100 protein-coding genes (1 of these 100 running past the window's edge) are annotated in these 115,343 nt (G+C 64.2%); 60 read left to right on the forward strand and 40 right to left on the reverse strand.

Features of this window, described 5'->3' with window-relative positions:
• The first annotated feature begins 649 nt into the window (after positions 1-649).
• The 10 genes from JMY28_RS33500 to recD all read left to right on the forward strand — a co-directional run bounded on the left by JMY28_RS33500 (position 650) and on the right by recD (position 17,589).
• Positions 650-883, forward strand: a complete 234-nt coding sequence (locus JMY28_RS33500) for a hypothetical protein (protein WP_328809828.1) — start codon at positions 650-652, stop codon at positions 881-883.
• Positions 884-1,076: 193 nt separating this feature from the next.
• Positions 1,077-1,985 (forward strand): glutamate/aspartate ABC transporter substrate-binding protein, encoded by a 909-nt coding sequence (locus tag JMY28_RS33505; protein WP_201700179.1) that lies wholly within the window; start codon positions 1,077-1,079, stop codon positions 1,983-1,985.
• Between the two features lie 145 nt (positions 1,986-2,130).
• Positions 2,131-3,372 (forward strand): NAD(P)/FAD-dependent oxidoreductase, encoded by a 1,242-nt coding sequence (locus tag JMY28_RS33510; protein WP_201700180.1) that lies wholly within the window; start codon positions 2,131-2,133, stop codon positions 3,370-3,372.
• Between the two features lie 105 nt (positions 3,373-3,477).
• Positions 3,478-4,713 (forward strand): autotransporter strand-loop-strand O-heptosyltransferase, encoded by a 1,236-nt coding sequence (locus tag JMY28_RS33515; RefSeq protein WP_201700181.1) that lies wholly within the window; start codon positions 3,478-3,480, stop codon positions 4,711-4,713.
• Positions 4,714-4,876: 163 nt separating this feature from the next.
• Positions 4,877-5,758 (forward strand): sn-glycerol-3-phosphate ABC transporter permease UgpA, encoded by an 882-nt coding sequence (gene ugpA, locus JMY28_RS33520; protein ID WP_201700182.1) that lies wholly within the window; start codon positions 4,877-4,879, stop codon positions 5,756-5,758.
• Positions 5,758-6,603 carry a sn-glycerol-3-phosphate ABC transporter permease UgpE gene (gene ugpE / locus JMY28_RS33525; protein ID WP_201700183.1) on the forward strand — a complete coding sequence of 282 codons (846 nt, stop codon included), beginning with the start codon at positions 5,758-5,760 and terminating at the stop codon, positions 6,601-6,603. Before ugpA ends, ugpE begins: the two co-directional genes overlap by 1 nt.
• Before the next feature lie 25 nt (positions 6,604-6,628).
• Positions 6,629-7,720, forward strand: a complete 1,092-nt coding sequence (locus tag JMY28_RS33530) for a sn-glycerol-3-phosphate import ATP-binding protein UgpC (RefSeq protein WP_201700184.1) — start codon at positions 6,629-6,631, stop codon at positions 7,718-7,720.
• Between the two features lie 229 nt (positions 7,721-7,949).
• Complete coding sequence (recC, locus tag JMY28_RS33535) at positions 7,950-11,534, forward strand: exodeoxyribonuclease V subunit gamma (protein WP_236597163.1); 3,585 nt, start codon at positions 7,950-7,952, stop codon at positions 11,532-11,534.
• Positions 11,531-15,367, forward strand: a complete 3,837-nt coding sequence (gene recB, locus JMY28_RS33540; RefSeq protein ID WP_201700185.1) for an exodeoxyribonuclease V subunit beta — start codon at positions 11,531-11,533, stop codon at positions 15,365-15,367. Before recC ends, recB begins: the two co-directional genes overlap by 4 nt.
• On the forward strand, positions 15,364-17,589 hold the full coding sequence (gene recD, locus JMY28_RS33545) for an exodeoxyribonuclease V subunit alpha (protein WP_236597164.1): 2,226 nt from the start codon (positions 15,364-15,366) through the stop codon (positions 17,587-17,589). The genes recB and recD overlap by 4 nt, the downstream gene beginning before the upstream one ends.
• 79 nt (positions 17,590-17,668) lie before the next feature.
• On the opposite strand, the gene JMY28_RS33550 is transcribed toward recD, so the two are convergent.
• The 4 genes from JMY28_RS33550 to JMY28_RS33565 all read right to left on the reverse strand — a co-directional run bounded on the left by JMY28_RS33550 (position 17,669) and on the right by JMY28_RS33565 (position 20,509).
• Positions 17,669-18,094, reverse strand: a complete 426-nt coding sequence (locus tag JMY28_RS33550; protein WP_069266029.1) for an organic hydroperoxide resistance protein — start codon at positions 18,092-18,094, stop codon at positions 17,669-17,671.
• Positions 18,095-18,371: 277 nt separating this feature from the next.
• Complete coding sequence (locus tag JMY28_RS33555; RefSeq protein ID WP_201700266.1) at positions 18,372-18,938, reverse strand: TetR/AcrR family transcriptional regulator; 567 nt, start codon at positions 18,936-18,938, stop codon at positions 18,372-18,374.
• Positions 18,939-19,039: 101 nt separating this feature from the next.
• Positions 19,040-19,675, reverse strand: a complete 636-nt coding sequence (locus JMY28_RS33560; RefSeq protein WP_201700186.1) for a LysE family translocator — start codon at positions 19,673-19,675, stop codon at positions 19,040-19,042.
• Positions 19,676-19,786: 111 nt separating this feature from the next.
• A complete protein-coding gene (locus JMY28_RS33565; protein ID WP_201700187.1) occupies positions 19,787-20,509 on the reverse strand; it encodes a CerR family C-terminal domain-containing protein in 723 nt (240 codons plus the stop codon).
• A 95-nt stretch (positions 20,510-20,604) separates the two neighbouring features.
• Between JMY28_RS33565 and JMY28_RS33570 the strand changes: the two genes are divergently transcribed.
• The 3 genes from JMY28_RS33570 to JMY28_RS33580 are packed head-to-tail and all read left to right on the forward strand — an operon-like array spanning position 20,605 to position 24,845.
• Positions 20,605-21,741 carry an HlyD family secretion protein gene (locus tag JMY28_RS33570; protein ID WP_201700188.1) on the forward strand — a complete coding sequence of 379 codons (1,137 nt, stop codon included), beginning with the start codon at positions 20,605-20,607 and terminating at the stop codon, positions 21,739-21,741.
• The gene (locus JMY28_RS33575; RefSeq protein WP_201700189.1) at positions 21,677-23,323 is read left to right on the forward strand and encodes an MDR family MFS transporter; all 1,647 of its coding nucleotides are present in this window, start codon (positions 21,677-21,679) and stop codon (positions 23,321-23,323) included. The genes JMY28_RS33570 and JMY28_RS33575 overlap by 65 nt, the downstream gene beginning before the upstream one ends.
• Before the next feature lie 16 nt (positions 23,324-23,339).
• The gene (locus JMY28_RS33580; protein WP_201700190.1) at positions 23,340-24,845 is read left to right on the forward strand and encodes an efflux transporter outer membrane subunit; all 1,506 of its coding nucleotides are present in this window, start codon (positions 23,340-23,342) and stop codon (positions 24,843-24,845) included.
• Here JMY28_RS33580 and kdgR read toward each other — a convergent pair.
• Positions 24,842-25,663 (reverse strand): DNA-binding transcriptional regulator KdgR, encoded by an 822-nt coding sequence (gene kdgR / locus JMY28_RS33585; RefSeq protein WP_201700191.1) that lies wholly within the window; start codon positions 25,661-25,663, stop codon positions 24,842-24,844. The genes JMY28_RS33580 and kdgR overlap by 4 nt on opposite strands.
• Before the next feature lie 290 nt (positions 25,664-25,953).
• Here kdgR and kdgT point away from each other — a divergent pair, with 290 nt between their 5' ends.
• Positions 25,954-26,970, forward strand: coding sequence for a 2-keto-3-deoxygluconate transporter (kdgT, locus tag JMY28_RS33590; protein ID WP_201700192.1), 1,017 nt, complete (start codon positions 25,954-25,956; stop codon positions 26,968-26,970).
• Between the two features lie 39 nt (positions 26,971-27,009).
• Here the strand turns inward: kdgT and JMY28_RS33595 are convergent, their stop codons facing one another.
• Positions 27,010-27,564 carry a cytochrome b gene (locus JMY28_RS33595; RefSeq protein WP_201700193.1) on the reverse strand — a complete coding sequence of 185 codons (555 nt, stop codon included), beginning with the start codon at positions 27,562-27,564 and terminating at the stop codon, positions 27,010-27,012.
• Complete coding sequence (locus JMY28_RS33600) at positions 27,561-28,619, reverse strand: catalase family peroxidase (RefSeq protein ID WP_236597165.1); 1,059 nt, start codon at positions 28,617-28,619, stop codon at positions 27,561-27,563. Before JMY28_RS33600 ends, JMY28_RS33595 begins: the two co-directional genes overlap by 4 nt.
• A 223-nt stretch (positions 28,620-28,842) precedes the next feature.
• Between JMY28_RS33600 and JMY28_RS33605 the strand changes: the two genes are divergently transcribed.
• Positions 28,843-29,241 (forward strand): GFA family protein, encoded by a 399-nt coding sequence (locus JMY28_RS33605; RefSeq protein ID WP_201700194.1) that lies wholly within the window; start codon positions 28,843-28,845, stop codon positions 29,239-29,241.
• Positions 29,242-29,274: 33 nt separating this feature from the next.
• Here the strand turns inward: JMY28_RS33605 and JMY28_RS33610 are convergent, their stop codons facing one another.
• The 3 genes from JMY28_RS33610 to JMY28_RS33620 all read right to left on the reverse strand — a co-directional run bounded on the left by JMY28_RS33610 (position 29,275) and on the right by JMY28_RS33620 (position 35,609).
• Positions 29,275-30,717 (reverse strand): NAD-dependent succinate-semialdehyde dehydrogenase, encoded by a 1,443-nt coding sequence (locus JMY28_RS33610; protein WP_201700195.1) that lies wholly within the window; start codon positions 30,715-30,717, stop codon positions 29,275-29,277.
• Between the two features lie 213 nt (positions 30,718-30,930).
• Complete coding sequence (locus JMY28_RS33615; protein ID WP_201700196.1) at positions 30,931-33,171, reverse strand: TonB-dependent siderophore receptor; 2,241 nt, start codon at positions 33,169-33,171, stop codon at positions 30,931-30,933.
• A gap of 308 nt (positions 33,172-33,479) precedes the next feature.
• A complete protein-coding gene (locus tag JMY28_RS33620; RefSeq protein ID WP_201700197.1) occupies positions 33,480-35,609 on the reverse strand; it encodes a phosphocholine-specific phospholipase C in 2,130 nt (709 codons plus the stop codon).
• A 161-nt stretch (positions 35,610-35,770) separates the two neighbouring features.
• Here JMY28_RS33620 and JMY28_RS33625 point away from each other — a divergent pair, with 161 nt between their 5' ends.
• Entirely contained in the window at positions 35,771-36,061 is a 291-nt protein-coding gene (locus JMY28_RS33625; protein ID WP_201700198.1) for a hypothetical protein, read from the forward strand.
• A gap of 253 nt (positions 36,062-36,314) precedes the next feature.
• On the opposite strand, the gene JMY28_RS33630 is transcribed toward JMY28_RS33625, so the two are convergent.
• The gene (locus tag JMY28_RS33630; RefSeq protein ID WP_201700199.1) at positions 36,315-36,662 is read right to left on the reverse strand and encodes a DUF1330 domain-containing protein; all 348 of its coding nucleotides are present in this window, start codon (positions 36,660-36,662) and stop codon (positions 36,315-36,317) included.
• A 185-nt stretch (positions 36,663-36,847) separates the two neighbouring features.
• Here JMY28_RS33630 and JMY28_RS33635 point away from each other — a divergent pair, with 185 nt between their 5' ends.
• Positions 36,848-37,066 carry a hypothetical protein gene (locus JMY28_RS33635; protein ID WP_028206128.1) on the forward strand — a complete coding sequence of 73 codons (219 nt, stop codon included), beginning with the start codon at positions 36,848-36,850 and terminating at the stop codon, positions 37,064-37,066.
• A gap of 44 nt (positions 37,067-37,110) precedes the next feature.
• Here the strand turns inward: JMY28_RS33635 and JMY28_RS33640 are convergent, their stop codons facing one another.
• Positions 37,111-39,231, reverse strand: coding sequence for a tetratricopeptide repeat protein (locus JMY28_RS33640; protein WP_201700200.1), 2,121 nt, complete (start codon positions 39,229-39,231; stop codon positions 37,111-37,113).
• 317 nt (positions 39,232-39,548) lie between these two features.
• On the opposite strand from JMY28_RS33640, the gene JMY28_RS33645 reads away from it, so the two are divergent.
• Positions 39,549-40,925, forward strand: coding sequence for an LLM class flavin-dependent oxidoreductase (locus JMY28_RS33645; protein ID WP_201700201.1), 1,377 nt, complete (start codon positions 39,549-39,551; stop codon positions 40,923-40,925).
• A gap of 64 nt (positions 40,926-40,989) precedes the next feature.
• Here JMY28_RS33645 and JMY28_RS33650 read toward each other — a convergent pair whose 3' ends face one another.
• Positions 40,990-42,054: an alcohol dehydrogenase gene (locus JMY28_RS33650; protein ID WP_201700268.1), complete on the reverse strand. Its 1,065-nt coding sequence runs from the start codon at positions 42,052-42,054 to the stop codon at positions 40,990-40,992.
• Positions 42,055-42,256: 202 nt separating this feature from the next.
• Between JMY28_RS33650 and JMY28_RS33655 the strand changes: the two genes are divergently transcribed.
• Both JMY28_RS33655 and JMY28_RS33660 read left to right on the forward strand, forming a co-directional pair.
• Positions 42,257-42,673, forward strand: coding sequence for a MarR family winged helix-turn-helix transcriptional regulator (locus JMY28_RS33655; protein WP_201700269.1), 417 nt, complete (start codon positions 42,257-42,259; stop codon positions 42,671-42,673).
• Between the two features lie 71 nt (positions 42,674-42,744).
• Complete coding sequence (locus tag JMY28_RS33660; protein WP_201700202.1) at positions 42,745-42,894, forward strand: hypothetical protein; 150 nt, start codon at positions 42,745-42,747, stop codon at positions 42,892-42,894.
• A gap of 50 nt (positions 42,895-42,944) precedes the next feature.
• On the opposite strand, the gene zwf is transcribed toward JMY28_RS33660, so the two are convergent.
• Entirely contained in the window at positions 42,945-44,420 is a 1,476-nt protein-coding gene (gene zwf / locus JMY28_RS33665; RefSeq protein WP_201700203.1) for a glucose-6-phosphate dehydrogenase, read from the reverse strand.
• Between the two features lie 235 nt (positions 44,421-44,655).
• Complete coding sequence (locus JMY28_RS33670; protein WP_201700204.1) at positions 44,656-45,999, reverse strand: Nramp family divalent metal transporter; 1,344 nt, start codon at positions 45,997-45,999, stop codon at positions 44,656-44,658.
• Positions 46,000-46,263: 264 nt separating this feature from the next.
• Between JMY28_RS33670 and JMY28_RS33675 the strand changes: the two genes are divergently transcribed.
• The 3 genes from JMY28_RS33675 (at position 46,264) to JMY28_RS33685 (ending at position 49,560) form a co-directional block, all read left to right on the forward strand.
• Positions 46,264-47,250: a YVTN family beta-propeller repeat protein gene (locus JMY28_RS33675; RefSeq protein ID WP_201700205.1), complete on the forward strand. Its 987-nt coding sequence runs from the start codon at positions 46,264-46,266 to the stop codon at positions 47,248-47,250.
• A gap of 13 nt (positions 47,251-47,263) precedes the next feature.
• Complete coding sequence (locus JMY28_RS33680) at positions 47,264-48,271, forward strand: sterol desaturase family protein (RefSeq protein ID WP_201700206.1); 1,008 nt, start codon at positions 47,264-47,266, stop codon at positions 48,269-48,271.
• 167 nt (positions 48,272-48,438) lie between these two features.
• Positions 48,439-49,560: a 3-deoxy-7-phosphoheptulonate synthase gene (locus tag JMY28_RS33685; protein WP_236597166.1), complete on the forward strand. Its 1,122-nt coding sequence runs from the start codon at positions 48,439-48,441 to the stop codon at positions 49,558-49,560.
• Positions 49,561-49,565: 5 nt separating this feature from the next.
• Here JMY28_RS33685 and JMY28_RS33690 read toward each other — a convergent pair whose 3' ends face one another.
• From JMY28_RS33690 to dbpA, 6 genes are all read right to left on the reverse strand, one after another.
• A complete protein-coding gene (locus JMY28_RS33690) occupies positions 49,566-50,201 on the reverse strand; it encodes a DUF2894 domain-containing protein (protein ID WP_201700207.1) in 636 nt (211 codons plus the stop codon).
• Positions 50,191-50,838 (reverse strand): OmpA family protein, encoded by a 648-nt coding sequence (locus JMY28_RS33695; RefSeq protein WP_201700208.1) that lies wholly within the window; start codon positions 50,836-50,838, stop codon positions 50,191-50,193. The genes JMY28_RS33690 and JMY28_RS33695 overlap by 11 nt, the downstream gene beginning before the upstream one ends.
• Positions 50,835-53,714, reverse strand: coding sequence for a DUF802 domain-containing protein (locus JMY28_RS33700; RefSeq protein WP_201700209.1), 2,880 nt, complete (start codon positions 53,712-53,714; stop codon positions 50,835-50,837). Before JMY28_RS33700 ends, JMY28_RS33695 begins: the two co-directional genes overlap by 4 nt.
• Before the next feature lie 22 nt (positions 53,715-53,736).
• Entirely contained in the window at positions 53,737-54,462 is a 726-nt protein-coding gene (locus JMY28_RS33705; protein ID WP_201700210.1) for a DUF3348 domain-containing protein, read from the reverse strand.
• Between the two features lie 145 nt (positions 54,463-54,607).
• Positions 54,608-55,258, reverse strand: coding sequence for a DsbA family oxidoreductase (locus JMY28_RS33710; RefSeq protein WP_201700211.1), 651 nt, complete (start codon positions 55,256-55,258; stop codon positions 54,608-54,610).
• 95 nt (positions 55,259-55,353) lie between these two features.
• A complete protein-coding gene (dbpA, locus tag JMY28_RS33715) occupies positions 55,354-56,751 on the reverse strand; it encodes an ATP-dependent RNA helicase DbpA (RefSeq protein WP_201700212.1) in 1,398 nt (465 codons plus the stop codon).
• 596 nt (positions 56,752-57,347) lie between these two features.
• Between dbpA and JMY28_RS33720 the strand changes: the two genes are divergently transcribed.
• The gene (locus JMY28_RS33720) at positions 57,348-58,505 is read left to right on the forward strand and encodes a porin (RefSeq protein ID WP_201700213.1); all 1,158 of its coding nucleotides are present in this window, start codon (positions 57,348-57,350) and stop codon (positions 58,503-58,505) included.
• A gap of 204 nt (positions 58,506-58,709) precedes the next feature.
• Here JMY28_RS33720 and JMY28_RS33725 read toward each other — a convergent pair whose 3' ends face one another.
• From JMY28_RS33725 to JMY28_RS33740, 4 genes are all read right to left on the reverse strand, one after another.
• Positions 58,710-59,975, reverse strand: coding sequence for an MFS transporter (locus JMY28_RS33725; RefSeq protein ID WP_201700214.1), 1,266 nt, complete (start codon positions 59,973-59,975; stop codon positions 58,710-58,712).
• Between the two features lie 61 nt (positions 59,976-60,036).
• Positions 60,037-60,858: a siderophore-interacting protein gene (locus tag JMY28_RS33730; RefSeq protein ID WP_201700215.1), complete on the reverse strand. Its 822-nt coding sequence runs from the start codon at positions 60,856-60,858 to the stop codon at positions 60,037-60,039.
• Positions 60,859-60,926: 68 nt separating this feature from the next.
• Entirely contained in the window at positions 60,927-61,652 is a 726-nt protein-coding gene (locus JMY28_RS33735; RefSeq protein ID WP_201700216.1) for a PadR family transcriptional regulator, read from the reverse strand.
• Between the two features lie 754 nt (positions 61,653-62,406).
• Positions 62,407-62,727, reverse strand: a complete 321-nt coding sequence (locus tag JMY28_RS33740) for a hypothetical protein (RefSeq protein ID WP_201700217.1) — start codon at positions 62,725-62,727, stop codon at positions 62,407-62,409.
• Positions 62,728-63,212: 485 nt separating this feature from the next.
• Between JMY28_RS33740 and JMY28_RS33745 the strand changes: the two genes are divergently transcribed.
• Positions 63,213-63,542 (forward strand): hypothetical protein, encoded by a 330-nt coding sequence (locus JMY28_RS33745; RefSeq protein WP_201700218.1) that lies wholly within the window; start codon positions 63,213-63,215, stop codon positions 63,540-63,542.
• Positions 63,543-63,632: 90 nt separating this feature from the next.
• On the forward strand, positions 63,633-63,863 hold the full coding sequence (locus JMY28_RS33750; RefSeq protein WP_201700219.1) for a hypothetical protein: 231 nt from the start codon (positions 63,633-63,635) through the stop codon (positions 63,861-63,863).
• A gap of 71 nt (positions 63,864-63,934) precedes the next feature.
• Here the strand turns inward: JMY28_RS33750 and JMY28_RS33755 are convergent, their stop codons facing one another.
• The 4 genes from JMY28_RS33755 to JMY28_RS33770 all read right to left on the reverse strand — a co-directional run bounded on the left by JMY28_RS33755 (position 63,935) and on the right by JMY28_RS33770 (position 67,134).
• Positions 63,935-64,657, reverse strand: a complete 723-nt coding sequence (locus tag JMY28_RS33755) for an HAD family hydrolase (RefSeq protein ID WP_201700220.1) — start codon at positions 64,655-64,657, stop codon at positions 63,935-63,937.
• Positions 64,648-65,127 carry a YbaK/prolyl-tRNA synthetase associated domain-containing protein gene (locus JMY28_RS33760; protein ID WP_201700221.1) on the reverse strand — a complete coding sequence of 160 codons (480 nt, stop codon included), beginning with the start codon at positions 65,125-65,127 and terminating at the stop codon, positions 64,648-64,650. Before JMY28_RS33760 ends, JMY28_RS33755 begins: the two co-directional genes overlap by 10 nt.
• A 242-nt stretch (positions 65,128-65,369) precedes the next feature.
• Complete coding sequence (locus tag JMY28_RS33765) at positions 65,370-66,632, reverse strand: threonine/serine exporter family protein (RefSeq protein WP_201700222.1); 1,263 nt, start codon at positions 66,630-66,632, stop codon at positions 65,370-65,372.
• Positions 66,633-66,783: 151 nt separating this feature from the next.
• Positions 66,784-67,134, reverse strand: coding sequence for a DUF4148 domain-containing protein (locus JMY28_RS33770; RefSeq protein ID WP_201700223.1), 351 nt, complete (start codon positions 67,132-67,134; stop codon positions 66,784-66,786).
• A 308-nt stretch (positions 67,135-67,442) separates the two neighbouring features.
• On the opposite strand from JMY28_RS33770, the gene JMY28_RS33775 reads away from it, so the two are divergent.
• The 10 genes from JMY28_RS33775 to JMY28_RS33820 all read left to right on the forward strand — a co-directional run bounded on the left by JMY28_RS33775 (position 67,443) and on the right by JMY28_RS33820 (position 76,631).
• Positions 67,443-68,222: an alpha/beta hydrolase gene (locus JMY28_RS33775; RefSeq protein ID WP_201700224.1), complete on the forward strand. Its 780-nt coding sequence runs from the start codon at positions 67,443-67,445 to the stop codon at positions 68,220-68,222.
• Between the two features lie 178 nt (positions 68,223-68,400).
• Entirely contained in the window at positions 68,401-70,047 is a 1,647-nt protein-coding gene (gene mdcA, locus JMY28_RS33780) for a malonate decarboxylase subunit alpha (RefSeq protein ID WP_201700225.1), read from the forward strand.
• A gap of 91 nt (positions 70,048-70,138) precedes the next feature.
• Positions 70,139-70,456, forward strand: a complete 318-nt coding sequence (mdcC, locus tag JMY28_RS33785; protein WP_201700226.1) for a malonate decarboxylase acyl carrier protein — start codon at positions 70,139-70,141, stop codon at positions 70,454-70,456.
• On the forward strand, positions 70,453-71,382 hold the full coding sequence (locus JMY28_RS33790; protein WP_201700227.1) for a biotin-independent malonate decarboxylase subunit beta: 930 nt from the start codon (positions 70,453-70,455) through the stop codon (positions 71,380-71,382). The genes mdcC and JMY28_RS33790 overlap by 4 nt, the downstream gene beginning before the upstream one ends.
• On the forward strand, positions 71,369-72,085 hold the full coding sequence (locus tag JMY28_RS33795) for a biotin-independent malonate decarboxylase subunit gamma (RefSeq protein ID WP_201700228.1): 717 nt from the start codon (positions 71,369-71,371) through the stop codon (positions 72,083-72,085). Before JMY28_RS33790 ends, JMY28_RS33795 begins: the two co-directional genes overlap by 14 nt.
• Entirely contained in the window at positions 72,060-72,746 is a 687-nt protein-coding gene (gene mdcG, locus JMY28_RS33800; RefSeq protein WP_201700229.1) for a malonate decarboxylase holo-[acyl-carrier-protein] synthase, read from the forward strand. Before JMY28_RS33795 ends, mdcG begins: the two co-directional genes overlap by 26 nt.
• 1 nt (position 72,747) lies before the next feature.
• Entirely contained in the window at positions 72,748-73,623 is an 876-nt protein-coding gene (gene mdcB / locus JMY28_RS33805; RefSeq protein WP_201700230.1) for a triphosphoribosyl-dephospho-CoA synthase MdcB, read from the forward strand.
• Positions 73,620-74,552, forward strand: coding sequence for a malonate decarboxylase subunit epsilon (mdcH, locus tag JMY28_RS33810; protein ID WP_201700231.1), 933 nt, complete (start codon positions 73,620-73,622; stop codon positions 74,550-74,552). The genes mdcB and mdcH overlap by 4 nt, the downstream gene beginning before the upstream one ends.
• A 1,010-nt stretch (positions 74,553-75,562) precedes the next feature.
• Positions 75,563-76,195 (forward strand): lytic transglycosylase domain-containing protein, encoded by a 633-nt coding sequence (locus JMY28_RS33815; RefSeq protein WP_201700232.1) that lies wholly within the window; start codon positions 75,563-75,565, stop codon positions 76,193-76,195.
• Positions 76,196-76,271: 76 nt separating this feature from the next.
• Positions 76,272-76,631, forward strand: coding sequence for a hypothetical protein (locus tag JMY28_RS33820; protein ID WP_201700233.1), 360 nt, complete (start codon positions 76,272-76,274; stop codon positions 76,629-76,631).
• Positions 76,632-76,803: 172 nt separating this feature from the next.
• On the opposite strand, the gene kdpA (JMY28_RS33825) is transcribed toward JMY28_RS33820, so the two are convergent.
• Positions 76,804-78,609, reverse strand: coding sequence for a potassium-transporting ATPase subunit KdpA (gene kdpA / locus JMY28_RS33825; RefSeq protein ID WP_201700234.1), 1,806 nt, complete (start codon positions 78,607-78,609; stop codon positions 76,804-76,806).
• A 465-nt stretch (positions 78,610-79,074) separates the two neighbouring features.
• Between kdpA (JMY28_RS33825) and kdpF the strand changes: the two genes are divergently transcribed.
• The 9 genes from kdpF (at position 79,075) to JMY28_RS33870 (ending at position 90,555) form a co-directional block, all read left to right on the forward strand.
• On the forward strand, positions 79,075-79,155 hold the full coding sequence (kdpF, locus tag JMY28_RS39580) for a K(+)-transporting ATPase subunit F (protein WP_133181229.1): 81 nt from the start codon (positions 79,075-79,077) through the stop codon (positions 79,153-79,155).
• Positions 79,156-79,253: 98 nt separating this feature from the next.
• Entirely contained in the window at positions 79,254-81,056 is a 1,803-nt protein-coding gene (kdpA, locus tag JMY28_RS33835; protein ID WP_201700236.1) for a potassium-transporting ATPase subunit KdpA, read from the forward strand.
• An 83-nt stretch (positions 81,057-81,139) separates the two neighbouring features.
• A complete protein-coding gene (gene kdpB / locus JMY28_RS33840; RefSeq protein WP_236597171.1) occupies positions 81,140-83,293 on the forward strand; it encodes a potassium-transporting ATPase subunit KdpB in 2,154 nt (717 codons plus the stop codon).
• 23 nt (positions 83,294-83,316) lie between these two features.
• Positions 83,317-84,333 (forward strand): potassium-transporting ATPase subunit C, encoded by a 1,017-nt coding sequence (locus JMY28_RS33845; RefSeq protein WP_201700238.1) that lies wholly within the window; start codon positions 83,317-83,319, stop codon positions 84,331-84,333.
• 199 nt (positions 84,334-84,532) lie between these two features.
• Entirely contained in the window at positions 84,533-85,231 is a 699-nt protein-coding gene (locus tag JMY28_RS33850) for a response regulator (protein ID WP_201700239.1), read from the forward strand.
• A gap of 175 nt (positions 85,232-85,406) precedes the next feature.
• Positions 85,407-86,045, forward strand: a complete 639-nt coding sequence (locus tag JMY28_RS33855) for a GNAT family N-acetyltransferase (protein ID WP_201700240.1) — start codon at positions 85,407-85,409, stop codon at positions 86,043-86,045.
• Positions 86,046-86,103: 58 nt separating this feature from the next.
• Positions 86,104-86,520, forward strand: coding sequence for a universal stress protein (locus tag JMY28_RS33860; RefSeq protein ID WP_201700241.1), 417 nt, complete (start codon positions 86,104-86,106; stop codon positions 86,518-86,520).
• Positions 86,521-86,868: 348 nt separating this feature from the next.
• Positions 86,869-88,926, forward strand: coding sequence for an FUSC family protein (locus JMY28_RS33865; RefSeq protein WP_201700242.1), 2,058 nt, complete (start codon positions 86,869-86,871; stop codon positions 88,924-88,926).
• A 510-nt stretch (positions 88,927-89,436) separates the two neighbouring features.
• A complete protein-coding gene (locus tag JMY28_RS33870) occupies positions 89,437-90,555 on the forward strand; it encodes an FUSC family protein (RefSeq protein WP_201700243.1) in 1,119 nt (372 codons plus the stop codon).
• 141 nt (positions 90,556-90,696) lie between these two features.
• Here JMY28_RS33870 and JMY28_RS33875 read toward each other — a convergent pair whose 3' ends face one another.
• Complete coding sequence (locus tag JMY28_RS33875) at positions 90,697-91,581, reverse strand: LysR family transcriptional regulator (protein ID WP_201700244.1); 885 nt, start codon at positions 91,579-91,581, stop codon at positions 90,697-90,699.
• A gap of 129 nt (positions 91,582-91,710) precedes the next feature.
• Here JMY28_RS33875 and argC point away from each other — a divergent pair, with 129 nt between their 5' ends.
• The gene (gene argC / locus JMY28_RS33880; RefSeq protein WP_201700245.1) at positions 91,711-92,640 is read left to right on the forward strand and encodes an N-acetyl-gamma-glutamyl-phosphate reductase; all 930 of its coding nucleotides are present in this window, start codon (positions 91,711-91,713) and stop codon (positions 92,638-92,640) included.
• Positions 92,641-92,775: 135 nt separating this feature from the next.
• Here argC and JMY28_RS33885 read toward each other — a convergent pair whose 3' ends face one another.
• Positions 92,776-94,173 (reverse strand): FAD-binding oxidoreductase, encoded by a 1,398-nt coding sequence (locus JMY28_RS33885; protein ID WP_201700246.1) that lies wholly within the window; start codon positions 94,171-94,173, stop codon positions 92,776-92,778.
• Between the two features lie 135 nt (positions 94,174-94,308).
• On the opposite strand from JMY28_RS33885, the gene JMY28_RS33890 reads away from it, so the two are divergent.
• The 7 genes from JMY28_RS33890 to JMY28_RS33920 all read left to right on the forward strand — a co-directional run bounded on the left by JMY28_RS33890 (position 94,309) and on the right by JMY28_RS33920 (position 101,551).
• On the forward strand, positions 94,309-95,223 hold the full coding sequence (locus tag JMY28_RS33890; protein WP_201700247.1) for a LysR substrate-binding domain-containing protein: 915 nt from the start codon (positions 94,309-94,311) through the stop codon (positions 95,221-95,223).
• A gap of 222 nt (positions 95,224-95,445) precedes the next feature.
• Positions 95,446-96,306: a D-amino-acid transaminase gene (locus JMY28_RS33895; RefSeq protein ID WP_201700271.1), complete on the forward strand. Its 861-nt coding sequence runs from the start codon at positions 95,446-95,448 to the stop codon at positions 96,304-96,306.
• Positions 96,307-96,365: 59 nt separating this feature from the next.
• Complete coding sequence (locus JMY28_RS33900) at positions 96,366-97,223, forward strand: ABC transporter substrate-binding protein (RefSeq protein WP_201700248.1); 858 nt, start codon at positions 96,366-96,368, stop codon at positions 97,221-97,223.
• A gap of 29 nt (positions 97,224-97,252) precedes the next feature.
• Entirely contained in the window at positions 97,253-98,362 is a 1,110-nt protein-coding gene (locus JMY28_RS33905) for an amino acid ABC transporter permease (protein ID WP_201700249.1), read from the forward strand.
• A gap of 15 nt (positions 98,363-98,377) precedes the next feature.
• Positions 98,378-99,115 carry an amino acid ABC transporter ATP-binding protein gene (locus JMY28_RS33910; protein ID WP_201700272.1) on the forward strand — a complete coding sequence of 246 codons (738 nt, stop codon included), beginning with the start codon at positions 98,378-98,380 and terminating at the stop codon, positions 99,113-99,115.
• 29 nt (positions 99,116-99,144) lie between these two features.
• On the forward strand, positions 99,145-100,200 hold the full coding sequence (locus JMY28_RS33915; RefSeq protein WP_201700250.1) for a DmpA family aminopeptidase: 1,056 nt from the start codon (positions 99,145-99,147) through the stop codon (positions 100,198-100,200).
• On the forward strand, positions 100,193-101,551 hold the full coding sequence (locus tag JMY28_RS33920) for an amidase (protein ID WP_201700251.1): 1,359 nt from the start codon (positions 100,193-100,195) through the stop codon (positions 101,549-101,551). The genes JMY28_RS33915 and JMY28_RS33920 overlap by 8 nt, the downstream gene beginning before the upstream one ends.
• A 27-nt stretch (positions 101,552-101,578) precedes the next feature.
• Here the strand turns inward: JMY28_RS33920 and JMY28_RS33925 are convergent, their stop codons facing one another.
• From JMY28_RS33925 to JMY28_RS33955, 7 genes are read right to left on the reverse strand one after another with little or no spacing between them, the layout of a single operon-like run.
• The gene (locus JMY28_RS33925) at positions 101,579-102,484 is read right to left on the reverse strand and encodes a LysR family transcriptional regulator (RefSeq protein WP_201700252.1); all 906 of its coding nucleotides are present in this window, start codon (positions 102,482-102,484) and stop codon (positions 101,579-101,581) included.
• Between the two features lie 15 nt (positions 102,485-102,499).
• Positions 102,500-103,462, reverse strand: coding sequence for a serine hydrolase (locus JMY28_RS33930; protein WP_201700253.1), 963 nt, complete (start codon positions 103,460-103,462; stop codon positions 102,500-102,502).
• A gap of 8 nt (positions 103,463-103,470) precedes the next feature.
• Positions 103,471-104,547, reverse strand: coding sequence for an ABC transporter ATP-binding protein (locus tag JMY28_RS33935; protein ID WP_201700254.1), 1,077 nt, complete (start codon positions 104,545-104,547; stop codon positions 103,471-103,473).
• Positions 104,544-105,542, reverse strand: coding sequence for an ABC transporter ATP-binding protein (locus tag JMY28_RS33940; protein WP_236597168.1), 999 nt, complete (start codon positions 105,540-105,542; stop codon positions 104,544-104,546). The genes JMY28_RS33935 and JMY28_RS33940 overlap by 4 nt, the downstream gene beginning before the upstream one ends.
• Complete coding sequence (locus JMY28_RS33945) at positions 105,539-106,378, reverse strand: ABC transporter permease (protein ID WP_201700255.1); 840 nt, start codon at positions 106,376-106,378, stop codon at positions 105,539-105,541. The genes JMY28_RS33940 and JMY28_RS33945 overlap by 4 nt, the downstream gene beginning before the upstream one ends.
• A complete protein-coding gene (locus JMY28_RS33950; RefSeq protein ID WP_201700256.1) occupies positions 106,375-107,316 on the reverse strand; it encodes an ABC transporter permease in 942 nt (313 codons plus the stop codon). Before JMY28_RS33950 ends, JMY28_RS33945 begins: the two co-directional genes overlap by 4 nt.
• Before the next feature lie 43 nt (positions 107,317-107,359).
• A complete protein-coding gene (locus tag JMY28_RS33955; RefSeq protein ID WP_236597169.1) occupies positions 107,360-108,886 on the reverse strand; it encodes an ABC transporter substrate-binding protein in 1,527 nt (508 codons plus the stop codon).
• 129 nt (positions 108,887-109,015) lie between these two features.
• Here JMY28_RS33955 and JMY28_RS33960 point away from each other — a divergent pair, with 129 nt between their 5' ends.
• From JMY28_RS33960 to JMY28_RS33975, 4 genes are all read left to right on the forward strand, one after another.
• Positions 109,016-109,882, forward strand: coding sequence for a LysR substrate-binding domain-containing protein (locus JMY28_RS33960; protein ID WP_201700258.1), 867 nt, complete (start codon positions 109,016-109,018; stop codon positions 109,880-109,882).
• Positions 109,883-110,475: 593 nt separating this feature from the next.
• The gene (locus tag JMY28_RS33965) at positions 110,476-110,853 is read left to right on the forward strand and encodes a hypothetical protein (protein WP_201700259.1); all 378 of its coding nucleotides are present in this window, start codon (positions 110,476-110,478) and stop codon (positions 110,851-110,853) included.
• Between the two features lie 11 nt (positions 110,854-110,864).
• Positions 110,865-111,086 carry a hypothetical protein gene (locus tag JMY28_RS33970; RefSeq protein ID WP_201700274.1) on the forward strand — a complete coding sequence of 74 codons (222 nt, stop codon included), beginning with the start codon at positions 110,865-110,867 and terminating at the stop codon, positions 111,084-111,086.
• Between the two features lie 238 nt (positions 111,087-111,324).
• Entirely contained in the window at positions 111,325-111,780 is a 456-nt protein-coding gene (locus JMY28_RS33975) for a hypothetical protein (protein ID WP_201700275.1), read from the forward strand.
• Between the two features lie 430 nt (positions 111,781-112,210).
• Here the strand turns inward: JMY28_RS33975 and JMY28_RS33980 are convergent, their stop codons facing one another.
• The gene (locus JMY28_RS33980) at positions 112,211-113,125 is read right to left on the reverse strand and encodes a LysR family transcriptional regulator (RefSeq protein ID WP_201700260.1); all 915 of its coding nucleotides are present in this window, start codon (positions 113,123-113,125) and stop codon (positions 112,211-112,213) included.
• A gap of 157 nt (positions 113,126-113,282) precedes the next feature.
• Here JMY28_RS33980 and JMY28_RS33985 point away from each other — a divergent pair, with 157 nt between their 5' ends.
• The 3 genes from JMY28_RS33985 to JMY28_RS33995 form a co-directional block, all read left to right on the forward strand.
• Positions 113,283-113,624, forward strand: coding sequence for a DUF4148 domain-containing protein (locus tag JMY28_RS33985; RefSeq protein ID WP_201700261.1), 342 nt, complete (start codon positions 113,283-113,285; stop codon positions 113,622-113,624).
• A gap of 35 nt (positions 113,625-113,659) precedes the next feature.
• Complete coding sequence (locus JMY28_RS33990) at positions 113,660-114,526, forward strand: NmrA family NAD(P)-binding protein (RefSeq protein WP_201700262.1); 867 nt, start codon at positions 113,660-113,662, stop codon at positions 114,524-114,526.
• A 76-nt stretch (positions 114,527-114,602) separates the two neighbouring features.
• A protein-coding gene (locus tag JMY28_RS33995) for an aldo/keto reductase (RefSeq protein WP_201700263.1) crosses the window boundary here: on the forward strand, positions 114,603-115,343 show its 5' portion. Its footprint extends 285 nt past the window's final position; the window shows 741 of its 1,026 coding nt (coding positions 1-741); it begins with the start codon at positions 114,603-114,605; its stop codon lies beyond the right edge, outside the window.

The raw sequence follows: 115,343 nt of genomic DNA on the forward strand, positions 1-115,343 counted from the left end.
TTGAACTCTGCCGTGTACACCTGGTGCGGTACCTTGAACATCTCTGCTTTCCTTCCTTTGGGTCGAGTTTATACGCGACCTGCTGGAAGGCGAAATTTCAAGGGAAGCTCACATTGTGGTGAAAAATGTGGTGATTACGGATGGTGATCTGCTGGTGCCACATTGCGAGTTGTTTCTGCGACATGCCATAGGGCCGTATCCGAAGGGGTACGGAAGCGGTTATGACTGGTGCAAGAGGTATGATGCGTCGAAGGACGGCGACGTTATAAATTCACTGGCATCTAAGGCGTTGTCGAGCCGGGACAGTCCATCTCCGTTCAGCCGCTAAGTGCATTGCGGCCGCATGCTGGAAGCAGGCCACGCCCCCAGCCAGTAACCGCCCGAGTTCATGTCGCGTGGCGAGCAAGTTCGGGGAAACTGCTGATTCGCCCGGACGGCATGCCGGATGCCGTGCTGTCCTCCGTTAGCGTCAGCCTCCTCGCACGTATCTGATCGAGCACGGCGAGAGGTAAGAGAAGCAGGGCGGTTGCAGGTGTTGTCCAGTTTCGAACTGCGATCAACAGGCGCATGATCACGCTCTTCTATCTGCCTAACGACATCCGCGCGGCGAACTGGCTCTCGGAACACGAGAAGGCCATGCATCGCCACAATGCCCGTGTTCTGGACCTGGCCGAGCGCGATTCTCGCGGGCGGCTCGGCGGCCGCCGCCATCGGCATGATCAACTCGATCGGCAATCTCGCGGGCTTTGTGAGCCCTTCGATCATCGGCTGGATGAAGGACGTGACGCAAAGCACGAACGCGGGCATGTACTGCGTTTCGGCGGCCATGGCGCTAGGCGCGGTGCTGGCGCTGCTGCAACCCAGGAAACTCGTCAACGGCTGATTGCGTTGGCCGTGACGATTGCGCAGCATTAAACAAGGAAAGCAGCGGCAATGTCCGCTGCTTTTTTTCATCGTCGGCTTAACATCTCGGGAAAGCCCTGGTATTTCCCACATGTTGCGCGATGGTCGATTGTGGCGACAAATGTAGGTTTTGAGCGCGCAAGACAACAACGAGAGAATAAGAGGACCGACCCATGAACCGACTGAAGCTGCTGTCGCTGGCTTGCTGGCCCATCGTGGCGTGCCTCGCGCTGCTGCAGCCGGCGGCCGCCCAGGTCGCGCAGCCCACACTCGACAAGATTCGCTCGGCGAACATCATCGCCGTTGGGTACCGCGAGGCTTCGATCCCGTTCTCTTACGTGATTGGCGACAACCAGGTGATCGGTTTTTCGCAGGACATCTGCAACAGAGTGATCGACGCAGTCAAGGTCAGGACGAAGCGCCCGGACCTGCAGGTGCGATTCATTCCCGTCACTTCGCAAAACCGCATTCCGCTCGTGCAGAACGGCACCGTAGATCTGGAGTGCGGCGTCACGACGAACCTGAAGGCGCGCCAGGCTCAGGTGAGCTTTTCCAATACGTTCTTCGTTGCGGCCACGCGCCTGCTCACACGCAAGGACTCGGGCATTCACGACTTTCCCGATCTCGTGGGCAAGACGGTGCTCACGAACCAGGGGACGACGTCCGAGCACATCCTGCGACGCATGAACATCGAAAAGCAGATGAACATGCGCATCATCAGCGCGCGCGATTATGGCGAGGGGCGCGCCACGCTCGAGTCGGGCCGGGCAGTGGCCTACATGATGGACGACGTGCTGCTCGCCGGCACGCGCTCGCTCACGGCGAAGCCCACTGAATGGGTGATCGTGGGTACGCCGCAATCGTTGGAGGCGTATGCCTTCATGATGCGCAACGGTGACCCTGAATTCCGCCAACTCGTGAACGCCACGATGGCGGGCCTCATGAAGAGCGGCGAAATCAACGCGATGTACGCGAAGTGGTTCGAAAAGCCGGTGCCGCCCAAAGGTGTGAATTTCGAGTTTCCGATGAGCGAACGACTGCGCGCGCTCTATGCCGCGCCGAACGATCGCGCCTTCGACTAAGCGCGGCGTGCGCGTGCGAACCATGAGATGATCTCGTTCCTGGCGCGGCGGCCGGCGTGGATTGAAGGGTGCATATGAGTCCTGGCCGCCGATGCGCGCGATGAATCAATTAACGGGTAAAGAGCGGGATCAAGCGGGAGCGGACATGCAAGAAGACGGCAGCACAGTGGTGATCGTAGGGGCAGGGCACGCGGGCGGCAACGCCGCGGCGCTGCTGCGGCAATATGGATTCGACGGCCGCGTCGCGCTGGTCGGCGAAGAACCGGTGCCGCCTTATCACCGGCCGCCGCTCAGCAAGGCCTATTTGAAGGGCGAGGCCGACGTCGAACGCCTGTGGCTGAAGCCGCGCGCGTTCTACGACGAGCAGCGCATCGAGCTTACGCTCGGTGCGAGCGCGCAGTCGCTCGACCGCGCGAACCGCACGCTCACGCTCGCCGACGGCAGCCACGTCCAATACGACAAGCTGATTCTCGCCACCGGCTCGACGCCGCGCGCGTTGACGGTGCCGGGCCACGATCTCGCGGGCGTGATCGCGCTGCGCTCGCTCGCGGACGCAGACGTGCTGCGCGAGCGCGTGAAGCCGGGCGAGAAGCTCGTGGTGATCGGCGCCGGCTATATCGGCCTCGAAGCGGCAGCGGCGGCGCGCCAGCTCGGCCACGAGGTCACGGTGCTCGAAGCGGCGCCGCGTGTGCTCGGCCGCGTGACGGGCGAGACCGTTTCCACGTTCTACGCGAACGAGCATCGCGCGCAGGGCGTGTCGCTGCGCCTGAACGCGACGATCGAGGCGCTCGTGGGCGACGGCGGCAAGCTCACCGGCGTGAAGCTGGCCGATGGCGAGATCGTGCCCGCCACGCTCGCGCTCGTCGGCATCGGCATCCTGCCGAACGAGGGGCTCGCGAAAGCGGCGGGCATTACGTGCGCCAATGGCATCCAGGTTGACGACGACGCGCGCACGAGCGACCCCGACGTCTTCGCCATCGGCGATTGCGCTCATCGGCCGCTTGCGCACTATGGCCGCGCCGGGCGCCTGGAAAGCGTGCATAACGCGGTGGAGCAGGCGAAGCTCGCGGCCGCGGCGATCGTCGGCAAACCGCGTCCCGCGTGCGACGCGCCGTGGTTCTGGTCCGATCAGTACGACCTCAAGCTGCAGACGGTGGGCCTGCTCGAGGGCTATGACGAGGTCGTCGTGCGCGGCGACCCCGCCGCGCGCCGCTTCGCGGTGTACTACCTGAAGGAGCGCGTGCTGCTCGCGGTCGACGCCGTCAATTCGATGCCCGATTTTCTGTGCGGCAAGAAGCTCGTGGGCAAGGGCGTGAAGCTCGACCTCGACGCGCTGCGCGATCCGGCCACGGATATGGGCAAATTTGCCGCGGCGGCGCTTGCCTGAGCGGCGAATTCAACGATGAAGTCAGGGGGCGGTGACGTCCCCGTTATTTTCGCGACCGGGATACGCTGCGCGTCGGATCAACACGCCGCGCAGCCCGATCGCCCGATGAATCCCTCCGCTAGCCCCACTCCTCGCGCCCAGCGCGGCCTCCAGTCCACCGCCTTCGCGCAGCCCGGCGCGCCCGCGCTCGCGGGCCCGGAGGGCATCCGTTACGACTTCAATTTCGGTTGCCGCGTGCAGGTGCCGAAAGACGGCTGGCGCGTGCGCATGCACGATCTCGACACGGCCAATGTGCTGTTCGACGAGGCGTTGAACGCGGGCGAGATCGCCACGAGCCGCCGAAAATACTATGTGCGTTTCCTGCTGGAGGTGTTCGACGGTCCGCTCCGCGTTTTTTCGCATGCCTTCGATGCGGCGGGGCGCCGCGTGCGTGTGGAAGTGGGATCGGGCGCGATTGGCGATGCGCTCGCCTGGATGCCGGCGTTCGAGGCCTTCCGCGCGCAGCATGAGTGTGTGCTGACCGTGCGGATGGCGACCTCGCTGCACGCGCTGTTCGAGGCGGGCTATCCCGCCATCGCGTTCACGGCTGCCGCGGGTGCCGAAGACGAAACCGCCGGGCCCGTCTACGCGACTTACCGCGTCGGCGCCTACCGTCCGCTCTCGGACCGCGATCACCAGCCTACCGACCTGCGCGTAAGCAATCTGCAGGACTTCGCTTCGTACATGCTGGGCGTGCCGGCGCTCGAGCGCCGCCCGCGCGTTTCGGTCGCGAACCCTGAGCGTGCGATTGCCGAGCGCTATGTATGTATCGCCACGCAAGCCTCGTCGCAGTGCAAATACTGGAACAATCCGCACGGCTGGCCGGCGCTCGTCGCGCACCTGAAGGCGCGCGGCTACCGGGTGCTGTGTATCGATCGCGACCGCGAATATGGCTCGCCGGGTGAACTGAACGTCATGCCCGAAGGCGCCGAGGATTTCACGGGCGCGCGAGCGTTGACGGAGCGCGCGAGCTTGCTCGCCCATGCCGACTTTTTCGTGGGCCTTGGCAGCGGGCTTTCGTGGCTCGCGTGGGCCGTGGGCGTGCCGGTCGTGCTGATCAGCGGCTTCTCGCACCCAAAGGCGGAATTCCACACGCCGTGGCGTGTGATCAACTTCCACGCCTGTAATAGCTGCTACAACGACACGCGCTACGAGTCCGACGACAGCGACTTCGGCTGGTGCCCGCGCCATGCGGGCGACGCGTTCCGCTACCAGTGCACGAAGGCCATCACGCCGGCCCATGTGATCGGCGTGGTGGACCGGCTCATCGCGACGCTCGGTGCAACACATCGAGACGAATAGAGTCGCGAGCCGCGCTTTGGTCCGCGCATTGATCCGCGCTGTCACGAGTCTCGGCTAGAATGCGAACGCGGCGCCGCCCAGGAAGCGGCTCAATTCGATAAACAAGCCGCGCCAACTGGTGTTCGCGCCCAGCCGAACGCCGCCACTCGAGGAGAGTGACGCAATGGAACAACGCTCCCGCTTTGGGGCGAGCCTGCTGCCGTACCTGCTCGTCGGCCCGCAGCTTGCGGTGACCGTGATCTTTTTCCTGTGGCCGGCCGGTGTAGCGCTCCTGCAGTCCACTCAGGCCCAGGACGCCTTCGGCACGTCGTCCGTGTTCGTCGGCTTCGCCAACTTCACGCGGCTCCTCCACGATCCGCTCTATCTGGCCTCGGTCCAGACCACGCTCGTTTTCACGGCGCTCGTCACGTTCGGGGGCCTCGCCATTTCGCTGCTGCTTGCGGCCATGGCGCACCATGTCACGCGCGGCAAGCGCTTCTATCAAACGTTTCTCATCTGGCCGTATGCGGTCGCGCCCGTCATTGCCGCCGTGCTGTGGGGCTTTCTGTTCAACCCGAGCATCGGCCTCGTGACTTTCGCGCTCGCGCGTTTCGGCGTCACGTGGAATCATGCGCTCAATCCCGGTCAGGCCATGACGCTCGTTGTGGTCGCATCGGTCTGGCAGCAGATCAGCTATAACTTTCTGTTCTTCTACGCGGGCCTGCAGTCGATTCCGCAATCGCTTTTCGAGGCGGCCGCCATCGACGGTGCGGGGCCCGTGCGGCGCTTCTTCGGCATTGCTTTTCCGCTGCTTTCGCCCACGAGCTTCTTTTTGCTCGTGGTGAACGTGGTCTATGCGCTCTTCGACACCTTTCCCGTGATCGACGCCGCAACGGGTGGCGGCCCTGGCCAGGCCACGCGCACGCTCGTCTACAAGATCTTCGACGAAGGCTTTCGCGGCCTCGACATCGGCAGCTCTGGCGCGCAGTCGGTCGTGCTGATGCTGATCGTCACGGCGCTCACGATCTTCCAGTTTCGCTTCATAGAACGACGGGTGCAGTACTGATGGTCGAGAACCGCAAATACTTCAACCTGTTCTGCCATGTCATGTTGCTGCTCGGCGTGGCGGTGGTGGCCTTCCCCGTGTACGTGGCGTTTTGCGCCGCCACGATGAACGAGAAAGAAGTCTTCTCGGTGCCGCTCTCGCTCGTGCCGAGCACGCATCTGTTCGCGAACATGGCCACCGTGTGGAACGTGGGCACGGGCAGCGCCGCGAGCCCGTTCGGCGAAATGCTCATGAACAGCGTCATCACGGCGCTCGTGATCTCGGTGGGCAAGATCGCCATTTCGATCATCTCGGCCTATGCGATCGTGTTTTTCCGCTTCCCGTTCCGGCGTCTCGCGTTCTGGCTGATCTTCGTGACGCTCATGCTGCCCGTGGAAGTGCGCATTTTCCCCACGGTGCAGGTCGCGGCCACGCTGCATCTCACGAATACCTACGCGGGCCTCACGCTGCCGCTCATCGCGTCGGCCACGGCCACGTTCCTGTTCCGCCAGTTCTTCCTCACGCTGCCCAATGAGCTGATCGAGGCTGCACGTATCGACGGCGCGGGGCCGCTGCGTTTCTTCTGGGACGTGGTGTTGCCGCTCTCCAAAACGAATATCGCGTCGCTTTTCGTCATCACGTTCATTTACGGCTGGAACCAGTATCTGTGGCCGATCCTCATGTCGAGCACGGCCTCGATGACGACCGCCGTGGTGGGCATCAAGAGCATGATTTCAAGCGGCGACGCGGCCACGCAATGGCATCTCGTGATGTGCGCGACGATGATCGCCATGCTGCCGCCGCTCGTGGTGGTGCTGGCCATGCAGCGCTGGTTCGTGCGCGGCCTTGTGGACGTGGAGAAATAAGTATGGATGCAATTCGGGAGACGGCATGGCGGCATTGAGCATACGGGGCGTCACGAAGTCGTACGACGGCGCGCAACAGGTGTTGCACGGCATCGACGTGCAGGTGGCGGACGGCGAATTCATGGTGCTCGTCGGCCCGTCGGGCTGCGGGAAGTCCACGCTGCTGCGCATGGTGGCGGGGCTGGAGACCATCACGTCGGGCGAGATCGCCATCGGCGAAAAGGTGGTGAATCGCGTGGAGCCCAAGGATCGCGACATCGCCATGGTGTTCCAGAACTACGCGCTTTATCCGCATATGACGGTCGCGCGCAACATGGGCTACAGCCTCAAATTGCAGGGGCTCGACCGCGCGACGATCGATTCGCGCGTGGCCGCGGCCGCTGAAATCCTGGAGCTGGGCAAGCTGCTGGAGCGCAAGCCGCGCGAGCTTTCGGGCGGGCAGCGCCAGCGCGTGGCGATGGGACGTGCGATCGTGCGCGAGCCTTCGGTGTTCCTGTTCGACGAGCCGCTCTCGAACCTCGACGCGAAGCTGCGCGTGCAGATGCGCCTTGAAATCCAGCGTCTGCATGCGCGCCTGCGTACGACGAGCCTCTATGTCACGCACGACCAGATCGAGGCGATGACGCTCGCGCAGCGCGTAATGGTGCTCAACGGCGGGCGCGCGGAGCAGATCGGCACGCCCAGCGAAGTATACGACCGGCCCGCTTCGATGTTCGTGGCGAGCTTCATCGGCTCACCGGCCATGAACCTGCTGCGCGGGCGCGTGAGCGACGACGGCCGGCGCTTCGAAATCGCGGGCAACGGGCCGCATCTGCCGCTTGGCGATGCGCCGGCCTGGTTGCCGAAGGGCGCGGATTGCGTGCTGGGTGTGCGCCCCGAGCATATGCACGCGCGCGGCGCTAACGAGGCGGTCACGCTCGAAGTCGAGACCTGCGAATTGCTCGGCGCGGACAACCTCGCGCACGGCCGCTGGGGCAGCGCGGATGTGGTCGTGCGCTTGCCGCACGAAACGCGGCCCACGCCCGGCGAGCGGCTGGCGGTGCACTTGCCGCCGGCGCGCCTGCATTTCTTCGATCCGGCTACGGGCAAACGCCTCGGCAACGCCGCGACGGTCTGACCAAACGAGTGCCAAAACCGCGGCCTGCGCGCGAATGCACCGCTCGTCGCGGTCTCGATTGTCGTAAACTGTCGCATCACGCGGGCGCAAAAGCGGCCTGTGCAATTCGTATCGGTAAATACCGGCACCAAACACGAACTGGCGACATGGCCGCAATCCCTTTTCTCCGCTTACTCGCCCAATCTGCCCAACGCGCGCTTAACGTGCGCCACGTGTCGGGGAGCCCCGTTTGAGCGCGCGCGAACTGCCCACGGGGCTGATGCTCGTTCACGGCAATCAGCCCGAGCGCATGCGCGACCTGATCGTGAACTGGATCGGCCAGAACCCGGTCGCGCCGCTCGAGAAGGAAATGTTCCTCGTGCAGAGCAACGGCATCGCGCAGTGGCTCAAGCTCGCGTTCGCCGCCGATCCTGAGGAGGGCGGCTGCGGTATCGCGGCGGCGTTCGAAATGTCGCTGCCGTCGCGCTTCCTGTGGCAGGTGTATCGCGCCGTGCTCGGCAACGACGCGGTGCCCGCGGTCTCGCCGTTCGACAAGTCGCGTCTCGTCTGGCGTCTCATGCGCATGCTGCCGGCGCTGCTCGACGAACCGGGCTACGAGCCGCTGAAGCGCTTCATGGCCAACGACACGGACCAGCGCAAGTGCTTCCAGCTCGCGCAGCGCGTGGCGGACTTGCTCGACCAGTACCAGGTCTATCGCGCGGACTGGCTCGCTGCCTGGGCCGCGAACGAGGACGTGCTGATCGATGCGCGCAACGCGCGCGTGCCATTGCCCGAGGAGGCGCGCTGGCAGGCCGCGCTCTGGCGCGCATTGCTCGCGGACGTGAGCGCGCAGGCGCAAGACGGCATGGGCTTGCGCGACACGGGGCGTGCCGCCGTGCACGAGGCATTCATGGCGCGCGCGCAGTCGTGGCAGGAGGGTGACGCGCGGCCGAAGGGGCTGCCGCGCCGCCTCGTCGTATTCGGCATTTCGAGCCTCGCGCGCCAGTCGGTCGAAGTGCTCGCGGCGCTCGCGCGCTGGAGCCAGGTGCTGATGTGCGTGCACAACCCTTGCATGCACTACTGGGCCGACATCGTCGCCGACCAGGACCTGCTGCGCGCGCGCCACGCGCGCCAGCGCCGCCGCGCGGGCGCGCCGGACCAGCTCGACGAGGGACAGTTGCATCTGCATTCGCAGCCGCTGCTCGCGGCCTGGGGCAAGCAGGGGCGCGATTTCATCGGCCTGCTCGACGAATACGATAGCGACGAAGCGCGCGAGACGTACACGCCGCATTTCACGCGCATTGGCCAGCGTATCGATCTGTTCGACGGCGAAGACGCGCTCACGTTGCTCTCGCAGTTGCAGGACGACATTCGCGATCTGCGGCCGCTTGGCGAGACGCGCGAGCACTGGGAACCCGTCAACGCACAGGACGACGAATCAATTCGCTTTCATGTTGCGCACAGCGCGCAACGCGAAGTGGAGATTCTGCACGATCGCCTGCTTGCCGCGTTCGCGGCGGACCCCACGTTGCGCCCGCGCGACGTGATCGTGATGGTGCCCGACATCGAGGTCTACGCGCCGCATATCCAGGCCGTGTTCGGCCTGCTCGACGGCAACGACCCGCGCAGTATCCCGTTCAGCGTGGCCGACCGCGCGCAGCGCGCGTTCGACCCACTCATCGGCGCGCTGGAAATGCTCCTTTCGCTGCCGTACTCGCGCGTGACGGTGAGCGACGTGCTCGACCTGCTCGAAGTGCCGGCCGTACGCGCGCGCTTTGGCATCGACGTCGAGGACGTGCCTACGTTGCGCAACTGGATCGATGGCGCGAATATCCGCTGGGGTCTGCATGCGGGCCAGCGCGCGAGCCTCGGGCTCCCCCAGGCCAACGAACTGAGCGCGCCCAATAGCTGGGCGTTCGGTTTGCGGCGCATGCTGCTGGGTTACGCAGCAGGCGAGCGCGCGGGCGCATGGCGCGGCATCGAGCCGTACAGCGAAATCGGCGGGCTCGACGCCGCGTTGCTGGGCCCGCTCACGCGCCTCTTGGATGCGCTCGACCACGCATGGCGCACGCTGCGCGAACCGGCCACGGTGGAGGTGTGGTGCGAACGTCTGCGTGCCTTGAAGGCGGCTTTTTTCACGGCCCAGGACGAAGACGCCTACACGCTCGACCGCCTCGACGGCGCGCTCGAAACGTGGCGCGAAGCCTGCGACGAAGCCGCGCTCACGGAGACCTTGCCGCTCGCCATCGTCGCGGAGAACTGGCTCGCGGCGCTCGAAGGCGGCGGCCTCTCGCAGCGCTTCTTCGCGGGCGCGGTGACGTTCGCCACGCTCATGCCGATGCGGGCGATTCCGTTCCGGCGCGTGTGCCTGCTCGGCATGAACGACGGCGACTATCCGCGCAGCCGAACGCCGCTCGACTTCGACCTCATGCGTCGCGACTATCGTCCGGGCGACCGCTCGCGCCGCGAAGACGACCGTTATCTGTTCCTCGAGGCGCTGCTCTCGGCGCGCGACCATTTGCATGTTTCGTGGATCGGGCGCAGCGTGACCGACAACACGCCGCGCCCGCCTTCGGTGCTGGTGGGACAGTTGCGCGATCATCTAAAGGCCGGCTGGCGGCTCGAAGGCGTCGACGCCGCCGATGGGGACGCGCTGCTCGAAGCGTTGACCATCGAGCATCGCTTGCAGCCATTCAGTCCGGACTATTTTCAGCCGCGTTCGGAAGAGGCGACGCTTTACACGTACGCGCACGAGTGGGGCAAGCCCGCTGACGTGCGGCCCGCGGCTGAAGCAAACGCGCAACTCCTCGTGCCGTCCGAACGCGACGAGCCGCTTTCGATTCGCGAGCTCGGCGAATTTTTGCGCGATCCGGTGCGCAGTTTCTTCAGGCAGCGTCTGCGCGTGGCCTTCGAAAGCGAGGACTCAGCGAGCGAAAATCACGAGCCGTTCGAGGTGGACGCGTTGCAGGCGTGGCAGTTGCAAGGCGAATTGATCCGCGCGCAGGTCATGGCGATGGAGCGCGGCGACGACGATCTCGAACCGGCCGCGCTGGCGCGCCTCGAGCGCATGCATCGCAGTGGCGATCTCGCGACCGGTGGCTTTGGCGAGGTGATCGGCGAGGAGTTGCTTGCGCCCATGCCCGAGCTTTTCGCCGGATATCGCAAGGCGCTCGCGCGCTGGCCCGATCCGCTCGAGCATCAATACGAAATTCGTCTCGATGCGACGCTGGAAGGCCGCATCGTTTCGCTCGACGACTGGCTCGACGATTTGCGTGCAGGCCCGGACGGCGCACTCGGCCGCGTGATTCTGGAGCCGGGCACGCTCGTGAAGGACAGCCGCTACCGGAGCGATCGTCTCGTGCCTTATTGGGTCGCGCACGTCGCCGCACAGATCGCGGCCGGGCCGGTGACCACGGTGATCGTGAGCAAGGTGGGTGTGGCCGAGTTCGCGCCGCTCGGTGCGCAGGTTGCACGCGACTATCTGCTCGCATTGCTTGCCGCATGGGACGACGGCGCGCGCCGGCCCTTGCCGCTCGCCGGGAAGACCGCGTTTGCGTGGCTGCGCAAGTTGCCGGACACCTTCGACGGCGCGCGCGCCACGGTGCCGGCCGAAGCGTGGGAAGCCGCGCGCGCGGCTTACGAGGGCAACGGGCGCACGCCCGGTGAGCGCGAGACGAATCCGTATTTGCGCCGAGCCTTCCCCGATTTCGAGGCGTTGGCCGCCCACGACGATTTCATCACGCTCGCCACGACGCTGTTGCTGCCGGTAAGCCGCGCGCCGCTCGCGTCGTCGCGTGCGAAACGAGCCTCGAGCGAGGCGGGAGAAACGGCATGAATCCGCTCGGGACCATGGACGCACAGGTGCTGGAACCGCTGCGCTTCCCGTTGTATGGCAGCCGCCTGATCGAGGCGAGCGCGGGCACGGGCAAGACCTTCACGATTGCCATGTTGTACGTGCGCCTCGTACTGGGTCACGGCGCGCTCAACGCGGCAAGCGGCGAGGCGGATGTCGACGACGAGGCGCGCACGGCAGGCCGCGCGCTCACTCCGCCCGAGATTCTCGTTGTGACGTTTACCGACGCGGCGACGAAGGAACTGCGCGAGCGCATTCGCGCGCGCCTCATCGAAGCGGCCGAATACTTTCGCGTCGACCCGGAGGACGTGCCCGAGCGCGAGCCCGGCGTTGACCTGTTGCACGACCTGCGCGAGGACTACTTGCCGGAGCAGTGGCCTGCGTGTGCGCGACGCCTGCAGCTCGCGGCCGAATGGATGGACGAGGCGGCCGTCTCGACGATCCACGGCTGGTGCAACCGCATGCTGAGCGAGCACGCGTTCGACAGCGACAGCCTCTTTTCGCAGACGCTCGAAACCGACCAGACGGAATTGCGCGCCGAAGTCGTGCGTGACTACTGGCGCACCTTCATGGCGCCCCTCGACGCGGCAAGCGCCGCCGAAGTGAGAACGTGGTTCGCGAGTCCGGACGAATTGCACGACGCGATACGCGGGCTGCTCGCCCACGCCGAACTTCTGCCGGATGCATGCGCCCCCGACGCTGCGCTCGCCCACGCCCGCAAGCGCGCACGCGACGAACTCGACACGCTGAAGGCGCCTTGGCGCGTCTGGATCGACGAGGTCGAGGCGCTGCTGCACGCGGCGCGCGCGGCTAAACAGTTCGACGCCAGAAAGCTGAATACAAAGCATAACGAAACGTGGATCGGCAAGCTGCGCGACTGGGCCAACGATCCCGAATCCGCGCATCCGGGCTTCGACGACAAGGCGGCCGTGTGGACGCGCCTCACGCCCGCCGGCCTCGCCGAAATCTGGGTGAAGGGCGAGCCGCCGGAACATGCCGCCTTCGTGGCGATGGAAACGTTGCGCGAGTCGCTGGCCGCGCCGCCCGAGGCGAAGCAGGACCTGCTGTGCCACGCGGCGCGCTGGGTGGCGCGCCGTTTCGAGGAAGAAGAAGCGCGCCGCTCGCAAATGGGCTTCGACGATCTGCTCACGCGACTGCGCGCGGCACTGCAGCGCGAGAACGGCGCGCGTCTGGCGGAAATCATCCGCAAGCAGTACCCAGTCGCGCTGATCGACGAGTTTCAGGACACGGACCCGGTCCAGTACCAGATCTTCGATGCGGTCTACCGTATCGCCGAACACGACACCGGGACGGCAATCGTCCTGATCGGCGACCCGAAGCAGGCGATCTATGCGTTTCGCGGCGCGGACATCTACACCTACCTGCGCGCGCGCCGTGCTTGCGAAGGGCGGCTCTATACGCTCAAGAAGAACTTCCGTTCCACGCGCGCGATGGTCGAAGCGGTGAACCGCTGTTTCGAGGCAGCGGAAACCCGGCCCGAGGGCAGCGGTGCGTTTTTGTTTCGCAGCCCTGATGGACGCGAGAACGCGTTGCCGTTCGTCGCCGCCGATGCGCATGGCCGGCCGGAGATGCTGGTTGCGGCCGGCGCGGCGCTGCCTGCGCTCAACCTCTATTGGATGCCGCCTGCCGCCGATGGCAAGCCGCTCAGCAAGGGCGCGTATCTCGCGGGCATGGCCGGGAGTTGCGCGACCGAAATGGTGCGCCTGCTCAATCTCGGCCAGGAGCACGCGGCAGGTTTCTCGGGCGAACACGGCATGCGGCCGTTGCAGCCCGCCGACATGGCCGTGCTCGTCAACAACCGCAGCGAGGCGCAGGCGATACGCGAAGCGCTGGCTGCGCGCGGCGTGCGCAGCGTCTATCTCTCGGATCGCGATTCGGTCTACCAGACGACGCAGGCCGAAGAACTGCGCTACTGGCTGGCGGCCTGCGCCGAGCCCGACGACGGCCGCCTCGTGCGCACGGCGCTCGCTACGCCCACGCTCGGGCTCGAATGGGCCGAACTCGACCGGCTCGGGCATGACGAGATCGCGTGGGAGTCGCGCGTGCTGCAGTTCCGCGAGTACCGCGAATGCTGGCGCAAGAAGGGCGTGCTGCCGATGTTGCGCCGTCTCTTCAACGATTTTCATGTGCCGCAGCGCTTGCTTGGCGAAGCGGCTGGCGCCGGGCTGAACGGCGAGCGCGCGCTCACGAACCTGCTGCATCTCGCCGAACTGCTGCAACAGGCGAGCACGCAGCTCGACGGCGAACACGCGTTGATCCGCTATCTCGACGAGCAGCGCGAAGATGAAAGCGCAGGCGGCGGGGGCGACGCGCGCCAGTTGCGTCTGGAGAGCGACGCGGGGCTCGTGCAGGTGGTCACGATTCACAAGTCGAAGGGCCTTGAGTATCCGCTCGTGTTTTTGCCGTTCGCGTGCGCGCACCGCGCTGTCAAGCCCGACGACGTGCCGTTCAAATGGCACGACGACGAAGGCGAATTGCGCATCACGCTCGAGGCTGACGCGCGTGTGCTGCGTCAGGCCGATCGCGAACGCCTTGGCGAAGACCTGCGCAAGCTCTACGTCGCGCTTACGCGCGCGCGTTACGCGACGTGGGTCGGCTATGGACCGGTGCAGGGCGTCGAGGCGAGTGCATTCGGCTATCTGCTGGGCGGCGGCGCTGCCGTTCCCGCTGAGCAGACCGAAGCATTTCTCGACGCGTTGCGCGGACCCTGCACGGACATCGCCGTGGCGCCCGCACCCGTTGCGCGTCGCGACGTGCTCGCGCTGCGCGACACCGGCGCCGTGCGCGGCGAGGCGCGCACGCTTGCCCATCGCGAGCGCGAACGTTGGTGGATCGCGAGCTATTCGAGCCTGAAGACGGTCGAAACGTCGATCGGTTCGGGCGTTCCCGTCGAAGCGGACGATGCGCGCGGCGCACCCGACACGCGCAGCGAAGACGTGTTCCTCGAGCTGCTCGACGCGAGCGTGCCGCCCGAGGACGAAGAGGCATTCGCCAGCGCCGGACAAGCGCTCGTCGCACCCGCGCTCGCGCCGATGCACGGCTTCGAGCGCGGCGCGGACGCGGGCACTTTTTTGCACGAACTGATGGAATGGGCGGCCAACGAAGGCTTCGCCGAAATCGCGCAAGACGAAGCTCGCGTGCGCGACATGGTCGCGCGCCGTTGCAGCGCGCGTGGCTGGTCGCACTGGATCGAAACGCTCACGGCGTGGATGCTCGAACTCGTGCGCACGCCGCTGCGCCTGCCGGATATCGAAGGCGAGAGCGTGCCGAGCGTGGCGTTCGCGGAGTTCGAACCCGGTGCGTATATGGCCGAACTGGAGTTCTGGGTCACGGCACATGCCGTCGATACGCTTGCAATCGACGCGCTCGTCACCGAATTCACGTTGGATGGCGAAGCGCGCCCCGCGCTCGACGCCGCCACGCTCAACGGCATGCTCAAGGGCTTCATGGATCTTGTGTTCGAACACGACGGCCGCTACTACGTGGCCGACTACAAGTCGAACTGGCTCGGTCCTGACGATGCGGCATACACGCCCGCGAAAATGCGCGCGCAGATCCTCCATTCGCGTTACGAGCTGCAATACGTGCTCTATTTGTTCGCGCTGCACCGGCTGCTCAAGGCGCGGTTGCCGGATTACGACTACGACCGCCACGTGGGCGGGGCCGTGTATCTGTTCCTGCGCGGCGCTCGTGCGCAGGGACAAGGGCTGCATTGCGAGCGGCCGCCGCGTGAACTGATCGAACGACTCGACGCGCTCTTCGCGCGTCGCAACGCGCTGGAGGATGTGGCATGACGAGGCGCCGCACGAAAGGGCAGGACGGCTTCACCGGCGATCTGTTCGAGAATCTGGACATGCAGGACGCCGCGCCGCAACCGGGGCCAGGCGCCGCGCGCGAAACGGCGCTGCAAATGCTCGGCGTGCTCGACAACTGGGTGGAGCGCGGTTGGCTGCGCACGCTCGACGCCGCATTTGCGCGCTTTCTGTGGACCGAGGCGCCGCACAGTCCGCCGCTGTTGCTGCTCGCGGCCGCGCTTGCGAGCCATCAGCTCGGGCGCGGTCATGTGTGTCTCGACCTGAAGGCCACGCTGGAAGACCCGGCGTTCGCGCTTTCCCTGCCGCCCGATGGGCCGCAAGTGCTGGCCGCGGTGCCGGCGCAGCCGCCTGCCGAAGTGCTCGCGGGCGTCACGCTCGCGCAATGGCGCGCGGCGCTCGCGGCGCCCGATCTGGTGAGCGAAGAGACAGCGGTCATCGACGTTGCCGAAGGCAACGCGCCGCTCGTGCTCGCGGGCACGCGGCTTTATTTGCGGCGTTACTGGCAATACGAGCAGGACGTGCGCGAGGGAATCGAGCGCCGGCTCACCCGCGCTGCACGGCTCGAAGCCGCGCTGCCGCTCGACATCGCGCGCGCGGCGCTCGATGCGCTGTTCGCGCCGCGCACCGGCGAGATACGAGCCACTCAAGCGCCGCGCGCCGCCGACTGGCAAAAGCTCGCCTGCGCGCTCGCCGCGCGCAGCGCGTTCAGTATCGTCACGGGCGGCCCGGGCACGGGCAAAACGACCACCGTCGTGAGGTTGTTGGCACTCCTGCAGACGCTCGCACTGGGCCGTGCGGGGCCAGGAACGCCTGCCGCGCGGCCTTTGCGCATTCGGCTCGCCGCGCCCACCGGCAAGGCCGCGGCGCGTTTGAACGAATCGATTGCGGGCGCGGTGGAGCGGCTGCCGTTCGACGCGCTGCAGGCACACGTGGACGCCGTGGCGCTGCGCAATGCGGTTCCGACTGTCGTGACCACGCTGCATCGCGTGCTCGGCACGCGGCCCGGCAGCCGGCGGTTCCGGCACGACGCCGCGAACCCTCTGCCTGTGGACGTGCTCGTGATCGACGAGGCCTCGATGGTCGACCTCGAGATGATGGCCGCCGTGCTCGACGCGCTGCCGCACTCCGCGCGGCTCATCCTGCTCGGCGACAAGGATCAGCTCGCGTCGGTCGAAGCTGGAGCGGTGCTGGGCGAACTGTGTGATCGGGCGCGCGAAGGCCACTACACGCAAGCGTCGCGGGCGTGGCTCGAAGCGGCCACAGGCGAGCGCATCGATGCAGCCATGCTCGACACGCACGGCCTGCCGCTCGACCAGGCCATTGCGATGCTGCGCGAGAGCCATCGGTTTGCATCGGAAAGCGGTATCGGCGCGCTGGCCGAACTCGTCAATACTGGCGATGCCGTGGGTGTCGCGAAGATCTGGTCACGCGGTTACGAGGATCTCGCGCGGCTAGTCTGTCCCGCCGACGATGACGGCCCGTTGCGCTCGCTGATTGTCGATGGCCGCGTGGGCGAACAATGCGCCGCGCACGCGCAGCGCCAGGGCTACCGTCACTACCTGGAAACGATGCGAACGACCCGGCCCGAGCCGGGCGCGACCACCGATGCGCTGTCCGGCTGGGCCGCGGGCGTGCTCAAGGCGCACGGCGCGTTTCAACTGCTGTGCGCGCTGCGTCGCGGTCCGTGGGGCGTCGAAGGCCTGAACCGGCGCGTGGCGCGCCTGCTGCACGAAGAAGGGCTCATCGACCCGCGTGGCGACTGGTACGCGGGCCGACCCGTGCTCGTCATGCACAACGACTACGAGCTTGGGCTCATGAACGGCGATATCGGCATCGCGCTGGACCTGCCCGTTGCGGCAGGCGAGCCGCGCGTGTTGCGCGTGGCGTTCCCGGCCGGCGACGGCTCGGGCGGCGTGAAGTGGGTGTCGCCCAGCCGGCTGCAGGGCGTGGAAACCGTGTTCGCGCTCACCGTCCACAAATCGCAGGGCTCGGAGTTCACGCACGCCGCGCTCGTGCTGCCCGATACGTACAGCCCCATTCTCACGCGCGAACTCGTCTACACCGGCATCACGCGCGCGCGTTCGTTCCTGACACTCGCGGTGCCCGAGGGCCGCTCCGTGCTCGATCGCGCGGTGCTCGCCAAGGTGCAGCGCGCAAGCGGCCTCATGGCAGGACTCGCGCGCGACGCGCAGGCCGCGTGAGCGGTTGGCAAAAAAAGTCGAGGGCCGCTTTTGGCGGCCCTCGACTCGTGCTGCGTGTCGCTCGCGTGGAGCGTGACGCTTAAACGATCGTGAGCGTCACGTCGATGTTGCCGCGCGTGGCGTTCGAGTACGGACACACAATATGTGCCTTGTCGACCAGCGCCTGCGCGGCTGCGCGGTCCATGCCGGGCAGCGAAATCTTCAGTTCGACTTCAATGCCGAAGCCATTCGGAATCTGGCCGATACCGACATTGCCGGTGATCGAGACATCGGCGGGCAGGGCAATCTTGTCGCGCGCCGAAACGAACTTCATCGCGCCGATGAAGCACGCGCTATAGCCCGCGGCGAAGAGCTGCTCGGGGTTCGTGCCGTCGCCGCCCGCGCCGCCGAGTTCGCGCGGCGTGGTGAGCTTGAGGTCCAGGTTGCTGGCGGGGATGACGGCGCGGCCATCACGGCCGCCGGTGACGTTGGCTTCGGCGCGGTAGAGGACTTTTTCGATCGACATGACAGGCTCCTTTGAGCAAAGACGGTTCGTTAAGGGTACGGCGGAGTACAGCGTTCAATTTACTGGTGCAAGGCGACAGCCATGTGCACCAGGGTCCAGCAGAAGAGCAACGCTTGCGAGTTTCCGATTGTCATTCTCTGCATTCTATCTATTACCAGATAGATTTCCGATCGTCGAAACACGTTCATGATGCTCCTCTTTTTAGCTATCTATCAGAAGATAGAGAAAACGGGCTAATAAAAGAGACGGCTAGCCGCCCCGTATTACGGGCAATCCTTTACTGAGCCACGCGCCACATGGCTTCGACATCTTCGAGGCGCGACTTCGTATGGAACAGCCGGCTCGCGAGGACACTGCCCTGCAAAGCCGCGAACAACGTGCGGGCCGCGCTTTCGGGCTTGCCCTTCACGACCAGCGTGCCTTCTTTCGCGCCCTGCGCCAGCACCTCGGCCAGCCAGTTTTCGTTGGCGCGGAAGAACGCCTGCACAGCCTGACGCACGGTTTCCGGCAGCGATTCGATGTCCGCGGCCAGCATGCCGCACAGACAGATCTGGTTGCCGTCGCCCAGCGTCTTGCCGAAGAACCGCGTGTATGTAGCGAGCTTTTCGCGCGCCGGGAGCGCTGCGTCGATCGACTGCAATCCCGCCATAACTTCGCCGCTGTACTGGCTTACCGCTTCCAGCACCAGGTCGTCTTTCGACGGGAAGTAATAGTGGATGCTCGACGTTTTCACGCCCACCAACTCTGACAGGTCGCGGTAGCTGAACCCGTTGTAGCCGCGCAGCATCATGAGGGTGATGGCGTGGTCGAGAACCTGCTCCCGCACTGTCAACTTCGTATCCATGGGCTCTAATTTATCTACTGGAAGATAGATTGTCAAGCGCTCCATGCAAAAAAATCCGGGGCGCCGGGCGCGACCTCTGGGCCGCGTCCGGCGCAGTGGCCTCAGATACCGCGATGCCCGGCGCTGAAGATGAGGCGTAGGCCGAGCGCCGCGATGGCGCCGGCCGCAATGCGGTCGATCCCGCTTTTCGCGCGCAGATAGACGTCGCGCGGACGCTGGCTCGAAAAGCACAGCGCGACGACGGTGTACCAGCCGGTTTCAATCGCGAACACGAGCGGCGGCAACGCGAAGTAGCACCACAACGGCGGGTTATGCGGCAGGAGCGCAACGAAGATACCGCCATAGGCAATGGCCGTTTTCGGGTTGCTCAACTGGGTGGTGAGGCCGCTCCAGTACGACTTGCCGGGGCGCTCGCCCGGTGCCGCCGTCTTGCTGACGGTGACCGGCGTGCCGGCGCCGCGCCAGATGCGCGAGGCGATGTAGAGCAGATAGGCGCCGCCCGCGATCTTGAGCGCGGCGTACAGCCAGGCAACGGTGGCGAGCAGGGTGTAGAGCCCGGCGAGCGCGATGCCCGCGAAGCAGATCGCACCCGTGCCCATGCCTAGCGCGGTGGCGACGCCGTCACGGCGCGATAAACCGATCGAGTTGCGCGCGACGAGCACGAAGCTCGGGCCGGGGCTCATGGCCCCGAGTAGAACAGCGAGGAGAATACTGGCAACGGCGGCGAGGGGAGACATGTGGGCGGCTCCATGCGGGAGGGAATCCCGAACACTAACACGCGCAGAGAGGCGCCGCGAGGGCTCCCACTGGCGTCGCGGGATCGTGCCGGCCGGCCGAATAGTGATTAGTTATTCTGAGCGATTGTGCTTGTCGCGCTCGCGATTCCAGTGGTGCAGCAGCACGCGCGTTTGTTCCGCGATGCTCGCCTTCAGGAAGTCGGCCTTGGCTCTGTCGATGTCGTCCCAACCGAGCATCGTGAGCGTGGTGCGGCGCGCGATGAAGAAAAGCAGAAACTGCCCGTACAGGCTGAACATGCGCACTACGGTGAGCGGATCGTGGGCCGGCATGCCGGTTATGCGCTCGAGCAGTTCCACATTGATGGTGTTCAGCGGCGAGCGCACGCGCTCGCGCAGGATTTCCGAACCGATTTCTGGCTCGCCACCACCCTGTTCACGTGCGAAGAACAGGCGCTGGTCCGGCCCGTGCTGCTTGACGAAGGACCGATCGGCCACGGCCGACTGGATGTCGATGAACGCGTCGATCAGCGCTTCGGTGTCCGCGTTGCGTTCAAGCGCAACGCGCGCGCGCTGCACGGCTGGCGCGAATGATTGCCACGACTCGTCGGCGATCGACTCCGCGCAGGCGCGGTAGAGGCCTTCCTTGTTCTCGAAGTAATACTGCAATGCCGGTGCGTTCACACCCGCGCGCGCGGCGATGTCGCGCGTGGAGGCGCCGTCGAAGCCGTGCTGCCCGAACAGGCTGATCGCCGCCTCGATGATCTTGCGGCGTGTTTCATCGCCACGCGCATAGCCTCCTTCGGGCGAACGTCGCAGTTTCTTGCCTTCGCTCATGCATTTCCTTTCGTATCCCTGCGAAATATAACACTTGACACAGTTTTTCCAGGTGGAATAATTTTGCCGACTGGAATAAATTGAGAAACAACGACATGTCTACGACTGCAGGCGCGCCCGGGCGCAACGTGCCGGACGCCGCCACCGCGCCCGCGCGAAGCGGCACGAAACGAACCGTTCTGATCCTGCTGGGACTCGCGGCGCTCGTCGCCGCGGCGGTGTGGCTTGGCCACTGGTGGGTCGTCGGGCGCTTCATCGAATCCACTGACGACGCCTATCTGCAGGCCGACAGCGTGACGATCGCCCCGAAGGTGAGCGGCTATGTGACGGACGTCTACGTGGCCGACAACCAGGCCGTGAAGGCGGGCGATCCGCTCGTGAAGCTCGACGCGCGCCAGTATCAGGTGGCGCTCGACCAGGCACGGGCCACCGTCGACGCGCGCACGGCGGACATCGAGCATGCGCAAGCGCAGATCGAGCAGCAGCGGGCGAACGTCGCTCAGGCACAGGCGCAGCAGGAAGTCGCCCAGGTGAGTCTGCGTCACGCGAACGACGAAGTGGCGCGCTACGCGCCGCTCGCGGCCACCGGTGCGGAAACGACCGAGCGGCTTGCCGAACTCAAGAGCGAACGCGACAAGGCGCAGGCCACGCTCGCCGCCGACGCTGCCGCCGTCACGTCCGCGCGCTCGCAAATCTCGGCGCTGAACGCGCAGCTCTCGCAGGCGCGCGCGCAGCTCGAGGCGGCGCGTGCGAACGCCGCGCAGTCGCAGCTAGATCTCGACAACACGGTAGTGAAGAGCGCGCTTGCAGGCCGCGTGGGCGACCGCACCGTGCGCGCGGGCCAGTACGTGCAGCCGGGCACGCGCATGCTGACCGTCGTGCCGGTGCAGCGCACCTACCTCACAGCGAACTTCAAGGAAACGCAGATCGGCCGCATGCGTGCGGGCCAGCCCGTGGAACTGCACGTCGACGCGCTGCCTGGCCACACGCTGCACGGCGTGGTGGACAGCTTCTCGCCGGGCACGGGCGCGCAGTTCGCGCTCTTGCCGCCGGAGAACGCCACCGGCAACTTCACGAAGATCGTGCAGCGCGTGCCGGTGCGCATTCGCCTCGAAACCGGGCCTGAAACGCGCAGCGTGCTGCTGCCGGGCATGTCGGTGACGGTCGATGTCGACACGCGCTCCGCGAGCGAAGACGACCGCCGTATCGATCAAGAGAACCACCGTGGCTAATACGGTTGCGGCAGCGGTGCCGCATCCGCATGGCGAGCGCGCGAGCGTGGCCGACTGGATCGCTGTCGCGGCGGGCGCGCTCGGCGCGTTGATGGCGACGCTCGACATCTCCATCACGAACTCGGCGCTGCCGCAGATCCAGGGTCAGATTGGCGCGACGGGCACCGAAGGCACGTGGATATCCACGGGCTATCTGATGTCCGAGATCGTGATGATTCCACTCGCCGCGTGGCTCACGCGTGTATTCGGACTGCGAAATTTCCTGCTGGCGAACTCGGCGCTCTTCATCGCCTTTTCGATGATGTGCGGCTGGTCGAATACGCTTGGCATGATGATCGCCGGGCGCATTGGCCAGGGCTTCACCGGCGGCGCGATGATCCCGACCGGCCAGACCATCATCCGCACGCGCCTGCCGCTTTCGCAGCTGCCCGTGGGCATGACGGTGTTTGGCCTGATCGTGCTGCTCGGCCCGCTGCTCGGGCCCGTAGTGGGCGGCTGGCTGGCGGAGAACATCAGCTGGAGCTGGTGCTTTTTCATCAACCTGCCGGTGTGTCTCGCGCTCATCACGCTGCTGCTCGTCGGGCTCGAACCCGACCGGCCGCACTGGGAAGCCTTTCTCAAGGCGGACTGGCTGGGCATTACCGGGCTGGCCATCGGTCTTAGCTCGCTGACCGTCGTGCTGGAAGAGGGGCAGCGCGAACGCTGGTTCGAATCGCACTACATCGTCGCGCTTACGTGGGTCTCGCTCGCGGGCATGGCGCTCATCGCGCTTTCGCAGTTCACCGCGAAAAAGCCCATTCTGCGCCTCTCGCTCATGCGCAATCCGCGTTATGCGAGCGTGATCGTCATCGTGTTCGCGGTGGGGGCAGGGCTCTACGGCATTTCGTACCTGCTGCCGCAGTTTCTGAGCCTCGTGGCCGGCTACAACGCCCAGCAGTCCGGGGCGATCATGCTGCTCTCGGGGCTGCCCGCGTTCCTGGTGATGCCGATCCTGCCGCGCTTGCTAGGCAAGGTGGACTTTCGCATCCTGGTGGTGTCCGGTCTGCTGCTCTTCACGCTGAGCTGCATGCTCGACATTTCGCTCACGGCGCAGAGTGTGGGTCACGATTTCGTGTGGTCGCAGCTCGTTCGCGGTGTGGCACAGATGCTCGCGATGATGCCGCTGAACCAGGCCTCGATGGCGGCGGTGTCGCGCGAAGATTCCGGCGACGCGGCCGGGCTCTACAACATGGCGCGCAACCTGGGCGGCTCGGTCGGCCTTGCGATCATCGGCACGCTCATCGACCGGCGCGAGGCGTTCCATACGGCCGTGCTGCGCGAATCGCTGAGCGCCAATTCGATCATTGGTCAAGAACGCGTGGCCGCGAGCGCGGCCAACTGGTTCACCCAGACGGGCGACATGGCGCACTCGCAGATGCAGGCGCTCGGCCAGATCGCGGCGCAGATCTCGCAGCAATCGATGGTCATCACGTACTCCGAAACATTCTGGGTGCTCGGCATTGCACTGGCGGCGTGCGTGCCGCTCGCGCTCCTGCTCAAGAAGCCGCAGCCCGGCGCGCAAGCGTCGTCTGCCGGCCACTGAAGATTCTCTCTGACTCATGACGGCAACCCGTTACTCCCGATTCCCCTATGCCGCGCTGAGCGCGTTCGCTGCCGCCTGCGCGCTGGCCGCCTGCACCGTGGGCCCCGACTATCGCGGCGCACCGGCCGTTGCGCCTGAAGCGGCGAACGCAGCTTCATTCCTGCGCACGCCGGCGCAAGGCGTGACACCCGCGCGTGCGCCGAGCCAATGGTGGCTCGCGTTGAACGATGCGCAACTGAACACGCTGATCGAAGCGGCGCTCGCCCACAATCCCGATGTGCGCGCGGCGCAGGCGCGTTTGCGCGCCTCGCGCGCGCAACTGCAGCAGCAACGCGCCGCCGAGCTGCCGAAGGTCGGCGCGAGCGCGGCGGCGATCCGCATGCGTCAGCCGGACTTGGGCGCGTTGACGTCGGGCAGCAGCTCGGGTCAGGGCGCTTCTTCGGGTGGCGGCCCGGTTACGTTCTACACGGCGGGCTTCGATGCGTCGTGGGAAATCGACCTGTTCGGCGGCACGCGCCGCGCCGTGGAAGCGGCGAGCGACGAGGCCGATGCCGTGAACGCCGATCTTGCGGACACCCAGGTATCGCTCGCGGCCGAAGTCGCCCAGGCCTACATCGATCTGCGCGACGAGCAGGAGCGCCTTGCCATCGCGCAGCGCACGGCGCAACTGCAGCAGGAGATGCTCACGCTTACTGAGCAGCGCCGCGCGGGCGGCACCGCCGCCGAGGTGGATGTGGAGCGGCTCACCACGCAGGTGGAAAACACGCGGTCCACGATCACGCCGCTGGCGGCGCAAGTGGAAATATCGCTGGATCAGCTGGCGGTGCTCACAGGCCGGGCGCCTGGCGCGCTGGACGCGGAGCTGGCAACGGCGCAGCCGCTGCCAGCGCTGCCCGCAAGCGTGCCGGTGAGCGATCCCACCACGATGCTCGCGCAACGCCCTGACATTCGCGCGGCGGAGCGGCGTCTCGCCTCGAGCAATGCACAGATCGGCGAGCATGTAGCAGACTTCCTGCCCAAGCTCACGCTGTTCGGCGACCTCGGCTTTTCGGCAGCGGAGCCGGGGCACCTGTTCCGCAAGAGCAATTTCAGCTGGGTAGGCGCGCCGTATCTGCAGTGGAACGTGTTCGACTTCGGGCGCACGTTGGGCGCGGTGCACGGCGCGCAAGCGTCGCGCGACGAAGCCGAGGCGCGCTACGAGAAGGCTGTGCTCGCGGCGCTGCAGGACGCCAACGCGTCGCTCTCGCGCTATGGCTATCAGCGCGAGCATCTGGTGACCTTGCAGAAGGTGCAGGTTTCAGCCGAGCGTTCCGCGACGCTCATGCGCCAGCGCTATCGCGCGGGGGCGTCGAGCCTCGTCGATCTGCTCGACACGCAGCGCACGGAATTCGCCGCGCAGCAGAACGTGGTGTCGGGCCAGGCCGATTTGCTCAAGGACTTCGTGTCGCTGCAGAAGAGCCTGGGTCTCGGTTGGCAGACCACCACGACGGCCACGGCCGCCACAGCGGCTGCGCCGGGCTAACCGGGTTCGGCTGGCACATGCTCGTGCGCGGCCGGCTCGCAATAGCCGAGCCGCGCCGAAATCGCCGCGCCCGCGCGCTTGAGCAGGGCGACGTAGTGCGCTTTCGTGTCCGCGCCGCAGCGCATGGTCGGAAACGAGATCGAGAGGCCGGCGATCACATGCCCGAAGCGGTCGAACACCGGCACTGCCAGGCACTGCAAACCATCTTCCTGTTCCTCGTTGTCTTCGCCATAGCCTTGTTCGCGCACGTGCGGGAGTATGTTCAATACCGCATCGGCGGAACTGAGCGTTTTTTGCGTCGACTTCCTGAATACCACATGCGAAAGCGTTTCCTGCGCGTCGGCGGGCGGCATGAACGCGAGCAGCACCTTGCCGATTGCGGTGCTATGCAGCGGATTGCGCCGACCGATGCGCGACTGCATGCGCAGGCCGTAATCGCAGTCGATCTTGTGGATGTAGATGATCGCGTCTTCGTCGAACGCGCCCAGGTGAACCGCTTCGCGCGTGGCCTGCGCGATGCGTCGCATTTCGATGTCGGCCTCGCGCACGAGGTCGACACTTTCGAGCGCCTTTGCGCCCAGTTCGAACAGCCGGATCGTCAGACGATAGCGGTCGGTTTCGACTTCCTGCGCGACATAGCCTAGCGCCTTGAGCGTTTGCAGTACGCGGTGCACGGTGGTTTTGGAAAGCGCGAGGCGCTGCGAAAGCTCGCTGATGCCGATCGGCCCGTTCTCGCCCAGCGCGCCGAGGATCGCGAACACGCGGCCGATCGACGAGACCGATTCGCCTTTCTCCGTGCTGCTGTCCGATTCGTTCATTGCGTGCTCCTGTGCGCCGGGCGGTACGGCGCCTCTCGTGGACTATAGTGCAGATCCACGCGGTCGGAACGCCGGTCCGGAAATGTTGCGACGCCGTAGCGCGCTTGGCAAGCGGTCTGCCCAAATAGTGAATCATGAGCGGGTAAACGTTGATGATTTTCAGCGTAAAAATCGGAACAGCGTTCCTTTCACGCTGCTATCCTGTCTCCGAAAAGGGAGCACCGCGAGAAAAAAGCCGGACGCACCAACGTGCCGATCCGGCAACCGGATGCGAAGTCCACGGAGGAGGCATGAAGCTGAAGAAGGCGATAGACCGTATACCAGGCGGGCTGATGCTGGTGCCGCTGCTGCTCGGCGCCTGTGTTCATACGTTCGCGCCAGGCGCTGGCAAGTACTTTGGTTCGTTCTCCAATGGATTGATCACCGGCACCGTCCCGATTCTCGCGGTGTGGTTCTTCTGCATGGGCGCGACCATCGACCTGCGCGCCACCGGCACCGTGCTGCGCAAGTCCGGCACGCTGCTCGTCACGAAGATGATCGTGGCCTGGGTCGCCACGCTAATCGCCGCGCGTTTCATCCCCGTTGACGGCGTGAAGACCGGGCTCTTTGCCGGGCTTTCGGTGCTCGCCATCACGACGTCGATGGACATGACCAACGGCGGTCTCTATGCGGCCGTGATGCAGCAGTACGGTACGAAAGAAGAGGCGGGCGCGTTCGTGCTGATGTCGATCGAGTCGGGGCCGCTCGTCAGCATGATCATTCTCGGCGCGACCGGCGTGGCCTTTTTCGAGCCACGGCTTTTCGTGGGCGCTGTGCTGCCGTTTCTGATCGGGTTTGCGTTAGGCAATCTCGATAGCGATCTGCGCGAACTGTTCGGTCGCTGCGTCCACCCGCTCATTCCCTTTTTCGGCTTTGCGCTCGGCAACGGCATCGATCTCAACGTGATCGTCACGAGCGGGATCCCGGGCGTGGTGCTCGGGCTTGGCGTGATCGTCGTGACCGGCATTCCGCTGATTCTCGCCGACCGCCTGATTGCGGGTGGCAATGGCGCGGCGGGGCTCGCAGCTTCGTCCACGGCGGGCGCGGCGGTCGCGAATCCGGCCATCATCGGCGAGATGATTCCGAGTTTCAAGCCGCTCGTGCCGGCGGCAACCGCAATGGTCGCAACCGCCTGTCTCGTGACCGCGATCCTCGTGCCGATGCTCACGGCGCTGTGGGTGCGTCGCCGAAGCGCGCGCGATGCGCTGCTTCAGGAACTCATGGAGCCAACCGTGCCGCCAGTGGCCGGACGCGACGCTCACATCTGATTCATCGGCCAGGCTCCCGCGCGCGGGAGCCTGGCTTCATCAACGTAGCTGTCCACGCACTTCGCCACGCGCCATGCTGGCGAGCACGCCATCGCGGCGAATGAGCGCGTGAAAGAGCGCAGCCCCCAGATGCAGCAAAACGCTCGCATAGAGCGCCATGGCAAGCCACGTATGCGCGGCACGCAGCCATGCGTAGAGTGCGACGTCATGCGGCACGATCGGAGGCAGATGCACGCCGCCGAACATCACGATCGGATAGCCGCCCGCGGAGAGCATCGACCAGCCGATCAGCGGCATCGCGATCATCAACGCATAGAGCACGAGGTGCGAAGCGTGCGCGCCAAGGCGCTGCCATATGGGCAGATCGGCGGGCAAAGCCGGCGCGCCGCGCGTGAGCCGGACGGCCAGGCGCACAAGCACGAGCGCAAGCAGCGCGATCCCCAGCGGCCGGTGGAGCGCGAGCAGGGTGTCATGCAGCCGTGAGACTGTCGCGACCATCCCGACGCCCACGAACAGCATGGCGATGATCAGGACTGCCATCGACCAATGCAAGAGGCGCTGGAGCGCGCTGAAGTGTTGGCCCGGTTGTTTCATGGCTGCGCGTCTCCATGCGTTTGTGCGAGGTTGGCTTCCTCGCGCGTGCGGCGATTGAACGAAACGGAATACGCTGCCGAACGGGCGGCGAGCAACGGATCGTCGGAAGGCCTCAGGCCGTTGGGCAGGATGGTCGGATCGTAATTCACGTCGCGGCACATGCCGTTGGCCTGCGGTTCGGCGCGCTGCAATACGAGTGTGCCGGCGTCGATCTGCTGGCGGTCCGCAGGCCATCCCTGCGTGGCGTCGTTCGTGGGGTCGCCGGGCGCCGCGACCGTGAGCACCAGATGCCAACGTAGCGGGCCCGCCGAGAAGCGCGTGAAAAAGTCGTCGGCCAGGAAGTTCGGGTCGGCCTTTTCTGTGGGCGTTTGCGGTGCATAAGCCACTTCGGGCACGGTCTGCCAGCGCACGGCACGCTGGTTGCCTGCGGCATCGGTTGCGATGAACGCGTTGACGCTGTAGAACGCCGTGTTCGCGAAACTGGAGGAGGGCGGGTGCGCCTTCAGCCAGTTGCGGAACGGCAACGTTTCCGGATTCGCCTGGAAGAAGGCGTCGAGTTTCGTGGGGTCGGGCTTGCCCGTTGACGGATCCGGTTTCGAGGCGACCAATTGGCTATAGAATTGCTTCGGAGTGCGAACGACAAAGATGGGTGCGGAATTCATGCCGGTGCGCCACTGCTCGCCGTCCTGCAACTGGAAGAGGAGCGCCATGCTGCGCACGGGCGTACTCGCATCGGGCGCGGCAGGGTTGCTGCCGGGAATCGCGAAGCGTCCAATCACGGGCGTGCGTCCCGGCGCGAACACGGCCGCTCGCGAGACCTGCGCGCCGTTGCCGTTGCTTTCGAACCAGCCTTCCACGCACAGCCCCTTGGCGTGATTGCGCCGATAGCCCGTATGAATGCCGTAGTTCGACTCGAACGTGTTGATGATATGCGGCGCGGTGAGGCGTTGCGGCGTGAGCCAGCCGGCCGTCCATGCAAAAGCCGCGCCGGCGCAACCCACCACCGCCGCGATGGCGGCGAGCCGGCACGGCACGCAGATCGAGGCGCGCTTCACGGGCGTGCTCCAGTGCGCGCGCGCAGCAACGCAATCGAAAGCGAAAAGTGTGCGAGTGTGTGCATGATGGATCCAGTCGATGGCTCGAGGGCCGTTACTGGCGTCAACAACACGTCACCGCGTTTTATTCCATGTGCGAAGCGAAATCGTGCAACGATGCTCGGGCGCGCGTGTTTCCAGCGCTGAGAGCCTTGACCAGGCCACGTGTGCGAAGGAGAGAGCGATGCTGACAGGCGGCTGTTTATGCGGCAAGGTCCGCTACCAGATCTCGGCTGCGCCGATTGGCAGCACCGTGTGCCATTGCGTGGATTGCCGGCGCGCTTCGGGAGCGCCGTTCGTCGGCTGGGTGAGCGTGCCGTGGAGTGCGTTCCGGCTCGTTGCGGGCGCAACGAAAACGCATGTGTCGAGTCCGGGTGTCGAGCGCGCGTTCTGCGCCGACTGCGGCACGCCGCTGACCTACCGGCATGCGGCGTTCGCGGGCGAGATCGATGTGGCGACGGGCACCCTCGATCGTCCCGACGATGCGCCGCCCGAGAATCACACCTGGACCTCGCAAAAGCTGGCCTGGGTGCAACTCGCGGACGGCTTGCCGCACTATCCGCGCGCGCTTCCCGGACCGTGAGTGGCGCAGGAAGCGCGTTTGCGCGTGAAGCGATCAACGATGCTCGGAAACGAACTTCGTGACGAGATACGCTTCCATCGCTTCGCTGCCGCCTTCCGAGCCGTAACCCGAATCCTTCACGCCGCCGAACGGCGTTTCCGGCAGGGCGAGGCCGTGGTGGTTGATCGACAGCATGCCGGTTTCCACGTCGTCGGAGAGTGCCGCCGAAGTCGCGCTCGAACGCGTGTAGGCGTACGCGGCGAGACCGTACGGCAGACGATTCGCTTCGACGATCGCGTCCTTGTAGCTCGAGAAACGCGAGATCGGCGCGATCGGGCCGAACGGCTCTTCGTTCATGATGCGTGCCGAAAGCGGCACGTCGGTGAGCACGGTCGGCGCGAAGAAGTAGCCTTCGCGGCCCACGCGTTCGCCGCCCGTCAGCACCTTCGCGCCCTGTTCGCGCGCGTCGGCCACGAGGCGTTCCATTGCCGCGAGGCGGCGGTCGTTCGCGAGCGGGCCCATCTGCACGCCGTCTTCGAGACCGTTGCCGACCTTGATCGCGCGCGTCGTCGCGACGAAGTGCTCGACGAATTCGTCGTAGGCGGCGTCTTCCACCATGAAGCGCGTAGGCGAGATGCAGACCTGCCCCGCGTTGCGGAACTTGGCGCTCGCGAGCAGCTTCGCGGCGCGCGGCACGTCGGCGTCGGCGAACACGATGGCCGGGGCGTGGCCGCCCAGTTCCATCGTGGCGCGCTTCATGTGCTCGCCGGCCTTCGAGGCGAGCAGCTTGCCCACCGGCGTCGAGCCCGTGAACGAGATCTTGCGGATCGCCGGATGCGCGATCAGGTACGACGACACTTCCGAAGGCACGCCGAACACGAGGTTCAGCACGCCTGCGGGCAGGCCCGCGTCGGCGAACACCTTCACGAGTTCTGCGCAGCTGGCCGGCGTTTCTTCCGGTCCCTTGAGCACGACGGTACAGCCCGAGGCGAGGGCGGCCGACACCTTGCGCACGGCCTGGTTGAGCGGGAAGTTCCACGGCGTGAACGCGGCGACCGGGCCCACCGGCTCGCGCGTGACGATCTGGCGAACGGCGTCCGAACGCGACGGGATCACGCGGCCATAGGTGCGGCGGCCCTCTTCGGCGAACCAGTCGATCGTGTCGCCGCCCGCGAGCGTTTCGAGCTTCGCTTCGCCAAACGGCTTGCCTTGCTCGCGCGTCATGATCGCGGCGATGTCGTCGGCGCGATCGCGCAGCAGTTGCGCGGCGCGGCGCATGAGCTTGCTGCGCTCGAGCGGCGAGACCTTGCGCCATTCGCGGAAAGCGCGCTCGGCCGCGGTGGCCGCATCGGAAAGGTCTTGCTCGCTCGCGAGGCTCAGGCGGCCGATTTCCGCTTCGGTCGCGGGGTCGATCACAGCAATCGTCTTCGCGCCGGCGCGCCATGCGCCGTCGATGTAGATCTGGGTGTTGGGATAGGGCTTCACGCTGGAACTCATGATGGGACGATCCTTTTCAACGGTTCAACGACAGGCTCTCGCCGCGCGCACGGTAATGCGCACAGGCGGGAGCCGAAAAATGCGGAGCGCCCATTGTGCCACTGGATCGCAGATGCTGCAGGGCGTGCATAAGGAAAGGGCCAACGTCTGGAGACATTGGCCCTTTTTTAACCACACTATGAGAAGAAACGGATCAAGCGATCAAAAATCGGATCAAAATTCGAGCGTTGCGTTCGCAACGAAGGTGCGCGTGGCGGACGGCATCACGTAATAGCCCCACGCCGCGGTCCAGTAGCGGCGGTTGAACAGGTTGTTCACGCCCGCGCGCAGCGTGACGTCCTTGCTAGCCACCTGCGTTTCGTATTTCGCGCTCAGGTCCCACGTCGTATAGGCGGGGACGAACTGCGTGTTCGCGGCATCGACGGCCATATTGCCGACATATTTGCCGCCGAACGCGACCGTGAGCGCGCGCAGGTATGACGGGTTGTATTCCACGCGGCCGGTGAGCGTGAAGCGCGGCGTGGCGTACACGCGCTTGCCTTCCACGCTCGGGTCGTCCACGTCCACGGCCTTCGCGTCCAGCCACATCACGCCGCCCAGCACGCGCCAGTCGTTGGCGACCTGCAGCCAGCCGCTCGCGTCCACGCCGTCGTAGCGCTTCGTACCGCTTTGCACGAAGACGTTTGCCGAATTGGTGTATTCGTAGCCCTGATCGACGCGGAACAGCGCGAGATTGGCGCCCCAGCCGCGATGGTCGGCCTTGAAGCCCACTTCATACTGCCGGCTCTTGAGCGGGCCGTAGGTCTGCGGATAGTTGACGTTCGTGTTGCTCGCCGCGCCGCCTTGCTGCAGGCCTTCGACATAGCTCGCATAGAGCGTCGAATCCGGGTCGAGCTTGAACATGAGCGCAGCGGTTGGCGTGACCGGGTTCGCGCTATAGCTCGACGCCTGCGACTGATCGGGGTTGTAGGTGGTGTCGTGGAACTGCGTATAGCGCAGACCCAGCAGCGCGGAGAGGCGCGAAGTGAATTGCACGGTGTCGCTCGCGTAGAGCGCGGTTTGGGTGGTGCGCTCGTGGCGGTAGAGGGCCTCGCCGATATGCACCGCGTCGTTCGTGAGCAGCGTGCTGCCGTAGAGGTTGCCGATGCCGAGAGAATAGCCGTCGTTCCAGCCTTCGCTGTCGTCGTATTCGCTTTGCTGGCTCTGATAGCTCGCGCCCACTACGACATCGTGCTTGAACGGGCCCGTGTTGAACTTGCCCTGCACATTGGCATCGACGTTCTGATAGAAGTAGCGCGTCAACGCGGCATAGAGCGTGTTGTAGTAATCGCCTTGCGTGTTGAAGACGGAGAGCAGGCTATCCGAGTTGTAGCGGTTTTCCTTGGCGAAGCGGTACTTGATATTCGCGTGCCAGTTCTCCGAGAAACGATAGTCGAGCCCGGTGCCGAACGAGGCGATCTCCGTTTCGTACCAGTTTTGCGGCTGCGTGAGCTGGCGCGTGACTTTACTCGCGTCGGGAATGCTTAGCGGATTGCCGTTCTCATCGGAGCCGAAGTAGATGCCGAACAGCGTGCCGGTGATCTTGCGCTTCTGGTAGAACGCGTCGACCGTCCACGTGAGGTCCGGCGTGATGCGATAGTCGAGCGCGAGCGATGCCACCTGGCGGCGCACGTGACCGTTCGCTTCGGCGGTGTTGCCGTCTTCGTTCACGAGATTGAGGCGATAGCCGAACTGCTTGTCCGGGCCGAAGCGACCGCCCAGGTCGATCTTCTGGCTCAACACCCCCGCCGACTGATAGCCGATCGAGAAGCTGCGGTACGGGTCGTCGGTCGGGCGCTTGAGCACGTAGTTGACGATGCCGCCCGGGTTGCTGAAGCCGTACATGAAGCCCGAAAGCCCCTTGAGCATCTCGACCTGCTCGAACTGTTCGAGCGAAAGCTCGGTGTCCCACGAGGGGAAGGTCTGGCCGTCCACCTTCACGCCGTTGAGCATGTCGACCGGCAAGCCGCGAATGCTGAACGCCGAATTTTCGCCGGTCATGTTGTTGCCGACATCGGTCACGGCCGGGTCGTACTTGAAGAGGTCGTTGGCCGTGGAGGCGAGGCGATCCTTGCCTTCTTCCGTCGTCACCACGTTGGTCGAGAACGGCGTGTCCACCTGCCTGCGGTTGCCAAGCGCGCCCGCGCTCACGCGATCGGGCGAGGCCGCCTGGCTGTCGCGCGCGGCGCTGACCTTGACGGTGGGCAGGGCTTTGGTGCTCCCGGTTGGCGTGCTGTCTTGCGCGTCGGCCGGGGCGCTGTCTTGCGCCCAGCCAGACGTGGAGAGCGTCGTGAACGTGACGCCGACACTCACCAGCAGCGCGGCACTCAGTTGCGCACGGCGCGCACGTGGCGCGCATGAACGGAAACGAACGGTGTCGAGGCGAGAGCGGCGGGCGGCGGCAGGTTTGTGCATGTTTTTCTGGTGAATTGAGCGCGATGAATGCGGCGAAAAGGTGGTCTTGATGCGTAATCGACCCGAAAGCGTCGCAAATAGTAATGCAAATGATTCGCATCTACAATAAAAAGCATAAAGCCGCCCGTAAGGTTGTGAAATCGCCGCACCTTGAAGTGCGATTCCTTGCGCTTACCGTGCTTTTATGCGTTTCGGGCGGGGCGGCCCAACCGCAATACCTGGGCAGACGGGCAAAAAAAAGCGGCGCCCGAAGGCGCCGCGAATAGGGAAACAGAAACGAAATCGTAAGGCTGTGACTTGCGTTGGGCTCAGCTCAGCTTCGTGACCGGTGCGACGGCCGCGGGGTCGCTGATGCTCGGCCGGCCGTTCTCGATGTGTCCGGCGAAGCGCCAGGCGAACGTCGCATCGTCGCGGCTCGTGACCGTGAGGTCGTACCAGTGATGGCTCGCAGCGAGGATCCAGGGTTCCTCGATGCGCCCGCCCGCCGGTACAACCACGTTGCGCTCGTGTGCGCCATAGGCGTTGTCGGTCACGTTGAGGTGCGCGACGCTAGTCCCCGAGTTCGTGAACTTGAGGAAGAGGTTGCCGTTGGCCACGTCGTAGTGCGCAGTCACATCAGGCGCCGGCGCGCGGCCGGACTTGCCCGGACCCGATTGCGCGGCCGTGCCCGCGAAGCGGCGCACGAAGCCGTTCGGGCCATGCACCTCGAACGCGTAGACGCCGTTCGTCACGCTCAGATCCCACGTGTCGTCGAGCGCCTTGCCGGCTTCCACCGTGTAACGCCACGGGCCGTCGCTGCGGTTCGTGCCGTACACATAGAAGTGCGCGCCCTGGCGGCCCGTGTTCGCGAACGTGATCGAAAGCGTGTTGTTCCGCGCGTCGGGCTTCGCGTTTACATGAAGCTCGTAGGGCAGCGCGCGCGCGTAGCGCACGCCCGGTTCCTGCGCGTCGATCGGCAGCGGCGTGGCCGGCACCGTGGGCGCCGAGTTGGCCGAGCACTGGTTGTCGGCGAGCGTCATGTAGTTGCTCGTATCCGGCAGCGAGGGCATCGTGGCGTCGGGCGTGCGGAAGTCAAAGCACGTGGTGAGGTCGCCGCACACCGCGCGGCGCCATGCCGTGATGTTGGGCTCCTGCACGCCGAATCGCGCTTCGATGAAGCGGATCACGGAAGTGTGGTCGAACACCTGCGAGCAGACGAAACCGCCTTTGGTCCACGGCGAGACGACCGTCATCGGCACGCGCGGTCCGAGGCCGTAGGGCAGGCCGTCGGCGGTGTACTTGCCGCCGCGCAGCGGGTTGACCACGTTGTGGATCTCGCCGTCCACGCTCACCGTCGACTTGCCCTGCGTGGACGTCGTGGGCGGCTGCGGCGGCACGATATGGTCGAAGAAGCCGTCGTTCTCGTCATACATGATGAAGAGCACGGTCTTGCTCCACACGTCGGGGTTCGACGTCAGTGCTTCGATGATCTGCGAGGTGTATTCCGCACCATAGGCCGGCGTGTACTTCGGGTGCTCCGAGAACGCCGCGGGCGGCAGCAGCCACGAGACTTGCGGCAAATTGTTCTGGAGTACGTCGTTTTTCAGGTCGGCGATGGTGCGCACCGTTTGCGCGCGCTGGTAGAGCGCCGAGCCGGGCTGCGCGTTGATGAAGTTCGCGAAATTCTGCAGGATGTTCGTGCCGTAGTTGCCGTTCAGCGGGTCGTTGCCGTTCGTGCCCTGCTGATAGATCTGCCAGGAGATGCCGGCGGCCTGCAGGCGCTCGGGGTAGGTCGTCCACGAAAGCAACTGGTAGGTGGGCGGCACGTCGCCGTCCACGAAGTCGTTGTTGTCGAGCAGCGGGCCGCCCATCGTGCCGGTCGGATCGACCATGCCGGTCATGAGATACGAACGGTTCGGGTGCGTGGGCCCCGGCAGCGAGCAGAAGTACTGGTCGCACACCGTGAACGCATCGGCCAGCGCGTAGTGGAACGGAATGTCCGCGCGCAGGTAATAGCCCATCGTCATGTCGGTCTTGTACTGCGGCCACTGGTTGTACAAACCGTTGTTGATCGCGTACTGAGTCGGGTACCACGAGTGGTCGAGGTCACCCACGCATTGCGCGCTCGTCTTGAACGTGTCGAGGTGGAACGGCAGCACCGGCTTCGTGGCATCTTCCTTCGAAGGCTGATACCACACCGGCAGGCCGCCCGGCAGCGGAATCGGCAGACGGTCGTTATAGCCGCGGACGCCGCGCATATGGCCGAAGTAGTGATCGAACGAACGGTTCTCCTGCATGAACACGACGATGTGCTCGACATCGCGGATCGTGCCCGTGCGCGAGTTGGCCGGAATGGCCAGCGCGTTGCGGATCGATTCGGGAAGAACGGTCATCGCTGCGGCGGCGGCGCCCGACTGCGCGACGGTCTGCAGGAAACGGCGACGGCTGGTTGACGTCATTGTTGTTCACCTTTCTGCTTGAGGTTGGAGTGTCGTGCCCGACGGTGTGCTGGCACAGGTGCACACAGGGTGCAGTGCTTCAATGGCTGGACGTTGCTGAACTGCTGGAGTCGTTGCCGTTGCTGGCCTGGGTCTGCGCGCTGTCGCCAGGCGCGTAGCTCATGACCGGCGTGACCTGGTCGCTGTCGGCGGCGATGCTGGCCTGCGCGCCTTGCGCGGGATCGCTCGTGGTGTTCGCGGCGGGTGCCGCGTTCGCGCCATATGCGGGTATGGCGCTCGGGTTCGCCGAAGCGTTTGTCGAAGCGTTCACCGAAGCGTTCGCCGACGTGTTCGTGTCGGGCGTTGGCAACGGCGTTATCCGCGCGCTATTTGCCAATGGCGATTGCGCTGCCGTTGCGGCGTTCTGGCTTTCCGATGCATCCGGCGTCGACGAAGCCGCCGACGAGCCGTAGCCCGGGCCGCATGCATCGAGCATGATGGTTGCGAGTACAACAATCGCCGCGGTCGACAGGGTCGTCGACGCGCGGTTGGGAAGGCGTATTCTCATGTGCGCATCCGTTCTGTGGGGATGAGTCGCGCACAGTTTCGCCGTCGATGAAGAAAGAATTGTGAAGCCGCGCGAAAACGTTTGCGAGCGACGAATTTCCTATGCAAACGTGCTGCGCGAAAATCATTCGCCGCCGATTAGTGGCTAACGAAATGCTTTCACTTTGTGGAGCCGTTTTCGTGAGCGGGACGCAACACATCGGTCGCGCGATGCGGCATCTCGACCTGATCGATCAGGAACACTTCGCCGCGCGAGTGCTCCGCGCGCAGCGGCAGGATCGCCTGATAGCTGCTTGAGCGATACCATGCGCGCGCGACATCGCGGCTCGCGAACTCGATCATGATGAGATCGCCGGAAAACTTGCCCTCGAGTCGCTCCACGCGCCCGCCGTGAATGATGAAGCGGCCGCCGAAAGGGGCAAGCGTGGCGTCGATCTTCTCCAGGTATTCGACGATGGCGGGGCAAGGCTCGACGTCGCGCAGATGGGCAATGGCGTAGGCGGTCATGGCAGGTCTCGTGTGCGTGAAAGGGTGGGCCAACGCTTGCGAGAATAGGGCGCGCCGGGCAAGGAATCGATTACCTGCGAGGTAATGTGGCCGCTGCGCCAGGCTTAGGCTGAAGACGTGCTGCGGGGTAAAATACGCGACATGCGCAGTCCGCATCGACGTTTTCGCTTTTCGTCACCGCCGCCATGAACCCGTCACCCGAAAATAAACCCGCGCGCAAGCAGCCGCCCACGTGGCTGCTAAACACCCTCACCGCGCTCGTGGGCGTGCTCACGCTCGCGCTGGGTATCGGCTGGATCGTCTACAAGTGGGTTGTCGATCTGGAGATTCCGTACTTCGCCATTCCGCTCGTGATGTGCGTGCCGGTGATCGCCGCCGTGGCGTTCCGCAACATCTGGGATTGAGGCGCGTGAGCGCCTTTCTCATCGCCCGAATTTTCCAGCGCGTTTTAAATGCACAAGCGCTCCGCGCACGCCGCGCGCACGCGCTCCACAACGGCGCTCCACGCTTCGTTCATGCGCTGGCGGAACAGGCGCATCGTGCCTGGATACCACGGCGAATCTTCGCGCTCGTGCATCCAGCGCCAGTCCAGGTCGTACTGCGGCAGCAGCACCCAGCACGGCTTGCCGAGCGACGCCGCCAGATGCGCGGTGGACGTATCCACGCAAATCACGAGATCGAGTTGCGCGATGATCGCCGCGGTATCGACGAAATCGCCCACGTCGCTGCCGAGGTGCAGCAGCGGCAGGCTCGCAGGCGGATGCTGCGCTTCGTCTTCGCCCTGACCTTTTTGCAGGCTCACGAACTGCACCCCGGGCAGGTTCCAGAGCGGAGCGAGCGCGGCAAGCGTTGGCAGCGAGCGATGTGCGTCGTTGAAATGCTTCGGGTTGCCCTTCCAGACGATGCCGATGCGCGGCCCCGGCGCGAGCGTGGCGAGGCGCGCGCCCCAGTGTTCGACGAGCGCAGGCTCGGGCGTATAGGCGAGCGGCGCGGGGATCGTCTGAAGCGTCGTGCCGAGATGGTGGGGCACGCTGATCGGGCTCACCCAGCAGTCGAACTGGGCGGCCACTGCCGCGCCGGCTTCATGGTCGATCACGGCGTCGATGCCATCCACGCCGCGAAAGAGCCGGTGCAGGGGCGGCTGGCAGGCGAACGCGACGTGCGCCGCGCCTTGCGCCTTGAGCACGCGCGCATAGCGCCCGAACTGCAGCATGTCGCCGAGGCCGTCTTCCTGCCACAGCAACAGCGACTTGCCAGCGAGCGGCTCGCCCCGCCAGGCCGGGCACTGCAGCAGACGTTGCGTCGCGTGATGCACGAAGCCGGGCATCGTATAGCGGCACTCGTAGCGCGCGAAGCCTTCCTCGAAGCGGCCCATGCTGATGAGCAGCGTGGCGAGGCGGAATTTCGCATCGCCGTAGTCGGGGTTCGCAGCAAGCGCGCGGCGGTAGCCGGCCTCGGCCTCGTCGAGCCTGCCGTATTCCTTGACCAGACTCGCGATATTGAAGTGCGCCTCGGCGAAATCGGGCCGTACGGCCACGGCTTCGTGGAGCACGTCGAGCGCTTCGCCGCGGCGCCCGAGCGCCGTCAGCACGCAGGCGAGATTGTTATAGGCCTCCACGCGGCCCGGCAGGCGGCGCAGCGCCTCGCGATACGCCGCTTCGGCCTCGGGTAGCCGCTCGAGCGTATGCAGCGCGACGCCGAGGTTGTAGTGCGCCTCGGCGTGGTTCGGCGCGAGCACGAGCACCTGGCGAAAGGCGGCTTCCGCTTCGGGCACGCGCTTGAGGTCGGTGAGCACGCAACCCAGGTTGTTGAGCGCATCCACGAAAGTGGGGCGAATCTGCAGCGCGAGGCGCACCGCGAGTTCGGCTTCCGCGAGTTTGCCGGACGCCTTGAGCAGCGTGGCGAGATTGTTGAGCGCCTCCGGATACTGCGGCTGGATCAGCAGCGCCTGGCGAAAGGCCTCGGCGGCTTCGTCGCCGCGCGCCTGCTCTTGCAGCAGCGTGCCGAGACCGTTATGCGCTTTCGCGTGGCGCGCGTTCGCGGCGATGGCGGCGCGAAACGCGACTTCGGCTTCGGCGCGGCGGCCCTGTCCCTGCATCAGCAAGCCGAGGTTGTAGTGCGCATCGGCGTGATTGGGACATTGTGCGAGCACGGTGCGAAACGCGGCTTCAGCTTCAGCATGCCGGGCCTGGCGCTGCAGGACGACGCCCAGGTTGCTGCGTGCGTCGGCGTCGGCGGGCGTAAGGCTCAGCAGCCGTTCATAGAGCGCCTGGGCTTGATCGAGTACCCCGAGCGCCGCAAAGAGCGCGGCGAGCCCGCTGTACGCCTGCGCGAAGTCGGCCTTCGCCGCGAGGCAGCGCATCCAGAGCGCCTGGGCGCGCGCCGCGTCGCCCGTGCCCATTGCACTGAGGGCCAGGAGATGGAGTGCGGGAACGAGCGCGGCGTCGTCGGGCGGCTGGCCGATGTGCGGGTCGAGCAAGGCGAGCGCATCGGCGAAGCGGTGGGTTTCGCACAGCGCATTGGCTTCGCGCAGGAGATCGTCGAGGGCGGGCGCGAGGGGCGTCGTCATGGTCACAGTGGAAATCGTCGGGGCCGGTGCGCGGCGCCGGGGCGACACGAACAATGGGACAGTGTCGAGCTTACGATAGCTCGCGCTGAAGCAACGGCGCGAACTGAGCGCATACGTTGCCGTTATTCAACCGATGAAGCGTGCCGGCCGGGCAAGGCTTGCAGAGCGCTTGCAGAGGGATGGGGGCGTGGGTGCGCCGTAAGGCGCGCCGTTTTGCGCGCGCAGGCATATCGATGTGGCGATTTCTTCGTGGCGCCAGGCGGCCGCGAGCAAGAGAATGAGCCGGATCTTTTTTCTCGCGCGCAACGCCTGTCACCATGAGCCTATCTGCTGGAGCACGGCGCGGTCATCTGCGCCTCGGCGCTTTTCTCTATCCCACTGGCCACCATATCGCGGCATGGCGGCACCCGCATGCGAATGCCAACGCGGGCAGCGATTTTCGCCATTACGTCGAACTGGCGCGCATCGCCGAAGCCGCGAAGTTCGACCTGGTCTTTCTCGCGGACGGGTCGGGCACACGCGGCGACAACGTCGACTTCCTGAGCCGCACCGCGCACAGCTACGTCGCGCAGTTCGAGCCGATCACGCTGCTTTCGGCGCTCGCGGCGGTCACGGATCACATCGGCCTCGTTGGCACGGCTTCCACGACCTTCAATGAGCCGTATCACATCGCGCGCAAGTTCGCTTCGCTCGATCACATCAGCGGCGGGCGCGCAGGCTGGAATCTCGTCACGTCGTCGAGCGAGCACGAGGCGCGCAACTTCGGCTTCGACGAGCATCTCGCGCATGCCACGCGCTACGAGCGCGCCGCCGAATTCGCCGACGTCGTGGAAGGGCTGTGGGACAGTTGGGACGACGACGCTTTCCTGCACGACAAAGCCGCTGGCCGCTTCTTCGATCCTGAGAAGCGCCATGTGCTCGCGCATCGTGGCGAATTCTTCAAGGTGCGCGGGCCGCTGAACGTGGCGCGCGCGCCGCAGGGACGACCCGTGGTCGTGCAGGCGGGCTCTTCGGAGGCCGGCCGTGCGCTGGCCGCGCGCACGGCCGAGGTGATCTTCACCGCGCAGCAGAGGCTGGAAGACGCCGTGGCGTTCTACGCCGACGTGAAAGGCCGCATGGCGCAATACGGGCGCGACCCGGGCGATCTGAAGATCATGCCGGGGGTGATGCCGATAGTCGGGCGCACCGAGGCCGAGGCGCGCGAGAAGTTCGAGGCGCTGCAGGCGTTGATCGATCCGGCGGTGGGGCTGGCCATGGTGTCCACGTTGACGGGCGGCTTCGACCTATCGGGCTACCCGCTCGACGGGCCGATTCCCGATCTGCCGGAAACCAATGCGAGCAAGAGCCGCCAGGCGCTCACGCTGACGCTCGCGCGGCGCGAAAACCTGACGCTGCGCGAGTTGTACCTGCGCGTTGCGGGCGCGCGCGGACACTGGCAAGTGGTTGGGACGCCAGGGCAGATTGCCGATGCGCTGGAAGAGCGTTTCGTGAACTACGGCGCGGACGGCTACAACGTCATGCCCGCGCTGCTGCCCGATTCGCTGACCGATTTCGTCGAACTCGTGTTGCCCGAATTGCGACGGCGTGGACTCTTTCGCAGCGAGTACGAGGGGCGCACGCTGCGCGAGCATCTCGGCTTGAAGCGGCCGGGCTCGCGGCATGTGCGGGAAGACGCGGTCGAGTCGGGCGTTTGACGCCGTTCGCGACACGTTGGCATGCAAGCGAGCGTCATGAACGGCGGCCGCTTGCGCAACGTCATCAGGGCACCAGCACCTGCCGCCCGACCACCTTGCCCTGCACGAGCGCTTCGAACGCCTCGTTGATTTCCGTGAGCGGCCGCGTGGAGACCGGCGAGGGCTGCATCTTGCCTTCGCGCATCAGCGTCACGAGTTCGCGCAACTCGGGCAGCGTGCCCACGTAGCTGCCCTCGATCTTCAGCGGCCGCATCGGGATGATGGGCAGCGAGAGTGTGAGGTCGCCGCCCATCAGGCCGACGATCACCACGTGGCCGCCGCGCGCGCACGAGTCGAGCGCGAGCTTGACGGTGGGCGTCGCGCCCACGAGGTCGAGCACCGCGCGTGCGCCGCCGCCCGTTGCCGCGACGATCTGCTGCACGGCGTCATCCTCGCGCGCGTCGATGGCCGCGAGCGCACCGGCCGCAAGCGCGGCTTCGCGCTTGGCGGGGTCCACGTCAACGACGATCGCGCCATGCGCGCCCATCGCCTTGAGCACTTCGAGGGCCATCATGCCGAGGCCGCCCGCGCCGATCACAACCACGGGGCCTTCGTGGATGCGCGTGCCGAACTTCTTCACCGCCGAATACGTCGTCACGCCCGCGCAGGCGAGCGGCGCGGCCTTCACGGGATCGAGGCCGGCGAGATCCACGAGATAACGCGGATGCGGCACGATCACGTAGTCGGCAAAGCCGCCGTCGCGCAGCACGCCGAGCGACTGCGGCTTCGCGCAGATGTTCTCCTCGCCGCGTTGGCAGGCCGCGCATTCGCCGCAGCCGATCCACGGATGCACGACTGCCGACGTGCCTGCTGCGAGCGCCTCTGCCGCGGCCTGCGCATCGGGGCCGAGCGCCACGACTTCGCCGCAGATTTCATGGCTCGGCGTGAGCGGCAGCTTGATGCCGCGGTCGGCGAGCGAGAGCTTCTTGCCGCCGCCCAGATCGTAATAGCCTTCCCAGATGTGCAGATCGGAGTGGCACAGGCCAGCGGCCTTCACGCGCAGCAATACTTCGGTGCCCTTCGGTTCGGGCACGTCGCGCTCGACCAGTTCGAGCGGCTTGCCGTGATGGATAACGCAGTAACAGCGCATTTGCATCGATGTCTCCGTGAGTGTTGTCGACGACGGCCAGGCACGGCCACGCGATTGCGGCGTCTTCGCATCATAGCGGATGCACTTCATATTCGTCCGATCGTTCTATTTCCGTCGCTGCGTGTTTGATTTATCAGAGGTCGAGCATGCGGGACACGTGCATATCGTTGCATAGCTAACTATATTGGATTATCCTGTGCGCATGTTTGAACATTGCCTTTACTTCAACACCACGGCGCTCGCGCGGCGCCTCGAGCGCGAATGGGCGGAAGCCTTCGAGCGCTTCGAGCTCACGCCACCGCAGGGTTTCATGTTGCGCGCCGTGCTGGAGCGTCCCGGTTCGCCGCAGCGCGAACTGGCGGATCTGCTTTCCATCGCGCGGCCCACGGCCACGCGCGTGCTCGACGGTCTCGAGTCGCGCGGCTATGTCGAGCGCCAGCGCACGGAGGGCGACGGTCGCGAAGTGGCGATCGTGCCCACGGCGCAGGCCATTGCGATTCGCGAGGCGCTCAATGCCGCGAGCGCGACGGTCGCGAGCCGCCTGAAGCGTACGCTGGGCGGCGAGGCATTTGTCGATACGGTGTCGCGTCTGCGCACGGCGCGCGCGACGTTGGGCTGAAGCAGTGGGGCCCGCGCTATGCGCGGCGGTCGGGCCTTAAAGCAAGGGCATTAACGAGTAGGAGTGGCATCATGCGGCGCATCGGCGCTTTCTGTATTTCAACCTGGCTTGCGGCCGCGGTTCTTTTTCTCGGGCGCCATTCGGTGCCGTTGATCGCGCTGAGCGGTGTGATCGTGTTCGCCGGCTTCGATCTTTTTCGTCCTGATCAGGGCGACCAGTAACGCCGTGCTGCGAACGCCGCGCATAGGACGCGGCGCTCGCGTGCTTCACATCACATCTCTTCGGCCCACGACATGTTTTCCCGCGCGAGCAGCGCCGACGATGCCGCCGGCCCGAACGTGCCCGCCGTGTAGGTGCGCGGGCGATCGTTCAGTTCCTTCCAGCCGTTGAGAATCGGCTCGACCCACGTCCATGCGGCTTCCAGCTCGTCGCGGCGCATGAAGTGCGTGAGACGGCCGCGGATCACGTCGATCAGCAAACGCTCGTAGGCTTCGGCGCGGCGCTCGGGAATGGCCTGCTGCAGGTCGAGATTCAGGCTCACGGGCAGCATGTTCATGCCGCTGCCCGGTTCCTTCGCGAGCATCTGCAACTGGATCGACTCTTCCGGCTGAAGCTGGATCACGAGACGGTTGCCGTAATGGCGCGGGCCGCTCGGGAAGATCGAGAACGGCAGGTCTGCGAATTCGATCACGATTTCCGACTGGCGCTTCTGCAAGCGCTTGCCCGTGCGCAGGAAGAACGGCACGTTGGCCCAGCGCCAGTTATTGATGTGCGCGCGCAAGGCAACGAAGGTTTCGTTCTTGCTGTCGGTCGGCACGTTTTCTTCTTCCAGATAGCCCCTCACCGGCTGGCCGTCCACGGCGCCCGCCGCATACTGGCCGCGCACGGTGTCGCGCGCGATGTCGGCGAGCGACATGGGGCGCAGCGAGCGCAGCACCTTGAGCTTTTCGTCGCGCACGGCATCCGGGTCGAGCGAAACGGGCGGCTCCATCGCCACGATGCATAGCAGCTGCAGCAGGTGGTTCTGCACCATGTCGCGCAGCGCGCCCGTGTGATCGTAGAAGCCCGCGCGGCTGCCCACACCCACGGTTTCCGCCACCGTGATCTGCACGCTGCGGATGTACGGCGCCTGCCACAGCGGCCCGAAGATCGGATTGCCGAAGCGCAGCACCATCAGGTTCTGCACCGTCTCCTTGCCCAGATAGTGGTCGATCCGGTAGATCTGCGATTCCCCGAAATGCCGGCCCACCGACTCGTTGATCTCCTGCGCCGAGGCGAGATCGTGGCCGAGCGGCTTTTCGAGCACGACGCGCGAACTGCTGTCGAGGAGACCGCCTGCCGAGAGGTTGTCGCAAATCGTCGTGAACAGTTCGGGCGACGTGGAGAGATAGAACACACGCAGCGCATGCTCGCGCGACGCCGTCTTCAGGTGCGCGTAAGTGGCGGGATCGTTCACGTCGATGATCACGTACTGGAACAGGTTCAGATAGCGGTCCCACGCTTGCGCGTCGAACGCTTTCGCGTCGATGAACGGACGCGACTGCTCTTCCATGAACTTGCGATAGTCGTCGATCGTCCAGTTCTTGCGGCCCACGGCGATGATGCGCGTTTCCGGCGGCAGGTTGCCGTGCAGGTGCGCCATGTAGAGCGCGGGCAGCAGTTTGCGCGCGGCCAGGTCGCCTCCGCCGCCGAAAATGATCATGTCGACGGGCTGTTCGGGCAAGGCTTGGGCAGGCTGATTCGTCATGGCAGGTCGGAGGTGACGCGCGCTCGGGTAACGATGTTGGGCACGACCGTTAGACCGTTGGCGCGCGGTTGCAGAACCCGCGCCCGTCGCAAGAGCGGGGCGCGGCGAAAACGCTAATGGTGCATGGTTTCGCGCGAGTTTGCACGCATGGCGCGAACGAGGCGTTGCGCGAGACTGCTTCGGCGATAAACCGACCGGCCGTTCATCCATGCATCGCGTGGCAGTCGGCTGATCCTTAACCGAGCCCAGGCACCGTCACGCCGAAGGTCGCGAGCACCAACGCGAGATTGAGGGAGAGCACCGCGACCGCGCCGGCCACGGCTCCCGCCGCCGTGAGCGCGCGATTACGATGGGGCCCCATCACGTCGCGGCGGCACGTGAACCACACGAGCGCGGCCATCGGGAACGGAAGGGCGAGGCTCAGCACGACCTGACTCATGACGAGCGCCTCTGTGGCGTTCACGCCCATGGCCACCACGACGAAGCTCGGCACCATCGTCACCGCGCGGCGCAGCCAAAGCGGAATTCGAAAATTCACGAAGCCTTGCATGATCATCTGCCCCGCGAGCGTGCCCACTACGGAACTCGAAATGCCGGAGGCGATCAGCGAGACGAGGAAGATGCTGGCGGCCGCCGCGCCCAGCAGCGGGGCAAGCGTGCGGTAGGCCGTTTCGATTTCGGCGACATCGGCATAGCCCTGATGGAACGCGCCGGAAGCCATCACCACCATCGCCATGTTGATGAGCCCGGCCAGCGAAAGCATGACCACGACCTCGACGTTAGAAAACTTCACGAGGCGCTTGCGCTCGGCGTCGTTGCGCGCGAGCACGCGCGCCTGGGTGAGCCCCGAATGCAGAAAAAGCGCATGCGGCATGACCGTTGCGCCGATGATGCCTACCGCGATCGTCACGGCTTGCGTGTCGGGCAGGCGTGGCGTGGCGAGCTGGCGCAGCAGGCTCGGCCACGCGATCGGCGTGATGAAAAGCTCCAGAACATAGCAAATGCCGATCACGCCCACGAGCGCGCCGATCAGGAGTTCGAGCGGCCGGAAGCCCGCGCGCTCGAGGAACAAGAGCGCGTAGGTGACGACGGCGCTCACCGCCATGCCCGCGAGCAGCGGTAGATGAAAGAGAAGCGCAAGGCCGATCGCGCCGCCGAGGAACTCGGCGAGGTCGGTGGCCATTGCGGCGATTTCGCTCACGATCCACATGAGCCACACGAGCGGCGCGGGCAGGCTGTCGCGGCACAGTTCGGCGAGATTGCGCCCCGTGGCGATGCCGAGCTTCGCGGAAAGCCCCTGGAACAGCATGGCGATGACGTTGGCGAGCAGCACGACCCACAGCAGCGCGTAGCCGTAGCGCGCGCCGGCCTGAATGTTGGTCGCGATATTGCCGGGGTCGATATAGGCGACGGAAATGACCACGGCCGGACCCGCAAGCGGCAGCAGAAGGGCGACGCCGCGGCGGCGTCCTTCCAGCGCTTCGCGCACCGCGGCGGCCGTGCTGCGGGTGAGGCCGCCAGGCGCGCGTATGCTTGTGTCCGCGCTACCAGCGCGGTCGTCGCGGGCGCGATGATCCATGCAACTTCTCGCACGAGAAAGAGTCTGTATGCGCAGCCCATCGCCATGACCCTCGCGCGAAGCAATTGCAAATGCGGCAAATGCGGCAAATTAGGCAAATGCGTTGCACAGGCGTCATCGGAATCGGGCCGTCATGCGTTAAGCAGGCAATCCGCGCGCCTGCCTTGGCGCTATCTCAGCACAAACCGGCGCGGCGCGCCTTCGCTGCTCTCTTTCCCTTACGAAATGCCTGAATTCCCGATCTTTTCGCATACACCGGTCCGTATGAAAAAACCGTTCGCGACTGCGCTGCTGTTGGGCGGCCTCGCGTGGGGCGCGCTCGCCCACGCCGACGACAAGGTCATCGTGCTCGACTCGGGCGAGGCGAAGCTCTCGCTCATCGACGAGGCGAGCCGCACCGTGGTCGGCACCGAGCCCACGGGCAAGGAGCCGCATCACCTGATGATCACGCCCGATGGCAAGTCGCTCATCGTCGCCGATTCGGTGTCGAACGACCTGCTGTTCCTCGACCCGCATACGGGGCAGATACAGCGCCGCCTGGAAGGCATTGAAGATCCGTATCAGCTCGGCTTCTCGCCCGACCGCAAATGGTTCGTGACGGCAGGTCTGCGTCTCGACCGCGTGGACGTCTACCACTACGACGGCCAGAACCTCACGATCGCCAAGCGCATTCCGCTTGCGAAAACGCCGAGCCACATCACGTTCGCCTCCGACAACAAAACGGCGTTCGTCACGCTGCAGGACACGGGCGAAGTGGCCGCGATCGATCTGCCGACGCAAACGGTGCTCTGGAAGCTGCAAGTGGGCAACACGCCCGCGGGCTTGTGGATGACGCCCGGCGACAAGTATCTGCTCGTCGGCATGACGGGCGAGGACAACGTGGCCGTGGTCGACTGGCACAACCGCACGGTCGTGAAAAAGATCCAGACTGGACGCGGCGCGCATAACTTCCGCAATCTGGACGATGGCAAACATATCGCCGTGTCCAATCGCGTGGAGAGCACGATCAGCATTCTCGACTACACGACGCTCACCAAGGTTGCCGACATCACGGGCCTGCGTCCCGGTCCCGACGACATGGAGCTTTCGGCAGACAAGCGTTACCTTTGGGTGACGTTCCGCTTCGCGAAGCACGTGGGCGTCATCGATCTGACCACGCGCAAGCTGATCGATACGATCGCAGTGGGCCGCTCGCCGCACGGCATCTACTTTGCGAACAGCGCGCCGGTGTACGCGCCGAACCCGGATTGATTGGGGAGTCTCGATGCTCGATACGCTGCTTTCGCAGGCCGATAACCTCGTTTCGTGGCTGCAGACGCTCGTCTACGTGGACGTGGTGCAGCCGATCTTCTACAAGATCGGCCTGATGGGCTACGACGAGGACACCTACGACGCACTCTACTGGGTGATCGTGGGCGTGCTGCAGATCTGCGCCTCGTATCTGCTGCTGCGCCCGCTCGAAGCCCTGCGTCCCGCGGAAGACTGGGGCGATCGCCGGGCGTTGCGCGCCGACGTTTGGTACACGTGGATCGCGAAGCTCGGCATTCTGAACATCGCGTTCTTCTTTTTGCTCACGCCCTTGTTCAATCACTGGCAGAGCCTGATAGCGATTCACAACGTGCCGAACATCGACGTGGATAGCCTCTGGCCCGGCGTGACCGACAAGCCGCTCGTGTCGTTCCTGATCTATCTCGTCGTGCTCGACTTCGCGGGCTACTGGTATCACCGCTGGCAGCATCGTTTCGGGGTGTGGTGGGAACTGCACGCCGTGCATCACAGCCAGCAGCAGATGTCGCTGTGGTGCGACGATCGCAACCATTTCCTCGACGACATCGTTCAGGCTGCGTTCTTTGCGGGCATCTCGCTCTTTATCGGCGTGCCGCCCTCGCAATTCGTCGTGCTCGTGGCCGTGAGCAACTTCATGCAGAGCGTGCAACACGTGAATGCGCGGCTCGACCTGGGCTGGCTGCTCGAGCGCATCGTGGTGAGCCCGGCGTTTCATCGGCGCCATCATGCGATCGGCTACGGCCACGAAGGCACACGCTATGGCTGCAACTTCGGCGTGCTGTTTCCGTGGTGGGACGTGATGTTCCGCACGGCGTCGTGGAACAAGGCGCATGAGCCCACCGGCATTCGCGACCAGTTGCCCGCGCCGCACGGCCAGGGCGCCAACTATGGCGAAGGGTTGCTCGCGCAGCAGTGGTTTGCGCTCGTGCGCATCGCGCGGCGCCTCGCGGGCAAGGGGTATCCGATGGGAGGCACGGCGCGCTGAATCGACGCGCGCGGTGCAATGGTCCTCATGCGAGGCGGTCTTCGGGCCGCCTCGTTTCGTTTCAGGATGACGTTTTGGGATGCCGCTGGCGCGCCGGATGCGATAATCGCGCATTCATCCCCCACACATGCATGATGCGCGCGTCAAAGGCGCAGTTGGAGAACATCTTGAGCCGTATCGACAATCCGCAGCACGACCAGGAAGTCGGCGTGGCCGACGCCACCCAGGACACGACCCGCATCGACGACACCCGCATCGGCGCCGTGCGTCCGCTCATTTCGCCCGCGCTGCTGCTCGACGAGCTGCCGGTGCCGCAGGAAACGCAAACGCTCGTTGAAACGAGCCGCGGCGAGATCGCCGAAGTGCTCGCGCAGCGCGACGACCGGCTCGTCGTGGTGGTGGGGCCGTGCTCGATCCACGACCACGATCAGGCTATCGAATACGCGCGGCTCCTCAAGGCGAAGGCCGACACGCTCAAGGACGATCTGCTGGTCGTCATGCGCGTGTACTTCGAGAAGCCGCGCACCACGGTGGGCTGGAAGGGCTATATCAACGACCCGCGTCTGGATGGCAGCTTCCGCATCAACGAGGGCTTGCGCGCGGCGCGTCAGCTCCTGCTCGACATCAACGCGCTCGGCCTGCCCACGGCCACGGAATTCCTCGATCTGCTGAGCCCGCAATTCATCGCCGACCTCGTGGCGTGGGGCGCGATCGGCGCGCGTACGACCGAAAGCCAGAGCCACCGGCAGCTGGCTTCCGGCCTCTCATGCCCGATCGGCTTCAAGAACGGGACCGACGGCGGCGTGCAAGTAGCGAGCGACGCCATCGTGGCGGCGCGCGCGAGCCACGCGTTCATGGGCATGACGAAGATGGGCATGGCCGCGATCTTCGAAACGCGCGGCAACGACGACTGCCACGTGATCCTGCGCGGCGGCAAGAGCGGGCCGAACTACGACGCGGCTTCCGTGGCGGCGTGCTGCGCATCGCTTGCGAAGGCGGGGCTGCGCGAGCAGGTCATGATCGACTGCTCGCACGCGAACTCGAACAAGGCGCATCAGCGTCAGATCGACGTGGCGCGCGATATCGGCGAGCAACTCGCGGGTGGCGACAAGCGCATTATCGGCGTGATGATCGAGAGCCATCTCGAAGAGGGGCGCCAGGACCAGAAGCCGGGCGTGCCGCTCAAGCGCGGCGTATCGATCACCGATGCGTGCATCAGCTGGGCGCAGACGGCGCCGGTGCTCGATGGATTGGCGCAGGCGGTGAGGGCGCGGCGCAAGGCGGGGTGAGGGCGCTAACGCGCCTTGCGCGCCCCTTTCTTCGCTGACGAAGCACGCGGCGCTTCCTTCACCGGCGCCGCAACCGCCACACTCGCATTCAACTGCTCAAGCCACGAAAGCGCATCGGCATAGGCGAGAAATTGCTGCAGATACCCCGGCGACAGCTCGCGCATGAGCGAGAGCGCGCGATGGACGAGGCTGCTCGAATTGAGCGGCCCGGCGTTTCTGGGCACCTGGTCCAGCGACTGCCGCAACTGCTTTTCGGAGCGCACGCGCGACCACGTTTGCCGGAAGTATTCCACCAGCTCCGGGTCCGGCTCGTGCCGCACCCGCGTTGCCGGTTGTGCCGGCTCCGCGCGCGCGAGCGAATCGACGAGGCGGCCCAGTTCGCTTCTCTGCGTATCGTCGCTGAGCCCGTGCGTGATTTTCGATGCCTCGCGCGCGAGGTCGTCGGCGAAGGCGTTGAGCAATTGCGCGAGTCGCGCGTCGATGAGCCGTCGCGCGTCGCCCGCATGTGCGGCCGCGCGGCGCTCCAGCGCCTCGATGAAATGAAAGCGCACCGGGTCGAGCTGGTCCGCGCCACGGGCCCGCCAGGCGTCGAGCAGGGCGCGTGCGTCAGGGGCGGACTGCGGGAGCCCATCATTGACCATGCTTGGCCTCGCCGACGGTCGGCCGCGGCACCGGCGCGATCTCCACGCGGCGGTTCTTCGCGCGGCCGGTCTCGTCGGTGTTGGCGCTCACTGGCTGTTCGGAGCCGAACGCGGCCGCGAACACCGACGACGCGGGAACGCCCGCGTCGATGAACGAGCGCGTGACCGTCAGCGCGCGTTCGGCCGAAAGCTCCCAGTTGTCGGCGAAGCGGCGGTTGCCTGCGTGCACCTGCTGGTCGTCGGCGAAACCGCTCACCATCAGGATTTCATCGCGGCTCTTCAGGTACGCCGTGAGCGGCCCGGCGAGGCTCTTGAGCAGATCGCGGCCCTGCGGCGTCAACTGATCCGAGTTCAGCGCGAACAGCACGCTGCCGCTAATGCCGATGCGGCCGTTCACGAGCGTCACGCGCCCCGCCGCGAGCGGGCCCGCGAGCGCTTCTTCGAGCGTCTTGCGGCGCTCGGTTTCGGCCTTGCGTTGTTTCACCTCGTTCGCGAGCCGGCTCGACAGTTCCAGCTGCATGCCGACCACGCCGACGAGGATCAGCAGGAACGCGCCCAGCAGCACCGACATCAGGTCGGCGAACGCGGGCCAGACCGGCGCGGCGGGGGCCGCGCCGCCGTCGATTTCGTCGTTCATGCCGCATCCACTCCGGCGGTGGCGCGCTGGCTGGCGAGCTGCTGCAGGTTCTCGACGATCTGCTTCTGCGACAGCATGCTCAGATCGATGACTTCACGCGCCTGCGCCACGTAGTAGGCGAGCTGGTCGTCGCTGCGCGCGAGCGACTTGTCGAGCGCGGCCTCGATGCGCTCCAGATGCGCCACGAGCTTGTCGTTCGATTCGCCGAACACGGTCACGGCCGCGCCGAACGCATCGCCAAGGCTCGCCACTTCGACGGCGCTGCCGCTCACCTGCGCGGCGATCGCGCCCAGCTTGCCGCTGCCCGCTTCGACGTTCGCGCTGAACTGGCCGCCCACACGCTCAAGCAGATCCGACGACGTGGAGACGAGCGCGTCGATCGCCGAGCGCTGCTCGGTGGAGGCGCGGTTCACGGCGTCGAGCAGCGTTTCGAGTGTGGCGAGCAGGCGATTGCGCTCGTCGAGCATCGCGGTGTCACGGACCATGCTGTCCGAGAGCTTCTGGCGCAGTTCGCCGACGACTTCGGCCGCGGCCTGCGGGGCGACCGACGCCGCCTGCACGAGGCTGCCGATTTCCGCGATCGTGCTGGCGTTATGGGCCTGCGATTGCGCGGTGATGTCGCTGGCGGTCTGAGCGAGCGTTTCGCAGATTTCCTGCTGGCGCTGCGCGGTGGCCGCGCTCGTTGCTTCCCATTGCTCGCGCAATGCGGCGCTCATCGTGGCTAGCGTTGCAGTCCATGCTTCGAGACGTTGCTCGTCGCGCGAGGAGATTTCCGTGTGGAGGCTCGCGGCGGCCTTCGGCGCTTCTGCCGCGGCTTGTACCAAACGATCGATCTCGGCGATCGTATTCGTTGCGTGCTGCTGTGATTGTGCGGCGATGTCGTTCGCGTGTTGCGTGAGCGTCGCGCAGACTTCCTGCTGACGCTGCGCGGTGGCGGCGCTCGTTTCTTCCCACGCTTTGCGCAGTCCGGCGGCCATCGTCGCGAGCGATGCAGTCCATGCTTCGATGCGTTGATCGTCGCGCGCTGAAATTTCCGCATGCAGGTCCGCGGCAGCCTTCGGCGCTTGCGAAGCGGCATCAACGAGACGATCGATTTCGGCAATCGTCTTGCTCGCATGCTGCTGCGACTGGGCGGCGATATCGTTCGCGGTTTGCGCGAGCGTCGCGCAGATGTCCTGCTGACGCTGCGCGGTGGCAGCGCTCGTTTCTTCCCACGCTTTACGCAGCCCGTCGGCCATCGTCGCGAGCGATGCAGTCCACGTTTCGATGCGTTGATCGTCGCGCGCTGAAATTTCCGCATGCAGGTTCGCGGCAGCCTTCGGCGCTTCCGAAGCGGCATCAACAAGACGATCGATTTCGGCAATCGTTTTGCTCGCATGCTGCTGCGATTGTGCGGCGATATCGTTCGCGGTTTGCGCGAGCGTCGCGCAGATTTCCTGCTGACGCTGCGCCGAAACCGCGCTCGTGGCTTCCCACTGCGTGCGCAGCGTGGCGGCCACTGTCGCGAGCGCTTCGGCCCAGCTTGCGAGCCGCACTTCGTCGCGCGCGCCTAGCTTCGTCTGCAAGTCCGCATGGGACTCGTCGACCGCACGCAGCAGCGACGCCGAGTGCTGTTCGAACGTTGCCGCCGCCGTGGCGAGCGCCTGCTGGTTGCCCGCAGCGAGCTTTTCGCCGGCGCGCTCATGCTGTTCGAGCGCCGCCTGCCAAGCCTGCGACATCGTTCCCGATGCACGCTCGAAGCGCGTCGACACGCCGTCGAGCAGCCCCGCGGCACGTTGCTCGAAGCTTGCGTTGAAGTGCTCCAGCGCGCCGCCCAGGTCGGCGGCAAGCGCCTCGTTGGTCTGGCGGTGTTGCGCGAGCGCGCGGTTCCAGATCTCGGCGACGTTCGCCGTCGATGCCTCGAAGCCGCTTGCGAGCCCTTCGAGCTGCTGCTGCACCGCCTGCGTGAGCGCACCCTGCATCGACGCCGATTCGCGCGCGAGGCCCGTCATGGTCGCTTCCACCACGGGCTGCAGCGCCGCGCCCGCGGCGCGTGCGCTTTCGGCGGCGCTCGACTTGAGCGACTGGCCCACCGAAGCCGCCAGGCGGCTCCAGGCGGCTTCCGCGTTCGCGGCGAAGGCCTGTTGCGTCGCGATCTGCTGTTCGTGCTGCGCGGCGCCCTGGCGCTCGATCAGCGTCATCAGCGCGCCCAGCTTGTCGACCAGCGCGGGCATGGCGTCGGCCTGGCGCTGCAGCAGCTTGAACGAGGCTTCGCGCTGATGGGCCGGCGAGAAGGCGCGCAGCGTCGTCGCGATCTTGACGTCGAGCTGCTGCGCGGCCTCGATGCGCTCACGGCGGCACAGCGCGGAGAGCAGGCCGAGCATGGCGGAGGTGGCCACACCCGCGATGGAGGTCCCGAACGCGAAGCCGAGGCCGTTCACAGGCGCGGCGAGCGAGGCGCGGATGGCATCGAGGTCGGTGGCGCTTTCCAGCGCCGCGCCCGTGCCCTTGAGCGTGACGACCATGCCGAGCAGCGTGCCGAGCATGCCGAGCAGCACGAGCAGGCCCGTGAGGTAGGGCGCGAGCGCCGGGCCCGGCAGGGCCGCGCGCTCGCCTTCGATACGCGCGCGCACCACGTTGCGCAGGCCCGGATGCAACGTATCGAGCCAGCCGGCGAGGCGCGCGGGCGGCGCGTTCAGCTGCGCGAGCGCCTGGGCGAGCGTGGTCGTGGCCTGCTGAAAGCGATAGAGCTCCCAGGCGCCCGCGACATAGCACGCGCCGATCAGCAGCGTGACGGCGCTCGCAAGCGGGTTGGTGACCGCGTAGCCGGCGCCGATCCAGCACACGGCGGCGAGACCCACGACGAAGACAACAGGTTCAATGCGAAATCGGGACATAGCGCGGGACATAGCGTTTGGGTTAGCTGGTGCGAAGGGCGGCAAGCAGCCCCTCCACCGGTTGAAACCGAATCTCAAGTTCGGCGAGCAACACGCTCTGCATATCTTTGCGAAAGCCGGCGAGCCAGGCGTGAGGCGCCGCGCCTTCTGCGGCAGACCCGCCGGCGGATTGCGCGGCTACCGCCGCCGCGCGCTGCCGCTCGAAATGCGCGCTGAGCAGCGCCGGCACGCCGGCGAGCAGGCTGCGCTCGCGCGCGCCGAGCGCCTGTTCCATCACGGCATCTACCGTCGCCAGGCGCGCGAGCGCAGGCGCGCGGGCGGCCAGCGCAGCGCGCAAACGGGCGCGCAGCATGGCGATGTCAGTCTCCATCGCCTGCTGCAGAGCCAGGTAGCGCTGGCGGAAATCCGCGAAATCGGGTTCCACATCGGCTGGTTGGCTGGCGGCCTGCGTGCGGCGTCCATCGCGCCGCGCGGGCGCGCTTTCACCCGAAATGGCCTTTCTGAGCGCCGCGCGCACGCGCTCGCTCTGGCTTTGTTCGGCGCTGGCGCCTACGCGCGTTGCTGGCTCGCCGCCCGGCGTTTGAGCGCTCAGCGCCGTCGAAAGCGCGATGGCGTCCGTCCAGCCGAGCCACTGGCTCAGATGGTCCGAGATCGATTGCCGGGATTCGGGCACTTCGGCGTTGCCGAAGCGGGCAAGTAAGCGAACGAGCGTCGGGCCGCTCAACGCGAGGCGTTGCGGGGCTAGCACTTTTCCACCTGGGCAAAAAACCCGCTAGTTTACACGCCCGCGAGGCGGCGGCCGGCATCGGCGCTTTGCCGGGCGCCTGAACGACGGCGCGGCGGCCCTTGAAAGCGGCACTCTCGCGGGCGCGAGGCCGCGCCGCACGGGGGCTTCAGGCCTTGGCGCTCTCGGCCAGGATCTGCTGGATGGCTTGCTCGAAGGTTTCGACGGGCTGGCCGCCGCTGATCAAATACTGCTGGTTGAAGATGATCGCCGGCACCGACTGGACGCCCGCCGCCTGGTATTCGTGCTCTTCGGCGCGCACCTCGTCGGCATACTGGCCGCTCGCGAGAATTTCGCGCGCTTGATCGGCGTCGAGCCCCACGGACTGCGCTGCCGCGACGAGCACCGCGTGGTCGCTCGTGTCCTTGCCCTCGCCGTGATACGCGCGCAACAGCGCGAGCTTGAGCGCCAGTTGCTTGCCTTCGATGCCGGCCCAGTGCAGCAGACGATGCGCGTCGAACGTGTTGTAGATGTGCTCACGCGGCCCGAACGCGAAGCCGACACTCGCACCGCGCTCACGGATCATGGCCTGCGTCTCGGCGATCTGCTCGGGTGTGCGGCCGTACTTCTTGCCGAGATACTCGACCACGGATTCGCCGCCCGGGCCCATCTGCGGATTCAGTTCGAACGGATGCACGACGATCTGCGCATCGACGGTGTCACGCAGACGTTCGAGCGCGAGATTCAGCGACGAGAGGCCGATTGCGCACCACGGGCACGCGATGTCGGAGACGAAATCGATTCTGAGCGTTTGTTTCATGGCTTTCCTGATCAGGTTGAACGCGGGGTCACTGACGCGCGGTGCAGTGCGGGCGCGCAAGCAGCGTGCGCACCCGGCGCGGATGATTCGTCAGTTCATTCGTCCATCATGCGGGCCTTGACCTTCTTGCCCTTGACCTTGCCCGCGTTGAGCTTGCGCAGCGCGTCACGCGCGATGCTGCGCTCCACGGCCACGTAGGTCGAAAAATCGGTCACGTTGATCTTGCCGATCTGCGCGCCACTGAAGCCTGCTTCGCCGGTGAGCGCGCCCAGTACGTCGCCGGGACGGATCTTTTCCTTGCGCCCGCCCAGGATCTGCAGCGTTTCCATCGGCGGCAAAAGCGGCTCGTTGCTGGCGGGCTTCAGTGCCGCGAGGGGGCTCCACTCGACTTCGCGCTTGAGCGCCTGCTCGATGCCACCCACGCGGCCCATCTCGTCCATGCTCGCGAGGCTGAGCGCCCAGCCGTCCTGGTCGGCGCGGCCCGTGCGGCCGATGCGGTGCACGTACACCTCGGGGTCCGGCGTGACGTCCACGTTGATCACGGCTTCGAGCTGCGCGATGTCGAGGCCGCGCGCGGCCACGTCGGTCGCCACTAGCACCGAGCAGCTGCGGTTGGCGAACTGGATCAGCACCTGGTCGCGCTCGCGCTGGTCGAGCTCGCCGTGCAGCGCGAGCGCGTGAAAGCCCTGCGCGCGCAGCACGTCGAGCAGATCGCGGCATTGCTGCTTCGTGTTGCAGAACGCGAGCGTGCTCACGGGGCGGTAGTGATTGAGCAGCATGCCCACGGCGTGCAGCCGTTCGTCTTCCGTCACTTCATAGAAGCGCTGGCGGATCTTGCTGTCGTCGTGATGCTCTTCGAGCTTGACTTCCTTCGGATTGCGAAGAAATTGCTGACTCAGCTTCGCAATGCCTTCGGGGTAGGTCGCCGAAAAGAGTAGCGTTTGACGCTCTTTGGGGCATTGGCGGACCACGGTGGCGATGTCGTCGAAGAAGCCCATGTCGAGCATGCGGTCGGCTTCGTCGAGCACCAGCGTGTTGAGCGCTCCGAGCGCGAGGTTGCCGCGCTCGAGGTGGTCCATGATGCGGCCTGGCGTGCCCACGACGATGTGCGCGCCGTGTTCGAGGCTCGCCGCCTGCGGACGCATGGGCGTGCCGCCGCACAGCGTGAGCACCTTGATGTTCTCTTCGGCGCGCGCGAGGCGGCGGATTTCCTGCGTGACCTGGTCGGCCAGCTCGCGCGTCGGGCAGAGGATCATGGCCTGCACGTCCTGGCGGCGTGCATCCAGACGCGAGAGCAGCGCGAGCGAGAACGCCGCGGTCTTGCCGCTGCCGGTCTTGGCCTGGGCGATCAGGTCGTGGCCCGCGAAAGCAATGGGCAGGCTCGCCGCCTGGATCGGCGTCATGTCGACGTAGCCGAGGCGCGTGAGGTTGGCGAGCGTGGCGGGCGCGAGCGGCAGCTCGCTAAAGGGCGTTGCAGTGGCTTTGTTTGTCATGACGGGGTCTCGCGCCGGACGGGTGAGGGCGACGCGGCCGTTCGGTAGAAGTGGCGTCGATGCGGGTGGTGCGCGCGCTATGCACGCGAGCGTTTCGGGATTTTAACGGATGCGCGCGCTCGCGCCCGCGCGCGTGCCGCGCGAGGGGGATGACGGGCACCGCAGAGGAGGCCTAAAACCCGGTGTTTGATAATCGTTGTTTCATGCAATAATAATCGCCGTATATAGCAATAATGCACGCGCGCGATAAGACCGGTATTGCTGTGATAAAGTTTCACTGATCGACGAAATTTTAATCGAAGAAAATACCCGGCAATTAAGCCGATTTCCACAATAATCGAATTCCTGCACTGATCCGGGCGTCGCGTGATTGCCACACGGCCTATTCGGGCTGATCTGTGCGTTACTCCGCATTTCCTATGTCAGACAAGGACTTACGGGATTTTCATTCGATATTTCCAGATTTAGCAAATATCTGTTACAGCGTTTGCCGAAGCGATTTAAAGCCTTTGACACGTAGACTTCGCCCGGGATTGCCGGTGTGGCTCCAATACCCGGAGCCACTTCAGCGCGGTCTGAATGTCATAAGGAAAGTCATGAAGAATACTTTGATTATCGCGGGCGTCCTCGGCGCATTCGCAGCCTCCGCTCACGCACAAAGCAGCGTTACTCTCTACGGCGCACTGGATGCGGGTATCGTCTACGCGAACAATGCAGGCGGCCACGCCGCATGGAACCAGGGTAGCGGCACCGTCGGCGACACGTACTTCGGCCTGAAAGGCAGCGAAGACCTGGGCGGCGGTCTGCATGCGATCTTCACGTTGGAAAACGGCTTCAACCTGAACAACGGCAAGGACACCGAGAGCGGCACGATGTTCAACCGTCAGGCGTTCGTCGGTCTGCAGAGCGATCGCTTCGGTACGCTGACGCTCGGCCGCCAGTATGACTCGATGGTCGACTACCTCGCCCCGCTGTCGGAAACCGGCTCGGGCTACGGCAACAACCTCGCCGCTCACCCGTTCGACAACGACAACCTCGACCACTCGTTCTCGATCAAGAACGCGGTCAAGTACCAGAGCGTCAACTACCAGGGCTTCAAGTTCGGCGGCATGTACGGCTTCAGCAACGACGCTGGCCAGTTCGCGAACAACCGCGCATGGAGCGCTGGCGCATCGTACGGCAACGGCCCGCTGAACTTCGCGGCTGCCTACCTGCAGATGAACAACTCGCGGACGAACCAGAACGCCAATGGCGCGAATTCGGCTTCGAACGGCAACAACTTCAACCTCTCGGCTGAAACGCAACGCACGTTCGGCGCAGGCGTGAACTACAACTACGGCCCGGCAACGGTCGGCTTCGTGTGGACGCACACGCAGTACCAGGACCTGATCGCTGGCGGCCAGGGCGGCAACACGTTCTCGATCCCGACGGGCACGAACCTGCACCTCGACAACTTCGAGCTGAATGGCGCCTACGCGCTCACGCCGGCTCTCGCACTGAACGCGTCGTACACGTTCACGGACGGCAAGGTCACGGGTTCGAACGGCGGCGGCGATCCGAAGTGGCACACGGTTTCGCTGACGGCTGACTACTCGCTCTCGAAGCGCACCGACGTCTACGCGGGCGCCGTGTACCAGCACGCATCGGGCGAACTCGGCGATGCCGGCGCGAACGTTGCGATGATCAACACGCTGTCGCCGTCGACCTCGCAGAACCAGGTCGCCGCAACGGTGGGTCTGCGTCACCGCTTCTAAGCATGATTTGCTCGCTCCCTCGTGGAGCGACGAAGCGCGAGCACCCGATCGGCCGGTCGGGGCCCGCGCTTCACGCGGCCAATACCCTTGGCCCGCGGTTTCATCCGCTTTCTACCTGAAGCGACGACCGGTTCGCGGTGCGTGGCGCGCTCATGAGGCGCGCAACGGCTGCGAACCGGTTTTCTTTTGTGGCTCAGGATTGGCTCAGGATTTCACAGCCGCCGGCGCGACGCTCGCAGGCGCGGCTACGTCATTGGGCACATCTTCCGACGCCCCTCGCACCCGCGAAACCCACAGCACGGCCACGCACGTGAGCGCCGCGGCGATCCAGCCGTTCTGCCCAAAGCCGATGATCGCGCCGTTCGCGCCATTCGTGAGCCACTGGCCGCCGAGCCACGCGCCTATGCCCGTGCCGAGCGCCTGCACCGCGCTGTTGGCGCTCAGGAACGCGCCGCGCCGCGCGGGCTCGGGAATCGTCGTGAGCAGCGCCTGCATCGGCACCATGCGGCCCGACATCGAGATCATGAACAGCGCGAAGAACGCCACGAGCGCGAGGAAAGGCAACGCGGGCAGATGCGTGACGAACAGCACCGGCGCGAGCGACACGAGCGCCATCACGCGGAACACGCGGCGCTTGCCGTAGCGGTCCGCGAGACGGCCCACCGCGCGCGAGGTCATGAACGTCGCCGCGCCGCCCGCCATATAGAGCCACGAGAGCTGCTGCGGCGCGATGCCATGATTGCCGACGAGCATCGGCGCGATGAACGGGATCACGAGCATGTGGCCGGCCATCATCGTGAAGGTGAGCGCAAAGGCCTTCAGATGGCGCGGCAACGTGAGCAGCCGCCAGAGGTTCGGCAGCACTTGCGCGAGCGGCGTGCGCTGGCCGAGATGCCCGGTGAGCGAGGGCACGACGCGCGAGCCCGCGAGCCAGATCGCCACGGAGAGCAGCACGAGCAGCAGGAACGGCGCGCTCCAGCCGTAGTGCGCGCCGAGCAGCACGCCGGCCGGCACGCCCGCGATGGCCGCGATGGAGAACGCCGTCATGATCACGCCCGTGGCGGCGCCGCGCCGCGCGGCGGGAATCACGTCGCTCACGATCGCCATCACGATCGAGCCGAGCACGCCGCCAGTCAGACCCGCGAACGCGCGCGCCGCGAGCAGCAGATGAAAGTTCGTGGCGAGCGCGCAGGCGAGATTGGAGAGCGCGAAGAGTGCGTAGGCCACTTGCAGCAGGCGGCGGCGATCGAAACGATCGATATAAGTCGCCGCAAGGAGTCCTGATAGACCCGAACAGAGCGAATACGCGGAAACGGCCGTCGCGAACGCCGCGGGCGTGATCGCGAACGCATGCATGATCTGCGGGCCGAGCGGCATCATCACCATGAAGTCCATGATGACGGTGAACTGCGTGAGCGCCAGCAGCCAGAGCAGGGTGCGTTCGCGCAGCGGAGTGAGAGACGTGGTCATGTATTGGCGTAGAGCCTGAAAGTAAAAAGGCGCGGCAGGGTTGCCGCGCCAGCAGGATCGATCAGTCGTCGATCGTTTCGTGGGCCGCCTGCGCGCCGCGCCGCCAGTAGGCCGAGGCGCGGATGCGCTTCTTGTCCACGCCGCGCTCGTTGCACAGATGCGCGCGCACCGCGCGGATCGCCGAGGCTTCGCCGGCGGCCCAGACGTAACCCTCGCCGGGCGGCAGCCACACTTCGGACACGCCGTCCACGAGCGGATGCTCCGACTTGCTTTCGTCGCCGCTTTCATCCCGATAGCACCAGATGGCGTATAGATCGGCATCGGTGGGCAGCTCGATGCGGGCCGCGCGATTCGCCACTTCGACGACTACGGCCACGCGCGCGCCGGGCGGCAATTCGGTAAGGCGCCGCTGGATCGCGGGCAGGGCCGTTTCATCGCCAATCAGCAGATGCCAGTCGAAGTCGGTGGGAATCACCATGGAGCCGCGCGGGCCGCCCACGCCGAGATACTGGCCGGGCTGCGCCTGCGCCGCCCATGCCGTGGCCGGGCCGGCATCGTGCAGCACGAATTCCAGATCGAGCTCCTGGCTTTCTGTATCGAAGCGGCGCGGCGTGTAGTCGCGTGCAGCGGGGCGCTCGACGCCTTCGGGAAATACGATGCCGTCCGGGCCTAAAGTTGGCAGTACTGGCTTTTCTTCACCGGCGGCGGGGAAGAACACCTTGAGGTGATCGTCGAACGACGCCGAGACGAAATCGCTCAGGTCGCCCGTGAGCGTGACGCGTATGAGAGCGGGCGAGAGCGCCGTGACGCGCGCCACGCGCAACAGTCGGAACTTCAGCGGGTGACGTACACGGACGACTTCGAGTTGGGACGGATTCTGCATGTATGGCTCCGATGTTGGGGTGGCGCGGCGCGGCTGCCGCATGGCGCATGGCGAATCGATGCAGCGTGTCAAACGCCTTCGCTCTCGCTGCCGTTTTCAATTTCCTGGGTGGCGCGCGCAAGAATCGCGGCGATGCGGCGCTGTTCCTCCGGCGCGACGTCGGTACGACGTAGCAGCGCGCGCTTGAGCGCGCGGCGCGCCTCGATCAGTTCGCGCACCCAGCCGCTGCCTTCTGCGGGATCTTCGCCGGCCATCGCGCGGCGCATGACTTCCATCTTGCGGCCGAAGTGCGTGAGCTTCGCGAGGATCAGGTCCGCGCGTTCGCGGTTGGCTTCGAGGTACGTGCGGCCTTCGGGCGAAAGTTCGTAGCGCTTGCGGTTGCCTTCCAGCGCCACGCTCACGTAGCTCAGTTCTTCCAGATACGTGAGGGCCGGATAGACCATGCCGGGGCTCGGGCTGTAGAAGCCATTCGAACGCGCGTCGAGCGCCTTGATGAGCTCGTAGCCGTGGCTTGGGCGCTCGGCGAGCAGCACGAGCAGCATGAGTTGCAGGTCTTCAGAGCTGAACTTGCGGCCGCGGCCAAAGCCGTCGCCGTCGCCAAAACCGCGGCCGAAACCTTCGCCAAAGCGGTCGCCAAAGTCGCCGGGACCTTCGCCGCCGCGATGGCGGCCCATGGCGTGACGCAGTGCGTGAAGCGCCTGCATGGCCGGGTGGCGGCCGCCGAAGAAGTCGCGCGGATCACGCGCGGTGTGGCCGTGACGGCCGGTATGACCAAAGTGTGGATGGTGGCGCATAGGGCCTCCTTGTCTAACGAGTGTCTTAAAACATGTCTTAAGATATATATCGTAAGAGTGTTTGTCAAAGAGAATTTTTGGGATATGGGTGCACAACAGAGTTTGCGGGCATGTGACGTTCGCCGTTCGGAGACAACAAAGTCTGCAGGAACAGGCAAATTCGCTGTGCGGAGCACAATTTTTATCAACCGCTATCGAATGTATTTTTCGATAGGGAGGGGCGGGCTTGTCTTGCGAGGAAATAGGGTGCGAATATGACTTCGGCGGAAAACGCTGTCACTTCTATTCGTGACGGACATCGGGGGCAATGGCTAACGGGCGCTGCGACTCGTGCCGAATGCAGAATTTAGGTGCGGATTGAGCCCGCAACCCAGGGGCGCTTGCGGCCAACGCGTTGACTGGTAGTCAGCTTCGCCAGGATAGTCATCGATGTGCCAGCTGAGCGCCGCCTCGACACTCAGCGTTTCCTGTTCAAGCGACGGAAACTTGGATGATTCAGGGGAGCGGTGACCATGAGCGACCTCGGGGCGAAGACCAGGTTGGGCATTCCTCCCAGCCTGGAAGTCGTCAGCTCCGTATTCAAGCCCATCACCATCTTTTTGCTTGCCGTTGCACTGAACGCTGGACGGTGGCATCGAGTGAGGACCTTGGCCGACGCTTCATTGTTACATCGCAGCCGTTGCCAGGACAGCGAGACTCTACGCGATGCTACATGAGCAGGTGAAACGGGCATGGAAGCGTACTGAGGAGGAGACTAGCGAGGTCTTCCTTCAGTACCCTTGAGGGTGAACGGGGCGAGAAGCGACTGAACGTCGACCTGCAGTCCCTGGAGTAAAAGCAGGCGAGCGTGGAGCACCGTATTTTCGAGCACGAGTTTCGCGGTGCTCAGAAGGTACATCGCATGAACATCGGAAACCGACATGTCTCCTTCGACAACGTGGTGCCGTTCGACGAGCGAGCTCAAGACGAGACGTCTGAGGTCTTCCTCACCAAACGGCAAGTCGGCGTAGTCTATGGGGTCCTCGGCTTCGACCTCTCGTAGCATGTCAACAAGGGTTTCGGTGCTCACTTCCATGTGCCAGCTCCTCGACGTTGGTCAGACGGTCCATGAAGTGCTTCCAGACTAACGTTTCCCGCGTGGACCGTCCAGCGTTCTTTAATACGCAGCAGTCTTTATACCTGGGAGTACCCACGGAAGCGGAGTTCCGTTGGCCAGGTTAATAGCGGTGGTAGTAGCCGCCTGCAGGTACGACGATGCAGCCGCTCAACGCGGTCCCGAGACATACGGCCAGCAGCACCAGCGCAAAAATTCGTTTCATACGTTCCTCACTTGTCGGTAGTGAAGGCAATATATTTGGAGCGCAAATTACCGGTGTGTTTGTGTGTAACGAGACGTGTAATTTGAAACATCTGAGCCGTCCACGACCCCACTCGTACGTCCGCCTTACGCGAAATAATCCGTTTCAGAACTCACAACTCGTCGGTCAACATCGTGGTCGTCCGCGGCGTTGAGGAGGTGAACGGCGAGAAGCCGTCCCTTCAACGGAATCGGAGACGAACATGCACAACGTTGCCTACAAAATCGCGGCTGCTGCTGTACTTGCTTTTTCGTTCGTAGGCACCGCGTCGGCGCAGACCAATTGGGATGCAACTCACCCACGTCGCGCAGAAGTCAATCACCGCCTGGCGAATCAGGACCGACGCATTCACCAGGAGGTGCGCGAAGGAGAAATGTCGCGCGCCGAGGCGGCGAGACTCCATCGAGATGACCACCAGATTCGGCAGGAGGAGCGCGACATGGCAAGACAGAACGGTAGCCATATCACCCGGCGAGAGGACTACGTGCTAAACCAGCAGGAGAATCATGTAAGCCGACAAATCGGCCAGTAACGTTTTCGTCGATGGTAGACAAGGCACGAACTGGGGGTGTGGATACACGCTCCCCAGCGTCGGCAGGCCTCAGACTTACCGGAGGGGAGCATGAAAGGCACGAGTGAAAAGTCGCTGCGTTGGCAGGTCGAAAAATGGCTAACTTCTGTTTCCGCACTACCTGTTCACGTGATTGAGTTCGGTCGCTCAAGATGGGGCGGCGGTCGCTATGCGTACGTCGCAACAGCAGACGGGGCCCGCGCACTGTACTTCTTTCGGCATGACGATGGTGGCTGGAGCGTTTTTCCGAACAGAACTGGGCAGATGAACAATCCGAACTGAAGGTGCTTGCTTGCCTTCGAAGTCAAGGCGTGACGGCGTTGGTGTACAGAGAGTAGCGACTTGTGCCATGTTTAGCTGAAGTCGCTCGGGCCACCAAGCATTCGGCAGAGTACCGACAAGTCGTTGATAGTGAGATATCGGTCGACCTCACCTTGTTTCAGCTTCACTGGCGACAGGACAGGCATGCGCACAAGCCACGCCGCCTGGAGGCCGGCGTCCAAGGCGCCCAGGACGTCGAGGTGAAGGTCATCGCCGACATGAAGTATCTCCGCAGGCGGAACGCCGACAACGCGCGCGGCGGCATGAAATATTTCGGCCTGCGGCTTCGCGATTCCAACGGAACTCGCGCTTACCGTTGCTTGAAAGAACTCACTGCCACCAGTCAAGCGCAGGTCGGCATTGCCATTGGTAACAGCAACGAGCGGGAATCTGGCGCTAAGCCACTTCAGCGCGGGCAGGACGTCTTCAAAGAACTCGACTTGCTGTCGTGCGGCATAGAAAGTTTCGTAGGCGGGGTCGGTCAGCGTGACGTCTTCTTTTGCCAGTTCTAGTGCGCGAGTAATTGAGCCAACTCGCAAGGCGCGGAAGTCGCCCGCGAGGTCCGGGCGCGAGCGCTCATATGCGTCCCGTATCTCGGCTAGCGCCAGGCGCGTCGGTAACACGTCCGCGGTTTTGGGGGCGTTTTCCACGAGCCACGAATGCAAAGCCGCTTCGGCGCGTTCGACCGCAGCACCGAATGACCACAACGTGTCGTCGAGGTCGAAGGAAATCGCTGATACCTTGCTTAGACGCATAGGGGCGTAACTATAGGCTGCGCGATGCGCACGTAGTCCGATGAGTTGAGAACAATCGACCTGTCCAGTCGCCCAGCGTTGAAGGCGATTTCGTCGAAGCTCTCCAGGAGACCTTTGTCTACAACCAGCTTGATGGCAGGAGAGAGTGCAAACGGAGGAATTGCGCCGACTACGCAACCGGTTTCGCGTTCAGCATCTTCCGCGGTTGCGAGCGTCGCTTTCTTGACATGACCGGCCGCAGCGACCTTTTTGAAGTCCAGCTTCCGGTCTCCAGGAAGAATGGCAAGAATCAACGTTCGCCCCTCATCCTTGCCCCTGCAGAGCATTGCCTTCGCGCCCTGGCCAGGGGCCGTTCCGCGGATTGCGGCGACCAGGTCCGACCGCCCCTCAGCGGGGTGTTCGATGATTCGATATCTGGCGCCCTCGCGATCAAGGATGGCCACAAGCCTCTCGTACACAGTCGTCGACATGGCGTTAGTCGTTCTGGAAATGAGTTGTTCAATCGGGGTAATGATACGGCGTCCTGAGCCAGGCTCGGTTCAGGGCGCATCCCCCGGCGGAAGTTAGCGCTCCGTTTGTCTCTCGAGGGGGGCTGCGGACGCTTTCGGGGAATGATCCCGGCCACGCATGCTGGGCGCGTACGTTATTTTTGTCATTGCTGGGTAACGGTCTCGCTCGCGGCGGCGGTTGGACGGCGGCCTTCGCCTGAAGATCAATCGAAGGGCCGCGGTGCCGTCGCGAACCGCTTAAACAACATGCGGGGCAGCACTAATCCCACGGTCATTGCCAGGATGATCAGGAACGCCGTCGCGCCATTCGCAACGATGGTCGGGACAAGGTTGGCCGACGCGCGAGGTCCAATGGCGACCAGTTCAAGCAGTGTGCTTGCGGCACGGAACAGGAAGAAGCCCGGCATCATTGAGACGACCGCTGAGAAGCCGACGGCCGCGAAGGGAAGGCGCAGTCGGTCGACGATCGGTGCAACGATCAGGCCGACGAGGAGACAGGCAAAGAACGCCGCGGTCGCAACGTTGGCGTTCAAGATCGAGATGAGCGCCCAGCGCGCTGCGTGCGCCAGCATGCCGACGGCGATTGGCAGGGGCAGCAGGCGCCACGGCATCGAAAAGAAAGTCCCGAAGCTCGCGACGGCGCATCCGGCGGCGATGACATCGGCGGCGAGGGGCGCGGCCGCGGAGGGACCGGGCTGAAGTGCGCCGCCGTTGGCGCCCACCCCGATCAGCAGGCCTGTACATATCATAAGTATCATAAGACCCGCATAAGTCAGGCGTGCGAGTCCCAGCGTGATCCGGGTGCGCGCCAGATCGATCGCACCGTTGAGGATATGCGGACCGGGAACCAGCACCATGCATGGGCAGAACGCGACGAGCAGCTGCGCGTCTGAAAGACGGAGCCGACTTGTGACAGCACCGATCACGCCCGCCACCATCGCCGCAGACAGCGATTCGAGGAGGGGATTGCCGCCAAGCTTCCCCTGCCAGCGACGAACGAAAGCGCCGACACTGGCGCTGATGGCGATCAGTGCCAGGCTCGCGACATCATAGACGCCGTAGATCACGCCGAGAGAGGCTGCGCCTATGGCCGCGAAGACAGCGAAGCGCAGGGTCGCGACGGGCGGCATGCGCTCTGCCGCCAGGAGCGCTGGCTGCGCGGCTGCGTTCGACATGATGCCCTCGCAGACTTGATCCATGATCGTCTGGACAGCCAGGACTTTGCCCATGTGTACGCCGAGCGGCGTGGCCGGAACAATTTCCGAGAACGTGGTGTGGTCAAGCTCGACCACGAGTTCGTCCCAGTGTGGCAACACCCTGAGCGGTACGCCCAAGGTGCGCCCCAGCTGCTGCGCAGCGACGACAGTTCCTTCGGTGGTCTGCCCGTGCCTGAAAAGGAGCGAGGCTGCCAATGCGACGGTTTCCACTTCGTCCATGTGGCCTCGAGGGATGATGGCTTTGTTCATTGCTGCCTCAAGGGTTGAAGCCCATCGACATTCGCCGGGTTGGACGTCCTCGAATTATTCGATGAGGAGTCAAGACAATCCGCAAACAGGCTTTGATCATTATCTCGCTGCAAATAGCGCTGCAAGAGCCTGACCGTCGCCGAGCACCGTTTTAGCTGCCAAAATACAAATTGCAGAAGCTTACTGGGCCTACGCAATCGGCCTGCGCTGGCATATGCACGCGCGCTCCGGCCGACGAGCGGCCCTCCAGCGGCACACCACCGACATCCTGACGTGCAGCATTTTTTGTATCGTCCATCGAGATCCTGGCCTCGGCAGCCTGAATGTCCGCCGGATAGTTGATGTCTTCCCCACGGCCCGGGCTGTATCCGGCCTGCTCGACACGCACGAGATCCGCGCGGACTTCAGCGCGGGTCAATGGCTGGGTGGACTGCGCAAAGCCAGATGCCGGAACGGTAACGGCGCAGGCAGAAACGAGAATGCAGAGAAGAGTCTTAGACATGTTCAATACTCCTATATGACCGATAAGTGGATGAGCCGGTAAAGAAAGACTCAGTATCCACTTGGCGCGGGTCTAAGTGTGGCAAAGCGGTGCTACGTGATTGAACTCTAGCTACCCACTTCCGGCGCAAGCGTTACCCAGGCATTACAAGAAAATGACAAGCTTTCCGTCCCTTTACTTTGATGCGCCTACGCAAGTGCGTCATTCTTTTGTAATGACCAGGTAACGGTCTCGTTCGAGGCAGCTTTTTAGACTGGCCGTGTTGTCAATCGATTCTTTCACTTCACGCCATTCCAAGGAGTTGCAAATTGTCCTTTCCTTCTCTCCGTTCGGCCGTTGCGCATGCAGCAGCGGCGCTTTGTCTGGTTGCCGGCGCCGTCACAACCGCGCAGGCCGCTCCCGTCAAGAATGTCGTCCTCGTGCACGGCGCTTTTGTGGGAGGCGCCGGTTGGCGTCCCGTGTATGACATTCTCACCAGGGACGGCTACAAGGTGACGCTCGTGCAGGAACCGCTGACGTCGTTCAAGGACGATGTGACTGCGACGAAGCGCGTCCTCGACAGCCTGGACGGTCCGTGCGTGCTGGTGGGCCATAGCTATGGCGGGGCGATCATTACGGAAGCGGGCAACGACGAGCACGTGAAGTCGCTCGTCTACATTGCCGCGCACGCACTCGATGCCGGCGAAACCGAAGTCTCGAACGGCAAACTTTATCCGAACGCGACGCCTCACCAGGACGTCGTGAAAACAGCGGACGACTACCTTTACCTGAATCCGGCCGACTATCCGCGCGATTTCGCGGCCGACATGCCGATCGCGCAGGCCGAGTTCGAAGCGCACGCACAGATGCCGACCGCGGCAGCCGTCTTCACCTCACAAATTCCTGATCCGGCCTGGAGAGTCAAGCCGACGTTTTACATGGTCGCAAAGGCGGACAAGATCATCAATCCGGACCTCGAGCGCATGTACGCGAAGCGCGCACACGCCCACACGGTGGAAATCGCTGGCGCGAGCCATTCGGTCTACGAAACGCACCCGCAAGAAGTGGCTGCGCTCATCGAACAGGCCGCACAAGGGGCGGGACAGTAACGAGGTGTTGCTGCTTACCGGTTGGCAGGCGTGATGGCAGGTCGGTCCCGATTCGTTATAAGGGCAGTCCGCCATCGCGGTCAGCTACCGTGCAGAAACAGAGGTGAGACGGCGTGATATCGGAATACCTGTCGTCGAAAACCTATCGACCATCGACACCTATCGCAGGAGAGACATAATGGCTCTATGGAATCAAAACCGATACGCCCGTGACGTCCGCCTTGCTGCAGGTACACGTGTGGCACAGGGAAAGCGTGTGGCGGCTGAGGATGCGACAAAACTGCTCGAGGCGGTGTTGCACCCCGGAGATCGCGTGTGCCTTGAGGGGGATAACCAGAAGCAGGCTGATCTGCTCGCCACCGCGCTGGCAGATGTCGATAGCACAAAGATCCACGACCTGCACATGGTGCAGTCTGGAGTCGTGCTGCCGGAGCACCTGGACGTATTCGAGCGCGGCATCGCGAAGCGGCTCGACTTCGCATACTCCGGGCCTCAATCGCAACGAATCGCGAAGTTGTTGTTTAGCGGGCGCATTGAACTGGGCGCCGTGCATACGTACCTTGAACTGTTTGCCCGGTACTTTATCGATCTGACGCCCAACGTAGCGCTCATTGCAGCCGTCAGCGCAGATGCGGACGGCAACCTTTATACCGGACCGAACACCGAGGACACGCCAACCGTCGTGGAGGCGACCGCGTTCAAGGACGGCATCGTGATCGCGCAGGTTGACCAGATTGTCGATCGCGTGCCACGGGTCGATATTCCAGGTGACCAGGTGCATTTCGTAGTCGAGGCAGGACGCCCGTTTTTCGTAGAGCCGCTGTTTACGCGTGACCCTGCAGCCATTACGGAAACGCAGATTCTGACCGCGATGATGGCTATCAAAGGCATCTACGAACCGTACGGCATCAGGAGGCTCAATCACGGCATCGGCTTCAACACGGCGGCGATTGAGTTGCTGCTGCCGACCTACGGAGAGCGCCTTGGGCTCAAGGGGAAGGTCTGCACGCACTGGGCGCTGAACCCCCACCCGACACTAATCCCGGCGATCGAATCCGGCTGGGTCGAGCAGATCCACTCGTTTGGGTCCGAAGTTGGGATGGACGACTATATCCGCGCGCGTTCCGATGTGTACTTCACCGGCGCCGACGGGTCGCTGCGTTCCAACCGCGCGTTCTGCCAGACGGCGGGTCTGTACGCGTGTGACATGTTCATCGGTTCGACATTGCAGATCGATCTTTCGGGTCATTCGTCGACCGTCACAGCCGAGCGGATCGCCGGCTTCGGCGGCGCGCCAAACATGGGTAGCGACGCACGTGGCCGGCGCCATCCGAGCGAACCGTGGTTGAAGGCGGGCAGGGAGGCCGATCCGCACACGAGCGCCGCCTTGCGGCGCGGCCGTAAGCTCGTCGTGCAGATCGGCGAGACCTTTGGTGAAAAGAATGTGCCGATGTTCGTAGAGAAACTCGATGCGCTGCGCCTGGCGGACAAGCTGTCGCTCGACCTTGCGCCGGTGATGGTCTATGGCGACGACGTCACGCACATCGTCACCGAGGAAGGGATTGCGAACCTGTTGCTGTGCCGTGACGCCGACGAACGTGAGCATGCGATTCGCGCGGTTGCCGGTTACACGGAGGTCGGGCGCGGACGCGATCATCGGCTCGTTGAGCGCCTGCGCGAACGAGGGGTGGTTCGCCGGCCGGAGGATCTCGGCATCAATCCGCTCGACGCCGACCGGCGCCTGCTTGCGGCGCGCTCAGTCAAGGACCTCGTGCACTGGTCGGGCGGCCTGTACAAGCCGCCATCGCGGTTTCGCAACTGGTAGCGGGGCGCGGTGCACTTTGCACCGCCCAAAGCGTGTAGCGGTCCGCCGCGTGTCATGTTCGGTCCTCGCGAGGACCGGCTGGAGCTAAAGAATGGAACGGCTAACTTATCGTCATATCGCGCGTGAACCCGCGCAAGGAAGCGCGTTGTCGGCACTCGTCGGCGTCGTTGCATCCGGCAATCTCGAAGTGCTGGTCGAACGCATACTGCCTGGTAGTGCTTGTGAAATTGAAATCGAGACTACGGCGGCCGGTTTCGGCGACGTTTGGAGCGCGGTCGTTGCGGATTTCGTCGAACGTCGCTCGCCGGGCGGCCTGCGGCTGTCGATCAACGACGGCGGAGCACGACCCGACATGGTCTCGCTGCGTCTTGCCCAGGCAGTTCGTGCAATTGAGGGGAGCGGCCAATGAGCACTGTATTCGATCCATCGGCAGCGAGCGCGAGCTGGTACGAAGCGTCCGCGCGCCAGCGCATCGACGAACTTGTCGACGCTGGCACATTTGTCGAGTTCGTGGGACCAGCCGAGCGGGAGATGAGCCCGCACCTGTCTCTGTTCAATCTGCCCCATCAGTTCGACGACGGAATGATTGTCGGGCGCGCGATGCTGGACGGCAGACCGGTATTCCTCGCGGCACAGGAGGGGCGCTTCATGGGCGGCGCATTCGGCGAAGTGCACGGAGCCAAATTGACCGGCCTGCTGCGCGCGGCACGAGACGTCCAGTCCGTGCCCGTGCTGATCCTGTTCGATACAGGGGGTGTGCGGCTGCAGGAAGCCAACGCAGGTGAACTCGCGATCGCCGAGATCATGCGCGCGCTGGTCGACGCGCGGGCCGCCGGCGTCCCGGTGGTCGGCCTCATCGGCGGCCGCGCCGGGTGCTACGGCGGCGGTGGCTTGCTGGCCGCGTGCTGCTCGGCACTCGCGGTTTCGGAGCAAGGCCGCATCAGCGTGTCTGGCCCCGAGGTCATCGAGACAAACCGGGGTGTCGACGAGTTCGACTCTAAAGATCGCGCGCTGGTCTGGCGGACGATGGGCGGCAAACACCGGCGCCTGATTGGCGGTGTCGAGCACTTTGTCGATGACTCGCTAGACGGATTCCGGCAGGTGGCCGTCGCATTGCTCGCACACCAGCATGCATTCAACCTCGACGTGCTCGAAGCCGAGCAGGCGCGGCTCGACGAGCGGATCGCGGCGTTTGGAGCCTGCAACGACGCGCAGGATGTCTGGTGTGCGCTCGGGGCCACACGTATCGAGGCTGAGACCATCCCCGAGTTGTCCGACGACGCATTCAGGAAACTTGCCGGCCAACTTCAGGAGGTGCGAAATGACGCTCGATGAAATTCTCGATTCGCTGGAACACGATATTGCAGTACGCGACGACGGCCTCTTTGCAGGACGGGCGATCATCGACGGTCGGTGTGTCGATGTGATCGGCGTCTCGCGTGGCGCATTCGTTGGCGTGGATGAGGCGCTGTGGCTGTCAGCTCAAGTGATGGAAACGATTCGCCGCGGTGGCGACACGCCGATTCTGGTTATCGTTGACAGCGGCAGCCAGCGCATGAGCAGGCGCGACGAATTGCTCGGCCTGAACGAATGCCTTGCGCACCTTGCGAAGTGCCTGATGCTCGCGGGCCAGTGTGGTCACCAGACGGTTGGCTTGCTTTACGGACACACGGCGGCTGGCGCATTCATTGCCACGGCGCTCGCGACGCGCGTACTCGTTGCGCTGCCGGGGGCGACGCCGGAGGTCATGGATCTGCCTTCCATGTCGCGCGTAACGAAGCTGTCGATCGACCTACTGGAAGACATGGCGAAATCGACGGCAGTGTTCGCGCCGGGCCTCGTGAATCTCGAGAAGATGGGCGCCGTCAACGCCACGCTGGATCCCGCACAGCCGCTCGCCGCGCAACTCGCCCGCTGGTTCGACGTGCAGCCCGACCGCGCGGATGTGCGCGACCGTCTTGGCGAGTCACACGGGGGGCGCCCGGTGGCAGCCCGCATTGCACAACGTGTCTATGAACTCGCGCGCCATGTTGGCTAACGCCCCGCTCGCCCGGCACAGTTTCGTGCGGGTCTCGCCTGACGCGTGGGACGCGTGCGTCGCGTCGCAGCCCGCCTTGGCGAAAGAGCCGCTCGTTCGAAACTGGGCGGCCCGTGGGTGGCCGCTGATAGTCCGTCGGCCGGGGCCTTGCGACGTGCACAAGATCGGCGTGCCGGTGGGATTGCCCCTGCCGCCGATAGCGGGCAAGCAGCGCATCAGCACCGTCGTGCCTGCCGACGCGATCATCTCGATCGAGCGGCCGCCAGAGCTCGCAACACTCCGTGACGTTGCGCCCAAGGCGTGGCGCGCGACGATCGACATGCTGGACTTGATTGCGCAACGGCATCACGTAGCGTGTCGCGCGTTTGGCAGCCTCGCATGGCAGGGGCGGACCGGTCTGCCGTATTTGACCGGGCAATCAGATCTGGACCTGTTGTTCGATTTGCCAGCAACACTCGATGTACACGGTGCGCTTGACGCGCTGCTCTCGGACATCGCGAGGTGCGCTGCGTACGCGCCGATGAGGATCGACGGCGAGGTTATCCGTGCGGATGGCGCGGGCGCGAACTGGCGGGAGTTGCGTGCCGCGAAGGGCGAGGTGGTCGTGAAGATGGCGACGGACGTTGTACTCGCAACGGTACGCGTTTTTGCTGAGGGTTGAAATGTCGGACTTGCACGTTGCCGTTGAGGACCAACTGGGTGTCAGCGCTGGGGCAATCGCGTCGTATGCGGAGCATTGCCTGCGGCTGGAGCTCGACACGTGGCCAAAGCCAGGGCTCGTCAGCCTCCTCGACAACGGCAGCCACGACGATATGGACGCCAGCATGTTCATGCGCAGCGCAGCCGCGATCCGGCCATATTTCGCGGAGCTAGCGCGGGCTGGCGCGGCGCAGGCCAGCATGAGCGTCTTGCGCCGGATTGGACTACGTGCGGAGCGTGCCATGCTGGCTGCAACGGGTGGGGTGAACACGCATCGCGGCGCGATATTCGGCCTTGGGCTGCTGTGTGCCGCGGCCGGCAGCCGCTCGACCGATGGTTCGCGCGCAGATTCCTGCGCAATACCGACGCTCGGCGAACTCGTCTCCCGGAATTGGAGCGCGGACATACTCGCCGGTCCGCGGCCGACGAATAGTCATGGTGAGATCGCCGGACGACGCTATGGCGTCGGCGGCGCACGCCACGAAGCCGCGAGTGGTTTTGCGAATGTCTACCGTATCGGCGTACCGGCACTTCGCGAAGCGGAAGTGCTGCGCCCCGGCGACGCGATGGCTGCGCGCGTTCACGCCTGCTTCGCACTGATTACCGCTGTCGATGATACGAACCTGCTGCATCGGGGCGGTGAAACCGGTCTTGCATTTGCGCAGCGAACTGCCTCGCATTTTCTCGCTTCCGGTGGAGTTGGCGCACCGGATTGGCTTGAGCGCGCCACGTCTGCACATCGGGCTTTCGTCGCGCGGCGCTTGAGTCCGGGCGGCGCAGCAGACTTGCTCGCGATGAGCCTCTTCGCCGCCGCCTTCGATCCGGACGCAGGAACATGACAATCGCACTCCTCTGTTCAGGGCAGGGTCACCAGGGGCCCGGCATGTTCGATCTTGTCGGCCACGGGCCAGACGTCGCGCCGCTGTTTTCGCATGCTTCACGCTGGTTCGGCAGCGATCCGCGCGACTGGGTGCGCAGCGCCAGCGACGAGCAGCTGCGCGAGAACGCGATTGCGCAGGTGCTCTGCACGCTGCACACACTCGCGGCATTCGCGCACCTCGCGCCTATTCTGGGGCGGCGGTGTTGTGTCGCGGGCTATAGCGTCGGTGAAGTCGCCGCATGGCACGTTGCGGGGAGAATCGGCGCGCTCGATGCACTCGATCTGACTGTCGCACGTGCGAGCGCGATGAACGCTGCGAGCACCGGCCAGGAAGGAATGCTCTTCGTTAGAGGCGTGAACCGCAGGGCGCTCGATGCGCTTTGCGCAGGGCGCGATGCTGCGGTAGCGATCATCAATCCTGGCGATGCCTATGTGCTTGCGGGGACGGCAGACGCGTTGAGTGCAATCGCTTTGGACGCCCGCCAGGCCGGAGCGGCGCGAATCGTGCCTGTACCTGTGCGGGTGGCGTCGCATACCTCGCGGCTCGCCGCGGCCGTGCCAGTTTTCCGGAGGGCGCTCGACGGCGTGAGCGTTTCTGCCGGGATGGCAGGCAGACGGCTCGTCAGCGGGATTGACGGCGCAATCGTGCTTGATAAGCGTGGCGGACTTGACCGGCTTGCGCGGCAAATCGCCGAACCAGTGGACTGGAGTGCATGCCTGCAAGCTTGCGACGAAGCTGGCGCCTCGGCCTTTCTCGAGCTTGGTCCCGGACGTGCATTGTCCCAGATGGCAGCAGACGCGTACCCATTGATTCCGTCGCGCAGTATCGCGGACTTTCGATCGTGGGAAGGAGTCCACGCCTGGATTGCTCGGGTCATGCAGAACTGAACAAGTGTAATCGGTGTGCGCCGCACAGTGTGCACGACGCTGGACGTTTCCTGTGCGATACAACCTTGGAGTCCTGTGAACCGTTGAGCCGACGTGGGCATCGATGAGTCGTGTACGTGGTAAGCGAAAACTTTCGGACACTGTCGAGTGGAAAGCCCTGTCAAGTAAGGCTGAGAATGACGCGTTCGTCCAATAATCTCGAGCCACGGACAGGCCCTCAATCGAATCTCAATCTGTGAAAGTGGGAACGGCAGTAACCGTTCAGGTTTGCAGAGATGCCTGCCCTCTGCAACAGGCCGGGCGTGCGGGTTCCGCTTGCGTCAAGACGACAACAATGAGTTGCTCTTATTGCGCTCAATTCTGAGCAGTTGCCGTTCTACACTGTGTTCACCAAATCCGCAAAAGAGTGCGTGCGGAACACTCCCTGGGGGAAACGTTATGAAACTTGTTCAGCTCATTGTCGCTGCATCTATGTTGATCCCGGCTGTGTCTTCGTTCGCTCAATCGACACCGTTGGCTGTGAATGAAGACGTACGGTCGCAAGTAGTTCAAGAAGAGACGATGTACAGATCTTTGGATTCTAGCGACGAGAAGCAAACTTCAAAAAATAACGTCGATCGGAATGGAGAGCGGACCCGCCAGATAGCGGGAATGAACCTGGGTCGTTACTCGCTGTCAGTCGTCCATCCTTCGTTTTGATGTTGCTGTTGATCGAACCCGCACCGCCATGAGCTCTCGACGCAGTTTCTCAGGTGGAATTGGACGCAACGCACAGTCGCTCGCATTGACCAATCATGCGACTGGCAGCATACCCAATCGAGCGGCCGCTTATTCGTCAAGATGCAGGTCGATTTGTTTCGCTTCGCGGGCCTGTTTGCAGTGAGTGAGTCCTGGACTGCGCCCCCCGCATCTTTACGCAATTTTTCTGCAGGAGGACGATCTTTTACCAAAATTGTTCGTTCGGCACGTGTAGTGTTTCCACTTGTTCCACCGGCACAACGCAAACGAACATGAACAACAATTTCGGTGACCGGCCGGGCGTCCGTACGCCCGGCTTTCGCGCTATTGTTTTTGCGACATTACTGGCTGCCAGCTCTCTTAACGTGATGACCTGCGGCGCCGAGGAGTCGATCGTCGCACCGCCCGATGCCGTCGCCGAAGCGCTGCCCGCGGGCACCCCGACGGCCGAAGACATCGCAACCATGCTGAATGTGCGCTTCCATATCGGGCTGCACGAGGCCTTGAAGATCGGCGAGGCGGTGCTGAATGCCGCAAGGCGCGATACGATCTCGCCATTCCTGCTGCTCGCGGTCATCGCTGTGGAGTCCGATTTCAATCGCTTTGCAGTGAGCGTGACGGGTGCCAGGGGGCTCATGCAAGTGCTGCCCTCCCAACACAAGGACATCGTCCTTCGCACGGCGGATTTGACCGACACGGGTACGAACGTGAGCATCGGTTCGTCGATACTGCACGACTATATCGAGGCTTCCGATGGCGATGTCCATGACGCGCTGCTGCGCTATAGCGGCGGCGCCAGAGGTTATCCGCGGCGCGTGGCCGATCGCATGAGCATGATCAAGATGGCCTTTGACGTGCATTCCCGCGATCCCAATTCGCAAGCCGCGGCAACTTTCAGATATTGATTGCCGCTAGATCGCTTATCGTGCATTTGAGGCACAGATTCGGTTGTATTCGTTACCTCATACTGGCGCGATAGGCTTGGCTAGCACTCCGAAACTGGCTTTCACCACCATTGCATCGACGCTCGCCTACCTCGGCCTTGCCATCCTGGGCTCGGGGGGCTTTTCCGCGTTTTTCTCCCATCGTGCCCTAACCTTGGTCGCCATGGCCACGCTTGTGATGGCCGGCGTCGGTGTCATCAGTGCCGCCAACCTGAGCGCGAGTGAGCGCGAAGATCGGGGCAATCGCTGGGTGCTCGCTGCGTCCGGTACCATCGGAATACTAAGTATCGCGTTGTCCGCATACACGGATGGGTTCTGGGTATTCGACGGTGACAATCTTGTGCGTCCGGAGGAAGGCTCTCAAGTCGACAAGTCCGTGTCTCATGCTATTCCCTGATTTCAATCGGCGTAACACGTTTCACCGCAACGCCTCAACAGGGCACGTAGATGCGGAAAAACGCCCGATGCCCGCCGGAATTGACGGGTTTTCTTCGGTATGGAACAGCGCAAATGAAAACCGTGTAAATCCAGCCGGGTGAAGTCTAAGCGGGAGATATACGACAACACGGCTAATGACCCAACACGGACCCGAGTTGCTCCACGATCGGGCCGAGCGCGAGCGCAGGTAAATACGTGATGGACGCAATCAGCACAACCGTGCCGATCAGCAGGCCGATGAACAGGGGACCGTGCGTGGGCAGCGTGCCCGGCCCCTCGGCGCGCTTGCGCTTCAGGGCGAGCGACCCGGCAATTGCCAGTACAGGCACGATGACGGCGAACCGGCCGAACCACATCACGATGGCGAGCATCCAGTTGTAGAACGGCGTATTCGCGGAGAGCCCGGCGAACGCGCTGCCGTTATTGTTCGCCGCCGACGAAAACGCATAAAGGATTTCGCTGAAGCCATGAGCGCCAGGATTCGCAATGCCCGCAATGCCTGAGGGCACGAGCACGGAAATCGCTGTGCCCAACAGCACGAGCATGGGTGTGGCGAGGATCACGATGGCGACCATCTTCATCTCGTAGGCATCGATCTTCTTGCCGAGATACTCGGGCGCCCGGCCTATCATCAGCGCGGCAACGAACACGGCGAGCATTGCGTAGATCACCATGCTGAAGAGCCCCGAGCCGGGGCCGCCAAAGACGACTTCACCCGTCTGCATCAGGACCATCGGGACGAGGCCGCCCATGGGCGAAAACGAATCGTGCATGGCATTGACGGCGCCGTCACCGCCACTCGTCGTAACGACGGCATAGAGTGCCGACGATACCGCGCCAAAGCGCGTCTCTTTCCCTTCCATGTTGCCGCCCACGAGCGCCCGTTCGTTCGGCGCGACTGCGGCGTGGGTGAGCGCTGGCGTGGCTGACTGTTCCGCATGGATCGTAAAGGCCGCCGCAGCGACGAACATCACGGCCATGGCTGCAAGCAGCGCCCAGCCCTGACGACGGTCGCCAACGGCCACGCCAAACGTATAGCAGAGCGCCGCCGGAATGAGCAGGATCGCGAGCATCTGCAGGAAGTTCGACAGGGGAGTCGGATTTTCGAACGGATGCGCGGAGTTCGCGTTGAAGAAGCCGCCTCCGTCGCCCCCCAGGAGTTTGATAGACTCCTGCGACGCCACCGGGCCCATTGGCAGATCCTGGCGTCGCGACGTCATGGTCTGCAGAACGGCGTTGCCGGCCGCATCGCGGACTGCCTGGCCCTGTGCGTCGAGTTTCGGCTGCTGCCACGTGTTGATCTGCAGTGTCGGAACGGTTTCGTTGGCGGCAAAGCTCTGTATCACGCCCTGGCTCATGAACGCGGCGGCAAACAGCACGGAAAGCGGCAGCAGGACATACAGCGTCGCGCGGGTGAGATCGACCCAAACGTTGCCGATCGTCTTTGCGTCGCGTCTTGCCAGCGCGCGCATCAGCGCAAACATCACGGCCATGCCGCTTGCGGCCGAAAGAAAGCTTTGGACCGTGATGCCGAGCATCTGCGTGAGGTAGCTGAGCGTCGTTTCGCCAGCGTAGCCCTGCCAGCTCGTATTGGTGACGAAGCTCACGGCGGTGTTCCATGCGGAGTCCGGACTGACTGCGGGAAGCGCCTGCGGATTGAGCGGTAGCCAGCCCTGCATGCGTTGCAGCGCGTACAGGAAGAGCGTGCCAGCGGCGTTGAAGAGGATGAGCGCGGTTGCGTAGGTCGACCAGCTCATTTCGACGCCTGGGTCGATGCCCGCGACGCGATAGAGCAAACGTTCGAACGGGCGCGCTACGGCGCCGAGGAGTGGCGGATCGCCTTCGATCGCGCGCGCGATGTAGAGGCCGAGTGGTTTCACCAGCGCGATCAGTACGGCAAGAAACAGGGCGATCTGAAAACTACTGCCGGCGATCATGTCATCTCCCGCGGCCGTCGCGCCTCGCAACGTCGATACGTACCCTCCATTTCATGTCGCGGAACGTCAATTCGATGAAAAGATCGCGGGCTCCCGCATAAAAATCTGGTCAACGTTTCGACGCACTGGTCCGTAGCGCGCCATCTGGTGAATCCACTTCACGGCGAATCCCGGGATCGGGAGTCGGTATCGTGTGCCGCGCCGTATATCCCGCATATGCACAATCCCTTTCCGGATTTACGGAATCTTTATTCGCCCCGGTCTATACCTTAAGCACCCTGCTGGCCAGGCGTGAGCGCTGCGCTGCAAAGCGCAGGGAGAGCGCGTTGCCGCAAGACGCTGAGAAGGGGAGTCACATCATGAATCTGGTCGTCTGGCTGCCGCTCCTGTTTGCGCTCGGACTTGGCAGTCTCGTGCTGTGCGTGCTGTTCGTCGACGCCTGCGAGCGCATTTGAGGAGACCGCCATGGCCTGGCTTGCCGCCGCGATATCGGCTGCGACGTTCGTGTACCTGTTCGTCGCGCTGATACGCCCCGAGTGGTTCTGAGGGCCTCAGGCCCAAAAAGCTCACGAAGCACGCTTCCTTGCGAGCACTCGTGCATTCACCTTCAGTCTCACGCCCACGTGGCATGAGGAGGGCGGACCATGTGGACCCTGCCGATACTGATACTCGTCCTTGCAATCGCGATCTCGATTCCGCTCAGCCGCTACATGGCGTGGATCATGGAAGGCCATTTCCACGCGCCGCGCTGGCTGCGCTGGTTCGAGTCGCGTCTGAGTAGCGGCGAGCAGGACTGGAAGCAGTACACCATGGCGCTGCTCATCTTCAATGTCGCGCTGTTCGTGTTCGGTTTCGTCGTGCTCTCGCTACAGCCCCTCATGCCGCTCAATCCACTAGGGCGGGGCATGCTAGCGCCCTCGACGATCTTCAATACGGTCATCTCGTTCATGACCAACACGAACCTGCAGCACTATTCGGGCGACCAGCATCTGTCGAACTTCAGCCAGATCTTCTTCATCCTGCCGAATATGTTTCTTTCTGCGGCGGTGGGCGTGTGCGCACTGAGCGCCATCATCCGCGCGCTGCGCGGCCAGAACCTGCTTGGCAATTTCTTCGTCGATATGTGGCGCGTGGTCGTGTACATGTTTGTACCGGTCGCGCTCGTGGTGGGCGTGATCTTCATTCACGAAGGCATGCCGATGACCTATGCGAGCGACGTGCAGGTCTCGACGCTCGAACCGGCAGCAATGGGTACGGACGATCACGGCCACGCGAAACAGCAGACGCTGATCATCGGCCCGGTTGCCGCTGTCATTCCGATCAAGATGCTTGGCACCAATGGCGGCGGCTTCTACGGCATGAACAGCGCCCAGCCGTACGAGAACCCCACGGCGTTCTCGAATGTCGTCACGACGCTCGCCATGATGATCTTCCCGTTCTCGCTGGTGCTCATGTACGGGCGCATGCTCGGGCGCATGCGTCATGCGGTCGTGATCTACAGCGTGATGCTCACGATGATGATCGGATTGATTGCCTGGGCCGTGTATTGGGACACCATGCAGCCCAATCCCGCGTTCACCGCGCACCCCGTGGCGCGCACGTACGCGCTTGCCGGCACGCAGCATCGTGTGACGATTCCGCCCGTTGCGGCGTTGCCCGTCGATCAGCATCTCGGCAACCTCGAAGGCAAGGAACTGCGCTTCGGCACTTCGGCGGGCGCGACCTTCGCCGCGATCACGACGGATGTCACGTGCGGTGCGGTCAACGCCGAGCATGACAGCCTGAACCCGATCGCGGGTCTCTCGCCGCTCATCGGCATGTGGCTGAATTGCGTGTTCGGCGGCAAGGGCGTCGGCATGATCAACCTGTTGCTGTTCCTCATTGTGGGTGTGTTTCTCGCAGGCCAGATGGTCGGGCGCACGCCCGAGTATCTGGGCCGCAAGGTGGGCGCTCGCGAAATGAAGCTCGCGATGATCGCGCTCCTCGTGCACCCGATCCTGATTCTGGGGCCCACAGGTCTCTTCTCTGCCACCGACTGGGGCACGAAGGCCGAGGCGAATCCGGGCGCGCACGGATTCAGCGAGATCGTCTATCAGTTTTCCTCTGCGTCGGCGAATAACGGCTCCGCAATGGACGGTCTTGCGACCACGTATGGCCTGAACGCGAATCCGAATCCCGCGCCAACCGCCGTCCAGTGGGACACGGCAACCGGCCTCGTGATGCTGTTCTCGCGCTACCTGCCGATCGTGGCGCCTATTGCGATGGCGGCGTTCCTCGGCCGCAAGAAGACGGCGCCCGTCACGCTCGGCACGATGCGCGACAACACCGCCACGTTTGGCTTCCTGTTGCTCGGGACCATCGTGATTGTCGGTGCGCTGCTGTTTCTGCCGGTGGCCGCGCTCGGCCCGCTCGCCAATCATCTCGGGCCAATACCGTTCGGCGGATAGCGAAGCCAAATAGCAATCGAAGCGATGTATCAGAATATCGAGGACTGGAAATCATGAACTCGACCCCTACTGTTCCAGATGCAATGCGGCCAGTGACGCGCGGCCCGCAGCCTCCGCACAAGCGTCGCGATCAACTGTTCGATCGTGAGTTGGTGCGCCTCGCACTGAGGCAGGCATTCATCGCGTTGCGACCGGATATCCAGTGGAAGAACCCGGTGATGTTCGTCGTCGAAATCGGCGCCGTACTGACCTTTGTGTTCATTCTGGAGATCGCCTTCGGCATCGCTCATAGCGCGGCGCCGCTTACCTATTTCATTGCGCTCGATGTCTGGCTGTTCCTGACCGTGGTGTTCGCGAACTTCGCGACCGCCATTGCGGAAGAGCGGGGCAAGGCGCAGGCCGATACTTTGCGGCGCGCGAGGCGTGATACGTCCGCGTTCCGGCTACGCGCCGATGGCACGGTCGAAACCGTGGCGTCGATGCAGTTGCGTCGCGGCGACGTCGTGATCGCGCGCGCCGGCGATGTGATTCCGGGCGACGGTGAAGTGATCGAAGGCACGGCCTCCGTCGACGAATCGGCCATCACCGGCGAGTCCGCGCCGGTGATCCGCGACGCGGGCGGCGACCGCTCCGGTGTGACCGGCGGCACAACGGTGCTCTCCGATGAGATCACCGTGCGCATCTCGGCCGACCCCGGTGAGACGTTTCTCGACCGCATGATCGCGCTCGTGGAAGGCGCGGTGCGCCAGCGCACGCCAAATGAAATCGCGCTCACGCTCGTGCTCTCGGCGTTCACGCTGATCTTCCTGATCGTGGTCGTGCCGCTCTGGCCGATGGCGTATAACGCCGAGCAGTACATGACGAGCTTCCTCGGCCTGAGCGAACCGCTGCATAGCCTCGGCACCGATGTGCCGACGCTCGTGGCGTTGCTCGTGTGTCTGATCCCGACCACGATCGGTGCGTTGCTCGCGGCTATCGGCATTGCGGGTATGGACCGCGCGCTGCGCGCGAACATCATCGCGAAGAGCGGCAAGGCCGTGGAAGTGGCGGGCGACATCGATACCGTCGTGCTCGACAAGACCGGTACGATCACCATGGGCAATCGCCGCGCCACAGCGTTCATGCCGGTTGGCACTGCTGACGAAGGTGAACTGAAGCGCCTCGCCGCGCTGGCGTCGTTCGGCGATCTGACGCCCGAAGGCAAGAGCATCGCGGCCGTCGGCGGCTCGCCGCTCGCGCCGTATGCCGGGCACAGCGCTGGACACGGCACGGGACAGAGTGCCGCAGCAGAAAGCACGCGCGTCATTACGTTCTCGGCGCAAACGCGCATGAGCGGCGTGGATCTTGCCGATGGCCACTCGATCCGCAAGGGCGCACCCGACGCCGTGATCGCATGGGTGCGCGAGCACGGCGGCGAGGTGCCATTTGGGCTCGACGCGATCCTCGAGCACGCGGGCGCACAGGGCGCGACGCCGATCGCCGTCGCCAACGGCAACGAGATCGCAGGCGTCGTGCTGCTGGAAGACATCCTGAAGCCCGGTATTCGCGACCGTATCCAGCGGCTGCGCGCGATGGGGCTCTACACGGTGATGGTGACCGGCGACAACGCGCTGACCGCGGCGACCATTGCGCGGCTCGCGGGCGTCGATCATTTCATCGCGCAAGCAACGCCGGAAGCGAAGCTCGCGTATCTGCGCGCCGAGCAGGGCGAGGGCAAGCTGGTGGCGATGATGGGCGACGGCACCAACGACGCACCCGCGCTCGCGCAGGCCGACGTGGGGCTGGCGATGAACTCGGGCACGCAAGCCGCGAAGGAAGCGGGCAACATGGTCGACCTCGACAGCGACCCGACCAAGCTGATCGAGGTCGTGGAGATCGGCAAGCAGCTGCTGATGACGCGCGGCGCGCTTACAACGTTCTCGATTGCGAACGACGTCGCCAAGTACTTCGCCATTGTGCCCGCGCTGTTCGCCGGCACGCTGCCGTGGCTCGGTGCGATGGACGTGATGCATCTGCATTCGCCGACTTCCGCGATCCTTTCGGCCGTGATCTTCAACGCGTTGATCATTCCGCTCCTGATTCCGGTGGCGCTGAAGGGTGTGCGTTATCGCGCGCTGGGCGCGGATGCGCTGCTGCGCCGCAATCTGCTGATCTGGGGGTTAGGTGGCGTAATCGTGCCGTTCGCGGGCATCAAGCTGATCGACGTCGTGATGACCGCGCTGGGGCTCGTGTCCTGACCTGCGCGGGAAAGGGGAAAGTCATGCTACGCAACATCTCCAAAAGCCTCTGGCTGCTGGGCCTGGCTGTCGTCATCGTGTGCGGCATCTATCCGGGCATTCTGTGGGTCATTGGCCAGACTGCGTTCCCGTTCCAGGCAAACGGCAGCGTGGTAAAGGGCCCGGACGGCAAGGCCGTCGGCTCGCTGCTGATCGCGCAGCCATTCACGAAGGACGAGTACTTCCAGCCGCGGCCCTCCGCTGTTTCGTACGATGCCAGTTCTTCGGGGTCCTCAGGGCTCGGCGCCGCAAACTATGTGCTGCGCGACCGCGTGGCGCGGGCAATCGGGCCGATCGCAACGTATGCAGGTGGCCCGAAGTCGGGCCAGCTCGTCGCGCCCGACGTTGAAGCATGGTTCCAGGCCAACCGCTTCGGCGGCCAGCCCCATATCGTGGCGCAATGGGCCAATGCGCATAACAGCCTCGCGCAGGCCTGGGTCAACGCCGATCCGTCGCATGCCGCGTATGTCGACGCCTGGTCGAAGCAGCATCCAGCCGACGTGAAGCAGTGGATAGCCGCGAACCCCGGAACGCCGCAGCCGAAGGCCGCGGATCTTGCGGTGCCATTCTTCACGTCGTTTTCGGCGGCCAATCCGGGCAGGTTCCCTTCGGCCGTCACGCACAAGGACGCCAACGGAAAGGACGTGAGCACAATCGAACCCGTCAGCACAGGAAGCGACATCCAGTCGATCTTTTTCGACATGTGGCGTCAGGACCATCCGGACGTCGCGCTGCAAAACGTTCCCGGCGACCTCGTGACGACTTCGGCTTCGGGTCTCGATCCGGACATCACATTGGCGAACGCGATGTTTCAGCTCGACCGCGTGGCGGGAGCGTGGGCGAAGGATACGAAGCGCGATCCTGCGCAGGTTCGTGCCGAGATAGGCGCGATGCTTCACGACATGGCGCATGCGCCGCTTGGCGGACTGGTCGGCGAGCCCTTCGTGAATGTCCTGCGGGTCAATCTCGAACTGCGGCGCAGGTATGGGATGCCAGCATGATCGGTGCAGTCGGATGTCTGCATAGGGGCGGCGGGATATGCGAAGGCTCGGGCCGCCCGATCCGGTTGCGCAGCACCGTGCGGTGATTGCCGGCCACTGAATCCGAGGAACGCATGTTCGTTGCGCAAGGCACTTCCGGGCCGCATCCTGGTGAATGCGGCGAGCTTCGTATCAACGCGCTGACCTTGTCCCTGGTGCCATGACTGACCCAACGGGACGCATTGTCCTGATTGAAGATGACAGGCACGTGCGCAGGTACGTGCGAGCTTCGCTGGAGAGCGGGGCGATGCGTGTCGTCGAAACAGAGACGGGGGAGCAGGGTCTCGCGGCGGCGGCAACCGCGAGACCCGATCTGATGATCGTTGATCTCGGTTTGCCGGATATGGATGGTCTGGACGTGATCCGCCAGTTGCGGGGCTGGTCCACTATCCCGATCCTCGTGCTCTCGGGCCGAACTCGCGAGGACGACAAGATCGCGGCACTCGATGCGGGAGCCGATGATTACCTGACCAAGCCGTTCGGCATGGGTGAGTTGCTGGCGCGAATCCGGGCTTTGCTGCGCAGGCAGAATCGATCTATTGCCGCGGACTCGACAAGCGTGTCCTTCGGCGCGATTACGGTCGATCTGGCGGCGAGGCGGGTACACGTCAATGACGGTGTTGTGCATCTCACGCCAATCGAGTATCGCCTGCTGGTCGCACTCGTCCGTCATGCTGGCTGTGTGCTCACACATCGCCAGCTTCTGCAGGAGGTCTGGGGACCTGCGCACGCGGAAAGTCCACAATATCTGAGGACCTATATGGGGCATCTGCGTCACAAGCTGGAGCGCGATCCCGCTCAGCCCGAATATATCGTGACGGAGACGGGGATCGGTTACCGACTGATAGGAGTCAGGTAGCCACGTGCGCTCATCAACAGTGACGACACTGCGGCAGGCACGGTGTGACCGCGTTTCGACGCCGGTCTCCCCGCTCCGGGCCGTACCGCTTCACCCAATTCTTTACGACTTTTTGTCTTGCTGCGCGTTGGGCCCGTCCCTAGACTTGAATAAACGACGATGCAAGGGAGTGGTCATGTCGAGGCGCTATCTGTCCAATGTCGAGCATACGGAGCGCGGGAAAGCTGGACGCCATGTGGCCAGTGTCGTGCTCAGACGCTTTGACCCGTTGCTCGACTCATACGCGGACCTGACGGTGCTGCTGCATCGCGCTTTCGCGCGTCTCGGGATGATGGGTCTGAACTGTACTTGTGTGGATCAGGATACCGCTGTCACGCAACGCCGTGCGCAAGCCGGCGACTGTTTTGTCGTCGTGGGCAGTGGAAAGCTGATCGGTACGATGACACTGTATTCGCGCGATACCGAGTCGCCCTGCGACCACTATCACCACCGCGATATCGCTTCGGTTCGTCAACTGGCGATCGATCCTTCCTGGCAAAACCGTGGCATCGGCAAGTCGTTATTGGCATTCGCCGAGCACTGGGCGGCGACACGCGGCTATGCCGAGCTTGCACTCGACACGCCTTATCCTGCTGCACATCTCGTTGCCTTCTATCGTTCGCAGGGTTTTCGCATTGTCGAGACGATGCGATTTCCAGGGAAGGTCTACGATAGTGCGATTCTCAGCAAGGCTCCCGTCGTGGCCCGGACGCTGGCCGCGTGGACGCATCAGATTGCATTGCCGAGTTCGCGTTTTGTCCGCTTTGCGGCATGAGTCACCACGGCGTGCAAGAACCGCCGCGAGGTCATCCGTTGTGGACTGGAGGTTGGGTGTGCTGAAATTGCTAATCCCCGTGCTCGGTGCCAGAGGGGCAACCGAAGCGGCGCGTCACGGAGCATTCCTGTATGCCGAACGATGCGTATCCGAGGTTGAAATCATCGAAGTGCTCGACGATGTGACGCAGGGTCGTGCCGTAGCATTTCATTCACCAGCGACACTGCGCAGGCGGGAGAAGCAGGCTGCGCTCGATGCACTCATGCAGACCCGGGCGATTCTCGATAACGCCGGAGTCCCGTACACATGGAAACGCGTGTTTGGACCGGCGGAGCGCACAATCGCGCAGTACGCGGCGACTGGGCATGCGGATATCGTGGTGCTTGACGCAAGCCACCTCGGCTTTTTTCACAGATGGACAGTCCTCGCCAGGCTATGGCGACTGACTTCAACCCCCGTCACGATGCTTCACTGACATCTCGCGCCTCACGCGCTTTCATCAGCACCATCCCGTCGTCAGTGCGGGCGAGTTGACGCTTCAGCAGGAACATCTCGCGATCGCATCGATCCGTCTTGTCGACGTAAGCTGACCGCCCTCAGAGTCAAACAGTCGCCTGTGCCTTGACACCTTCGTGCCCCCAGCCAGGTGAGGGCTAGCACCTTTGCTTCCTCCCTCGTCTGCCGCGTTACGGCCTCTACGCGCACACAGTCATGTATGATCGAGCAGACAGATTTCGGCGAAATACAGCACGTCGTTGATCGTTTCACTGCGAGCTCGGCCGCTCTGCCAAACGAGAGACGGTTCTCCCACGCGATTGTTCAGATGAATTTCCCTTCGCTGCGCGACTGGATTTTTTCGCTAAAGACCTTCTTCGCAGGGATGCTCGCGCTTTACATCGCGTTCTACTTCGACCTTCCGAGGCCTTACTGGGCGTTGGCGTCGGTCTATATCGTGTCGAACCCGTTTGTCGGCGCAACACGGTCGAAGGCGCTATATCGCGCGCTCGGCACGATGCTCGGCGCAGTCGCCTCCGTTGCCCTCGTGCCACCTTTCGCGGAGACGCCTTATCTGTTGAGTGCGTTGATAGCGTTATGGACCGGCGTGTTTGTGTACATTGCGATCTCGACGCGAGCCGCACGCAGTTATGTTTTTCTGCTCGCCAGCTATTCACTGTCCATCATTGCGCTACCGGCATTGTCGGACCCACTTAGCATATTCGATGTGGCAGTGGCGCGAACCGAAGAAATCACGCTTGGCATCGTCTGCGCAAGCATCGTCGGCAGCGTTCTTTTTCCGAGCCGCCTCGCACCCACGCTGTTTGAGCGAACCGACTCGTGGTTCCGCGAAGCCGCTCTTTACGCGAAAGAGTCGATGGCGGGGCGAGTCGCGGGAGCGCTTGTTTCGGGTAGCCGCCAGAAGATGGCGATGAGTGTCCGCGGCTTCGAATTCCTGTTGAGCCAGTTGGCCTACGATCACGTCAGCCCTGCGATTCTCGCTCGCAGCGAGAAACTGCATGGCCGGATGCAGCTGATGGTGCCCATTACATCGGCACTCGCGGACATACTCGCGGCGGTACCCTCGGTCACGCAGAGATCCGGCCTGACGATTCCCGCCGGATTCGACGCACTGCTAAGCGATATCGGGCGCTGGATCGACATGCCACTCAGCGAGGACCCCGAGCAGGATGCGCTGCTATTGCGCACGCGTATTGCGCAACTGGATCCGGCCCACAACGAATTGACGACATGGCAGGCGGCACTGTTATCCAGCGCGCTCTGGCGCTTGCGACAGGTAGTGGATCTGTGGGTTGATTGCAGGACTTTGCGCCGTATCGTCGCTCACGAACGAGGCAGTTGGAAGCCGCGGTTTCGCCATTGGCGATTCGGCACGCGGCACGTTTTTCTCGACCAGGGTCTTGCCTTGTTCTCCGCTGGCTCGGTCGTGCTCGTCATTTTCGTTTCGTCGTGCCTGTGGATCGCTTCGGGTTGGCAGGACGGCGCGGCGGCGGTGTCGCTTGGCGCCGTCGGCGTCTGTTTTTTCGCCGCGCTCGACGAACCGGTGCCGATGATGCTCACTTTCCTGAAGTGCGCGACGATGGGCGTCGTCATTTCAGCGTTCTATCTGTTTGTCGTGTTGCCGAGTGGCCAGGAGTTCGGCTTGCTCGTCATATTGTTCTCGTTTCTGTTTATTCCCCTCGGGCTGTTGATGCCACGGCCGAAATGGTCGTTGATATCGACACTCGTGGCGTTGACGACTGCGACATTTCTCGGCATCGGGAGCGTCTATGAAGCCAACATCCTGACCTTCCTGAACGGTAATCTTGCGGGGCTGGCCGGCGTAATGTTCGCTTCGGTGATGACGGGGGCGATCCGTCCGTTCGGAACGGATGCGGCGACCGCGCGACTGACCCGGTCCAGCTGGAGGGATGTCGTTTTAAGCGGGTCCGCACTATCGCTCGACCAGCAGCGGGATCTGAATGCGCGCATGCTCGACAGGCTCATGCAACTCATTCCGCGCGTGGCGCCGAGCGAGGACGACAGGCATCCAGCAACTGAGAGCGTGCGCGACATGCGTATTGCGCTCAATACGCTGGACCTGCGCAGACTATCGCGCAAGTTTTCCGGAGCGCTGCCGGTCGCGTTGAACCTCTTGCTCGACGACGTGCGATCGTACTACGAACGATGCCTCGAATCGGGCGAGCGGCAGAGCGTGCCGCCGAGACTTGCAGCCGACGTCGATGCCGCAATCGCGCTAATCATGGCCGATTTCGCGGCCACGCCGGATGCGCCTGGCTACAAGCTGCGCAAAGGTGCGCTACATGCGCTCATCGGACTCCGGCTCTCGCTGTTTCCCGGTGCGGTTCCAGTCGGCATTTTCTGATCGGGAAAGATCGTCGTCCGGCACTCGCTCTGTGTGAATCTGCTCCCTCCGGGAACCCGCGCTGGATGACCGGACCGCTCCAACCGGCCGCCGTTGAGTCCCGAACAGCACGAGCGGCAGTAACGGCTCGCGAGTACGCAACCGAGCGCAGTGAGAACTGACATGCGTGGTAGCGCGGATGTGGATGGCTGAAGAGCGACATGAAGCTGCCGTATGAACGGCGACATGTGAATGTCCACAATGCGTGGGCCGCTGCTGTCGCCCACTTTCACACGCGGGATGATGGCCACTAGCGTTCGCGCTGCGCGGTCGCCGAGGCGTGTACCCTCGCGGGTAATGCGCTGCTTCAGTCGTTTCTGGTGCGGCGCGGCAACAGCCGCTGGTATGGAGACGTGTGGTATGTCTTCTTCGACTCGGCGTCCTGCTTCGCAGGCGGCAATGTACCGGCCAGCGTCTCCAGCTTTGAGAGGCACCAGCGCATCGGTGCAGGAAGAGATCACGGACACTCCTATGAATGACGGCTCGCGACGCTGGCCTGACCACGCCAAAAAATCTCTCCAGTGTGTGCTGCAACCCGTCGCCGCACTTGGCCGTTGGCTGGACCAGGTCGATCCTGGTACGCATCGCCGGATCAAAGGGCTGCGGCTTGTGACGGCGTACGGGATCGCGGCTGCGCTTGGGACGTTGCAGGACATCGCGAGGACCGTGCCCAGCAGCGTCTCGCTTGGGTATCTCGCGGGAAGCTTCGCTCTCTGGGCGAGCGTCTCCGAGGGCAAAACGACGCGAGCCGAATCAAGCCGGGATCTCGTACTGCTGAGCCTTGCCGCGGCGTTCGGTGCGGGTCTGTTCGTGGTCCTATCCAGGCCGCTGCAGCTTGCAGGTCGGGCAGGGCCCGAACTGGTCCTCGTGACGGGCGCGTTTCTGGTTGGATATCTGAAACGATTCGGTGTCCTCGGTGCGGGCATCGGATCGCAAATCTATATCGGAGAACTGCTCGCCTACGGCGCCCATTTAACGACGGAGGATCTATGGGCGATCGGGATTGCCGCGCTGATCGCCGTGTTGGCGTCGGTCGTGCCGCGCATGCTGAGCGGTCCCGCAGAACGGCCCGCCATCGCCGCGGTGCTCGCCGCCGGGCCGGAGCCGTTACCCGGGAGGCGTTCGCCGGAGTTCTTCATGGGATTGCAGGCGGCCATTGGAGCGTTGCTCATCTGTCTCCTGAACGGACTGATTGGTCTCGAGGAGTCTGCCTGGGCGATCACCGCGTGCACGTACGTCGTCGCCGGATCGGCAACCGGCACGATTCAGCGTGTGCGTCGACGGATTCTCGGTACGTTGATTGGCGTTCCAATCGGCCTTGCGTGTTTGCCGGTTGCTGAGCACGCGCCATTGCTCATATGGGCTGCAGCCGCGCTCGCGATGGTCATCTATGCGATGGCGTTGCCGGAGCGCTACGACATTGCCTGCGGGGCGTTCGCCTTCACGCTGATCGTCACGCTCGCAGCAAGTGGTGTGCACTCAATCTCCCTGCTTACCGCCCGAGCGTGGGAGACGCTTCTTGGCGGATCACTTGGGCTGGCTGCCGCCATGCTTATTTTCCCACTTCGAACCTCGAGCCCCACCAAATAGACGGCGGCCAGAACGGCGCGCAGTTCAGACGAAATACAGGGGGCGAAGCAGCGTTTGACGGACTGGATCGTCGACGATTTTCCTGTATGTGTCGAACGGCCGGTTTCAGGGAAAAGGAATCTAAGCGGCACATGGCGTCTCTTACGCCAATCGCAAATCCCACAACACATCAAGTACGTGCTGCGTGGAGCGCTCAACGTGCCCCGCACGATGTGCAATACCGAGCCGTCGCCACAACGCTGGCCGCAGAGGACGCATGACAATGCGGCTGTCGGGTAAAGGCGTAGTGGCCTCATGGGGCAACAGCGCTGCGCCGTAACCCGCCGCTACCAGACTCTTGATCGCGTCGTTGTAGTTGAGCTGAATGCGCGGCGCAGGATGATGCCCTCCGGTCGCGAACCACTCCGCAGTCAGACGCGAGAGACGCGTGGTCGTGTCATTGAGAATGAGAGGTTGGGCGGCGAGCCATTCAGGGGTAACGCGGGCCGGACACCGCCAATGCGCCGGCACAAAGGCCATCACAGGGTCGCGACGCCAAGGCTTTATCACGAGCCCAGCCACCGGGGGCTGAGGCAGCGCGACCAGCCCGACATCCAGCGTTCCATCCACCAGCCGGGACAGGGTTTCTTGCGAAGTCAGCACGGCAATCTGAATGTCGATGGCGGGATGGTGTTTGCGCAAGACCTCGAGCGCTTGCGGCAGCAGGTGCGCGATCACGCCCGTGGACGCGCCGAGACGCGCACGCCCTTCGAGCCCCTCTACCTGGCGTTGAATATCGTCTAACGCCTGCTCCGCGTCGGTCAGCAGTCGGCGCGCGCGCTCCACCAGCAACTCGCCGATAGACGTCGGCCCCACATGTCCGCGCTTGCGTAACAGGAGGGGAGCCCCAACGCGGTCTTCGAGTTCGGCGATGTGGAGGCTGACCGTTGGCGGCGCCAGGTGCAATGCACGCGCCGCATCGGCAAATGAACCACGGTCGGTCACGGCGACCAGAGTGCGCAAGCGGTCCAGGCTGATCTCTCGCATGACGGCGTCCAGATTCAGAAAAACTGAATGTTTACGTTATGAAATTCAACTTTCCCTATTCTAGCCGTCCGCGCAACATAGGGGCTCGTTTTACCTGTTACAACCCACAGTCAGCGGAGTCATCCACGTATGAGCTCTCCCGTAATTTTCATCGACGGCGACCAAGGCACCACCGGGCTGCAGATCCACGACCGGCTGCGCAACCGGACCGACATCAGACTGTTCACACTTGCCGCTGCGGAGCGCAAAGATTCGCGCCGTCGCGCGGAGGCCATCAACGCCTGCGACATCGCCATCCTCTGTTTGCCGGATGCCGCCGCGCGCGAGGCGGTGGGCGCCATTGTCAATCCTGCCGTCCGGGTTATCGACGCAAGCTCCGCCCACCGCACGCACCCGGACTGGACTTACGGTTTTCCGGAAATGACGCCGGGGCAGGCTGAGCAAATTGCGAACGCACGTCGGGTCACCAATCCTGGTTGCTATCCGACGGGTGCAGTTGGCCTGCTGCGTCCGTTGGTGCAGGCCGGGCTCATACCGGGCAATTACCCGATCAGCATTCATGCGGTATCCGGCTACTCCGGACGCGGGCGTGCCGGTGTGGAAGAACATGAGGGGCCGGGAGCTGTCAACGCGCCTTCATACCAGGTCTATGGCCTGGAACTCGCGCACAAGCACACGCCGGAGATCCAGCAGCACGCCCGGCTTGCGCAGCGTCCCATTTTCGTCCCTGCGTACGGAGCGTTCCGCCAGGGCATCGTGCTGACGGTGCCGCTGGCGTTGCGGCTTCTGGCACCCGGCGTGGATGGCGCCGCGTTACACGCATGCCTCGCACGTCACTATGCCGAAGTCACTCACGTACGCGTCTTGCCGCTGCACGAATCGAGCGCCTTGAAACACCTGGATCCGCAATTGCTGAACGATACGAACGACATGCACTTAAGCGTATTTCATGACGTGGAACACGGGCACGTCCTGCTGTCCGCGGTCTTCGATAATCTTGGCAAAGGCGCATCCGGAGCCGCGGTTCAGAACCTGAACCTCATGCTCACGCGGCAATAGTGGCCAATGCTTGATGGCAACTCTCGAAGCCTCTGCGGACCCGGCTTAGATCGTTGGGAAACTGCACCTGTTCGAGCGAGCGAGCGATAGCACGGAAGCGCTGTGTGCCGGATATTGCGCGCCAGGTGAATAGACTCACGCGGGAGCAATATTCTGATTCATGCGGAAGAAGTTGTCCGGATCGTACTGGCGTTTGATGGAAGCCAGCCGCGAATAATTGTCGCCATAGGCTTCCTTCACGCGCTCGTCGCCTTCATCGCCAAGGTTGTTTGCATAGACGGCTCCAGATGAATACGGTCTTAACGCTTCCCATACGCTGCGCGCCCATTGGACGTTCACGGCATCTTCCGCAGCCTCGTCCCAGATGGCGACGGGAAAGCAGTCAAAGTTGGCGTCGCGATGCGGGTACGCGGTCGCGGACCCGTTGACGCGGGCAATAGCGCCCCCTACATGCTGAAAGACCAGCAGCGATGACGGCGAAGGCGAGCGTTCGTAGGCGCTCATTACGGCGTCGATCGCGCCATCGTCGATCGCTTTCAGGAACTGCGCCTTCCAGTAGTACCTCCGGCCTCGCGGAAACACGCTGTCACCGTTCGATTGAATCTGGAGATAGGGCACGCGCTCGAGACGGCGGTCGGCGGGAGCGCCTGACTCCATCAGTGGCTCGAGAACCCGTAGACCGGACTCGGGGGCGCCGGCATAGCAAGCCGATATGCTGAAGAATCGCTCGCCGGAAGGATTGGCGACGAATGCAGCGTCTGCGCTCACCTCGTCCGGCGCATTGCGCGCAAACCGATCGTAAAAGCACAGTGCCGCGCGTGCTTGCTCGAACGGGTACAGCAGCGAGCAGACAAGCAACTCAGGATCAAGCGGGTGAAGCCGCAAGTGAAAAGCTGTCGCGATGCCGAAGTTGCCTCCACCGCCCCGGACGGCCCAGAACAGGTCGGAATGTTTGCTGTCGCTCGCCAACAGTTTTTGCCCGTCGGCAGTGACCATTTCGACGGCGACGAGGTTGTCGCAAGTCAGCCCGTGTTTGCGGCCGAGTTTGCCGAAGCCGCCGCCCAACGTCAGGCCGGCAAGGCCCGTGTCGCTGATCACACCCGTTGTCGTCGCGAGGCCGTGGGCCATGGTGGCCCGATCGAATTCGCCGAGGTTGAGGCCGGCCTCCGCACGCACAACGCGCCGCTCAGCGTCGACGTCGATCTGTTTCATGCGGGAGAGGTCGATGACAATACCGGCATCGCAGACTGAAACGCCCGCTACGTTGTGACCGCCGCTGCGCACCGCAACCCGCGCATCAATCGCGCGGGCAAAGCGCACGGCTGCGACCACGTCGTCAGCGTCGGCACAGTAGATGATCATTGCTGGCCGCTTGTCGACGGTCCCGTTCCACACCCGGCGCGCCTCTTCGTACTCCGGATCACGGGGCATGATCAACGTGCCGTGAAGCGTGTCATGTAATTGCTCGAACTGACGCGAGACAGCGCCGATTTCGTCCTTCAAGACGTGTGACGCCTCTGTTTGCGTGGTCATCTTGCCTCCTTCGCATCCGCTAGCGCTGAAGCCGACATTCAAGGATCGATCGCTTGATGGTTTCATTTCCCAGTCGTCAAAGCAAAATGAAAGAATTCAGCTTTCAGATGAGAAAACTTCATCTAGACTGAACAGATGCGAAAGTTGCCCCCTCTGCGTTCGCTGCAGGCGTTCGAGGCGGTTGCGCGGCATCGCAGTTTCAAGGACGCCGCGGACGAACTCAACGTGACGCCGACGGCCCTGAGTCACCAGATCCGCACGCTGGAAGAAGCGTGTGGCAGGCAACTCTTGGCGCGGCGGCCACGGCCCATTCGACTCACCGATGCTGGACAACTTCTGTATCCGGCCCTGCGTAAGGGATTCGATTCATTCGCCGATGCCCTCTCCACGGTTGCCGAAATGGGCAGCACGATTGCGCTGCGGATCACGAGCCCGAACGCTTTCGCGAGTCGCTGGCTGGTGCCGCGGCTGTCGCTATGGCACGCGTCGCACCGCGACATTGCGCTGCAGATCATCGGTACCGATGCGGTCCTTGACCTGGAGGCCGGCGAAGCGGACGTGGCGATACGCTACGCGCACTTGCCGCCGAGAGGTCTGGTATGCAAGGAGATCGCGCGAGATGCGTTCTACCCCGTGGCTAGCCCCGGCCTCCTCGGAACAGAAAAACCATGCCCGATTGCGCCGATGGACCTGCTTCGATTTCCTCTGATCCACTACGAGTGGACGAACGGAGATCCCGAGGCGCCTTCCTGGGCGCGCTGGTTTTCTGCTTCGGGTGTTCCGGTATCGGCATTCACGTCTCTTCGGAACAAGCGTGATCTGAGCTTTCGCGAAGAACTCCATGCGATCGACGCTGTACTCGCTGGCCAGGGCATCGCACTGTGCAGTGACATCGTGCTGGAGCGGGCACTGCTGAGCGGCGCGCTCGTGAAGGTGCATCCCTTAGCATTGCCTGGTTACGGCTTCTACGTCGCACATCTTGCGGAGCATGCGAGGTCCAGCGCAGTTCGCACCTTCGCACAGTGGGTGGTCTCCGCGCGTTGCACCTAGGCGGCGAACGGCATCGACTAGATGTTCACCGCCAGCGGGAAGTGCTAACCCATAGCCCGCGCGCGCTCGTCAAAAACCGAACTTGACCTGCCGGCGGCTCCGATTTGTGCCGGAGCCGCCAGCCCTATGCACCTTTCGCATCACGCGTGCCAAAAATTCAATTGGCCACGCCCTTTTCTTCCCATCAGAATCCATTCGACGCAATCGCTGGGAGACACACGGGTGACACGCCAGATCTACCTCAATGATCGCTTCGTTGCAGAAGCCGAGGCACGCATTTCACTATTCGACCGAGGCTTTCTGTTTGGCGATGGCGTGTATGAAGTCAGCGCCGTCATCGGCCGCAGGCTGGTCGACAACGACCTCCATTTGGCGCGGCTCGAACGTTCTCTCGGCGAAATCGGCATTCCCATGCCTCTGGAATGCCGCGCAATAGCCGAAGTTCAGGCTGAACTGGTGCGCCGTAACAGGATCGAGGAGGGGGTCGTCTATCTCCAGGTGACGAGAGGCGTCGCCGAGCGCGAGTTCACATTCTCACCGGCACTCGTGCCGACGTTTGTCGGCTTCACGCAGCAAAAGCGCATCACAAACGCGGTGTCGGCGCGCGATGGCATTGCCGTGGGCGTGGTGGCCGACCAGCGCTGGGCGCGGCGTGACATCAAGTCGGTGATGCTGCTCGCCCAGGTGCTTGCCAAAAACGCAGTCAAAGCGCGCGGATGCCAGGAAGCCTGGCTCGTAGAAGATGGGTACGTCACCGAAGGGGCATCGTCGACGGCGTATATCGTCAACGCGGACGGCGTGCTGGTCTCGCGTCCGAATTCACATAGCGTGTTGCCCGGCTGCACGAAAGCGGCCATTTTGCAGATCGCGAGCGATGCAGGGCTGCACGTGGAAGAGCGGCTTTTTACCGTTGCCGAAGCCCAGGTCGCGCGTGAAGTCTTTCTCACGAGTGCGTCGAGCATCGTCACACCTGTTGTGCGCGTCGAGGACATGGCTATCGGCAACGGTCGTCCCGGCGCATTGACGATGCGTCTGCAACAGATTTACCTGGAGCTGGCGATGCGCGGCCCGGCTCTCTTCTAGCTTCCGTTTCATTCGCGCAAGGCACCGTCATCCAACTTCAGTCACGGCAGGGGATACCCATGAAACCAACCCGCAATCTGGGCCGGCTGCTCGCGGCCGCACTCGTAGCAGGCAGCACGGCAATGGCCGCGGCGCCCGCGCTCGCCGACGCTTCGTATGGCGATTGCCCGATCACCGGCGCGAAAGGCACGGATAAGATCAAACCCGCGATTCCCGGCCAGCTCACGGTGGAAATCAACCTGCCGGCCGTGGGTGACTTCAACGGTGACACGCCCGACACGATCAAGGACGGCTTCGAGTTCTGCATGGCCGCGAACATTGCGCATCGCCTGGGCCTCGACAAACTCAAGCTCGTCAATGTGACGTTCGACTCGATTGTGGCAGGGCAAACCAAAGATTACGACATCGCGCTCGCGCAAGTCTCGGTGACGGAGCCGCGCAAGAAAGTCGTCGACTTTTCAGTGCCGTATCAGCAATCGGACTTCGGCGTGGCGTCGCGCAAGAAGGACCCCGTCACCGAGCAGTCGATCAAAACCAGCCGCATTGGCGTGCAGGCCGGCACGACGCTCGTGCAGTTCGTGCCCGAGAAGATCAAGGCGACCGATGTGCAGGTGTTCCCCGATACGTCGTCGATGTTCACCGCGCTCGTGGCGGGCAAAGTGGACGCGGTGCTGACCGACACGACAATCGTGCTCGGCCAGGTCGCCAACGCTCACGGCAAGCTCGACATCGTCGGGCAGTATGTGTCAGGGCAGGAAACGGCCGGCGTGTATCCGAAAGGCTCGGCGAACAAGGCGACGATCGACAAGGTCATGACCGATCTGAAGAACGACGGCACGCTCAAGAAGCTCGAAGCCGCCTATCTCGTGCCGCAATGGGGCCGCTCGCCCGCATCGGTGGCTTTCTGGAAACCCTGAGAACCCTGACCGACCGACGGGACGCCGACATGGACGCTACCGAATCCACCTTCTCGCGTGATCGCGCGCGGTCCTGGCATGCGATGCACCGGCTGCGCGTGTATCGCGGCCGGGGCTGGCTCGCGTTCGCCGTGGCCGTGCTGGTGTTCGTGCTCGTTGCGCTGACCGCGCATCACGTTACGCTCGTCGCGGTGGCCGCGGGCTGGAAGCCGCTTGCGGTCATCGCAGGCGCGGCGCTGGCGTGCGGCGTCGCGTTCGCTTTCGGATGCAAGGCGATTCAAGGCGTGTTGCTGTCGATACGCGCCGGCCGCAGCAGCGATATTTACGCTGCGCGCACGTGCGGCGCCGAAGCTTCCGATGCGTCGTGGCAGTCGTTTGCGTATTCCGCCGCGCTGGCCGGGGCCTGTGCGTTCGCGTGGCTGCTCGTGGCCAACGACGCCGCGGTGAGCCGCACGTTTTTCGATGTCAGTCTCATCGTGCGATCGTCGAAGGCCATTCTGCTCGCGTTCGTGACGAACCTCGAAATCTTCGCGGTCTCGGCGGTGTGCATTCTCGTATGGGCGCTTGCCATCGCCATCGCGCGGACCTTGCCGGGCCGCGCTGGCAGGCCGATCCGCGCACTCGCCATCGCCTATTGCGACCTGTTTCGCGGGCTGCCCGTCATCATCAACATCTATCTGATCGGCTTTGGCCTGCCGCTCACCGACTTGCCGGTGCTGCGCGATCTTTCTTCGAATACGTATGCCATTCTCGCTCTCACGCTCACGTATGGCGCGTATACCGCCGAGATTTATCGCGCGGGCATCGAATCGGTGCATCCCAGCCAGATTTCGGCGGCGCGCTCGCTGGGGCTGTCGTATCTGAAGACGCTGCGCTTCGTGACCGTGCCGCTCGCCGTGCGCGGCATCGTGCCCCCGCTGCTGAACAACATGATCAGCCTGCAAAAGGACACCGCGCTCGTCGCGATCATCGGCACCATCGACGCCTTCAATCAGTCGAAGATCATCGCGAGCAACTATTTCAATCTTTCGGCCGTGACGACGGTGGCGATCATCTTCGTGCTCGCCACGATTCCGCAGGCGCGTTTCGTCGATCGGTTGATCGAGCGCGACCGCCGCCGCATGCGCGCGGGCCGCTGAGGGGACGCCATGAAGCTGATCGAAATCGACAACGTCAAGAAGCGCTATGGCGCGACCGAAGTGCTTGCGGGCCTTTCGCTCGACGTCGACGCGCACCAGGTCGTCTGTCTGATCGGCCCTTCGGGTTGCGGCAAGTCCACGCTGCTGCGCTGTATCAACCAGCTCGAGACCATCGACGGCGGCCAGATCCGCTTGCATGGCGATCGTGTCGACGGGCGCGGCGTCAATCTCGACATGCTGCGGCGCGAAGTCGGCATCGTGTTTCAGGCGTACAACCTCTTTCCGCACATGAGCGTGCTCGATAACGTCACGCTCGGGCCGATCCAGGTGCTCGGCATGGCGCAGTACGCTGCACGGGAGGCGGGCATGACCTTGCTTGCGCGTATCGGGCTCGCGCACAAAGCGCAGGAGTTCCCCGACCGTCTTTCCGGCGGGCAGCAGCAGCGCGTCGCGATCGTGCGCGCGCTCATGATGGACCCGACGGTGTTGCTGCTCGACGAAATCACGTCGGCACTCGACCCGGAGCTCGTTTCCGAGGTGCTCGACATCGTGCGCGACCTGGCGGCCAAAGGCATGACGATGGTGCTCGCCACGCACGAGATGGGCTTCGCGCGTGAAGTCGCCGACAAGGTGTGCTTTCTGCAGGGTGGCGTAGTCTACGAGTCGGGACCGCCGCGACAGCTATTCGACGCGCCCGAGGGTGAGAAAACGCGCGCGTTTTTGCGCAGCATCGTCAGGGCAGGGCGGCTCTGACCCGCCAAAGGCGTCAAAGGAGCAACGCGATGGGATGGGGAGCAAGAGAAAGGGGCTTGGTTTGCGGGACGCTGCCGCCCGGACGCCTCAACGCGATCACCGACGTGCCGGGCGTGCGCGTGGGGCACCGCACGCTGCGGGAAGGCGAAATCAACACGGGCGTGACGGCGATCGTGCCGCACGACGGCAATCTCTATCGGCGCGGGGTGCTTGCCGCATCGCACGTGATCAACGGCTTCGGCAAGAGCGTGGGGCTCGTGCAGATCGACGAACTGGGCGTGCTCGAAACGCCGGTGCTGCTTACCAATACGTTTTCGGTGGCGGCTTGCGCGGAAGCGCTGATCCGTGAGGCCGTTGAGGCGAATCCCGATATTGGACGTACCACGGCGACGGTCAATCCTGTCGTCTGCGAATGCAACGATGGCCTCTTGAGCGACATTCAGGCGATGGCCGTAACCGAGGCGCACGCGAAAGAAGCGCTGCGCGCGGCGCGCGCGGGGGCGGTCGAAGAAGGCAGCGTTGGAGCGGGCACGGGCATGGTCTGCTTCGGCTTCAAGGGTGGCATCGGCAGTGCCTCGCGGCAACTCTTGCTGGGCGGGCAAACACGGCACCTCGGGATCATCGCGCTCACGAACTTTGGCCGGCCGGGCGATCTCGTGCTGCCGGGCGGTGCGCGCGTGCCGCACCCCGATCACGATCGCGCCACGGGTGACGCGACGGAGAAGGGCTCCGTGATCGTGGTGATGGCGACCGACATCGCGCTTGATTATCGCCAGTTGCTGCGCGTGACCCGGCGCTGCGGCGCGGGGCTCGCGCGCCTCGGCGCTTTCTGGGGGCACGGCAGCGGCGACATCGCACTGGGCTTTTCGACAGCCGTGGAATTCGATCATGACGAGACGCGCGATTTCGTGCCGACGCAGCGGCTCAACGAGGCGCGCATCGACCTGCTGTTCCAGGCCGCCGCCGAAGCGACCACGGAAGCCGTGCTCAACGCGCTCTTCGCCGCCACGGCATTCGAGGGTCGCGCGGGTCACGCGCGACCCGCACTCGGGGCGCTGCTCGACGCGCAGGATCGCCATGCCTAGCCTGCACTTCGAATCGCTCATGAGCGTCGCCGCGCGCCTGAAACGCCGCGAGATCACGTCGACGGCCCTCACGCGCGCGCTGCTCGATCGTATCGCGTCGGTCAATCCCCGTCTCAACGCGTATTTGACCGTCACCGCCGACGAAGCGCTCGCCGCCGCCCGCGAGGCCGATGCGCAAAGCGCAGCGGGACACTGGCGTGGGCCGTTGCACGGCATCCCGCTCGCGGTGAAAGACAACATCGCCGTGGCGGGCGTGCGCATGACCGCGGGCGCGGCGCTGCGGCCCGACGCAGTGCCCGCCCACGACGCGGACGTGGTGGCGCGCCTGCGAGCCGCGGGCGCGGTTCTGCTGGGCAAAACGGCGATGCACGAACTGGCGTACGGCACCACCGGCCTCAACGCGTTTTTCGGCGACACCGTCAATCCCTGGGGGCAACGCCTCGACCCCGGCGGCTCCAGTAGCGGCTCGGCGGTCGCGGTGGCGGCCGGACTCGCGTTCGCGGCGCTCGGCACGGATACCGCGTGCTCGATTCGCTATCCCGCGCACTGCTGCGGCGTGACGGGATTCAAACCGACGCAGCATGCCATCAGCACGACGGGCGTCTTGCCACTCGTGCCGTCCCTCGATCACGTGGGATGGTTCACGCGCGGTATCGGCGACAGCGAAGCGATGTGGCGTGCGCTCGGTGCGCATGCGTCTGCCGACATCAAGCTTCAGCGAGTGCCGCGTATCGGCGTGCTCGCCAGCGGTTTCGCCGATGCCGAGCCCGACATCGCCCGAACCGTCGAGGACGCGCTCATGAAGCTCGAACGCGCGGGCGCGACGCTCGTCGCGTGTGGAAGCCCCTGGTGGGCCGAAGCCGACGAACTCACGGACCTGCTTTTTCACGAGGCGTGGCAGACATTGGCCACGCCGTTCGCGGCGCAGCCGGAGTGCTTCAGCGCCGAATTGCACACCAAGCTCATGCGCAAGGCGGCCATAGAGCCGGGCGCATGGCGCGACGCGCTGGAACGGCGCGCGCGCTTCATCGAACACATGGAGCGGCTCGCGGCAGACTTCGACGTGCTGGTGAGCGCCTCGGCGCAAACGCTGCCGGCCTCCCTCGACGCGATTCCGTCCGACTACGATCACCTCGCCTCGCGCAATGCCGCGCTGTTCAACCTCAGTGGGCAGCCGTCGCTCAGCATGCGCTGCGGTTTCGCGCGCGGGCGCTGGCCCGTGGGCCTGCTCGTCAGCGCAGCGCGCGGTCGCGATGAACCCCTGCTGGCGGCCGCACGCTGGATCGAAGGGCAGCTCTCGGCGGAATCGGTGCCCGCTAGCGCACGGTCGATCATCGGCACTACCAGGTAAAACAAGGCAATGGCAAAGGCGCTCGCGCTAACCCGCCGGAAGCAGTGCCGCCCAGAATTCGTCGACGATCGGCCTGGTTGCCTCGGCATTCCGGTAGATGCAGATATCGACGGTAAACCGCCACGCGGGATCATCGCTGGCAGGCGAGAGCGCGCCAGCGGCCAGTTCGTCGCGAATCAGCGATTCGGGTAGCCACGCGACGCCCCAGCCCGCTAGCGCCATCGCTTTCAAGCCAACTGCGATGGTGTTCTCGTACATGGCGTTGCGTTCGAACGCGGGCCGCTCACGAAAGAGCTTCGCGAGCGCGACGCCGAAAAACGAGTCTGGGCCGTAGCTCAGGCAGTCGAGCGGTTCTTGCGCGCCGATGGCGTGATCGAGCAGGCGCTCACGGGTGGGCGACGCACAAACAGGGACGACCTGTTCCGTGCCGAGCACGTGTCGAGGGAAACGCGTGTGGTCCAGTAGCATTGGCACGGAATCATGCGCGTAGGTCAGGAGGAAATCGACCTCGCCTTCGACGAGCGTATTGATGTTGTCTTCGATACCGCCGTGATCTGGACACAGACGCGGATAAAACGCACTGATCTTTGCCGACACCTCGCACAGCCACGCGGGAAAGAACGTGATGGCGAGCGTGTGCAAGGCGGAGAACGTGAGCGTCGGCCGGACATCGTGCGTGCGCGCATCGAAAAGCCGGCGTGTGGCGTAGAACGTGCCGATCGTTTCGCGCGCGACCGGGAGAAAAAGACGGCCGTCGCGCGTGAGTTCGGCCGGAAAGCTCACGCGACTCACGAGCGTCGTGCCCAGCCACTGCTCGAGCTGTTTGATGCGCCGGCTGAAAGTGGACTGGGTGACGCAACGCTCCTGCGCCGAGCGCGAAAAGCTGAGCGTATTGGCGAGACTGACGAAATCTTCCAGCCATTTCAGTTCCATGCTGCGCGCCTCGTATCAAGGCTCGGTCGAAAGACCGTTGGGGCTCGCCTGGCTGAGCGCCTGGAAAGCCATCTCCCCGATGCCGGGTAGCACGGTTTCGTTGGCGGAAACGGCTTCGCCTTCGGTGAACACCGCGAGCGTATAGCGTAGGCCCTCGGGCGTCGCCACGTGCAGCGCGTCGTGGCGGCGGTAGCTCGCGAGCGGGTCGCGCGTCCAGCCGGTCCAGCCCGCTTTGGACCATGCCGTGACGTTTTCTGGCAGCCGCTCGGCAAGATAGCCACGCACCTGCGCCCCCGGCGTGGCGGCGAACGCGGCGTCGCGCGGGCGCAGCAGGCGCTCGGCCATGCGCGCGGCGGCTGCGGGATTCACCATCGCGCCGTCCAGGATGCGCGCGAGCATCGAGGCGGCGGCGTTCGACGTGAGGCGGTTATGGTGGTTCTCACCGCGCCATTTCACGAACTCGGCTTCGCGGCCATAGCGGTCGTCGTCCATGAGTTTTTGCGTGATGTTGATGCCTGCGAACTCTGGCAGTCCTAACGACGTGAGCCAAACGTTGATGCCGTCGCGGTCGGCGGCCCACTGCGCCATGGCGTCGGGCGCCAGCTCGATGTCGCCCGTGGTGCGGGTGTAATGGTCGATCAGATAGTTGGTAGCGGTGTTGCTCGACCACCGGATCATGTCGCGCATGGCGCGCTCGATCTCCGGCGAACCGCGCAGCGTGCCTTCGGCAAGCGCTGCTTCGATGGCCGCCATGATGAAGATCTTCACGACGCTGCAGGGGTAGAACGGCACGTCGCCGCGCCAGGCGTAGCCGCGCCACGCGAGCGGCGCTACGCGGCCGGCGCCGTCGTGAGGATGCACGAGCAGCGTGAGCGCGAAGTGGTCCGCCGCGAGTCCGGCGCCGGAAAAGCGCTGCACGGCGTCGCGCACGAGGGTTTCACCGAGCGCGTCGAGAGTAGGGGTGCGTTCGAAGAACATAGGGCGGTTCAGGAAGGACGATGCAGATGGACCGGCGCGAGCGCTGCGCCGGTGGAGGAAAGCGGCCGGATGCAGCGGACTTCGTGAAGCCCACCGTGCTCACTGTGTTCGGCGCCTGCTTCGAGCGCGGGGCGCGCGGCCTTGCAGGCTTCGACAGCCTGCGGGCAGCGCGAAGAGAAGCTGCACCCCGTGGGCGGATGGAGCGGATCGGGCAACTCGCCCGTCACGCCGGGCGTGCGCTTGCGCCGTTTCGGGTCGGGCAGCGGAATCGCTTCGAGCAGGCCGTGCGTGTAGGGATGGCGCGGCGCTTCGAAGAGCGCGTCGGCGCGCGCGGATTCGAGCACTTCGCCCAGATACATCACCGTCACGCGGTCGCTGATATGACGCACGACGTTCAGGTCGTGCGCCACGAACAGGATCGCGATCCCGAGCTTCGCGCGCAGGTCTTCGAGCAGATTGATGATCTGTGCCTGCACGGAGGCGTCGAGCGCGGAAACGGGTTCGTCGGCGATCAACAGGCGGGGCTCGACCGCGAGCGCACGCGCAATGCTCACGCGCTGGCGTTGCCCGCCGCTGATCGCGTGCGGCATACGGTCTTTCAATTGCGGCGCGAGGCCCACCATGAGCAGCAGTTCGTCCACGCGTTCACGGCGCTCGGCGGCGTTCGCGGCGAGACCGTGCACGAGCAGCACTTCGTCGAGCATCTGGCCGAGCGTCATGCGCGGATTGAGCGATGCGTATGGGTCTTGAAACACCATCTGGATATTGCGCGCGCGGGCCTTGCGGTCGCCGCCCGCCGCGAGCGTAAGGCCTTCCCAGCGCAGCTCGCCGGAATCGGGCGATTGCAGCCCCGCGATCGTGCGGCCCAACGTGCTCTTGCCGCAGCCCGATTCGCCCACCACGCCGAGAATTTCACCGGGCTTCACGGCGAGCGAGACGTTGCGCAGCGCGTGCAGCTTCAGCGGCTTGCGCGCGCTCAGGAGGTCGCGCGCGGTGCGCGGCTGGCGAAACGTCACGCTGATGTCGCGGCACTCGAGCAAGGGCGCAAGCGCGGCCGCGTTGGACGATGGAACACTCGTGGTCATGTGATTTCCTCGATGCGGATGCAGGCGCTCGTATGTCCCTGCGCCACGCCCACGAAAGGCGGTTGCGCAGCCGCGCAGGCGGGCACCGCATGTGTGCAGCGCGGGTGGAACCGGCAGCCGGGTGGCGGCGCGCCGAGATCGGGCGGCGCACCCGCGATGGGTTCGAGGCGCCCGGCGCGCCGTGCATGCGCGGGCAGCGCATTGAGCAGCGCGCGCGTGTACGGGTGCGAAGGGCGCTCGAAGAGTTCGACGGTCTCGGCGCGCTCGACGATACGGCCCGCGTACATCACGGCCACCTGATCGCAGGTTTGCGCGACCACGCCCAGATCGTGCGTGACGAGCAGCACGGCCATGCCGGTTTCGTCGCGCAACTGCACGACGAGCTTGAGGATCTGGTCCTGGATCGTCACGTCGAGTGCCGTGGTGGGCTCGTCGGCGATCAGGAGTTTGGGGCGGCAGGCCAGCGCGATGGCGATCACCACGCGCTGGCGCATGCCGCCGCTCAGCGCGTGCGGGTAGTCGTGAATGCGCCGCTCGGGCGCGGTCACGCCCACCGACTTCAGCAGGTCGATGGCCTGTGCGCGTGCCTGGCGCGCGGTGAGCTTCCAGTGGCGGCGCAGGCCTTCCTCGATCTGTGCGCCCACGCGCATGGTGGGGTTGAGCGCCGTCATCGGGTCCTGGAAGATCATCGCGATCTCGCGGCCGCGCACGTCGTCGAGCGTGCGCTCCGGCGCGCCCACCAGTTCGCGCCCGCCAAAGCGCAACGACCCCTCTGTGCGCAAGGGCCGCGCGCCGCCGAAGAGCTGCACGAGCGAGCGGCACGTCACACTCTTGCCGCTGCCCGATTCGCCTACCAGGCCGAATATCTCGCCGGGCCGCACGCTGAAGCTCACGCCGTCCACGGCGGCGACTGTGCGTTGCGCGTCGCCGAAGCTCACGCGCAGGTCGCGCACCTCCAGCAGCGGTGTTTCGGTCATCGTGGTCTGGGGCGTCATCGCTTGGGCCTCAGCAGGTCGTCGAGCCCGTCGCCGATCAGCGTGAACGTCATGCCGATATAGACGATCGCAAGCCCGGGGAACACGGAAATCCACCAGCCGTCCTGAATGAAGGTGCGGCCTTCCGAAATCATGATGCCAAGCTCGGGTGTGGGCGGCTGGATGCCGAGCCCGAGAAAACCGAGCGACGTGACGGCGAGAATCGTCAGGACGACATCGGACATCATGAACACGATGGCGGGCGTAATCACGTTGGGCAGCACGTGGCGCAGCATGATGCGCGCGTGGCTGTAGCCGAGCACGCGCACGGCCTGCGTGTATTCGAGGCGGCGCACGAGCAGCACCTCGCCGCGCACGATGCGCGCGAACGAAATCCACACCACGAGCGAGAACGCCAGGTACATGTTGCCCGTGCCGGGCCCGAGCGCGCCCACGATGCTGATGACGAGCACGTAGAACGGAAACGCCCAGAGAATATCGACGAGCCGCATGATCACGCGATCGACCCAGCCGCCGAAGTAGCCCGATACGAGGCCGATCGCCGTGCCGATCACGAAGGGCAGCGCCACGCAAATCGCCACGACCACGAGATCGGTGCGCAACGCCGCCAGCACGCGCGCGAGGACGTCGCGGCCAAGCTCGTCGGTGCCGAGCAGACTGCCCGCGCCGGGCGCCTGCAGCGACTGGCCGAGATCGACGGCGAGCGGGTCATGCGCGACGAGCGAGGGGCCGAACAGCGCCGCAAGCACGAGCACGGCCAGCATGGCGAGGCCCACTTGCAGGCTGCGGCCACGCGTGGCGCGGCGCGCGAAACGAAAAGTAGCGGCGAGCATCATGACAGGCTCACGCGCGGATCGATCAGCGAGTACGCGACGTCCGCCAGCAGGTTGATGATGACCACGAGCACCGCGAACACGACGGTCAGGCCCTGCACCATCGGGTAGTCGCGCGTGCCGATCGAGGAGACGAGCAGCGAGCCCAGGCCCGGAATGCCGAACACGGTCTCGATCACGACGGTGCCGCCGATCACCCAGCTCGTGTGCACGGCGAGTACCGAGATCGTCGACATGAGCGAATTGCGGAACACGTGCTTCCACAGCACGGTGGCGTTGCGCAAGCCTTTGGCGCGCGCCGTGTCGACGAAATCCGCGCCGAGCACCGCGATCACCGAGCTGCGCAGTGACTTGATGGTGAGCGCGGCGGTGCCGAGCGCGATCACGACGGAGGGCAGCACGAGGTGCCAGAGGTGGCTCAACCAGCCTTCGCCATAGCCCGATACGGGAAAGAGCGGCCACTGGATCGAGAGCAGCAGCACGAGCAGGATACCGAGCCAGAACGGCGGCATGGAGAGCGCGACCACGAACACGAGTTTCACGCCGTGATCGAAGGCACTGCCACGTTTGAGCGCCGTGAGCATCGCCAGTGGCACGGTGAGCGCGAGCGCCATCAGCGTGCTCGCGCCCACGAGCGCGAGCGTGGGCCCGAGCCGCGTGAGGATGAGTGGTGCGACGGCGCTGCGATAGGCGATCGACTGGCCGAAGCTGCCGCGCAGGATATCCGCGAGAAACTGCAGATACTGCTGCCACAGCGGCCGGTCGAGGCCCAGTTGCGCGGTGAGGTTGGCGATGTCGGCCGCGGTGCCGCGGCTGCCGAGCATGAGCGTGGCGGGGTCGCCGGGCAGCGCGCGCAGCAGCAGGAACGCGATCACCGTGATACCGAGCAGCACCGGCACCAGCTGGATCACGCGCGACATGCAGAATGCGACGAGTTTCATGAGGTTTTCCGCTGGAGTAACGACCGTGGGCGGACGCGGCTCATCAGTGCATCACCACGTTCTTGAGCGAATAGTTCGAGGTCGGCAGTACCTCGAATCCCGTGACGCTGCGGCGGTATGCGTAGGGCTCGGTGGGCGTGTAGAGGAAGATGAACGGCGCGCCGTCGTGCACGCGCTGCTCGATCTCCTTGAACATCTTGCCGCGCGCCTCGCCGTCGGGCGTCACGCGCTCCTGCGCATAGAGTTCGTTCACGCGCTCGTCCTTCCATTGCGTATGAAATGCGTTTGCGCGCTCGGGATTGACCGCTGTGAAGCCCGTGAGCTGATCGGGGTCGATGGTGTCGCTCGTCGCGTAGCTGAGCGACATCTCATAGTTGCCGGCCTTGGTCGTGCTGAACTGCGTGCTCGCCTCGATGGTCTGCAAGTCGACCTGTACACCGATCTGCGCCAGCTCGGCCTGCAAGGCGCTTGCCACCTGGCGCGCCACGGTGTCGCCGCCGGGCACGAGCATCGAGGTCTTGAAGCCGTTGGCGAGATTGGCCTGCGCGAGCAGCGCCTTCGCCTTCGCGACATCGTGCGGCCAGGGCTGCAACTGCGTGTTGTTGTACGCCATCACCGGCAGCGACGACGTGGCTGCGCGCCCATTACCGCGCAGAATGCCCTTGATGATGCCGCTCTTGTCCACCGCGAGGTTGAGCGCCTCGCGCACGCGCGGGTCGCCGAACGGCGGCTTCGTCGTGTTCAGCTGCACGAGGTCGATGCTGAACACGGGCGCGCTTTGCACGGCGATATTCGTGTCCTGCTTGAGACCGTCGACCTGGTTATACGGAATGCCGACAATGGCGTCGAGCTCGCCGGCCTTCAGCTTCAGCACGCGCGCGTTATCCTCGGGCACGATCTCGACGCTCGCGCCATCCACGGAAGGCTTGCCCTTTTCCCAGTAGTACGGGTTCTTCTCGAACACCTGGCGCTGGCCGCGCGCCCAGCTCTTGAGCACGAACGGCCCCGAGCCCACGGGATGATCGAAGAACGCCTGACCTTGCTGCTCCACGAGCTTCTGCGGCAGGATCGAGGCGCTGAACATGGCGAGGTTGTTGAGCATCGGCGTGAAGGGCTTGTCGAGCTTCATCACCACCGTGTGGTCGTCCACGGCGCTGTAGCTCGTGATCGGCTTGAAGAAGCTGGCCCACGACGATTTTTCCCCGGCCGCGCGCTTGAGCGAGTACACCACGTCGGCGGCCGTCACGGGCTGGCCGTCGGAAAAGCGCGCGTCGCTGCGCAGTTTGAAGCGGAATTCCCGGCCGTCGGGCGAGACGGTCCACGACTCGGCCACGCCGGGTTCGAGCCGCTTGCCGTCGCGGCTCGGGCGCACGAGCTGGTCGTAGATCAGCAGCTCGGTCCAGATGGACGGGTTGTCGCTCGAAGCAATGGGGTCGAGCGTCAGTGCGTCGGCGCGCACGCCGAGGCGCAGCGTGGCGGCGCTGCCGTCGTGCGCGTACAGCGACGACACGAGCGCAAATCCGGCAAGGCTCGCCTTCAAGACGAGAGAAGTACGGTTCGTGACGGGCACAGGCCTCTCCATGAGTGGGAACGTATGCCCTGAGTGTCGAAGGGACAAATTTTGGCGTCAAATCACAAGATCACCCCAATGCATAACCTTGTGTTATACGTTGCGGACTCAACGAGAGGGAAATGCGCCATGCGCCTGCGCCATATCGAGGTGTTCCATGCGATCCGGCAGACCGGCTCGATCAGCCAGGCCGCGAAGCTGCTGGGCGTCACGCAGCCGGCCGCGAGCAAGGTGTTGCAGCACGCCGAACGCACGCTGGGCTTCAAGCTGTTCGAGCGCGTGAAGGGGCGCCTCTATCCCACCGTCGAGGCCGATATTCTTTACGTCGAAGTGGACCGGCTGCAACAGGGCCTCGACCAGCTCAAGGCGCTCGCCGTGAACCTGCGGCGCTATCCCGAAGGGCGGCTGCATGTGGGCTGCCTGCCCAGCATGGGCCTCTCGATCCTGCCGCGCGTGATACGCGCGTTTCGCGAACGCTATCCTTCCGTGACCTGCGAGGTCGAGACCAATCATCTCGACGCGCTGGTTTCAGGGCTGCGCAGCCGCCAGCTCGATCTTGCGGTGATTTACGGCGAGGAGACCTTTCCGGATCTGCGTTCGCAGCCGCTCGGCGAATGCGAGCTGGTGTATCTGGGGCCGCAGGCCGGCGCGGATTTCGCGCTGGAGTCGCTGCATGGAGAGGACCTGATCGGCATCGTCGCCAACGACAGCATCGGGCGCATCATCGCGGGGCGCTTCGCGCAGCTCGGCGTGAAGCCGAAGCCGCAGATCGAGGTGCAAACCTATTACGTGGCGTGCGCGATGGCGGCGGAGGGCTGCGGCGCGACCATCGTCGACGAGATCACGGCCCGCAGCATGCAGCGCGAGGGCCTGCACATCCGCCGCGTGCGACCCGCGATGACGGTGCCGCTCGCGGTGCTCACGCACGAGCGCAATGTGATACGCGGCTTCTATGACGGCTTTACGGCACTCGTGAAGGAGGCGGTGGGCCGATAGCAAACACGGCTAACAACAATGGTCACATTCCCGATGCGGGCGGACATATTCGGCTGACGCAGGGTGACGCAAAACCATGAGTCGTGGAATCAATGATGCGCTTTTAGCGTAAACAGGTAGCCAGGTGATAAGCATAAAATAAGGAGGATACCTTATAAAAATAACAAATCCGCATTCCATACGGCAAGCGCAGTAGCCTCTTGAGGCCGGGCCTCGCAAGATCGAACTTCAGATTCGATGCGTCAACTCGACGCCTCCTTACCTTTTCTCAGATCCGGCGTGTTGCAATGCAAGCACGGGAATGCACGGATCAAAAACACGCGCCGAATTGAGTTTCTGACCTATCCTCGGATAGATGGCAGGTTGAATCGTTCGTGCGCCAATCGTATTCCATAATGTTCATCAGTTATCCGCATTATGGGATGACGCATCGCCGGCCACCACGTGCCCAACGTCGCTAGTCGATGAAGGCGAAGATCATTAGCAAACAGGCTGTATGAATTGGCAGAATCGAAATGAAGGATTCATGCAAACGCCATGAGCAGTGCTCAGCGGAGGGCGCGCAGGACAAGATGACTTTCATGGAGCAAGTGATGGCTATCAAACCACGTTGGCGAACGCTGTTAGCACTGAGTCTTCTGCCTCTGTCAATAATGGGCAATGTCGCGCACGCGCAGAGCATACCCATTGTCACGGGGCAGCAGTGGATGGCGTCGTCGGAAGAGGCGAAAAAGGCATATCTCGTCGGCATCTCCAATCTGCTCGACATCGAGCGTGCCTACGTCGGCAATAGCGCGAGCAGCAACGATATCGCGCAACGCTTTGGAAAAGGCATGCAGGGCCAGACGCTCGACACCGTGCGTCAAGGGCTGGACAGCTATTACGCCGCAAATCCCACGATGATCCAGCATCCGGTGATTGAAACCCTCTGGTTTCAAATGGTCTTGCCCGGTCTGAACAAGAACCAGTGAGGATGTCGATCATGAAACGATTAGGATGGTTCGTAAGCATGGGAACCCTGGTTGCCATCATCGGCTGCACGGATATGACCCCTCGACAACAGGGAACGATGAGCGGTGCGGCAATCGGTGCCGCCGGCGGTGCGGGCATTGCGGCGATCGCCGGTGGCGATGCGTGGACGGGCGCCCTTATCGGCGGTGCCGCGGGCGGCGTGGCCGGCAATATTCGCGGTGGCCGTCAGTAAGCCTGGCGGCTCGGTTGGGAGGCCGTTTCCCTATCGTGTTGGCGCTCACGGCACCAGTAGGCGCGTGAGTTCCAACACGCGCCTTTCGGCAAAGGGCTTGTCGATCGTGATTTGCTGCAGCAATCCTGGACAGAAATTCATGTTAGGCAACCTCGCGCACATTCTGGACGCTGTCACGCGAACCGGGGGCGTCTCCACGGGTTTGCGCCGTGCCGTAGTAGTGGCTGCGGCTGCGTTGATGCTGGCAGGTTGCGCCCAGCCCTGGCAGCAATTTCATGGTGGCGAGGATCAATCCGCGATCATCGCGCGGATGGGACAGCCGCGTGAAATTCACGAACTGCCGGATGGTGGCCGTCGGCTCATGTGGCCGACGCAGCCGATGGGCACGACAAACGTCGTCGCCGATATCAATGCGGCGGGCAAGATTGTGAATGTGCGCCAGGCGCTGCAGCTTAGCGAGTTCAATCAGGCGCAGATCGGCAAATGGACTCGCGATGACGTGCGGGCGAATTTTGGGCCTCCTGCGGAAAGCGGATTCTTCCGTCGCACACAACGCGAAGTCTGGTCATATCGCTACATGGAAAACAACATCACGCCCATGATGTTTCATTTCTCGTTCGACACCAACGGTGTGCTGCGTGAAGTGCAGCGAACCCCGGACACCACTCGTGACCGGAATCTCCGACGATTCTAATTTTTTCACGATCCGGCGCAGGTGAATCTCGTGACGCAGGATGCTCAAAATCGAGGCTAGCGCCGTCCACTGCGGCCCCATACATAGCGCACCCACCGCTGCCACCGGCTTTGCGGCGGAGCGGGTGAGTTGTGTGCAGCCTGCGCTTCGCGGTCGCGTTGGACGGACTTCTGCACCTGTTCGTGAATATGTCGCAACGTCATGCCGCCTGGGCCCTTCAGTTTATCGGGATCCGAAGCAGGATCGAGTTCAGGATCGTCTGTCATGGGAGTCGCTTGTTTCTGACGCGGCGACTTGATCTTGCTACAGATACGCAGTCGCAGCAAGCATGTGGGCGCGGCGTAGTCCACTCTGCGTGAAGGCACGATCGCGACACGTGACACGAGCATCGTTGAAAATTCATACGGAATCCAAACAATAGGATTATTTGCTAACTCGTACTCGTCAAAGCAACGATAAAGTCAAGAAATGCCCTTGTTTTGGCCGGCGTGTGGTGCCGCGATGGATGGTACGCATAGAGCGGGAAGCGCTCATCCGGCCAGTCCGGGAACAGATTGACAAGCCGCCCCTCCCGAATGAGAGGCTCCGCTCCGAGCAGTAGCATCTGCGCGACGCCGGAGCCCGCCAGACACGCGTTGAGGAGTGCGCTCGGATCATTCACCGTAAGCCGTCCATTCGTCTCGACAACAAGCTTTTTGCGCTTGCGATGAAACTCCCACGGATACGGCTTTCCGGTTTCCGGGTTCCGGAATTCTAGACACCTGTGGACGCCGTGCCCCAGTTCTTGAGGCTCCGCCGGACGCCCCCGGCGAGCGAGGTACGAGGGCGCTGCGACTGTGACCACTGCGGTGTCCAGAAGCTTTCGCGCAATCAGACTGGATGAGCGGGGTTCGCCAAATCGCAAGGCCAGATCGAAGCCGTCCACGATGAGATCGCCGAGTTGATCTCTCGCGATGAACTCGAGTTCAAGCTCAGGATGCGCATCCATGAATTCGTCGAGCTTCGGGCCCAGAGCGACGCGCAAAAAAGCCGGATCAAGATTGATTCGCAGCTTCCCCCGCACTGTCACCCCGCCTCCTGCTGCGGCTGCGGCCGCTTCCTCCATTCCCCTCAAGTGCGGCATGACCTGCTCGTAGAACCGCCGGCCTTCTTCGGTCAGGGAAACGGCGCGGGTCGTCCGATTGAAGAGCCGTATTTTCAGCCGCTTTTCGAGTCGGGCGATGGCCCGGCTCACCCCGGGTGGCGACATACCCATCAATTCGGACGCCGCTGCGAATGTCCCGGCATCGACGACGGCAGCAAATACGCTGATACCGCTAGAGAGGTTCACGCTAGACGATGCCATGGCACCCCCGCACAGTGCTTCAAAAATCGCACTATGACGGATTAGTAACCATCCGTCACCTCACAAGTGTCATTCATGTCATTTAGTTTCTCGTCGCGCTTACCCACAATGCATCCCAACAGGACGTTTCAACTCCACGACCCAAAGGAGCATTGCCATGAATACCCGTCGTCTCGCACTGGCCCTCGCAGCCGCCATCGCCTTCCCCGCCGCTGGATACGCTCAGGAATCCAGTTCGACCGTCACCCGTGCACAGGTGCGCGCGGAGCTCGTCCAACTGGAAGGCGCGGGCTACCGGCCCGGCCGCGCCAATGATCCGCATTACCCCGCCGACGTTCAGGCCGCCGAAGCGGCTGTGGCTTCGCGCAACGATGCCGGGGCGAACGTCGACAGCGGCGTGGGCGGTACGCCCGTCGGCTCGTCCGCTTCGGGCATTCGCGTCAGCGCTGGAGCGGCTTCCGCGAACCCACTGTTCGCCTCGCTTTACGCACATCACTGATCAAAACACATCTATCCATGCAAGGAGAAACTGCAATGTATGCAATCACAGGGATAACAGGGAAGGTCGGCGGTGCGGTGGCGCGCACGTTGCTCGCAGCGGGCCAGCCGGTACGCGCGGTGGTACGCGATGCCGCCCGGGCACGTTCGTGGGCCGAGCGCGGGTGTGAAGTCGTGACAGCCGGCATGGACGACGCGGCGTCCCTTGCGGCCGCTTTCGAGGGCGCGCAGGGCGTCTTCATTCTGCCGCCGTCCGACTTCGACCCGTTGCCGGGCTTTCCCGAGGCACGCGTTGTCATCGACGCCGTGCGCGCCGCGCTTCAGTCAGCGGCACCGGAGAAGGTGGTTTGCCTGTCGACGATTGGCGCGCAGGCCACCGAGACCAATCTGCTCACGCAACGCACGCTGATGGAACAGGCCCTGAGCACGCTCGCCATGCCGGTTACGTTTTTGCGACCCGGCTGGTTCATGGAGAACGCAGCGTGGGATGTCGCGCCGGCCCGCGATACGGGGACGATTCCCAGCTTTTTGCAGCCGCTCGACAAGCCCGTACCGATGGTGGCCACGGCAGACGTCGGCCGCGTCGCGGCGCAACTGCTTCTGGAGCACTGGCATGGTGTGCGTGTCGTCGAGCTGGAGGGGCCGCGGCGTGTCACGCCAATCGACATCGCGGACACGTTTGCCAGAATTCTTGGCCACACAGTCGTTGCGGAAGTCGTTCAGCGTGGCACGTGGGAGGCGCTGTTCCGGTCCCAGGGAATGAAGGAACCGTTGCCGCGCATGCGCATGCTCGATGGGTTCAATGACGGCTGGATCACCTTCGAAGGCGAGGAAGCCGACATCGTCAAGGGCGAAGTGGAACTGGAAACCGTTCTGCGAGGCCTCGTCTCACAGGCGGACTAACGCGGACGCACCCGGTGACGCGTACACGATGTTGCGTTGCCGCGTGCCAATCTCTCACCATTCATCAGGATTCGCTATGGAATACAGAACACTCGGCAGCTCAGGGCTGCGCATTTCCCGCCTCTCTCTTGGCGCCATGACCTTTGGCGCCGGTACCGGAATCTGGGGCGAGATTGCCGGCCTCGACCGTGCCCAGGCGACACGACTTGTCGCGATGGCCGTCGAGCACGGTATCAACCTGATCGATACTGCTGACGCCTATTCGCAAGGGCAGTCTGAAGCGGTCGTCGGTCAGGTGCTGGCTGACCTTGGACTCGACGAGTCGCGCATGCTGGTCGCGACCAAAGTCCGGCTGCGCACCGGCGCCGGACATAATGATGTGGGCCTCGGCCGTTCGCACATCATGAGATCGGTGGAAACGAGTCTTCGGCGTATCGGCCGGGATCATATCGACCTGTTTCAGTTGCACGACCGCGATGCACTCGTTCCGCTTGAAGAAACGCTGCGCGCGCTCGACGATCTCGTCACGCAGGGCAAGGTGCGGCACATCGGCGTTTGCAACTTCAGCGCGGGCGACCTGGAGCGGGCGCAGGGCATTACCACCCGCACGCACTGGGCTCGCGTCGTTAGCAATCAGGTTCACTATGCGCTGACGAGCCGCGACATCGAGCACGAGATCGCGCCCGTGGGAAAGGCGAATAACGTTGCGCTTCTGGTGTGGAGTCCGCTCGCGGGCGGGTACCTGAGCGGCAAATACACCGCGGGAAGCGCCAGCGGGGAAATGGGGCGTCGCGCGACGCTGAACTTCCCGCCAATC

Origin of the sequence: Paraburkholderia hiiakae (genome assembly GCF_904848665.1) — a bacterium.
GTDB classification, from domain to species: domain Bacteria; phylum Pseudomonadota; class Gammaproteobacteria; order Burkholderiales; family Burkholderiaceae; genus Paraburkholderia; species Paraburkholderia hiiakae.

Excerpts from the sequence above, each read along its gene's own strand:
- ugpE (WP_201700183.1), top strand. The coding sequence starts at position 5,758 with ATGGTCGAGAACCGCAAATACTTCAACCTGTTCTGCCATGTCATGTTG.
- JMY28_RS33610 (WP_201700195.1), bottom strand. The coding sequence starts at position 30,717 with ATGAGTTCCAGCGTGAAGCCCTATCCCAACACCCAGATCTACATCGAC.
- JMY28_RS33580 (WP_201700190.1), top strand. The coding sequence starts at position 23,340 with ATGACGGCAACCCGTTACTCCCGATTCCCCTATGCCGCGCTGAGCGCG.
- JMY28_RS33865 (WP_201700242.1), top strand. The coding sequence starts at position 86,869 with ATGAATTTCCCTTCGCTGCGCGACTGGATTTTTTCGCTAAAGACCTTC.
- JMY28_RS33750 (WP_201700219.1), top strand. The coding sequence starts at position 63,633 with ATGAAAGGCACGAGTGAAAAGTCGCTGCGTTGGCAGGTCGAAAAATGG.
- JMY28_RS33640 (WP_201700200.1), bottom strand. The coding sequence starts at position 39,231 with ATGACGACGCCCCTCGCGCCCGCCCTCGACGATCTCCTGCGCGAAGCC.
- JMY28_RS33745 (WP_201700218.1), top strand. The coding sequence starts at position 63,213 with ATGCACAACGTTGCCTACAAAATCGCGGCTGCTGCTGTACTTGCTTTT.
- JMY28_RS33760 (WP_201700221.1), bottom strand. The coding sequence starts at position 65,127 with ATGTCGACGACTGTGTACGAGAGGCTTGTGGCCATCCTTGATCGCGAG.
- JMY28_RS33510 (WP_201700180.1), top strand. The coding sequence starts at position 2,131 with ATGCAAGAAGACGGCAGCACAGTGGTGATCGTAGGGGCAGGGCACGCG.
- JMY28_RS33735 (WP_201700216.1), bottom strand. The coding sequence starts at position 61,652 with ATGCGCCACCATCCACACTTTGGTCATACCGGCCGTCACGGCCACACC.
- kdgR (WP_201700191.1), bottom strand. The coding sequence starts at position 25,663 with ATGAACGAATCGGACAGCAGCACGGAGAAAGGCGAATCGGTCTCGTCG.
- JMY28_RS33635 (WP_028206128.1), top strand. The coding sequence starts at position 36,848 with ATGAACCCGTCACCCGAAAATAAACCCGCGCGCAAGCAGCCGCCCACG.
- JMY28_RS33850 (WP_201700239.1), top strand. The coding sequence starts at position 84,533 with ATGACTGACCCAACGGGACGCATTGTCCTGATTGAAGATGACAGGCAC.
- JMY28_RS33890 (WP_201700247.1), top strand. The coding sequence starts at position 94,309 with ATGCGAAAGTTGCCCCCTCTGCGTTCGCTGCAGGCGTTCGAGGCGGTT.
- kdpA (WP_201700234.1), bottom strand. The coding sequence starts at position 78,609 with ATGATCGCCGGCAGTAGTTTTCAGATCGCCCTGTTTCTTGCCGTACTG.
- JMY28_RS33855 (WP_201700240.1), top strand. The coding sequence starts at position 85,407 with ATGTCGAGGCGCTATCTGTCCAATGTCGAGCATACGGAGCGCGGGAAA.
- JMY28_RS33550 (WP_069266029.1), bottom strand. The coding sequence starts at position 18,094 with ATGTCGATCGAAAAAGTCCTCTACCGCGCCGAAGCCAACGTCACCGGC.
- JMY28_RS33975 (WP_201700275.1), top strand. The coding sequence starts at position 111,325 with ATGCTGGCAGGTTGCGCCCAGCCCTGGCAGCAATTTCATGGTGGCGAG.
- JMY28_RS33940 (WP_236597168.1), bottom strand. The coding sequence starts at position 105,542 with ATGACGCCCCAGACCACGATGACCGAAACACCGCTGCTGGAGGTGCGC.
- JMY28_RS33645 (WP_201700201.1), top strand. The coding sequence starts at position 39,549 with ATGAGCCTATCTGCTGGAGCACGGCGCGGTCATCTGCGCCTCGGCGCT.
- mdcC (WP_201700226.1), top strand. The coding sequence starts at position 70,139 with ATGGAACGGCTAACTTATCGTCATATCGCGCGTGAACCCGCGCAAGGA.
- JMY28_RS33575 (WP_201700189.1), top strand. The coding sequence starts at position 21,677 with ATGTCGACACGCGCTCCGCGAGCGAAGACGACCGCCGTATCGATCAAG.
- ugpA (WP_201700182.1), top strand. The coding sequence starts at position 4,877 with ATGGAACAACGCTCCCGCTTTGGGGCGAGCCTGCTGCCGTACCTGCTC.
- JMY28_RS33905 (WP_201700249.1), top strand. The coding sequence starts at position 97,253 with ATGGACGCTACCGAATCCACCTTCTCGCGTGATCGCGCGCGGTCCTGG.
- JMY28_RS33980 (WP_201700260.1), bottom strand. The coding sequence starts at position 113,125 with ATGGCATCGTCTAGCGTGAACCTCTCTAGCGGTATCAGCGTATTTGCT.
- JMY28_RS33710 (WP_201700211.1), bottom strand. The coding sequence starts at position 55,258 with ATGAAACAAACGCTCAGAATCGATTTCGTCTCCGACATCGCGTGCCCG.
- zwf (WP_201700203.1), bottom strand. The coding sequence starts at position 44,420 with ATGACGAATCAGCCTGCCCAAGCCTTGCCCGAACAGCCCGTCGACATG.
- JMY28_RS33675 (WP_201700205.1), top strand. The coding sequence starts at position 46,264 with ATGAAAAAACCGTTCGCGACTGCGCTGCTGTTGGGCGGCCTCGCGTGG.
- JMY28_RS33845 (WP_201700238.1), top strand. The coding sequence starts at position 83,317 with ATGCTACGCAACATCTCCAAAAGCCTCTGGCTGCTGGGCCTGGCTGTC.
- JMY28_RS33915 (WP_201700250.1), top strand. The coding sequence starts at position 99,145 with ATGGGATGGGGAGCAAGAGAAAGGGGCTTGGTTTGCGGGACGCTGCCG.
- JMY28_RS33790 (WP_201700227.1), top strand. The coding sequence starts at position 70,453 with ATGAGCACTGTATTCGATCCATCGGCAGCGAGCGCGAGCTGGTACGAA.
- JMY28_RS33660 (WP_201700202.1), top strand. The coding sequence starts at position 42,745 with ATGCGGCGCATCGGCGCTTTCTGTATTTCAACCTGGCTTGCGGCCGCG.
- JMY28_RS33990 (WP_201700262.1), top strand. The coding sequence starts at position 113,660 with ATGTATGCAATCACAGGGATAACAGGGAAGGTCGGCGGTGCGGTGGCG.
- JMY28_RS33755 (WP_201700220.1), bottom strand. The coding sequence starts at position 64,657 with ATGCGTCTAAGCAAGGTATCAGCGATTTCCTTCGACCTCGACGACACG.
- JMY28_RS33720 (WP_201700213.1), top strand. The coding sequence starts at position 57,348 with ATGAAGAATACTTTGATTATCGCGGGCGTCCTCGGCGCATTCGCAGCC.
- kdgT (WP_201700192.1), top strand. The coding sequence starts at position 25,954 with ATGAAGCTGAAGAAGGCGATAGACCGTATACCAGGCGGGCTGATGCTG.
- JMY28_RS33570 (WP_201700188.1), top strand. The coding sequence starts at position 20,605 with ATGTCTACGACTGCAGGCGCGCCCGGGCGCAACGTGCCGGACGCCGCC.
- JMY28_RS33725 (WP_201700214.1), bottom strand. The coding sequence starts at position 59,975 with ATGACCACGTCTCTCACTCCGCTGCGCGAACGCACCCTGCTCTGGCTG.
- JMY28_RS33620 (WP_201700197.1), bottom strand. The coding sequence starts at position 35,609 with ATGACGTCAACCAGCCGTCGCCGTTTCCTGCAGACCGTCGCGCAGTCG.
- JMY28_RS33625 (WP_201700198.1), top strand. The coding sequence starts at position 35,771 with ATGACCGGCGTGACCTGGTCGCTGTCGGCGGCGATGCTGGCCTGCGCG.
- JMY28_RS33870 (WP_201700243.1), top strand. The coding sequence starts at position 89,437 with ATGAATGACGGCTCGCGACGCTGGCCTGACCACGCCAAAAAATCTCTC.
- JMY28_RS33690 (WP_201700207.1), bottom strand. The coding sequence starts at position 50,201 with ATGGTCAATGATGGGCTCCCGCAGTCCGCCCCTGACGCACGCGCCCTG.
- JMY28_RS33630 (WP_201700199.1), bottom strand. The coding sequence starts at position 36,662 with ATGACCGCCTACGCCATTGCCCATCTGCGCGACGTCGAGCCTTGCCCC.
- mdcG (WP_201700229.1), top strand. The coding sequence starts at position 72,060 with ATGAACTCGCGCGCCATGTTGGCTAACGCCCCGCTCGCCCGGCACAGT.
- JMY28_RS33505 (WP_201700179.1), top strand. The coding sequence starts at position 1,077 with ATGAACCGACTGAAGCTGCTGTCGCTGGCTTGCTGGCCCATCGTGGCG.
- JMY28_RS33960 (WP_201700258.1), top strand. The coding sequence starts at position 109,016 with ATGCGCCTGCGCCATATCGAGGTGTTCCATGCGATCCGGCAGACCGGC.
- recD (WP_236597164.1), top strand. The coding sequence starts at position 15,364 with ATGACGAGGCGCCGCACGAAAGGGCAGGACGGCTTCACCGGCGATCTG.
- kdpB (WP_236597171.1), top strand. The coding sequence starts at position 81,140 with ATGCGGCCAGTGACGCGCGGCCCGCAGCCTCCGCACAAGCGTCGCGAT.
- JMY28_RS33815 (WP_201700232.1), top strand. The coding sequence starts at position 75,563 with ATGAACAACAATTTCGGTGACCGGCCGGGCGTCCGTACGCCCGGCTTT.
- JMY28_RS33930 (WP_201700253.1), bottom strand. The coding sequence starts at position 103,462 with ATGTTCTTCGAACGCACCCCTACTCTCGACGCGCTCGGTGAAACCCTC.
- JMY28_RS33650 (WP_201700268.1), bottom strand. The coding sequence starts at position 42,054 with ATGCGCTGTTACTGCGTTATCCATCACGGCAAGCCGCTCGAACTGGTC.
- mdcH (WP_201700231.1), top strand. The coding sequence starts at position 73,620 with ATGACAATCGCACTCCTCTGTTCAGGGCAGGGTCACCAGGGGCCCGGC.
- argC (WP_201700245.1), top strand. The coding sequence starts at position 91,711 with ATGAGCTCTCCCGTAATTTTCATCGACGGCGACCAAGGCACCACCGGG.
- JMY28_RS33985 (WP_201700261.1), top strand. The coding sequence starts at position 113,283 with ATGAATACCCGTCGTCTCGCACTGGCCCTCGCAGCCGCCATCGCCTTC.
- JMY28_RS33740 (WP_201700217.1), bottom strand. The coding sequence starts at position 62,727 with ATGGAAGTGAGCACCGAAACCCTTGTTGACATGCTACGAGAGGTCGAA.
- JMY28_RS33875 (WP_201700244.1), bottom strand. The coding sequence starts at position 91,581 with ATGCGAGAGATCAGCCTGGACCGCTTGCGCACTCTGGTCGCCGTGACC.
- kdpF (WP_133181229.1), top strand. The coding sequence starts at position 79,075 with ATGGCCTGGCTTGCCGCCGCGATATCGGCTGCGACGTTCGTGTACCTG.
- JMY28_RS33925 (WP_201700252.1), bottom strand. The coding sequence starts at position 102,484 with ATGGAACTGAAATGGCTGGAAGATTTCGTCAGTCTCGCCAATACGCTC.
- JMY28_RS33970 (WP_201700274.1), top strand. The coding sequence starts at position 110,865 with ATGAAACGATTAGGATGGTTCGTAAGCATGGGAACCCTGGTTGCCATC.
- mdcA (WP_201700225.1), top strand. The coding sequence starts at position 68,401 with ATGGCTCTATGGAATCAAAACCGATACGCCCGTGACGTCCGCCTTGCT.
- JMY28_RS33515 (WP_201700181.1), top strand. The coding sequence starts at position 3,478 with ATGAATCCCTCCGCTAGCCCCACTCCTCGCGCCCAGCGCGGCCTCCAG.
- JMY28_RS33920 (WP_201700251.1), top strand. The coding sequence starts at position 100,193 with ATGCCTAGCCTGCACTTCGAATCGCTCATGAGCGTCGCCGCGCGCCTG.
- JMY28_RS33950 (WP_201700256.1), bottom strand. The coding sequence starts at position 107,316 with ATGAAACTCGTCGCATTCTGCATGTCGCGCGTGATCCAGCTGGTGCCG.
- JMY28_RS33565 (WP_201700187.1), bottom strand. The coding sequence starts at position 20,509 with ATGAGCGAAGGCAAGAAACTGCGACGTTCGCCCGAAGGAGGCTATGCG.
- JMY28_RS33595 (WP_201700193.1), bottom strand. The coding sequence starts at position 27,564 with ATGAAACAACCGGGCCAACACTTCAGCGCGCTCCAGCGCCTCTTGCAT.
- JMY28_RS33770 (WP_201700223.1), bottom strand. The coding sequence starts at position 67,134 with ATGTCTAAGACTCTTCTCTGCATTCTCGTTTCTGCCTGCGCCGTTACC.
- JMY28_RS33700 (WP_201700209.1), bottom strand. The coding sequence starts at position 53,714 with ATGTCCCGATTTCGCATTGAACCTGTTGTCTTCGTCGTGGGTCTCGCC.
- mdcB (WP_201700230.1), top strand. The coding sequence starts at position 72,748 with ATGTCGGACTTGCACGTTGCCGTTGAGGACCAACTGGGTGTCAGCGCT.
- JMY28_RS33615 (WP_201700196.1), bottom strand. The coding sequence starts at position 33,171 with ATGCACAAACCTGCCGCCGCCCGCCGCTCTCGCCTCGACACCGTTCGT.
- JMY28_RS33560 (WP_201700186.1), bottom strand. The coding sequence starts at position 19,675 with ATGTCTCCCCTCGCCGCCGTTGCCAGTATTCTCCTCGCTGTTCTACTC.
- dbpA (WP_201700212.1), bottom strand. The coding sequence starts at position 56,751 with ATGACAAACAAAGCCACTGCAACGCCCTTTAGCGAGCTGCCGCTCGCG.
- recB (WP_201700185.1), top strand. The coding sequence starts at position 11,531 with ATGAATCCGCTCGGGACCATGGACGCACAGGTGCTGGAACCGCTGCGC.
- JMY28_RS33935 (WP_201700254.1), bottom strand. The coding sequence starts at position 104,547 with ATGACCACGAGTGTTCCATCGTCCAACGCGGCCGCGCTTGCGCCCTTG.
- JMY28_RS33530 (WP_201700184.1), top strand. The coding sequence starts at position 6,629 with ATGGCGGCATTGAGCATACGGGGCGTCACGAAGTCGTACGACGGCGCG.
- JMY28_RS33555 (WP_201700266.1), bottom strand. The coding sequence starts at position 18,938 with ATGGATACGAAGTTGACAGTGCGGGAGCAGGTTCTCGACCACGCCATC.
- JMY28_RS33655 (WP_201700269.1), top strand. The coding sequence starts at position 42,257 with ATGTTTGAACATTGCCTTTACTTCAACACCACGGCGCTCGCGCGGCGC.
- JMY28_RS33765 (WP_201700222.1), bottom strand. The coding sequence starts at position 66,632 with ATGAACAAAGCCATCATCCCTCGAGGCCACATGGACGAAGTGGAAACC.
- JMY28_RS33795 (WP_201700228.1), top strand. The coding sequence starts at position 71,369 with ATGACGCTCGATGAAATTCTCGATTCGCTGGAACACGATATTGCAGTA.
- JMY28_RS33605 (WP_201700194.1), top strand. The coding sequence starts at position 28,843 with ATGCTGACAGGCGGCTGTTTATGCGGCAAGGTCCGCTACCAGATCTCG.
- JMY28_RS33885 (WP_201700246.1), bottom strand. The coding sequence starts at position 94,173 with ATGACCACGCAAACAGAGGCGTCACACGTCTTGAAGGACGAAATCGGC.
- JMY28_RS33500 (WP_328809828.1), top strand. The coding sequence starts at position 650 with ATGCCCGTGTTCTGGACCTGGCCGAGCGCGATTCTCGCGGGCGGCTCG.
- JMY28_RS33730 (WP_201700215.1), bottom strand. The coding sequence starts at position 60,858 with ATGCAGAATCCGTCCCAACTCGAAGTCGTCCGTGTACGTCACCCGCTG.
- JMY28_RS33900 (WP_201700248.1), top strand. The coding sequence starts at position 96,366 with ATGAAACCAACCCGCAATCTGGGCCGGCTGCTCGCGGCCGCACTCGTA.
- JMY28_RS33945 (WP_201700255.1), bottom strand. The coding sequence starts at position 106,378 with ATGATGCTCGCCGCTACTTTTCGTTTCGCGCGCCGCGCCACGCGTGGC.
- JMY28_RS33695 (WP_201700208.1), bottom strand. The coding sequence starts at position 50,838 with ATGAACGACGAAATCGACGGCGGCGCGGCCCCCGCCGCGCCGGTCTGG.
- JMY28_RS33670 (WP_201700204.1), bottom strand. The coding sequence starts at position 45,999 with ATGGATCATCGCGCCCGCGACGACCGCGCTGGTAGCGCGGACACAAGC.
- JMY28_RS33965 (WP_201700259.1), top strand. The coding sequence starts at position 110,476 with ATGGCTATCAAACCACGTTGGCGAACGCTGTTAGCACTGAGTCTTCTG.
- JMY28_RS33680 (WP_201700206.1), top strand. The coding sequence starts at position 47,264 with ATGCTCGATACGCTGCTTTCGCAGGCCGATAACCTCGTTTCGTGGCTG.
- kdpA (WP_201700236.1), top strand. The coding sequence starts at position 79,254 with ATGTGGACCCTGCCGATACTGATACTCGTCCTTGCAATCGCGATCTCG.